The following is a 115343-nucleotide window of genomic DNA, read 5'->3' as shown; positions in this document are numbered from 1 at the left end:
CCTAAAAGAATCGACGATTAAGCGGTTAAGCGCTGCGCCAATGCGGTGGCATTTTTGGCCACTATGCCGTAAATCGACAGCTGCGGATTAGCCCCTAAACTGGTAGGGAACATAGAGCCGTCAAAAACCGATAAGTTCTCTAGATAATGACTGCTGCCATCACTGGCAATCATCGACTTGGTTTTATCCTCGCCCATTGGGCAGCCGCCCATCACGTGAGCTGAAGCAACAATGGTTTTCAATAGCGCAATGTCCATAGACTCAATATTGGCTTTTGCTTGCTGCCAGGAAGGTGCAAATAACTGCCCATCGCTCATTGGTAAAACTTGCTTGGCTCCTGCAGCAAACTGCAACTCAGCCATCGACAAATAAGCCCTGCGAGCGGTATCCCAAAAGGCTTGGGTTAGTGGATAATCTAGGCTAAAACCGTGCTCAGTTAACCGCACCTGACCACCCGGGCTTTGCTCATTGAAGCCGTCACGCACCAGCGCCACCAGCACCTGAATACGGTTAAAGTTTTCCATCAATTTGGCGTGGCTTTGGCCATAACCTATAGTCTTGGAAGAGATCAAAATTGGATGAACTGGCGCAGATTCAAGCTTGTAACCTAGATTACCTGTGGCGCCGTCTCGCCATACAAACTCATCAGAGTAAATCGCCTGCGGCGCACCGCTGTGAGCATTGACTTGCTCCTCAAATAAGGCGCCTGAAAGTAAAGACGGATGCAAAAAGGTTCGACCAAGCAATTGATAAGGATCAGGTGTTTGCGCCCGCATCAGAATAGTTGGAGTGTGAATTGCCCCCGCACTTAATATGTAATGTTTAGCGCGAAAACTCAGCTTGGTTTGGGTTGGCTTGCCATACTCATTTTGCCCTTGAGCCACGAGACCTGTGACTTTATCACCTTGATGATTTAACTCAATCACCTTAGCGCGAGATATTAAGGTTGCACCGTGCTCTAGCGCTGCCGGAATTGTGGTTACCAACATTGACTGCTTGGCGTTAACCGGACAACCCACACCGCAATAGCCGGTATTCCAGCAACCACGGACGTTACGTTTGATAACGGTATATTCCCAACCGAGCTTTTCGCAACCATCACGCAGCACTGCGTTATTTTTATTGGGCGGGTAAGTCCACTCTTGAATGGTAAGGCGCTGCTCCATTTTCTCAAACCATGGCTTGAGTGACTCCGCATCAAGGCCTTTTACATCATTGGTTTGCTGCCAGAAATCTAGTGCTTGCTTGGGCGTGCGGATAGAAGTGGTCCAGTTGATAGTGGTTGAGCCGCCCACTGTGCGACCTTGAAAAATACCGATGCCTTTATCACTGGTTTTCATCGCCGCGGCTTGCTGGTACATATTTGGGTAAGCAGTGCGCTCTTCCATATCAAAATGACGCGAAGACTTAAGCCCACCCGCTTCAATCATAATCACTTTAAGGCCAGCTTCGGTGAGGATTTCTGCCGCAGTGCCACCACCCGCGCCAGTGCCAACAATCACCACATCGGCCTCAAACTGATGCTCGCCCTCTAATTGACCTGCATCTATATGTCGCCAGCCATTAGCTAAACCGACTTCAATTGGATCGACTATTGCCACACACCACTCCTTGTTATTTTTCTTATTACAGCTTGGCTAATTCAAATGCACACAAAAAACTTTGACTCAACCCGACTTCAATTGGATCCCGAAACTGCCACACACTACTCCTTGTTATTTTTCTTATTACAGTTTGGCTAATTCAAATGCACACAAAAAACTTTGACTCAACCCGACTTCAATTGGATCCCGAAACTGCCACACACCACTCCTTGTTATTTTTCTTATTACAGCTTGGCCAATAAGGTTTGTTTACTACTCTGGTTTAGTTGAGTTTATTAGTCACTAACCAAAAAGCTTGGCTTGCTGTATTGCATTCTCCCCCAATGCTCTGGGCTAGCGTAGTAACTTGCCATCACCACTTCTCGCAGGCCGAGATAAGCAGTTTGCAGTAATTCAATAAAGTGATGACGCCAAGACTCAAGCATAGAAACAAGTTGTTCAGGTTGACGCATAATAAGCGGCGTTAAGCTGCCAGTCAGCAGTAACAAAGAAAAGCGTGACTCCAGCATATCAAGCAGCTCTAATAACTCGTCTCGCTGATCATCTGGCAATACCTTTAAGGTGTCGGCAATATTATTAAGCGTACGATTGATTGCTTGCTCTTTGTGAGAGGCGACATCAGGCAATGCCCCCTCCAAAAAGATGGGGATCAATGCAGCGAAGATCATCCGGTGAGCGTTCTCACTATTATCTTCATCCACATACGACGTCGATAAGTTAACCCCGAGTGCTAACGCGGCAGTGCCAACGAAAGCGCCAGTAATAAAGGTCCGTCTTTTCATTTCTTCTCCCCAAAGAAAGCGTTTGTCAAAGCTGCTGGTATTGGGATCGGTATTATTGAGTTATTTTTGCTGCACTCACTTGTGTGATAGAGTGCGCCCCAATAGTGAGCAACATTTTTTAAACATACGTATGAATCTACACTATTAACGATCAGACACCAATATAAAAACAAGCAAAAGCATTTGATAGCCATGACATTAGCATTCACGCCACCTTGGTGGGCAAAGAACCCACATGTACAAACCATTTTGCCAGTAATGCGCAAAATTCCCATGCCCGTGGTAAAGCGCGAGCGTCTAGAGCTACAAGACGGTGACTTTATTGATCTTGATTGGTTAGGCAAGCCTGAAGACGGCCAGCCAATTCTGTTGATTGTGCATGGGCTAGAGGGCAGCGCCCAGTCTCATTACGCCAGACGCATGTTAGATGAGGCGAAGCAGCAAGGCTTATGCGCAGTAGTGCATCATCACCGAAGCTGCTCAGGCGAGCCTAATCGTCTTGCTCGTAGCTATCACAGCGGTGATACTGAAGACGTTAGTTTTACCCTTAAAACACTTAAACAACGTTGCCCCAACTCACCACTACTTGGTATTGGTTACAGCCTAGGTGGCAACGTGCTGGCGAAGTATCAGGGAACGTACCGCGAGCAAAGCCTGCTAAGTCGCGCTGTCGTGGTGTCTGCGCCGCTGGCCCTAGGGGCGTGTGCTAAACGCCTAGAAGGCGGCTTTTCCACTGTTTACCAAAGTTACCTGATAAAGCAATTGCAGCAAAAAATGCGTACTAAGCTAGAAACACCAGGGCTGCAAACGGCTATGCCAGTGGATCACAGGCAACTAGCCAACCTTTCAACCTTTTATTTATTTGATGACAAAATCACTGCGCCGTTGCACGGTTTTGACGGTGCTGAAGATTATTACAACCGCGCAAGCGGGCTAAGTTTTTTGCAACACATTACAGTGCCAACCTTAATCATTCATGCTCAAGATGACCCATTTATGACCGATGAGGTGATCCCGGCGCAACATCAACTTTCATCTGCGGTAGAATACGAGCTACATCAATATGGTGGTCACGTTGGCTTTATTAACGGCGGCACACCATGGCAGCCTAAATTCTACCTTGAGCATCGTGCTTTAAGGTTTTTGCTAAACGGAGCAAGCAATGATAGTTCCCTACGAGGCGCTGATAACGCTGCCAAGTGACACAGTATCTCAGCTGATCAAAGAGTACTTATTATCTCAGTTTGAAGATGGCAGCTTTGCCGATCTAGACTCGTCTCAATTCGATGCGGCGATTAGCGCCTGTAAACAAAAGTTAAAACTGGGTGAGTTAGTGGTGGAGTATAGTGAAGATGATGAGTCTATCGCGATTCGCCAGCGTGAGCATATTCAACCAACGGCGTTTGGGGAGTAACCTATTTCACTCACTGGTTTGACGCAAGACGAACAATTGCCGTATAACTAGCGGAATAAACAAACAAAAAACGCCCCCAATCAGGGGTTAATTGACTTCAGATTCAGGCGGAAAACATGTCAGCAAAACATCCTATTATTGCGGTAACAGGGTCATCAGGTGCAGGAACCACCACCACGACTACTGCATTTACCCATATTTTTAGGCAGCTCGGTATAAATGCTGCCTTTGTTGAAGGCGATAGTTTTCACAACTTCACCCGCGCAGAAATGGAAGTGCTGATCCGTAAATCTCAAGCTGAAAATCAAAACCTGAGCTACTTTGGGCCTGAAGCCAATAACTTCGCCAAGCTCGAAGAGTGCTTCGCCAGCTATAGCGCTACGGGAACAGGGCAGACCCGCAGCTACTTGCACACCTTTGATGAAGCTGTGCCATTTAATCAAATGCCAGGGACCTTTACTAACTGGCGCGATCTACCCGCTGACACAGATATGTTGTATTACGAAGGTCTACACGGCGGTGTGGTGACTGACGACATAGACGTTGCCAAACACGTAGATTTGCTCATCGGCATGGTGCCCATCGTTAACCTAGAGTGGATCCAAAAAATTGTTCGCGACACCAATGACCGCGGCCATAGCCGTGAAAAAGTGATGGGGTCGATCGTGCGGAGTATGGATGATTATATTCAGCATATGACGCCGCAGTTTTCTCGTACTCACATCAACTTTCAACGTGTACCGACTGTTGATACCTCTAATCCATTTAGCGCTAAAGATATCCCAAGTCTTGATGAAAGCTTTGTGGTTATTCGTTTTCGCGGTATTAAAGACGTCGACTTTCAGTACTACTTGAATATGATTCAAGGCTCATTCATGTCACGCATCAATACTCTGGTTGTTCCTGGAGGCAAGATGTCATTGGCGATGGAATTAATCTTAACGCCGCTAATCAGAGCGTTAAAAGAAAAACGTCTGCAGGTAACCAAAATATCCGAGCTCGGCGAAGACTAACTCGCGGTTAAGATTGACTTAAGCCGAACAGCTTATTCTATTCCTGTCACCGCTACTCTACGAACCTCATCATAGCTGGGTAGTGGTGACATATTGATGTACTGACCTAACCGATGCCCCTGCTATGTCTATTAGGGAAGTACATCAATCCCCCTCCCTTCAAATCACTACTCGTTGTCAATTTTCGTTACAGCCATTGCGATCACTAGCTAAACATAAATTTGCTTAAAGCTTTCCGCGGCCTACACAACAGCTCACCCTAGGCAGAAGTCCCTAGAGCGCGTAATGAGATAAAACAGTAATTAGAACGGTAGCCCTTAGGGCGAGACCATGAACATTTATCGCGCGCTTTATTATGGGGTTAATGAGCTTTGAGTAAGCAAGCCTCTTTAGCAGGGATGCTAAAGCGGAGCCATCAGGGATGATTTTACGGCGTCTTGCGCAATCAAAGTTCGTTACCCCTTAGTAAATGGCTCATAATCAATCGCTCATTCGCTCTGGGGTAGCCCTTAGATTAATTTTGACCCTTGGGCTAATTTTAGTTGCTAGCTTGCTCAGTTCAAGAGAGGAATGACTTCTCGATAAGCTTTGTTGTTACGATACTGCTCAAGGCGACTTTGAAACTCATCAATGTTAGCAAGCTCAGGATTTTGTTTCAGCGCGTCGATAGCTTTTTGCTGAGTAGTTACAGCTTGCTCAAAAGCACCTTGCTCGGCGTAAGCTGCTGCTAAGTTGTCTAAAATGGTTGGATCGTTTTGATTGCTTTCAAGTAGCTTAAGCGACAAGTCGACCGCACGCTCACCATCGCGGTATTCAGCTTCAGGGCACGTTGCCAAAATCCAGGCTACGTTACCAAGAGACACGTCATCACCAACCGCAGAAAACTGCTCCATGGCTTTACCACAGTTTCGCTCAACACCATCACCACCTGCAGAGTAAATAAACCCGAGACGGAAATTAGCCCACTTGTTACCCTGCTCAGCTAATATGGCATACCACTTTTTAGCCTCAGCAAGATCCCGTGGGTAAATTTTGCCTTCATAGCTTAAATCAGCAAGTGTTTGCTGAGCTTTTGGGTGGTTTTGCAATGCGGCTTTATTCAGCCACTCATTGCCTAAACCTAAATCTTTTTCGACAAAACGGCCGGTAATACTCATCAAACCTAACAGATACTGAGCATCTACATCGCCTTGCTGGGCTTTAAATTCAATACGTACCAGTTTGCTAGCGGTTTGGGTTTCCTGAGTCTCTGGTAAGCCAAACCCAAACGCAGGCAAGCTTAAGCTACTCAGTGCCAACAACGCACCAGGAAGGACAAATACACGTGACAACAAATGGGTCTTCAAATCCACCTCACAAGTTTTAAACATGCCCTATAGGCGCCTACACATGGGCTCAACATTAACTAACTAATTCACTCAACACAATAGAAACCCTTGTTAGCGCTGATTTATAAACATGTTTAACACCAAGAAATCATTGCGAACTTTGAACTTCATCGCAAATAAGGCAAAATAAACCAAATGCTTAGCAAGTTCGTATACACTACGCCAGCCCTTAAATTCGATCTTCATCAAAGTTTTGCGTTACACTGTCACGTATAATGCTTAATTAGATAAAACTTACATTAATTTTTAATCAATCGAGGAAGTTATTATGGCTCTTATTGGCAAGCCAAAACCTGATCCAACTTTGGAGTGGTTTCTTTCACACTGTCACATTCACAAATATCCTGCCAAGAGTACCTTGATTCACGCAGGCGAAGATTCAGACACTCTTTACTATATTGTTAAAGGTTCTGTCGCTGTTCTGATTAAAGATGAAGAAGGTAAAGAGATGATCCTGTCATATCTTAACCAAGGAGACTTTATCGGTGAACTAGGTTTGTTCGAAGAGCAAGCTGAACGTACTGCTTGGGTCCGTGCTAAACAGGCATGTGAAATTGCTGAAATCTCTTACAAGAAATTTAAGCAGCTTATTCAAGTTAACCCTGAAATCTTAATGAAGCTTTCAGCGCAAATGGCATACCGTCTGCAAAGCACCAGTCAAAAAGTAGGTGATTTGGCATTCCTAGACGTAGCAGGTCGCATTGCTCAAACTTTACTGCACCTTGCTAAGCAGCCAGATGCAATGACTCATCCCGACGGCATGCAAATTAAGATCACTCGTCAAGAGATCGGTCAAATTGTAGGTTGTTCTCGTGAGACCGTTGGCCGTATCTTGAAAATGCTTGAAGAGCAAAATCTTATCCAAGCACATGGTAAGACTATCGTAGTATACGGCACGCGCTAAGCTAAAGCGGAGCTACTTCAGCTCAATTTAAGGCAACTCAGCTAAAGTGGTGGTCAATTGATTTGGTCACCACTTTTTGTTTGGGAGCGAAAAATGAGTTGGTTATTTAGCTCCGTTCTCAGCTTGAGTTCAGTTACTTTTACTCAGCCTCCACTAGCACCTAACGACACATATGAGTTTGAGCACAACACGGCTGCACAGTTAGTGGCCAATGGCGAAATCGTGTCGTTAAACAGCGCACTAAAAACTGTTGAAGCCTACTGCAAAGGCCAGCTAATTGATGTTAGGTTAGTGCAAGTAAGTAATACTTGGTTTTACGCTGTACAAATGCAACTATCTAACGGTAAACAGGTTTATTTTGAACTTGATGCCAGCAAAGATCTGACTAATTCACTATCAAAACCACTAAGTGAGTGTACCGAAAATGAAACTGCTACTCGTTGAAGACAACCCGCTGTTGGTCACTGAACTTGAAAAACAGCTTAAACAGGCAGGCTATGTCACGGATGTCACCGACAAAGCTACGGAAGCAGACTACCTAATCAAAGAATCTCAATACGACTGTGTCATTCTAGACATAGGCCTGCCAGATGGTAATGGCCTAGAACTGTTAGACTCATGGCGTAAAGACGGCCTATCAACGCCGGTCATCATGCTTACAGCTCGAAGTCAATGGCACGAAAAAGTCGAAGGCTTTAACGCAGGTGCAGACGACTACCTAGGCAAGCCATTCCACGCTCAAGAGTTGCTTGCACGTATTCAAGCTTTGATTCACCGCGCCAGTGGGCGTATGAATTCGTCTGATAATCAAATCACAGTTGCAGGTATCACCTTAGATGTAAACGAGCAAAAAGTAATGCTTGAAGATAAGGAATACGATCTCACTGCAATGGAGTTCAGACTGCTAAAAATCTTCTTAATGTCGCCTAAAAAGCTACTGTCAAAAACTTCACTCACCGAAAAGCTATATCAATTCGATGATGAGAAAGAAAGCAACGTAGTCGAAGTTTATGTGACTCATCTACGTAAAAAATTGGGTAAAACTGCTATCGAGACCCGCCGCGGTCAGGGTTATATCTTCCACGGGATCGCCTAAATGATCTCGATTCGCTCTAAGTTAAGCTTGTGGCTAAGCGGGTTAATCGTGTTAGCCACCTTAACGGGTATTATGCTGTTCGAGTCGATGCTACGTGAGGCATTTCACGACTCAATTATTAACCGACTTGAGGAAGACTTAGAGCACATCATACTTGCTACAAGACTCGAAGAAGGCAAACTGGTCATTGATCAAAGCCAGCTATCTAGCTTCTATAAACCTGCTTATTCGGGGCGCTACTATCAACTAAACCTGCCAAACGACGTTATCCGTTCACGCTCACTATGGGACGTGCAGCTGAAGATTGAAATGCTTGAAGCCAAAGAGATGCGCTCATGGCAAGCAAAAGGGCCGAAAAACAATGATATTCAGTTATTGTCAATTGGTGTTGGTGCGCCTAACACTGACCTCACTGCAACCCTTACCGTAGCTCAAGACTTAAGTATTGGCCGGCGCGTGTTTAGTGAGGTATTCGGGGTAAAACTCGCCATTAATATTGCGATGTTATTGTCGATGCTGCTCGGTATTTTCTTAATTCTGCGCCAATCATTTAAGCCAGTGAAACAGGTACAAGAATCAATCGCTAAACTAAGAGATGGCGAGATAAACCAACTCAACCTAGACCCTATTCCACAAGAGATCTTACCGCTCGCAAAAACCTACAACGAGCTACTCGAATACACCTCAAAGCAAGTAGAGAGAAGTCGTAATAATTTAGGTAACCTGAGCCATGGCTTGAAAACGCCACTGGCCGTAATGCAGCAACAGGTTGAAGCCCTTGGCTTATCAGAGCCAGAAATTGCATCAGCGATGCAACAACAACTTGATGATATTCGCATGATGATTGAGCGTAAACTTGCTGCAGCGCGGGTTACTGGAGATATGCTGCCAGCTGCACAAATGAGCTTTCCTAAAGACTTTGATAGTCTAATTAGCACCCTCAACAAAGTGCATCACCATAAATCAATCGACTGTAAACTCATTACCCAGGTAGACAATACTCGTTTACCTATCCACCGTGAAGACGGCATGGAGTTATTTGGTAACTTACTGGATAACGCATTTAAATGGGCACAATCTCAAGTCAATATAACCCTTAGTATCGAGCCTGAGCGCATTTTACTTACAGTTGAAGATGATGGTGTCGGTGTTGAACAGGAGGCGCTAGCGCAGCTTACACAGCGCGGAAAACGTCTTGATGAAGCTGTAATGGGGCACGGACTAGGCTTGTCTATTGTTAAAGAGATCTGCGAGCAATATGAATTCAAGCTAAGTTTCTTGTCGGAACAGCAGCTGTCAGGTTTATCAGTGGTTATAGAGTTCCCACTAACTAATGATGCCAATAAATCATAGATTGAATTAGCACTAAGAGAAATACCAGCACGGCTATTAGCCGTGCTGGCAGTAAGCCACTGGCGCATAAAACCTGCGCTCAGAGAGTTGTAGATGATGTACAAAAAAAGCGCCTTAGCTTCAACAGCCAAGGCGCTTTTTATTTTTGAGCTAATTGAGCTAGAGGCTAACATAGGTAGTTAACTAGCGAAGCCCAGTATTAGCTATTGGTCGACTCAAAAATCTTATCGGCTGACGCCGCAACAAAACCAGTATAAAGCTCACCGTCCGCTTTTGGATAACGCTTAGCAAACTCATAGAAGCAAGATGGGATCTCTAGCTCACCGTCTGAGAACTTAACAGTCATGCGATCAGCCATGGTTGATGATTGCTCGAGTAATACCTCGGCAGAGCCTTTCACTTCACCACCTGAGCTATTTAATACAAAGCCCGCATCTTTAAGCGCCTGGTTAACATCTTCAATGTGCTCAAAATCAGCAAGATGATTGATTGATACTGTAAAGTGATTTGCGCGGTATCCCAATGCAGCAACCCAAGCAGCATATTCACTCTCAGTAAGCAGTGCTTGATAAGTAGCGATATCTAAGTCCCAGTGACGACCTGAGTAGATAAAGTTCTCAGCAGTGGTCACAGAAGCGTCCATCTGCTCGATAAAGCCTTTAATCGTTTGCTGCAGTGAATCACTAAACTCTTCAACTAATAGCTCAGAGATAAATACTTTAGGTTGGGTTGGGTCTGGATGCTCAAAGTGTTTAGCAACAAGTTTCTTTTGCTCAAACTTATAGTCGCCGCTATCCACATAACCTAAAGCCAAAAAGTGCTTAGCAAGTACATCTAGGTTGACCTTAGCGATGTTAAAAGTGCGCAGCGCAATATGGTCGTTAATGATCTCTTCGCCCTTGCCTAGCAGCTCATGGATTTTCGCTGCTGATGGCGTCATTTTAATATAATCTTGCCACAGCTCGGCAAATAACGTGTTTACATCGGTATGCATTAGTTCGGTCCTTGTTTGCCCTATCTAACAAAGAATAAAGGGGCTCAACATGCCCCTTATCATTTAAATCAGCGTTACAGTTTTAAGCCAGGGCTTAAACTTGTTGGTAGGTTAACTGCATCGGCTTCAACCGAGGCTACAGGGTATGCACAGTAGTCTGCCGCGTAAAATGCGCTCGCTCTGTGGTTACCTGATGCGCCAACACCGCCAAATGGTGCTGCACCTGACGCGCCTGTGATTTGCTTATTCCAGTTAACAATACCTGCACGAATACGCGCCAAGAAGTAATCATAATCTTCACGGCTGTCAGCAAGTAAACCTGCAGATAACCCGTAACGAGTATCGTTAGCTAGATTAATTGCTTGATCAAAGTCTTGGTACCGAACCACTTGCAGCAGTGGGCCAAAGTATTCTTCATCTGGCAGTGCATCGATTGCTGTCACATCAATAAGGCCAGGGCTAACTAGACCTGTACCTTCTTCAAGATGCTTCAGTTCAACCAGAGACTGGCCACCTAGAGATTGTAAGTTGTCTTGCGCTGCTACCATGCCTTTTGCTGCGCCTTCAGAGATCATCGAGCCCATAAATGGCTGTGGCTGCGCATTCCAAGGAGCAACAGCAATTTGCTTGACAGCTTCAGTCAGCATAGCGATTAACTCGTCACCTTTCGCACCTTGCTCGATATACAAACGACGCGCACAAGTACAACGTTGACCAGCAGAGATATAAGCTGATTGTAAAATCTCATGCACTGCAGCCTTGGTATCAGCGACATCTTTTACGATTAACGGGTTATTACCGCCCATTTCCAACGCTAAAATCTTACCAGGGTGCCCAGCGAACTGCTCATGCAAGATATGACCCGTACGAGAGCTACCGGTAAAGAATAGCCCGTCGATTTGCGGGTGTGAAGCCAACGCTTTACCCGTTTCAACTTCACCTTGAACTAGGTTTATCACACCAGCAGGAAGACCGGCTTTTTCCCAGCACTTAAGCATTAACTCAGCTACTTTAGGTGTTAGCTCTGACGGTTTAAATACCACAGTGTTACCAGCAATTAGTGCTGGCACGATATGACCATTTGGTAAATGGCCCGGGAAGTTGTATGGACCAAATACTGCAACCACACCATGAGGCTTGTGACGCAATACAGCGCGACCAGCAGGAATTTCATTTGTCGATGTGCCCGTTCGCTTGTCATAAGACTGGATTGATAAACCAATTTTACCAATCATGGCGCCCGCTTCAGTGGCGGTTTCCCACTGCGGCTTACCAGTCTCTTGTGCGATAGTTTCAGCAATTTCGTCTTTGTGCGCTTCTAGCTGTGCTTTATAGGCATTGATCACCGCGATGCGGCCTTCATAGCCCAACATAAACCAATCAAACTGTGCATTTCGCGCAGCTTCAATTGCTTGATTAACTTGCTCAGTTGTAGCGGTATTACCATGCCAAATTACTTCTTTATTGGCTGGGTTAGTTGATTGTACGCTGTGGCCCTTACCAGCAAGCCACTGACCATTAATAAACTGTTCCATTGAATTTGTTCCTACATTGATAACACGCGGATTTGATCGCCTGCTTCTACCAACAAGTTTTTGGCAATTTCAGGGCTTAAAATCACTTCGTCGTGTTCATGGGAGACGAGTAACTTGGCAGTTGCGGCGCGATATTCGGCAACTGAAGTATTTGAAAAAATATAATGCGTATCAGCATGCGGCATACGGCCGATTTTAACGGTAAGCAAGCGACTTTGTTGAACCGCGCGGATGTCGGTCAAAGCACACTCAACCGTTGGACCGCCATCGAAGATATCGACGTAATTTCTAAACTTAAAGCCTTCTGCTTCAAGTAAACGCAGCGCAGGCTTAGTATTTTTATGGACTTCACCTATCACGCGGCGCGCTTTTGCTGGCAGCATGCCAACGTAAACCGGGCTACGAGGCATCATTTCACCCATAAAAGACTTCTTGCCTAAACCTGATAAGTAGTCAGCTTCGACAAAGTCGATACCCAAGAAGTGCTTTTGCAGCCATTCATAAAAAGGTGATTGGCCCTTGTCATCACTCACGCCGCGCATTTCAGCGATCACAGTGTGACCAAAGCGCTCTTTGTGCTGAGCTAAAAATAAAAAGCGCGAGCGAGATAGCATGCGACCATTGCGGCCTTTACGGTAGCGGTCTTTTAAAAACAGCGTGCATAGTTCTGCTGCGCCAGTGTAATCATGACAAAGGGTTAAGGTTTCAACTTCATTACGAACCGAAATTTGTTCTGAGTGGTAAACCTCAGTGCCTAAACGATAGTGATAAAAAGCATCTTCCATCCCGACTGCAGCTTCGATACCACAGGTACCGACAACTTCACCGGTTTTGGTGTCTTCCATCACCATTAAGTAGCCTTCGTCCTGCGGCGTTTTAACTTTCTTATTAAAAGAGTTTTCAGCACGCTCGATTTTAGAGCGCAGTAGCTCTTCATTGACTGGCAGCGAGGTAAATCCGTGCCCCGATTCAATGGCAATGCTATGCAAGGCATCATAATCAGAGGCGCGTATTGGCCGAATGATTAACATTTTAATCTCCTAAAGGTGCTGACAAACTGTGGTTTGTCAGCACTAAGACAACAAGTTTAAAAACAATAAACTTGTTTTATCCCGCCACGACTTTAGCTACTGCACGTTCAAAACGTGCTAAGCCTTCTTTGATATCAGCTTCTGGGATAACCAGTGAAGGAGTAAAACGAACAACATTTGCACCAGCAACTAGGCTCATTAAGCCTTCAGCTACTGAAGCAACTAGGAAGTCTCGTGCACGGCCGTTGTACTTGTCATTAAGTACTGCTCCAAGTAATAAACCTTTACCGCGCACTTCACTAAATACATCGTACTTAGCATTAATTTCAGCTAGACCGTCGCGGAAGAGTTGCTCACGCTGTTTAACACCTGCAAGTACGTCATCAGTGTTAACCACGTCCATAACCGCATTACCGATAGCACAAGCTAGCGGGTTACCGCCGTATGTAGAACCGTGAGTACCTACTTTAAGATGCTTAGCCACTTTTTCGGTCGTTAGCATAGCTGCGATTGGGAAACCGCCACCAAGCGCTTTAGCACTAGTTAAGATGTCTGGTACGATTTCAGTCCCCATGTAGGCATACAAGTCACCGGTACGGCCAATACCCGTTTGCACTTCATCGAAAATAACCAATGCATTGTGCTTGTCTGCAAGCTCGCGAACCGCTTTTAGGAATTCTGGGTCACCATTAATGATGCCGCCCTCTCCTTGCAGAGGTTCAAGCATAATGGCACAGGTTTTATCAGAGATTGTCGCTTCTAATGCGGCAATGTCATTGAATGGAATGTGAGTAACGCTTTGTGGCTTAGGACCAAAACCGTCTGAGTATGCAGCTTGACCACCAACGGTTACCGTAAAGAAGGTGCGACCGTGGAACGCTTTATCAAACGCGATAATTTGATCTTTTTGCTCACCAAAGTTATCTAGTGCGTAACGGCGCGCAAGTTTTAGCGCAGCTTCGTTAGCTTCTGCACCAGAGTTAGCGAAGTATACGCGCTCAGCAAATGTAGAGTTAACTAACTTAGTTGCTAGCTCAAGCGCAGGCTCGTTAGTCATTACGTTAGATAGGTGCCAAAGCTTCTCACCTTGATCTTTCAACGCTGCAACGAGAGATGGATGACAGTGGCCTAAACAATTAACTGCGATACCGCCAGCGAAGTCGACAAACTCTTTGCCTTCCTGATCCCAAACTCGGCTACCTTCACCACGAACAGGGATTACCGCCGCTGGCGCATAATTAGGCACCATGACTTCATCAAATTGGGCTCGAGTTAAGTTCATTTCAACACTCATCGCTTGTTTTCCTTTTTAGTTAACCGGGGCGCTTAGGCCACCTAAGGCGCTATTTTCTTTATTTTATGTTAGTGAAATAGCGTATGCTTGTTTAATTATCTGAACATTATTAGCGAAAATGTGATCAAAATGCCAGTAATCGACAACTAACTATTGAGACGCTGGCCTAATAAATGAATAAAGATTGGCAATTTGATGCATACGAAGCGCTTAAATGCAGGTTTTATAGAATAAATAGTCACAAAAAAAGTTGTTTCGACATATTTTGTGTAGCTATTCACCAAAAGTGCATAACTACACATTAACTAATGACCTAAATTAGTGCAAATAACTGCATATTGCAGTTATTTTAACCAGCTTTCGCGAGCATGTTGAAGCTATCTGGCAGCCTGCTGTCAACGAGTTACTATCTGGAGAACACTATGACTATTATCCAAGAGTACAAACAATAGCAGTAAGGGATTAAGTTAGCCTGAAACCTTAAAATGTCGCAGGAGCTGCAATGTTGCGAAGTAGGAATGTCCGCGTTATTGGTTTTTTTACAATAAATCTAGCTTGCGGAAGTTTTGCGCTTTTAAACGCAAAATTTCTTGCTCTGAGAATTGATAGTAATCAAACATAACTCGCCGCTCTGCTGGCTCTATCATGTTGATTTCACTTAGTAGATAAACTTTGGCAAAGCTACTCGCTTTGGCAACAATCTGCGCCTCTACCGATAAATCACTAAAGTAATAGGCCTCATCAAGCTCTTTGAGAATGTTAGTCAGCGGACTATCTTTAAACTCAAGTAACTCAAGTAACTGCCAGTTTAGTGAATGCCCATGAGCTAACACCTGCTCATAAACCTTTTGCGCGGGAAACTCGGTCGCCATTACCGCATCATAGACTTCTTTATCTCGCTCCTGACTCGCTTCTCTTAACCACCCCCCCCAAGTTTTGTCATATATGCTGATACTGTTATTAAGAATGACCGCTGTGCCCATTTGATACATCAAGGCGCTACTATAAATCAAGCTAACGTCCTTCTCATGTAACTGAGCAAGCGCTTGGGCAGCGATGGCCGTAACCATGCTATAACGCCACAATTTACGCGTGGTCCACAATAAATTGGCATTACCTGATGGTAACCAATTACGCAAACTAAAATACGGGATCAACAAACGCAGATTCTCAATACCGATATAGTTCAGCACTAACTTTAAATCTGTAACCTGTACATCAGATGTTTTAGGGCGACGATGTTTTGAGGCGGGGCTGTTGATCATGGTTACCAGATCGCGAGATAACCAGCTTAGGTTAGCGATTAGCGGACGCATGCGATTAAGGTTTGGTTCGCTGGCAAGTATCTGTTCGATTAGCAATATTTGGCTTTCTTCAAGCTTGCTATTTTCAAGCACAAGTTCAGGTGACGCAAGTTGGTGCTCAATGGCATTGTTAACTGTGCTAGTTAGCTGCGCAGAAACTGCTTTGTAGATTTGCTGTGATTTTGCTTGCTGCTCAACTCTCAAGCGTATCGCCTGACGCTCTATTTCAAGCTTATTGGCATCGTTTTCAGCTTGTGCATCGAAGCTATCAACTACTGTATTTGCTTTTTGTTTACCAACAATGATCTTTTGATAGTGGCGTTGCTCAACCTCTATCACTTTGCCAGGCTTAACTCCACCTGCTACCGAAATTGCCACTCACTTGTCCTAAATCTAACTACGTAAAGATGTCTGCGTTATAAACAATATAGCACTAAGGCTTCCCGAAAGAAGCCTTAGCAGTCAGTTGATTTGAGTTATTTCAACTCTTGCTCAAATAGCTTGTAAATACGGCGGTATTCATCCAACCAACTTGACGCTTGCTTAAAGCCATGAGGCTCAACCGGATAAATGGCCGTTTCAAACATTGGCTTTTCCAGTTCGATTAAGCGTTGTACTAGGCGAACACTGTCTTGGAAGAACACGTTATCATCTAATACACCACTCATTATAAGCAGCGGCTTTTGCAAACCTTCAGCATGTTCAATAGGCGAGCTGCGCTCGTAAGCAATCGGGTCGATATCAGGTGTATTAAGAATATTTGAAGTGTAAGGCGCATTATAATGTGCCCAATCAGTTACGGGGCGCAGCGCCGCACCGGCCTGGAATAACTCAGGCTCATTAAACAAAGCCATGAAGGTTAAGAAACCACCATAAGAGCCACCGTAAGTGCCTACGCGGCTAACATCAACATTGGTGTTGTTGACCATCCAGCTAACACCGTCTTTAAGATCTTCAACCTCTGGGTGGCCCATGTTGCGATAAATCGCTGTGCGCCAGTCGCGGCCGTAACCTTTAGAGCCGCGATAATCCATATCCATCACCACGTAACCTTGCTGAGCAAGCAGGTTATGGAACATAAATTCGCGGAAGTAACCAGAGAAACCATAATGGGCATTTTGTAAATAACCTGCACCATGGTTAAAAATAACCGCTGGGTACTTGTCTGCCGATTTAGCATCGTAACCTTGTGGCAGGTATACACGAGCGTAAACGTCACCAGCGCCATGGTTTGATGGCACAGCTACCACTTGAGGCTCTTGCCAAGGGTAAGCTTTAAATTCTTTGCTCGCGTATTGAGTCACTTGCTGAATTGTGCCGCCAATAGGTTGCACAAACAGCTCTTCAGGCGTAATCACTGATGACGCGCTTAATAGTAGTTTAGTTTCATCCGGGCTTAGCTGATAATCCAGCGTACCTAGCCAGTCAGTTAGCTTTTCAACTTTACCACCCTGTGTGCTAACACGATAAACGTTGTAGCTACCTGGGTGATCAATGTTAGCTCTGAAGTATAAATGCTTACCGTCTTTAGCAGCGGTGACATTGTCAACCACGAACTTGCCTGAAGTTAACTGGGTTGTTTTACCTTCGCTGTTACGCACGTACAAGTGTGAGTAACCAGATTCTTCAGATAGGTAATAGAAGTCATTAGAATTGGCTAACCAACCATACTGATTGAAGGTATAGTTAACCCAGGCAGTATCGTGCAATCTGTGCTGAGTGTTGAACTTACCCTTTTCTAGATCCACATCAGCAATCCAGCGATCTTTGTTATCAACCGCTTCTAGCATCACCAATAGTTTATTGTCAGTTTCATGCCACTGAATTGCACTTTGACTCCAGGTCCAGTCGCGGATCAGCTGGATTTTTCTCGGCGCTGTTTCACTTTTGTAGGTTTCACCTTTTGCTTTAGCGTTTTCAGCTTTCACTTCGGCAAACACATCTTCATCAAAACCGGATAATCCTTCAATAGTGATGTCTTTTTTCGTGTGTTCAACTAAGTCAAGTAACACAAAACGGTGACCAGGGAAGTCATCTTCAGCCACGCGAGCTCGGGCAGGCACTGCATCAACATAACCTTCCTGACCTAAATAATTAGGCATGATGTCATGCTCGCTGCGCCAGCTATAGCTTTTATCAACTAACGCGACAAAAGCATAACGGCCATCTGCAGATAGACTCATCTCCACAACAGACTCTTTATCACCTAAATACCAGGTTTTAGATGCAAAAGTCGGATCTTGCAGCTCAACTTGCGCTTTGTAAGCCTCTTTTGCTTTCGCATGCTCGTGCTTCATCGATACATAGTTGATCAATCTATGTTGCTGTTTGGCTATGTATGAGCTTGGGTCTTGCACACCTTTTGGTGCTTTAGCCATTTTGATATCGGCAATCTGTTCGATTAAGCCGCTATCTTTATGAATTTTGAAAATACTGTTGCTCATCCAATAGGCTAGGTCGCCATTAGCAAGATACTTAACGTCGCTAATTGGGCTATTCAGCTTAGTGAGCTGCTTAACGCTGCCTTGCTTAAGGTCTTTTACAAACAAGTTGCCTTGGTAAAGATAAGCTTTTTTACTGCCGTTAGGACTCAATACTCCACGCTTTTGATCCGCCAAGTGCAACTGGTTAATTGCTATTTTTTCTGCTTTAGCACCAGAATTTAGTCCTAACTGGTAAAAGTCAGCAATCGGGGCTTGGTGAGCCTGGCGCGCAAAATAGATAGATTCGCCATCATCTGACCAATAAGCACCTTTGGCTAAAATGCCCATCCAGTCGGGATTAGCCATAACTTGCTTTAGGGTAAGCGGCTGCTGAGCCTTAGGCGGTGCAACAAGATTAACTTGTGATTGAGGAGCAGTGGTTTGCGTTGCTTCCGTTGTTTGTTGCTGACCAGTCGCATTACAACCAACAAGAACTGCTAGAGATAAGGCACTGATAGCGAATTTGCGCGCGATGGGTGTCATGAATCTTCCTTTGTTAAAGGTCATTATTATTCTAATGTGACTATCTACTAAGAGTAACTTTTGATAAAGAGTTACTCATTTTAGTTTCAAACAGACTTTATAGCACATCTTGCTAACCAAAATCGCTACATTTAGAGGATAAGTTGTAACAGATTAATGTATTACACGTGCGGTTTAGTGGGAATAACTAGGGCCTGCTGATCTTTGCTGATTAGAGTTTGTTCGAGTTAAAAGCACTTTAATCGTGACGCGAGCGATGACGTCTAGTCACCTACACCTATTGATTTTGACAATAGGGCTCGCAACAAACTGAGCTTTTGTTAAGAGTGTAGGTGCTTTTAAACGAACCTTTCAGGCAGCGCTTGTTGTCATTTCTACTGCGTTAACGACTTATCATGTGGAACAACCACACATCAAAGTCGTTGCCTTGTATAAATTTCCAACAAGCAGCTGCAAAAATAATCTTGAAAGATCAACAGGTCCTAAGGAAGTTTGCCAGCAGATCATGACCTTGCTCGGTAAGGATAGATTCTGGGTGAAATTGAACACTAAAGATAGGCAAAGTCTGGTGATGCATTGCCATAATCTCTCGGCCGTGAACAGGGTCGTCAAACCAGGCATCTAGCAGGAAGTCTGTTGGCACAGCATCAACTAATAGTGAGTGATAACGTGTGACTGACAAAGGCTGCTTGAGCTTGTTAAACAACCCTTCACCATTATGGGCAATTAAACTGGTTTTACCATGCATGACTCGCTTTGCGCGAATCACATTTGCTCCGTACACCTGTGCGATGGCCTGATGACCGAGGCACACACCTAAAATAGGCAATTTGCCCGCAAAATGACGAATTGCATCAAGAGAGATCCCAGCTTCATTTGGACTACAAGGGCCAGGTGAGATAACTAAATGGCTTGGTGCAAGCGACTCAATATCATCAATAGAAACCTCATCGTTACGTTTAACAACGACCTCTTGCCCCAGAGTTTGAAAATACTGAACTAGGTTAAATGTAAAAGAATCATAGTTATCAATGATCAATAACATGAGGTTACCGCGATAAATTTAATGGATATAAAAAAACCAGCCACAAGACTGGTTTTATTGGCTCGCATATAGGCTATTTAACTAAAGTTAAATGACCTTTGCGTCTAGGCTTATCGGCCTGTGTTGTAGCAGGCTTTGCTGGCTCAGCACTGGCTGGCGCAGGCTCATCTTCAACAGCTGTATCTTCAACCGCCGATAAATGCTCAGATTCAGCCTCTGCTGAATAGGCATCTTCTGCATCGAATACAGTGCCAGCGCCATTTTCACGAGCATAGATAGCAACGATTGATGCTAATGGCAAATAAACCTGTTGCGGCACACCACCGAAGCGAGCGTTAAACTCGACCGCTTCATTGGTCATCTGCAAATTACCCACTGCGCTTGCAGCAATGTTCAATACGATTTGACCGTCTTTAACAAACTGCTGTGGCACTTCCGTACCAGGGACAAATGCATCCACAACCACATGTGGCGTTAAGTGGTTGTCCATCAACCACTCATAATACGCGCGCAACAAATATGGACGATTTGGCGTAATCGCTTTCATTACATGCCCATGCGCATTTCGCGCTCAACTTCAGTCAAAGACGCTTTGAAAGACTCACGCTCGAAAATACGAGTCATGTAAGCATTGATATCTTTAGAAGTACGAGCATCTAGATTGATACCTAGCTCAGGTAAACGCCAAAGTAATGGGCCTAAGTAACAGTCAGCTAGACCGAACTCTTCACTCATAAAGTAAGGCATTTCAGCAAACACAGGTGCTAAAGCAACCAGGCTTTCTGTCAGCTCTTTGCGTGCTTCTTCAACACGGTCACCTTTACGAATGCGGTCTACCAATACATACCAGTCAGTGTCTATGCGGTGCATCATTAGACGCGACTGGCCGCGAGAAACTGGGTACACAGGCATTAATGGCGGGTGCGGGAAGCGCTCGTCCAAGTACTCCATGATGATACGAGATTCGTACAATACCAACTCACGGTCAACCAGCGTTGGCACAGAGTTATATGGATTTACCTCGAGTAAGTCTTCAGGCATCTCACTTGGGTCAACTTGTAAAACATCAACAGTTACCCCTTTCTCAGCCAAAACAATGCGAACTTGGTGGCTATATAAATCATCGGCGCCTGAAAACAGGGTCATGATAGAGCGTTTGTTGGCAGCAACAGCCATTGATACCCTCCAGAATCTAATAAAAACAAAACAAACGAGGGGCAAAGCCCCCCGTTTACAATATGCGGATAATGTATTCTACCTGTTATTGATGGCTAGTGTACATCTTTCCAGTACTCTTTCTTCAATAAATATGCAATCACGAAGAAAACGAATAGGAAACAAAGTACCCAAAAGCCCATCGCTTCACGCTCTAACTTAACAGGGTCAGCTGAATAAACGAGGAAGCCAGTGATGTCACGCACAACCTGGTCGTACTCTTCAGCAGACATTGAACCGCCTTGAGGAGGGGTAATTTCCTTGATCGAAGTTACCTCTACACCATTTACGGTTTTGGTTTCAAATACCGCTGTACCTAGACCTTGAAGGTCTTGCATTACATGTGGCATACCAACCATCGGGAAGACCGTGTTGTTAACACCAAACGGGCGTGATGGATCGGCATAGAAGCCTTTAAGGTACGAGTACACCCAATCTTCACCACGAACGCGAGCAACTAGCGTTAGGTCTGGTGGCGTTGCACCAAACCATTTCGCAGCGTCAGCATCAGGGATAGCATTTTCCATTAGATCGCCAATTTTAGCGTCCGCTGGTAAATACTTAGCCTTCATGTCATCTACTGAAATACCTAAGTCATCAGCCACACGGCCGTAACGTTGATACTGAGTACTATGACAACCAGCACAGTATTGCTGAAAATAACCTAAACCACGCTCTAACGATGCGTTATCAGTTAAGTCAATCGGTTCAGCAGGGCTTTTTACATGTTCGTTGTTGCCGCCAGCCGCTATGGCAAACATAGGTAACAGGGCAACTAATGCGATTATTAACTTTTTCATTAGTGAGTCACCCTTGTTGGCACTGGTTTTGTTTTCTCGTTTTTACTGTAAACCCACAGTGCAACGAAGAACGCAAAATACGTGAAAGTGAAAATACGTGCAGCAATAGTTAGCGTAGGTGTAGCCGGAACAGCACCTAAATAACCAAGCACAAGGAATGAAACAGTAAACTGCGCGATGTTAATCTTATGAATTAGACCACGGTAGCGAATCGACTTAACGCGGCAGCGATCTAACCAAGGTAAGATGAACAGCACACCGATTGCAAGACCCATACCGACTACACCCAGTAGCTTGTGCGGGATCGCACGTAAGATGGCGTAGAAAGGCGTGAAGTACCAAACCGGCGCAATATGCTCAGGCGTCTTCATTGGGTTAGCTGCTTCAAAGTTTGGTTTCTCTAGGAAGTAACCACCACCTTCAGGCATAAAGAACAACACGTAGCAGAAGATGATTAAGAAACCAGCAACACCTAAGATGTCCTTAACTGTGTAGTAAGGGTGGAATGGAATGCCATCGACAGGCCAACCGTTCTCATCTTTGTTTTGCTTAATTTCAACACCGTCTGGGTTGTTAGAGCCCACTTCGTGAAGTGCAATTAAGTGTAAGAATACTAATACGACTAGTACCAATGGCAATGCGATTACGTGTAGTGCAAAGAAGCGGTTAAGCGTCGCTCCAGATACTACGTAGTCACCACGGATCCACAGAGTTAGATCATCACCAATAAATGGAATCGCACCAAACAATGAGATAATTACCTGTGCACCCCAGTATGACATCTGACCCCAAGGCAATAGGTAGCCCATGAAGGCTTCAGCCATTAACACTAGGAAGATAAGCATACCGAATAGCCATAGTAGCTCTCTTGGCTTCTGGTAAGAACCATAGATAAGACCACGGAACATATGCAGATAAATCACCACGAAGAAGGCTGAAGCCCCGGTGGAGTGCATATAACGCAGTAACCAACCGTATTCTACATCACGCATGATGTATTCGATTGAGGCAAAAGCACCTTCAGCTGTAGGTACATAGTTCATTGTTAGCCAAATACCTGTAAGTAGCTGGTTAACTAAAACGAGTAGCGCTAATGAGCCGAAGAAATACCAAAAGTTAAAGTTTTTTGGTGTGGCGTACTGACCAACATGCTTGTTGTAAGTCGCCGTCATAGGGATGCGAGCATCAACCCAATCAATAATGTTCTTAACCATTATGCTTCTCCCTTATCAACACCGATAAGCACGGTATTATCATCTAGGTACTGATGCGGAGGGATCACAAGGTTCAACGGTGCAGGAACACCCTGGAATACACGACCAGCCATATCAAACTTAGAACCGTGACATGGGCAGAAGAAACCTGCAGTTACGCCTTCAACTTGCTCACCAAACGAATCTGGCATGTAAGTAGGCGAACAACCAAGGTGAGTACAAATACCCACAGCAATGAAAAACTCAGGCTTGATAGAGCGAGCTTCATTCTGAGCATATTCAGGTTGCTGTTCTTCTTGTGAGGTAGGGTCTAACAGTTGACCGTCTAAGCTTTTTAGCTCATTCAGAACTGCTTCAGTACGACGTACAACCCAGACTGGCTTTCCGCGCCATTCAACGCGAATTAATTGTCCAGGTTCAACTTTACTAATATTTACTTCAACCGGGGCACCTGCGGCTTTGGCCTTGGCACTAGGATTCCACGACTTAATGAAAGGTACTGCAACTGCTGCAGCACCGGCACCACCTACCACGGCGGTTGCGGCTGTCAAGAATCTGCGACGTCCGGTATCGACTGGCGCATTGCTCATCCACTTATCTCCCAAAGGGTGTTGGAATTTTTATATTTCAATGCTTTTAACATTTAAAATCGATAACTGTTAAAAACATAGTTTGAGGCGATGCTCATTATAACGAAAAATTTGAGACAGATCATAGTTAAAAGATGTAACTAAGTGGAGGAATTAGCCAAATTTTCTATTTTGCGTCACAAATTCGCCACAACCGCAGCTAAACACGGCATATAACAGAGTTTAATGAATTAGATAACATTCAGATAAAGCGAGGTTTTTTATTATTACACTTGTCTCTAATGTATTTAGACATCGAATGATGATTAAAATTGAGTATTTGCAAACTAACTGCAAATCAAACATCACTATTTGGCCTCAAAGCTTAAATTTTATTCAAGACAAGTCACCATTGATGAGAGAGTCGACCTTACACACGAATTAACTGTGTAGCCAACCCAGTACTTTTAATCTCTCTTATGGCGTAAACCATATTGTTTCTAAAGAAGATGGCCTTGTGAAAGAGTCCTGCAAAGGAATCTAGCTTCAGCAGCCGAAACTATAATCTAGCGTGGTGAGCTAGTTATTAACGCTGCCTGTTCTGAAAAGACTAGAAATAGTAAGCAAAGCCTAGTAGATGGCAACCACCTATTTAAGCAACTGATTTAAGGCTACAAACAAAAACGCCCAGCTAGGCTGGGCGTTTTTCAAGTTCATAAAAGACTAATTAGCGCCTTTCATGTCCTTCATGTACTTAAAGAACTCACTATCTGGTTCTAACACCATCACGTCGCCGCTACCTTTAAAGCTCTCTTTATAAGCTTCAAGGCTACGTAGGAAGCCATAGAACTCAGCATCTTGATTGAATGCATCAGCGTAAATCTTAGCTGATTGCGCGTCACCTTCACCGCGAACAGTGAGAGCTTCACGTTCAGCTTCCGCAATCTTAACCGTCACCTGAGCGTCTATGGTCGCTCGGATAATTTCAGCCTGCTCCTGACCTTGCGCACGGTGCTCACGTGCTACAGCTTGACGCTCGGCACGCATACGCTGATAAATACTGCTACTGACATTTGAAGGTAAGTTGATTTGCTTAACACGTACGTCAACCACCTCAACACCGATGTTCTCAGCACTTTCAGATGCATTAGTTAGCGCATCAATTTGTAACTCATCACGCTTACCAGAAACAATCTCTTTAATGGTGCGACGACCAAACTCTGTACGCAAATCGTTATTGATTTTCGCAAGTAGTAAGCTTTCGGCGTTAGCTTTCACACCACCGTTAGTCGATAAGTAATATCTTTCGTAATCCTTAATGCGCCACTTAACATAAGAGTCAACCATCAAGTCTTTCTTTTCAGACGTAACGAAACGGTCAGCTGCGCCATCTAATGTTTGAATACGTGCGTCAAGGTAACGTGGCTTATCAATCACAGGGATTTTGAAGTGTAAGCCAGGTGCAAATACACGCGTGACTTCTTCACCATCAATGACATCTTTGGCAACTTTACCAAATCGAGACACGATTGCTCGCTCACCTTCATTGACCACCATCAAAGAAGAATAACCGACACCAAGTAAAGCAACTAAAATAATTAATCCAAATCTACCCATGATTAACCTCTCCCTTGACGAGCACGCTCTTCACGCGACATACGGCCAGATTGCGGCGTTGTCGAGTAAGACTGCGGCGCAGTGCTAGAACTAGAGTTAACATGGCGCGGCGGCTGCGACTGTTGCTCTGCTTGGTTACTAGATGAAGACTGCATCATCTTATCAAGTGGTAAATACATTAAGTTGCCGTTATTTTTTGCATCAATTAACACTTTATTAGTGTCAGACATGACTTCTTGCATCGCTTCTAAATAAAGACGCTTACGAGTGACCTCTGGAGCCTGTTGATATTCAGGTAGTAGCTTAGAGAATCGTGCGACCTCACCTTCTGCTTCTAGGATAACGCGCTGTTTGTATGCACTTGCTTGTTGCGCCATACGCTCAACGACACCGCGAGACTTAGGTTCAACTTCACGTGCATATGCTTCAGCTTCACGAATAAAGCGTTGTTCATCCTCTTGCGCAGCAATAGCATCATCAAACGCATCTTTAACTTCTTCCGGTGGACGAGCAGGTAGGAAGTTCACATCTTGAATCGTAAGACCTAACTTATATGGCCCAAGGATACGCTCTAACTCACTCCAAGTATCACGACGAATCGCATCACGACCTGTAGTCAGAATGTCATCCATACGATTGTGACCGATCACGTAGCGTAGAGCACTATCAGTTGCTTCTCGCAAACTGGCATTTGCATCAACCGCACTGAACAAGTATTCGTATGGATCAGCGACACTGTACTGAACAACCAGCTCAACTTTCACGACGTTTTCATCTGACGTTAACATGCTGCCGCTTGCAGGAATGGTACGGAAGGTTTGCACGTCAACTGGATAAACTTCATCGATAAACGTTGCTTTCCAGTGCAGACCTGGCCCAACTTGACCAATGTACTCACCAAAGCGCAGGTGAACACCTTTCTCTGCTTCTTTGATAGTGTAAAGGCCAGATAAGCCCCACACGAACAAAGCAATAATGGCAATAACAAGAAGACTCGCGCCATTGAAAGGTAAACCCGATGAAGAGTTACCACCTTTGCCACCAAAGCGTTTTGAAAACTTACGAAATACTTCGTCTAAATCTGGTGGCCCTTGATCGTTGCCACCTTTGTTTCCCCAAGGGTCTTTATCACCCTTATTTCCGGGCTCATTCCAAGCCATTTAGCACTCCAATTGGATGAAAAAAGAGTTTAACCATTAACAGCTGTTTCTGACGGGTCAAAAACAAATGTCGCTAATTCGCCTTCACTCTGCTTAACCAGTCGACGCCAATCGCCGTCTTCTACTCTCACAGTTACGATACAATTACCTAGCTCGTCATACTCTTGTGTTTGTATGGCGTCTAGTCGGTAAAATTGGCCAAGATAATGTCCTGCATTTGCAGGGATTTTTACACTAAACTCATGAATAACTTTGCCGATTAAATCGGTGATTGCTTGTAATAGCAAATCAAAGCCTTGGCGCTTTTGCGCAGAAACCCAAACTCGCTCAGGTTTACCTTCGTCGTCATAATCAACTCTCGGCTCAAAATCTTCGAGTAAATCGATTTTATTACAAACGACTAGCTGGGTAATCTCACCCGCGCCAATTTCACTCAGTACATCTTGCACCTGGTCGAAATTATCCGCCATATTGTCATCTGCGCAATCAACGATATGCAGCAGAATTTCAGCTTGTTGGGTCTCTTGCAACGTTGCTTTAAACGCGGCAACTAAGTCATGAGGTAAATGACGAATGAATCCAACTGTGTCAGCAAGAATCACCTCACCGTCAGGCAAGGCTAACTTACGCAAGGTTGGATCTAACGTCGCAAAAAGCTGATCAGCAGCGTAGACTTCAGACGTCGTCAATGCGTTAAATAGCGTGGATTTCCCCGCGTTGGTATAACCTACTAACGATACTGTTGCTAGCTCACTGCGCTTACGTGAGCGGCGACTCTGCTCACGCTGCTTATCAACTTTTTCAAGGCGGCGATTAATATTCTTTATGCGCCCACGCAATAATCGTCTATCGGTTTCGAGCTGGGTTTCCCCCGGGCCGCGCATACCGATACCACCTTTTTGGCGCTCAAGGTGAGTCCAACCTCTAATCAAGCGAGTCGACATGTGGCGCAATTGCGCTAGCTCCACCTGCAACTTACCTTCATGGGTTCGGGCTCGTTGAGCAAAAATATCTAAAATAAGGGTTGTTCTATCTAAGACTCGGCATTGGCAAATTGCTTCAAGATTACGTTCTTGAGCGGGGCTCAATGCGTGGTTAAAGATAACAACATTTGCTTCCGTTGCAGCGACCATGGCCGCTAGCTCTTCCGTCTTACCTGTGCCTATAAAAAACTTGCGGTCAGGAACACGTCTACTGCCAGTCACAACACCCACTGAGCGAGCACCGGCAGACTCAACTAATAACTGTAATTCAACTATGTCTTCGCGACGTTCTTCGTCGGAAAAGTCGATATGAACAAGTACAGCTGTTTCACCCGCTTCATAACGATCAAACAAAAAGCGTTTTCCTTATTTTACTTACTCAGCACTACCTGCATCATCGCCTGGTGCACCAGCACCTTGATGGTTAGATACATTGAATGGGCGTGCAGGCACGACTGTAGAGATAGCGTGCTTGTAAACCATTTGGCTTACAGTGTTTTTCAAAAGAATGACGAATTGGTCAAATGACTCAACTTGCCCTTGTAACTTGATACCATTAACTAGGTAGATTGAAACTGGTACACGTTCGCGACGCAAAGCGTTCAAAAATGGGTCTTGTAAAGATTGCCCCTTAGCCATTTTTAATTTCCTTTTTATAAAATTATCAATTTATGTTTTATTGTTTAGTTTTAGTATTATACAGCGCACACTATTATGCTAGTGGCATTGACGCATAAGTGTAACTAAATTCCCTTCAGCACCGCTTTCTAACCAATGCAAGTCAGGCCAACCTCTTAGCCATGTTAATTGACGTTTAGCTAATTGCCTAGTTGCAGCGGTTCCTTTTTCGACCATAGTCTTATAGTCGAATTCCCCATCAAGATACTGCCAACACTGGCGGTAACCCACGCAGCGCATTGACGGCATATCTATGTGTAAATCGCCCCGCGCTTTTAACGACTCGACCTCAGCAACAAATCCTTGTTCGAGCATAATGTTAAAACGCTTAGCGATTAATTCATGTAACACTTTTCTATCCGTTGGTGCAATAGCGAATTGCACTACGTCATAAGGTAATGCTGGTGCTTTAGTCTGCGATAACTCGGTTAAGGTTTTCCCAGTAATACGATACACCTCTAACGCGCGTGATAAGCGCTGGGGATCATTTGGATGAATTCGCTCACCCGCAACTGGGTCGATATCGCATAACTCTTGATGTAAAGCTTGCCAGCCAATTGACTCAGCTTGCTTGGTAATCTCCGCGCGAATGGCTTCATCAGCGCTTGGCAGCGGCGATAACCCCTCAAGCAAGGTTTTAAAGTACATCATAGTACCACCAACAAGCAGTGGCGTTTTACCCTTCGCTAAGATGCGCTCAATTTCGGCAATAGCATCTTGGCGAAAATCTGCAGCAGAATAGCTTTCTGCTGGGTCTAAAATATCAATCAATGCATGTGGAGCCTGGGCTATTTCGTCTGCGGTGGGCTTAGCCGAGCCGATATCCATACCTTTGTAAATCAACGCTGAGTCAACTGAGATAATCTCACAGTTATGATGTTTGGCTAGTTCAATTGCGAGTGCAGTTTTCCCCGACGCAGTTGGGCCCATAAGAAAAATGACTTTAGGTTGCGGCTTAGTTGTCACTCGTTTGCTCTTTTAACCATTGCTGCCAAGGCATGACCTTAGCTTGTTGCCAAATAACTTGCTGTTTCTGCTCAGAAAGCTCACATAAAGCTTGCCATTGAGACTGTGGGTTGATGTTAGGCACTTGCATATGCTCAACAATCCACTGACTTAACGCCTCATCTGTTGGTGTTTCGACCATAAACCACTGCAACAGTTCAGGAATGATGTTTGCTAAATGTGCTTCCCTTAGATATTGGGGCACTTTTTTGATAATCAACTGCTGATAGCGAATTGTAACCTCAATTGCCATTTTTCTCAGTAGATTATCTTGATCAGCAATCACCTTTAACCAATCGCTATCTGCGGCTACTGAAGTTGGCATCAATAAAGGTTGGCTCACCAACCCTGTTGGTAGCTTTTCAAGTAACTCGTTTTTTGCCAGCGCCTTAGACACCAAGGTGATATCCAGCAGCAACAATTGCTGCCCGACCACTTTCACCCAGTAACGTTCATCGAGTAAATCAGGCATAGGTTGTAAACCTGTATCTATGCCCGCATCGGTTACCACTTCAGGCGTAGATAGTAACTTGGCGTAGCTCTCTACTGCCCTAGGGTTGATATCCTCATTTTGCCCTCGGTAAGGCGATTGGCTGTAGCTAGATTTATCATGTCGCCCAGGATGCCTAGGTTGCCCGCTAACGCTACTGTCACCATAGTCACTGTTATCAGCATAGCTTGATTGTCTTAAACCAGCCTGAGTCTGCGTATAGCTCTGAGCTGCACCATCCTTGCTCGGAATATGCATTCTGCCGTATTGGCTTTGGCTATTGAAATAACCTGCTTCATGGCTATGTTGGCCGCTATCATTCTGTGGCGACCCGGTTGCTCCACTATGAGTTGCTGCGCTGCTTGGCACAGCTGACACTTGCTCCATGGTGCTTTGCCCAAGCGTTAATCCTGGTACGGATTGACTATCCTGCTTTCTGCTTGAAGGTTGCTGAGTGACAGGCTCCATCGGCATTTGTCCAAGTACAGATTGCAGTGCTTGCAATATGTAATCATGAACATAGCGAGCTTGATGAAAGCGTACTTCATGTTTAGCAGGATGAACGTTTACATCGACCTGATGAGGATCAAGATCCAACTTTAAAATGAACGCGGGGGCAACCTGATAACCATGTTCAGCAAACGCCTGTTTTACAGCATGATTAACTAAACGGTCTCTCACAAGACGCCCATTTACATAGAAGTAATGGGTATCAACTTGCACAGGATCTTGAGGCGACTGAATAAATCCCGACAACTTCAAACCTTCATGCTCACAACTGACTTCTAGCGCCAATTCAGCAAAACGCTTGCCGCTAACCTGCGCAATACGTTGTTGTAACTGGATGTCGGTATTAGCAGGCTTATATTGACGAACACGCTTGCCGTTATGGGTCAAAACAAAATGAATATCGGTACGCGACATCGCTATGCGCTTTAACCACTCGTCAATATGAGTAAACTCTGTCTTGTCACTTTTTAAAAAGCGGCGTCTAGCAGGGGTATTAAAAAATAAATCCGCTACTTCAATCGTAGAGCCTTGTGGATGTGCGGCTGGTACAACTTTTACCGCCATTTGCGAGCCCTCAGCAAAGGCTTGCCAAGCTTCAGTTTGCTCAGCGGTGCGCGAGGTCAAGGTGAGACGAGACACAGAGCTCACACTCGCTAACGCCTCACCGCGAAAACCAAAACTCAAAATAGCTTCAAGATCATCAAGGGTATGTACTTTTGACGTTGCGTGACGAGAAAGTGCGAGATTAAGCTCTTCTTTGGCAATACCGCAGCCATTGTCGCGAATGCGGATCAGCTTACTGCCGCCTTTTTCAATATCAATGTCGACTCTAGTCGCACCAGCATCAAGGCTGTTTTCTACCAGTTCCTTTACGACAGATGCAGGTCGCTCAACCACCTCTCCTGCGGCAATCTGGTTAGCAAGTTGAGGTGGAAGTAATTCAATTGCCATGGTTTACGCTCTTGGGATAACCAGTTTTTGGCCAATACGCAGCATATCTGACTTGAGGTTATTGGCTTTTTTAATACTACTCACACTCACTTGATAACGCTGGGCGATGACAGATAGCGATTCACCACGCTTTACACTGTGTTTGATACTGGTTCGTTTGGCCAACAAAGTACCTGCTGGCGGATGGTTTTGGAAGTATCTCAGCACACCTTTATGAATCGCCTTTGCGACCTTTTCTTGGTGTTTGCCATTGGATAATTTACGCTCTTCACCAGGATTAGAAATAAACCCAGTTTCGACCAAAATTGACGGAATATCTGGCGACTTAAGTACCGCAAACGAAGCCGACTCGGGCCTTTTCTTATGCAAATGAGTGATTTTATCCAGGTCATGTAGTACATCGCCAGCAATCGAGTGACTAATTGCCATCGAGCTGTTCATCGACATATCCAGTAAGGTCATCGCGAGGTACTGCTCCGAGTCAGTATTTTGGATGATCTCGCCAGCACCACCAAGTAGCTCAGAGTGTTTTTCAGTTTGCTCTAACCAACGACCAATCTCACTGTTTGCCCGGCGCATAGACAGCACCCACACAGACGCACCACTTGGTTGCGGCGTGGTAAATGCGTCCGCATGAATGGAGATCAATAAGTCAGCTTTACTGGTACGGGCAAGCTCAGAGCGCTTATTCAAGTTAACAAAATAGTCGCCTGTTCGGGTCATGACCGCCTGCATACCCGCAGTGCTATTAATCATTCGCTCAAGACGTTTTGAAATATCCAGCACAACTGTTTTTTCATAAACGCCAGATGGACCAATAGAGCCTGGGTCTTCGCCGCCATGGCCTGCATCAATGGCAATAATGACATCACGCTCTGAATCGTTAGCGGATTTTCTTACGGTCTTAGATTGAGACGGTGCACTCGATGAGTCTTTTAAATCAACAACTAAGCGGTTGCCGTAAGGCGCGGTTGGCGGCAAGGTAAATAGGTTTGATTGCACAGGCTTATGCAAATCAAGTACGAGGCGAAGCGTACCTTTTTTAGGCGGTTTACTTAAGCGTACACGCTTAATCAGCTTACTGTTATTGGCAAGCTTAGCCAGATCGACTTTTGTGCCAGTATCCTTAATATCTACAACGAGTCTATAAGGTTCGGTCAGTGGAAAGTGACTATAATTAGGCGCATCTTTAAGGTCGAAAACCACACGCGTATTATCGGGTGCAGCCCAAATGCGCACACTGTCGAGCTTATTGGCACTGTTTGCCGCGCTTGAAAGCAGCAGCACACAGCAGGAAACCAGGTAAATAAACAGCCGATAAATCTTCATTATTATTTTAATTTGCTTACCAATTTTTGCCCGAGCTCGGTTGTAGCCTCGATACTAATTTGCCTTTGTTCACCTTTATAACTGATATAAATTTGTAAGTCAGCCTCTGCGATTAACCCACAACCATTTTCTGGCCACTCAACCAAACAGATACTGTTTGGCGTAAAATAGTCACGGATCCCCATAAACTCAAGCTCTTCAGGATCGGCTACGCGGTACAAGTCAAAGTGAAAGACATCGATACCCTTGATTTCATAGGGTTCAACCAGGGCATAAGTCGGGCTCTTGACCGCACCTTGATGACCTAAGTGCTGAATGACTCCACGGCTAAAGGTCGTCTTACCTGCACCGAGGTCACCATTAAGATAAACCGTCAGTGGGGGCGTCATTGCACCAGCCAGCTGTTTACCTAAAGCCACAGTTGCTGCTTCATCTTCTAACAAGGTCACAAATTGAGTCATAGATACCGCTTACTAATAAATTCGAACCGCAGAATATACCAGAAACTCTAGTCATGCTGACATAGCTAGCGTGTAAAAAACTCACAAAAAAGCCAGCATTACGCGCTGGCTTTGGTCTTAAAACGTCTTGAAGCTAATGATTAAATGTCATCCATGCGAATAGTGCTATGCACTAGGCGCTTTTGCTGCGTTTTTGCAACACGCACAATATCAAGCAATGCGCTTTTCACTTCATCTGTCGCACTGCTGTTAGCAGTTTTTTCAACAAGCTCAATCAATCGATTTTCTAGGTCCAAATGTAACTCAAGCACCTGATCTTCAGTCATGTTGGCCGGAAGCGATGTTGTCACGCAGCGTTTTACAAAATCTTCGAACACTATGTCTTTATACCAGGTATCGAGAATTCGGCTCGGTGCATCTTCAATATAACTGATTAAGGTGTCATGAATATGCTGCTCGTGCTGCTGAAAATACTCAAGCATCAGCTTCACTCGTGACGAGTCGGCATTTCGATGCAATCGACCGTATAGCTTACCCATACTAAGGCGGCAATTTGCTACGTATTCTAAAAGTTCACTTAATTGCTGGATGCGCATAATTCACTCCAAGGCTCAATTATAAAAAGGCGTTAGCTAATTATTGTCGAAATTCAGTGAAGTTTATTTGAACAACATCAAACTTTTAAGTGAAAGACTATGGCAGTCACGCTAAGGAGATATGAAGCGAAAAAAGGATACATAAATACAGCTCGAAACCAATACTGCTTTTACTAGAGAGATATGCGAGATAAAGCTCACGTGAAGAAAAGTTGGAACGACCTATGCTTTCGTGAAGAGAGATTCAAACCGATGACCTACATGCCTGATGTCCGGCGTAGTGAAGTTTCTGGGGGGGGGGAATTTGGAGCGACATATCGGGTTCGAACCGATGACCTAAACCTTGGCAAGGTTTCGCTCTACCAACTGAGCTAATGTCGCGTTTTTTTGCTTCAATTATTCACTTGGGCAAGGTTTCGATTTTCCACCTCAACACCAACTGAGCTAATGTCGCGTTTCAAATTGTGCCAAATTCACGGAGAATTTGGAGCGACATATCGGGTTCGAACCGATGACCTAAACCTTGGCAAGGTTTCGCTCTACCAACTGAGCTAATGTCGCATATCAATGTTTATACTCTACTGAAAAGAGTTTCAAATCTAAGAAGATTTGGAGCGACATATCGGGTTCGAACCGATGACCTAAACCTTGGCAAGGTTTCGCTCTACCAACTGAGCTAATGTCGCTTATCTTTGCTTCTATTATTCACTTGGGCAAGGTTTAGATTATCCACCTCAAGACCAACTGAGCTAATGTCGCATTCCATTCATCTTTTTATAGGTACTGCGCAAGTGCATTCCCAAAAGACGAGGCCGAATTATATGTAATATTCAGCCTACTGCAAGTCCTTTTTTTCAATTTCAGCGCGATTGATTAAATATTAAATACTTTCTCGCGATAAAACTGTAATTCAGCGATAGACTCTTTGATGTCTTCGAGAGCTTGGTGGGTATTTTTCTTGCTAAAACCATTCATGGCTTCAGGCTGCCAGCGACGAACTAGCTCTTTAATCGTGCTGACGTCGATGTTGCGGTAGTGGAAGTAGTCTTCTAGCTCTGGCATGTATTTGTTTAAAAAACGGCGATCTTGGCCAATGCTATTACCACACATAGGTGATTTACCTTGTGGGACATAATCTTGTAAGAATGCGATGGTTTGACGGATTGCTTCTTGCTCAGTCACATCGCTGGCTTTAACGCGGTCAATCAAGCCAGATTCACCATGATGTTTTTGGTTCCAGTCATCCATTGCATCTAATACTTCATCTGACTGATGAATCGCTAGTACAGGCCCTTGAGCGATAATATTCAAATCTTGATCTGTCACTAAGGTGGCAATTTCAATAATACGGTCAACTGCAGGCTCCAAACCTGTCATTTCTAAATCGACCCAAATCAAGTTGTTCGCATTCGCAGCCATTAATATGCCTTATGTTCGTCTGTTGCCCTAAATTCAGGCTTTTTTATTAAAGAGGGTGTATCATACTGTGTTTTTGAAACACAAAAAAACACCTTATATTAATGAAGATACGTCTGTGAGTAAAAAGAAACCACTAAGCAAAGGCCAATTAAGACGCATGCGCGATAACCAAAGTAAACGCTTATCGCGAAAAGCAGCCAAAGCCGACACCCCTGAACTTCAAGATAACCTGCTAGGCCCTGAGCAGTCTGGCACCGTTATATCACGCTTTGGACAACACGCCGATATTGAAACGCCAGACGGTATTACCACACGTTGCAACATTCGTCGCAACATTAACAGTTTAGTCACTGGTGACAAAGTTGTCGTGCGACTAGCAACAGAAGTGCAATCAGGCTCGGGTATTGGCGGCGTAATCGAGGCTGTACATCCACGTACATCTTCATTAACCAGACCCGATCTTTATGACGGTGTAAAAATCATTGCAGCGAATATCGACCAGATTTTGATTGTCTCTTCGGTGCTACCAAGCTTTACCACACAAATTATCGATCGCTATTTAGTGGCTTGTGAAGATACCGATATCGCGCCAGTCATCGTACTCAATAAAATAGATTTACTTGACGATGACAACCGCACAGAGGTCGAGCAAGCACTCGATAGATATCGCGCCATTGGCTATCAAGTTTATCAAGTCAGTAGCCATACAGGTGAAGGCATCGAAGAGTTAAAAGCGCTCCTTAGCGATAAAGTCAGCATTTTCGCGGGGCAATCAGGTGTTGGAAAGTCTTCGCTTATCAACGCTTTGATGCCTGATGCCGAATTGCTAGTAGGTGATGTGTCAGACAACTCAGGCCTTGGCCAACATACCACCACAACGGCGAAATTGTTGCACTTTAAAAGCGGCGGAGACTTAATCGACTCGCCAGGCGTACGTGAATTTGCCCTATGGCACTTGCCTGCTGAGCGTGTCGGCTGGTGCTTTATTGAATTTCGCGAGTTTCTTGGTACTTGCAAGTTCAGAGACTGCAAACACGGTGACGACCCTGGGTGCGCCATTCAAGCAGCGTTAAAAGACGGCCATATCACCCAGGACCGTTTTAACAATTATCAGCGTATTATCGCCAGTCTCGACGAGCAGCGTCACGCCCGACACTTTCGTACACTAGACGATTAGATTTATACAAATTTACAACTGACAGGATGTATATTACGCCGACTTAGGTATGATATACGCAAAATTTAACCAACTCGTCGAATAATAGGAACAGACATTGGACTCATTAAAAATTGCTTTGCAATACATTATGCCTAAACATTTTCTATCACGTTTAGTCGGTAAGTTTGCAGCCGCAGAACTAGGCTCAATTACCACTGCGGGTATTAAGTGGTTTATCAAGCAATATAAAATCGACATGTCTGAAGCCGCTCAAAGTGAGCCGCAAGCATACAAAACTTTTAATGACTTCTTCACTCGTGCACTTAAGCCTGGCTTGCGCCCAATTGCTGAGGACGCAAAAATCATGGCTCACCCAGTTGATGGTGCAGTCAGTCAGTTAGGTCCAATTGAAGATGGCAATATCTTCCAAGCTAAGGGTCACTCTTATACCTCACTTGCGCTATTAGGCGGTGATGAACAAGATGCTAAGCGATTTGAAGACGGTGATTTTGCCACTATTTATCTTGCGCCTAAAGATTACCACCGTATTCATATGCCAATTACTGGCACTCTGTCGAAAATGACTTATGTCCCTGGAGATCTATTCTCAGTAAATCCGTTAACCGCGCAAAACGTCCCAGGACTCTTTGCCCGTAACGAGCGCGTCGTTGCTATTTTTGAAACAGAAATCGGTCCAATGGCAATGGTGCTGGTTGGCGCTACGATTGTTGCTAGCATCGAAACTGTTTGGGCAGGCACAGTAACTCCACCAGGTGGCAAGCAAGTGTTTAGTTGGGACTACCCTACAAGCGGCGCTGATGCACTTACACTTGAAAAAGGCGACGAAATGGGCCGCTTTAAACTAGGTAGCACTGTTGTCATGCTTTGGGGCAAAGATGCCATTGATGAGTTTGTTGATGGCGTTGAGCCAGGTGAGACAACTCGCATGGGTCAACCGTTTGCAGAGCTGAACTAATTTACAAAACTAAGCAGTAAAGCTTATGCCTCATTCTCGCCAATATGGCGGCTTAATTGAACTTCATATCGCTGTTCTCATGTTCGGGGGAACAGCGCTATTTTCCAAAATCGTTCCATTATCTGCGGTCGATATAACCTTATTTCGCTGCGTGGTTGCGGCATTTGCACTCGCGGTACTAGTCAAACTCTCTAAGCAGTCATTAAAACTTAACACCCACAAAGACTATGTCGTCGCGATCATCTTAAGCGCATTGGTTTGCAGCCACTGGGTGACTTACTTTGCCGCTATGCAGCTATCGACTGTCGCCATCGGCATGATCGCTTTTTACACCTACCCCGTCATGACAGTGTTAGCCGAACCCTTTTTTACCAAGCAAAAACTGCAAGTTGTAGATGTGATTTCTAGCATTGCTGTTTTAATTGGTGTCAGCTTGCTAATCCCAGAAGCAAGCCTAGACAATGATGTTACCTTAGGTGTTTTGGTTGGCGTGTTATCGGCAGCCCTATTTACCGCGCGAAATATCATGCATAAGCAGTATTTTGCCGAGTACGGCGGCGCTAAGGCTATGTTTTACCAGACCTTAATTGCGGCCTGCTTGCTACTACCATGGCAACAAGTAAGCTTTGATGAAGTGGGTAACACTACTTGGATCATGTTGCTAGTGTTAGGGGTATTTTTCACCGCAGCGCCCCATGCATTGTTCGCTCAAGCGCTAAGACAACTGCAGGCTAAAACGGTCAGTTTAGTGTCTTGTTTACAACCCTGTTACGGTGCACTCTTTGCTTTTATCATTTTGGGCGAAGATGTATCACTCAACACCTTTATCGGTGGCAGTATCATTGTTGCTACAGCCGTGTTTGAAACCTTGCAACATAAGCAAAAAAATAAGGCAAAATCATAGATTTTTGGCTACCATAAGCCCATGATGACTTGGGCTTTTTACTATGCCACTACTTACTCGTATTATTTGCGTTTGCATCCTATTTTTTTCTCTCGTTTTTGAGTTAAATGCCAACACGCCGTTGCCACTTAACAACCGCCTCGGTTTGCCCGCAACATCGCCAGCTCAAGAAGATAATATCCAAACTAAAATTGCTCTTATTCAGCAGGAAATCCAACGTGAGCTTGATGAGCAACAAGCATACAAGGCAATTATTAGCGACGCAGAGCAAGCCCAAACCCGGCTAGCGCAACAAATCGCAGCAAGTAAGCAAAAGCTGAAAATTGCCGCCAATGTCGACCTTGAGCAACAATCGTCAATGGCATATGCCTTGTTATCAGAGCTTAAACAAAGCGAGCTTGATGTCAGCAAGCGCTACCAAAGGCTGCAGCAAGAGCGCAAACAGCTTCCTGAATTAGTAGCAGAAGCTCAAAACTCCCTATCACAACACCTACGAGCGCCTCAGGCGCCTAATGACACACCACTGGGTGAAAAGTACCAACTACAGGCTAATTTACTCACTCAGCACCTAGATACACTGCAAGCGCAGCTTAAAGCCAACCCAGTTCAGATTAAGCTAAACCAACTGAATCAGCAGTTGCTTCGAGCTTCGCTTAAGCAGCAAGAGGCCTTGATTGAAGAGTTAAATCAGGCGATCAGCATTAAGCGCCAAACCGAAACCGACTTGGCCATTGCCAGTAATTTAGGGCGATCTTACTACCAAGATGCGGTATCTCAAGCATTAAATAGCACTAATCAAGATTATGCTCTGCAGCTTAAGCAACTAGCCAAAGATATTAATAGTGCGATATCTGAACAAGAACTCATAGAGAAGCGTTATCAGTCACAATCATTGCAATTAAGTAATGTAAAAGAGCAAGTCACCTGGGTAAAAACCAATGCAGCATTTGGCGAACGCTTCTTAGCAATTTTGCAATCACTGCCTAAGCCACCCAATCTAGCGCAGCTACAAAATCACATGGCCGACGCAAGGCTGCAACGTTATCAGTTTGAACAAGCTCAAATTACCTTAGAAAACCGATTACTTGAGCAGTCAAAATATAGCGATGAGCAATGGAAATTATTACAAGCGCAGCAATCACTGCTTGGGCAACTAAACAAGGCTAATGAGCAATATCTTAATGAGTTAGCCAAACTACGTGTTGCCTATGAGCAACTTAACCAGGTACATAACACCTTAAAAACCACGCTCAATGAGCACCTATTTTGGGTACCGAATGCTCCAAGTGTTGGCACAATTTGGCTCACAAATGTTGTTAAGAGTATTGAATGGCTAACGCAAGCAGAACAATGGCAACAGCTTAAGCAAGCCTGGCAGCAGCATAATTACCTGTGGGCATCTTGGGTGATACTACTGATTTTGAGCCTAATGGCACAAGACATGCTCACACCTAAGTTTAATCGTCTCAACTTAAGGTACACAGGCTATGTAGGCAACGTGTCGCAAGACAAGTTCAAATACACCATTAAAACCTTAGTGGCGACCTTTGCCTATGCTGCAATTAAGCCGCTACCTGTATTAATTGCTGGCGCCATTCTTTACAGCTCGAAACATAACTTTGTCTACGCTCTAGGTTTTGGCCTACTCGCGATTGGTATTAACTACTTTATTTTTCGATTTATCTACCTGCTATCGGCTGAAAATGGTGTGCTGATAAAACACTTCAGACGACCAAGTGAAGCAATATTAGCAATGCAACGTAAGGTGCTGCATTTCGCCCTGTTAACCACGCCCTTGATGGGACTCGTTGGCTTCACCGAAATGCTAGACACCTCATTTGTGCGCACTAGCCTTGGCCGCGGCGCATTTATTGTTCTATGCGTCATCTTATTTGACTTCTATAAGAGCGTGTTCTTGTTTGCAGGCTCCAACCTTGAAAATCACCCACGTAAGCAAAACATGCGCTTACTACAAAAGCTGTTGTGGCTATTTATTATCAGCGTACCTGTGGTGAGTGGATTCTTGGCAGCGATTGGCTACTACTTCACCTCCGTGCAATTACTTATGCAATTACAAGTTTCTATTGTGCTGGGTTTAAGCTTTTTGTTGTTATACCAACTAATCAAACGTTGGATGCTCATCGAACAACGCTTAATTGCATTTGATCGTGCGAAAGCTAAGCGTGCTGAACAGCTTGCTCAGCGTGAACGAGGTGAAGACAATAACGAACCGATTGAAAACTATGAAGAACCGGTAATTGACTTGGATACTATTGCTAGTCAATCGATTCGCCTGGTGCGTTCACTATTAACACTGGCGTTTATTGCTTGTCTTATCGCCCTACTATCACACACTCATACCGCGCTGTTATCGTTCTTAGATGGCATTACATTGTGGAGTACCAGCTCTAGTGTCAACGGCATCGAACAGCAAGTGCCAATCACCTTAAAATCTTTACTAGTTGGTATGGTGTTGGCTGGTTTTTCATTGATGATAGCCAAGAACCTGCCCGGCCTGCTTGAGTTAACCATTTTGCAGCGTCTAGACCTGTCACCAGGTACGGGCTTTGCTATAACGACTGTCAGTAGCTATATCGTTATCTTTTTAGGCTTGATCATTGGCTTTTCTAGCCTTGGGCTTGAATGGTCGAAACTGCAATGGTTGATTGCAGCACTGTCTGTTGGTTTGGGTTTTGGATTACAGGAAATCTTTGCCAACTTCATCTCGGGCTTGATTATCCTATTCGAGAAGCCGATTCGTATCGGTGATACCGTCACCATTAGAAACCTCACAGGTACAGTGACCAAAATTGAAATTCGTGCCACCACAATTGTCGACTGGGATCGTAAAGAAATCATTGTGCCAAACAAGGCGTTTATCACTGAGCAGTTAGTAAACTGGTCGCTGTCAGATCCAATAACCCGTGTGATTGTTAAAGTGGCAGTGGCTAGAGATGCAGACCCAACTAAAGTTGAGATGCTGCTGCATCAAGCCGTACGCGAATGTGAGCTGTCACTCACCATACCTGAACCAGAAGTTTGGTTTGCAGGTTTTGGTCAGCATACCCAAGATTATGAAGTGCGCTCTTACGCTAAAGACATGGATGCACGTTGGCCGCTACGGCACAGCCTTCACAAGCAGATAAGCAAAAAACTGAAGGAGAACCAAGTTGAGTTGGCTTACCCACAAATGGAAATTCATTTGAGTAATAATCAAGGGCGCGAGGCATCAAGCCTAATTAAAGTTTAGAAGGAATTATCATGTTGGTTTTTGCTCACCGCGGCGCTAGCGGCTACCAAGCGGAAAACACGCTTGCAGCAATGCAAATGGCATTAGACCTCAGTGTGACTGCCATCGAAATTGACGTGCATAACGTCGAAGGTGAGCTATATGTGTTCCACGACCGTAGACTAGAAAATAAATCTGACGGCTTTGGCCCAATCCATTTAGCAACCAAAGCTGAACTCGCTCAGTTACATATTCTTGGTGAGCCAATCCCTACCCTGTGGCAAGTGCTAGAATTAATTAATGGCCGCTGTATGGTTAATATTGAGCTCAAAGGCTGCTTCTCTATTGCGCCGTTCATGGACTTGTACCCTCGCATATTTGATGAGTTAAATTTTACCCACCGGCAAGTCCTAGTGTCATCGTTTAACCACCACTATTTGGCAACACTCAAAAGTGAATATGGACAAGCGTATGTTGCACCGTTAGTTGATGGTGTGCCGCTTAATCTTGCTCAAGCAGCTAGTGACTTAAATGCCTACTCAATCAATCTTTCTATCAACTTTGTCAACCAAGCAATGATTGAAGATGCCCATCAACGCGGCGTAAAAGTATTTGTGTACACGGTAGATGAAGCCGACGACATTCGCGCCCTGCATCATTTTGGCGTCGATGGCATTTTCAGTAATTACCCTGATAAGGCCCAAGCTGTAGTTGACTCATTAGTTATGCAGACTGACGATGGGCAAGCATCGCATTTTCATCATCACGAAGACCAATTACCCCACTGGTTCGAGTAACACGCGTTAGCTGAAATCGCCACCGATAGTTGTAAATCTAGCGAATTGTACTTTTTTGCCTTATTTAGCAACAAAAGGTCAGTATAATCCTTATGATTTCTTATACTTATGATATGTACTGACTAAAAGTGGTTGGCCTATGAGCAACAAATTACTATTACTGACTCGCGAGAATGAGCAATATCGTCAGCTTATAGAAAGTTGTAACTTACCCGAGCTCACTATTTTAGGTGACTCTCCTAACAGCATATTGGAAGCCAATATTTGGTTTGCTGAACCAGCACTCGCCCTGCCACTGTTAGGACATGCCAATGAGCTAAGATGGATGCAGTCGACATTTGCGGGTGTCGATAAACTCATGGGCAAACGCCAGCGCAAAGACTATCAACTCACCAATGTAAAAGGTATATTCGGCCCGCTCATGAGTGAGTATGTGTTTGGTTACTTACTTTCTCACCAGCGTCAACACGACTTATACCAGCTACAACAGCAGCAAAAACTGTGGCTGCCTACAAGCTTTAAGTCACTGCAAGGGCAAAATCTGCTGCTGTTGGGTACAGGCTCAATTGCCCAGCATATCGCCGTTACCGCCAAACACTTTGGTATGACAGTCACTGGCATAAACCGCCAAGGACGCCAAGTACCTGGTTTTGATTGTGTAGATACCTTAGCCCATCTAGACAGGCACCTAGTAATAGCCGATGCAATAGTAAGCGTACTACCAAGCACCACCGAAACCGCAGGCACACTCAATAGACATGCTTTAACTCAGCTGAAGCACGACGCTGTACTATTCAATATTGGTCGTGGTGATGTATTGGATTTAAACGAATTGACGGTTCTGTTAGATCAACGCCCACAAATGCGGGCGATATTAGATGTGTTTAATCAGGAGCCGCTACCTAGTGAGCACCCTATTTGGGAATGCCAAAATGCGGTGATCACGCCACATATCGCAGCGCCAAGCTTTCCAGAGCAAGTTGTCGAAGTGTTCAGCCAAAACTATCAGAATTGGCTCAGCCAAAAGCCGTTAGATTACGTGGTTGAATTTGAGCGAGGCTACTAACGCACTCTTAGCTATAGCGGCTAGCCTTTTTGTTCGTAACTCCGTTTGTTGCTATTAGCCGCAGAAGCTTAGGTTTGCTATCAAGCCGCCAGAGGTCTCAGCAAATCAGTCAATCAGTTAACCTTTGGCGGCGACTAAATTTCACTGATGAATACCTGTACTCTAACTCGCTAGATCTCAATCACAGCAATAGTTTGAGCGAGATCGCGTTTATCTATAACCCAGATAAAAACAAATTATCTCGATATGTTCCAAAAAGTTATTAGCAATGAGAACAGTTTTCATTTACAATTTCATCATTCATTAGAGGTTGCATAATTGCTAAACCTTAACCACCTAAAGCGTGGTAATTAGAACCTAGATGTAAATGAGGCCAATATGTACGTTTGTCTTTGCCATGCCATTACTGATAACCAAATCAAAGAAGCTGTGAGTCAGGGCGACATGACATTAGCGGATGTAAAGAAACGCTTAGGTGTAGCAAACCAATGTGGCAAATGTGCGCGCATGGCAAATCAAATCATTCAAACTCAATTAGACTTAGAGCCTAACTTCTACGAAGTCGCCTAGCTTGGTTTAAACCTCACTCTAATACACAAAAAAATACCACCGCGAAGGTGGTATTTTTGTTTGTGCAAGCTTGAACACTAAGACTCTGTAGCCTCGCCTTCAATAGGCTCAATAGCATTGCCAGTTTCAACCTCAATTGAATCGACTCGCTGTAAGCCACGTGGCAGTTTAGCGCCTCGGCGGCCACGTTCACCCCGATAGTGCTCTAAATCGCTCGCTTTCAGCGTCAGCTTACGTTTACCTGCCCACAAGGTCACTGCGGCATTTTCCGGCACAATCGCGATGTGCAGTAGCAGCTCTTCGCGGTTCTTAGCACGCTCACTTGGAATGCCAATAATCTTATTGCCTTTACCCTTAGATAGTTGCGGCAGCGCATCTAGGGTAAACATCAACATCCGCCCTTCGCTGGTAACAGCAAGCAGTGACTGATTATCGACCTTAGCTAACGGCTGAGGCTGCAGCGACTGCGCATTAGCTGGCAGACTTAATAGTGCTTTACCCGCCTTGTTACGGCTGACCATGTCTTTATAAGCGCAAATGAAGCCATAACCCGCATCAGACGCAACAAGGTAGCGCTGATCATCGGCGCCAAGCAGCACATGGCGTATGCTTTCGCCCCCCGCAATATTAAAGCGAGTGGTAATAGGCTCCCCCTGACTACGGGCAGATGGCAACGTATGAGTATCAGTAGCAAATGCCCGCCCCGATGTATCAATAAATACTGACGGTTGATTACTGCGACCGCTAGCGCTGCATAAATACTTATCACCAGACTTGTAGTTTAAGCCTTCGGCATCAACATCATGACCTTTAGCACAACGCACCCAGCCTTTTTCTGATAGCACAACAGTCACAGCTTCAGCAGGTGTTAACTCTTGCTCAGTTAGCGCTTTAGACTCACTGCGCTCCACGATTGGTGAGCGGCGCTCATCACCGTAGGTTTCACCGTCTTTAATGAGCTCTTTCTTCACCAGTGTTTTCAAGCGGCGCTCTGAACTTAATGTCAGTTGCAGCTTGTCACGCTCTGCAGCAAGTTCTTCTTGCTCGGCGCGAATTTTCACTTCTTCTAACTTGGCAAGGTGACGCAGCTTTAGCTCTAAAATCGCTTCTGCTTGTTTTTCCGATAAGTTAAAGCGCGACATCAATTCGGCTTTTGGCTCATCGTGGAAACGAATAATTTCAATCACTTCATCGATATTCAAAAACGCGATCATTAACGCATCAAGAATATGTAAGCGAGCTAACACTTTGTCTAGGCGGAATTGCAGCCTGCGAGTGACCGTAGCAATACGATACGTTAACCACTCAGTTAACAGTGTTTTTAAACCCTTAACCTGTGGGCGACCATCGAGACCAAGCACATTTAAGTTAACCCGGTAGCTCTTTTCCAGGTCAGTCGTGGCGAATAAGTGTGCCATTAATTGCTCGCAATCGACGCGATTTGAGCGCGGTACAATAACAACCCGGACTGGGTTTTCATGGTCTGACTCATCGCGCAGATCTGACACCATTGGCAGCTTTTTAGCCTGCATTTGCGCGGCAATCTGCTCTAGCACTTTACCGCAACCCACTTGGTGTGGCAGAGCGGAAATCACCACTTCGCCATTCTCAACGGTGTAGGTTGCACGCATTTTCAGCGACCCGCGACCAGTTTCGTAGATTTTGGCAATATCTTTACTTGGGGTAATTATCTCTGCAGAAGTTGGATAATCAGGTGCAGGCACAAACTCCATCAAACGCTCGAGATCCGCTTTTGGGTTTTCAAGCAGCTCAACACAGGCAGAGACCAGCTCTTTGGCATTGTGCGGTGGGATATCCGTTGCCATACCTACAGCAATACCGGTAATACCATTAAGCAAAATATGGGGCAATCGTGCCGGCAACGTTATCGGCTCTTTCATGGTGCCGTCAAAGTTTACGCCCCACTCCACAGTACCCTGACCAAGCTCTGACAGTAACACTTCAGAAAACTTCGACAGCCTTGCTTCGGTATAACGCATTGCCGCAAATGATTTAGGGTCATCTGGGGCACCCCAGTTACCTTGACCATCAACCAATGGATAACGATAAGAAAACGGCTGCGCCATCAACACCATGGCTTCGTAACAAGCATTATCACCGTGAGGATGGTATTTACCTAATACGTCACCTACTGTACGCGCTGATTTCTTGTGTTTAGATTGCGCCGATAAGCCTAGCTCGCTCATGGCGTAAATAATGCGTCGTTGCACGGGTTTTAAACCGTCACCAATATGCGGTAAGGCGCGGTCCATGATTACGTACATCGAATAATTAAGATAAGCCTCTTCGGTAAAGCGCCTAATCGGCATTTGCTCTACGCCATCAAGGCTTAGCTCGATCGCATCACTCATTGTGCTGATTCCTGTGATTGTTCAGAATTTTTGTAATATAAACGGTAAATATTGCCTTTCAGATCATCTGAAATATACATGGCACCATCTGGCGCAGTTAGGATGTCAAAAGGCCTAGCAACGGGGAATTCGCCGTCAAGAAAGCTCACGACAGTTTCGCGACTAGACTTGCCATTTTGTGCACTCATCATCACGATTTGATAGCCGATTTTACTTGAGCGGTTCCATGAGCCATTTTCAGCAACAAACATTTGCTGATGATAGCGCTGCGGGAATTGAGTACCTGTGTAAAAGTGCAGCCCTTTTGGGCTGACATGTGCAGGTAGCTCATATTCAGGTAATACAATGTTTAAATTTCTTGGTTTGATATAAGCAGGCTCTTCAACCGACTTGGCATGCAAGTAGGGAAAACCAAAGTGGCTGCCTTTAGTATCAACGCGGTTAATTTCATCCGGTGGCAGGTTATCACCCATCCAATTGCGACCGGAGTCAGCAAACCACAGCTTATTATCAACTGGAGACCAGTCAAAGCCTGTTACAGAGCGAATACCTACGGCGACCTGCTCGCTGTTACCTGAGTCCAAATCAATGGCAATGATACTGCCAAATGGTGCCTGCGCTTCACACACATTACATGGTGCGCCAATCGACAAATATAAACGCCCATCTGGGCCAAAACGCATGGCACGGGTATGCTTTTTATCGAGCTCAGGTAGGTTAGAAAACACTTCTTTAGCGCGGCCAGGACGGCGCAGGCGCGTTTCGATATTGGCAAAGCGCACAATACGGTCTTCTTCTGTGGCGTACAGGTGGCCGTCTTTAAACGCGATGGCCTCTGGGTAGTCCATGCCTTTAGCGATTAAATAGCGTTTATCGACCTTGCCGTCACCATTGCCATCTTCAAGAGCATAAATGGTGCCCTTCTTTTTAGAACCAACAAACAACGTTCCTTTATCACCGATGGCCATCTGCTTTACATCACCTAAATCGGATGCGAACAGCGTGATACCAAAGCCTTTTGTCACCGTGATGGTCATAGAGTCGGCATACGCATACTGCGATGCACTCAATCCCACGACGGCAACAGAAAAACTCATACACAAGCCTTTCAGTCCATTGCGAAAGACGTTGAGCAAACGATGATGTCTTTTGGTTTTTATTGTCATCATACTGCCATTAGCCAACTATATTTGGGCCAAATCCCCTTTACTTTCTAACCAACTTTTCCTGTCAGATGAACGCTTCTTAGCGAGCAACATATCCATAATTGCCAGCGTTTCTTCAGCATCATCTATAGTTAATTGCACCAAGCGGCGCGTGTTTGGGTCCATAGTGGTTTCACGCAATTGCAGCGGGTTCATCTCACCTAGACCTTTGAATCGTGTTACCTGCACCTTGCCTTTTTTCTTCTCAGCAACAATGCGATCTAAAATGCCGGTTTTTTCGTCCTCATCAAGGGCGTAAAACACTTCTTTACCTATGTCGATACGAAACAATGGCGGCATAGCAATATAAACATGACCCTTTTCCACAAGCACGCGATAGTGCTTTAGGAACAAGGCGCATAGCAAGGTCGCAATATGTAGTCCGTCTGAGTCCGCATCGGCAAGAATACAAATTTTTCCATAACGCAGCTCGTCGATTTTATCACTATCTGGGTCGCAGCCAATTGCCACAGAAATATCGTGCACTTCTTGAGAAGCAAGCACTTGCCCGGCGTCAACTTCCCAAGTGTTAAGAATTTTACCACGCAGCGGCATAATGGCCTGAAACTCGCGGTCACGTGCTTGCTTAGCACTGCCGCCTGCCGAGTCACCCTCAACTAAAAACAGTTCCCCACGCATTGGGTCCTGACCGCTACAGTCAGTCAATTTACCTGGCAGAGCAGGCCCAGAGGTGACCTTCTTACGCGCGACCTTTTTAGCCGCTTTAAGGCGCTTTTGCGCATTACTGATACATAGCTCAGCTAGCTGCTGCGCCAGCTCAGTGTTGGAGTTTAGCCATAGTGAAAACGCATCACGTACGATGCCAGATACAAAGGCTGAGCTTTGACGGCTTGAGAGCTTTTCTTTGGTTTGCCCAGCAAACTGTGGGTCTTGCATCTTGATTGATAAAATAAATGCGGCGCGATCCCAGATATCTTCTGGCGATAGTTTAATGCCACGCGGCATTAGATTGCGAAATTCACAAAATTCGCGCATCGACTCAAGTAAGCCTTGGCGGAAACCGTTAACATGGGTGCCACCAAGCGGTGTTGGAATCAGGTTTACATAACTCTCATTGAGGCTTTCACCGCCTTCAGGTAACCAGGTAATCGCCCAATCAGCGGCTTCTAGCTCACCTTTAAAGCTACCGATAAACGGTTCTTGAGGTAGCATTTCTGAGCCTTTCACCGCTTCTTTTAAATAATCGGGTAGACCGCTCTCATAGTGCCACTCTTGGCTTTCACCCGTTTGCTTGTTGGTGAACTTAATCTTAAGCCCTGGGCAAAGTACTGCTTTTGCACGCAGCAGATAAACTAGCTTAGTTAATGAGAAGTTAGCTGAGTCAAAATAGCTGGCATCAGGCCAAAAATGTACTCGCGTGCCTGTGTTACGGCGCCCACAAGTGCCGACAACTTCAAGCTCTTCGACTTTAAAGCCATCTTCAAACGCCATTTGATAAACCTGTGCATTACGGCGCACAGTGACCTCAACACGGGTCGACAACGCGTTAACTACCGAGATACCCACACCGTGCAGGCCACCGGAGAATTGGTAGTTTTTATTGGAAAACTTACCACCAGCATGCAGCTTGGTCAGAATAAGCTCTACGCCGGGAATACCTTCTTCTGGATGAATATCCACTGGCATACCACGACCATCATCAATCACTTCTAACGAGTTATCTTTATGAAGGATCACTTCGATTTTTGATGCGTGCCCCGCTAACGCTTCATCGACACTGTTGTCGATAACCTCTTGGCCGAGGTGGTTTGGTCTGGTGGTATCTGTGTACATGCCAGGGCGGCGTTTTACAGGATCAAGTCCATTAAGGACTTCAATAGCATCAGAAGTATATTGGTTGGTCATAGTCCACACATTTTATTGGCAGCGTTAACATTGTTGTTTTGGTTATCAAGCTGAGATTTATTGATCACTGAGCCCTAAAAACTGACAAATTCTGGCAAGGTGTGTTTCATAACCCACAAAGCTATGATCGCCATTCGGCTCTAATAACATCTCGCAGCAGTGATATTTATGCAGTGCTTGTCGATAATCTAACACTTCATCACCAGTTTGCAACATAACAAAAAATCGATCTGGATGACGGATAACCTCAGTATTGAACTCGGCTACATCGTCTTTGTGCTCAGGCAGTACCTGATAGTGCTCATCGGTATAGGGATTGTATTGTGGTCCGATAAAGTCTTCAAATAATTCAAATGGTTTTACCGCGGGGTTCACCAAAACGGCTTTTCCACCATATTTCTCAGCAAGATAACTGGCAAAATAGCCCCCTAATGACGAACCGATAAACATCAATGGCTGTGCACTTGCTTTTGCTTGCTCACAATATTCAACCAATAAGGCCATGGCCTTTTTAGGTTCTGTGGGTAATTGTGGTTGCTCGAATTGAAGCGCGGGATAGTGCTGGCGAATATAATTGGCGGTAACTACAGCTTTATCTGAAAGGGGGGAACTATTAAATCCATGTATATAGAGCAGCATAAATCCTCTCGCTACGGGAACTGCGCTGCACTATCTTGTGCTATTTAATACCCGCTGGCTTCATTATCAGGTGAGAATCGATCACCTGCGACACGATAAACTTGTGTCTGAATGCTACCATCGCTACCAAGCTCCAGCAAACGGTATCCGGGTTGCAAGCCATCTAAGGCAAAATAAGGCGACTTTGGCTTAAACTGAATACAAGTCGATGGTGTTGCCATCAGTGAGACTATGCCATGAGCCCCTTGGTACTCACTGTCATATGCCTGATGCACATGTCCCCACAAGATGCCTTTTACCTGAGGATATTGACCGACTTGCTCTAAAAATGCGTCACCATTGCTCATACAGTGCTGATCTAGCCACTTACACTTAACCAGCACTGGGTTATGGTGCATCACCAATAAGGTATGTTTATTCGGCTCAGATTTTATCGCACTATCAATTAACTCAAACTGATCTTGCGCCATAAAGCCACCAGGCTTACCACGCACAGTAGAGTCCAACATTAGAATTTGCCACTCACCAATAATAATCCGCTGATGACCAAACATGTGATCACCCTGCATATGCAAGTTCATCAATCTTGGGTCATCATGATTACCAGGAAGATAATGGCAAGGAAGGTCTAACTTAGTGACATAATCAGCGAATTGCTGGTAAGAATCAGGCGAATAGTCTTGGCTAATATCACCAGTGGCTAGCAGAAGATCAGCTTGATAGTTGCTGGCGATAAAGGTATCGAGCACGGCATTAAAGCTTTGCGCAGTATTGACACCAAGCAACTGAGATTCAGGATCAGCAAAGAGATGCGGGTCCGTCATTTGAACAAGACGAACGGAATCATTCTTTAACTTGGAATAATTCTTGGCTTCTGATTGCACTCAGTGGTCCCTAAATAATGTAATTAAAGAAAAGTGTTACGTAGGATCAACTACTTGCAGCTGTCCTATCTTTAGCAACTCTTCAAGAAATGCATTAACTTGATACTTCTCGTCAGTTTGGTGCATAAATAAATTCGGGTAATCATACACTGGTTTAAGGCGGTAAATCTGCTGACTAGTTAACACTTCTGCTAATTGCGCGTCATGATATACCCGAACTCGGGCACAAGGCGACTTAAAAAAGTAGCTTGTAGGCAAATAACGAGAAAGCTCTAATAATTGCGTATATTTAGTGTTTTCAACTAGTTTTACCGTCAATGTGCCGAATTCCCCTACCACATTCCAACAATCTTCCACTTCGGCATGCTCAGGCAGCCACTTCAAAATATGGCCGTAATTTCGGGTACATAAGGATAGGAAACCACTCACATTAGGTTGGTATTTCGGTTTGACACTCGACACACTACACTCGGCTAATTAATTAAAAACATGCTCATCACACATGGCATAAATCACTATTTATGGGTTTTAATACCAATCGGGGCAAAGAAGTGAGCAGGGATTACGCAGAAAAAATCGCTTAGAACAAGGCAGAAATTGCAGCAAGCTAGTTGCCCTACCTTCAAAATTTTTAACGACGTTATAAGCGATTTTAGCCAGTAAGGATGCTCACATACTTGTGCTGATTGGTATCAACTTCTGGTAGTTTAGCATTAACCATTGTAAGCCGAGTACTGTTGACACATTATCTATCTCGCCATTTTGCGTCATGGCATAAGCCTGCTCACGAGACACAACATGCACTTTGATATCTTCGGCTTCACTTTCAAGACCGTGAACTCCTGTAGCGACACTCGCATCAACCTTAGCTAGGTATAAATAAAAACGCTCTGTGGTCCCGCCAGGGCTTGCCAAATAACTGTTCACATATTGCCAATCTGATGCAGTAAGACCGGTTTCTTCGATTAATTCACGCTTAGCTACGTCAAGGTGGCTTTCATTAGGCTCTATCATTCCTGCGACCAACTCATATAACCAAACACTATCAGTCGTAGTGATTGCTGGTATTCGGATCTGTTCAATCAACACTACTTTGTCAGTAATGGGGTCATACGGCAGCACAACTACGGCGTGGCCACGTTCAAACACCTCTCTAACGACCTCGCCACTCCAGCCACCAGCAAATAACTTATGTCTAAATGTGTATTGCTCTAGCTTGAAAAAGCCTCGGTATAGAGGTTTGATTGATTTTATTTCTACGTCATCTTCGGCAGTAAAGCGCCCAGACAGGGATTCATCGGTCATTTTTTACACTCTCAAACGCCACTTTTACTTAAAAATGTGAACTCGCTAAATAATCAATAGGTAATATTTGAATGCTATCAAGGTACGAATAAATAAAAATCTGTTACACTTCCAAGTTGACTTGAAAATGCGACTCTTCTTACTATTTTATAGTAATCTCTTTACTGTTTTATAGTAATAAAAACCTTGATTAGATCAGAATGTTAAGATGACACATATTCTAATTTAATCTGGGTTACAGACTCTCAGTTATTACTGTTTAAATAAGTTAACTAAGCCTGACCAGGGCATGTCTATAAGGGCAGAACATGAAATTCAAAATGGGTTCAATTTATGCAGCACTAGCATTCACTTTTGCTGCACCAGCAACACAAGCTGACGACTTACTTCAAATCTACCAACAAGCGCTAACAAGTGACCCAGTAGTACTGCAGGCACAAGCGCAACGTGATGCTTTATATGAGCAAATTGAAGAAAATCGTGCTCCATTACTGCCAACCATCAGTGCTAACGTTGGTTACGCAAAAGCATGGAACGACCCATCTGTAGACACTGACGGCTTTACTGGCGGTGTAAGCCTTAACCAAGTGGTATACGATCACAGCGCATGGGTTGGTTTAAGTCTTGCTGAAAAAGCAGCTTCACAAGCTGACTCAGCGTATGCATCGCAACTGCAAAACCTGATTATTCGTGTTACCACTGCTTACTTTGACGTGCTAACAGCTAAAGATAACTTTGAATTCCAAGGTGCAGAAAAGGCAGCGATTGAGCGTCAATTAGAGCAAACCAAGCAACGTTTTGCTGTTGGTCTAACTGCGATCACTGACGTACACGAAGCGCAAGCTCAGTATGACTTAGCGTCTGCGCAAGAAATTCTTGCTGAAAACGATCTATCAAACAGCTACGAAGCACTACGTGAAATTACCGGTATCGATCACAAATCAATCGACGCACTAGACACTATGCGCTTCTCTGCAGTGACACCTGCGCCAGCAACTTCTAAAGAGTGGCTGACGATGGCAGAAACTAACAGCATCGAGCTGATGACTCAGCGTATTGGTAAAGACATTGCTAGCGAAACTATTAGCCTGTACAAAGCAGGTCACATGCCGTCGTTAAACTTCAATGCTGGTTACACAAACAACTTCCAGCAGACTCCTGATAGTAACGACTCAAACAACACCAACATTGGCCTAACCTTAAGTGTGCCAATCTTTGAAGGTTTCCGCGTATCTTCAAAAGTAAAACAAGCTCAGTTCAACTTTGTTGAAGCAAGTGAGCGTTTAGAACAAACTCACCGTGGTGTAGTGAAGAGCGTTCGTAATAACTTCAACAACGTATCTGCTTCTATCAGCTCTATCCGCGCTTATGAGCAGTCAGTTGTTTCTTCTGAGTCAGCGCTAAAAGCGACTCAAGCAGGTTTCGAAGTAGGTACTCGTACTATCGTTGACGTACTGAACCGTACTCGTGACCTTTATGATTCTAAGCGTCAGCTTTCTCAAGCTCGTTACGGCTACATCAAGTCTATCTTAGCGCTTAAGCAAGCTGCAGGTACGCTAAATGAAGACGACGTAATTGCGGTTAATAATGGTTTAGAAAAATAATCTAAGCCATTAGCAAGCGCTAATTAAACAATAAAAAAACCGCCATTTGGCGGTTTTTTATTGCTGCGAACCTAATGATTAGAAAACTAATTCAACACCAGCGAATGCACCTTTGGTTTTGGTATCTTGGGTAGTGCCTGAGAAGCCATTCACGTCAAAGTTAAACTCACGGTAACCAACGCGGATACGAGTATCTAGCGCCACACCATCAAACTCCCAGCCAAGGCCTGCGGAGTAATCATGCACGCCAGATTCATCAACGCCTTGCATCAACTCAGCAAAGGCAAATAAGCCTAAACCAGGGATGCTAGCTTGACCATTGACATAACCCATTACCACGCCACTATCTACGTCTGTAGCCGGGAAGCCAACGGCTGGTGCATTCATGTAATCAACTCGAACTGAACCATGAAACTTCTTATAGGCTGCACCAATATCTAACTCAACTATGCTGTTATCCAACAGCTCATAATACAATACAAAATCCGTATTACTTAGCTTGTTATATACTGTGTAGTCTTTATCATCCGCAGTGAAAGCACCTTTATTATCTATGCTATTCTCGCGGATTTTTACGTTTGGGATTAATGGGATAGGATGCTCAACAGCAACCCAAAAACTGCCTCGATTGTTCGACTCATAGTTAATGTCTTGTCGAGTACCCGCATCACCACTTAAGGTGCCTTCAGGGTCAGCTTGCCACAAATCGCCGCCCACTTTGAATCCAACAACAGTGGCAGCTTGCGCAGTTGAAACACTCATTAAGCCAACCAGCGCGGTTGCAATAAGAGACTTCTTCATGATTATCCTTGAGAAAGTAAGTTAGTTAGATCAATCACCGCAGCATTTGCACGGGATATATAATTCGCCATCACTAGCGAGTGGTTTGCAACAAGACCAAAACCACTTCCATTTAATACCATCGGGCTCCAAACGGTTTCTTGAGTTGCTTCGAGCTCGCGAATAATTTGTCGCAGACTGACTTCGGCATTTTTCTTTTCTAGCACGTCAGCAAAGTCGACTTCGACCGCTTTCATAAAGTTTAACAATGCCCAAGCACTGCCACGACTTTCATAAAATACGTCATCAACTTTCCACCAGCTAGTTTTAATCTCGCTGCTAGCAAAACCTGGCGTTGACTGCCTAGCGGCACTGTCGCCCGCTAAGTCAGTATTCAGTCTGTCTTGACCCACACTTGCTGATAAACGTTGCGAGATACTACCAAGGCGTTTTTGTACCTCTTTTAACCATTCATTTAGGTTGTCTGCGCGAGCGTAGAATTGTGCCTGACTATTTTGCGGATCGCTAATTTTTGCGCGGTATAATTTTAGTAGCTTAATGGCTTCTTTGTACTCACCTTCAGCACTTGGCACTAACCAGCTAGTATGGGAAATATTTAGCTTAGAATGCGCGGCCAATAAGTCTTGATCAGCGGTAGATTGGGATTGTGAGCGGCTAAACTCTTTACGCATAATTAGCGCCAAATCACGAGTTTGTTCTAACGCGCCAAATTCAAACGCAGGCATGTTATCCATCATCACAGAAGGCGGCATTACATCATTAGCAAGCCAGCCACCAGGCTTAGTAAGCAAGGTGTCCATGGTATTAATTAACGCGCTAGTAGTGGCATAACCAATTACATGCTCGCTGTCATTCGTACCATAAATTTCTGGCTCTAATGGCTTTGGCTCATTGCTCCACCACACACTCAATGCGTAGCCGATAAAAAACAGCAGGCCAATTAAGCCCAAAATTCGATTACGAGTTATCTGCATAATAACGCTCCCTTAAAAATTAGTGATGGTGATGATGCGCATGCTCATCACTGGCGCTGGCCTTCTTCTTAACCGGCAGCTCTATCGCTTGCTCTGTGCCATTACTAAAGTGCAAAGTTAGCGACACAGTGTCATCCACCACTAATGGTTTAGCTAATCCTAACAACATAATGTGATCACCAGATGGCTGCAGCGTTAAGCTTGCATGTGACGCTAACTCGAACCCTTCTACCTGACGCATTTTAACTACACCATTTTGTTCAATAATAGTGTGTAATTCTGCGGTTTTGGCCGCTGATGTCGTCACACCAACCAGCGTTAAAGCATCAGAAGTATGGTTCATTAAAGTCATATAAGCCGCTGTGTTAGGCACGCTCGCAGGCATTGCTCTTACATAGCCATCCTTGACCATGACGTTAGCAAATGTGGGTAGCGCAAAACACATTAGGGCGAATGAATTAAACAAGTGTTTGAATATTTTTTTCAATGTCTTAAACTCCATTTAATAACTACTCGTTTCAATTAAGGAAAATCACGAATGAGTCTTATCCAGGTTAGAGATGATCAGGGCGTTCGCATCATCAGTTTTAATCGTCCGCAAAAGCGTAATGCATTCAATCTTGAGATGTATCAACAACTAACAGAATACCTGATCCAAGGTGAGGCGGACAATGGTATTCGTGCGTTTCTGTTTCGTGGCACCGACGACTGCTTTACGGCCGGCAACGACATCGCCGACTTTTTGCAATCAGGCTCACTAACTAATGACCATCCAACGGTGCAGTTTTTACAAGCTATACTCGCAGTAAACAAACCGATGGTTGCTGCGGTGTCTGGCGCAGCGGTTGGTATCGGCACCACCTTACTGTTGCATTGCGATCTGGTATACGCAGACGAAAGCGCTAAATTTCAAATGCCATTTACCCAACTGGCACTAGTGCCTGAAGCGGCATCAAGTTACTTACTACCAAAACTCATTGGTCAGCATAAAGCGGCCGAGTTACTGCTGCTTGGCGAGCCGTTTTCAGCGCAGCGCGCAGATGAACTTAATCTACTCAATAAAGTAATTACTGACGAGCCAGTAGTTGAGTTTGCCTTTAAACAAGCGGCAAAACTCGCTGCATTGCCTCCTCAGGCAATTCAAGCGTCAAAGAAGTTATTGCGTCATGACTTTGACCAAGTAAAAAACCAAATGGAGCGCGAGCTTGTAGAATTTGATACCCGCCTACAAAGTGATGAAGCCAAAGCACGCTTTGCTGCTTTCTTGTCTAAATAACCTCGCTATACGCTTATGTGTACCAATCAATGGCTTGTGTGCATTAATCAATGCATACAAGCTACAAAGCCCTTAGTTAATCGCTCTCAAATAAAAGCGGTTAACTAAGGGCTCAGCGTTTAACTGTTTTACTGCGGTTTTGGGGCATAGTGTTGTCCTCTTGTTATTGCCATCTATGGTGTTTTCAGTAAGAGCTACGCTGGGTCATCAGCACGGCAATCACCATATAAACCAACAAAGTCACACTTGGATTTACCACTAACACAATTGCTGCCACTATACGGCTAACTGCGATAGACCAACCAAACTGAGTGGCGATTTTGCTACATACACCGCACACTAACCTGCGACTCGAATCTAAACGTTCCATCAAACTACTCATATCATCCCCTTTGTTTAAGCCATTAACCTGGCTGATTAAAATTTGCTGCCGTATCACTTCGGACTTTATTATTGCGCATCACCCCAAAACCAGCTCGCCATTGCTGCACATAAACTAAAACTAATGACAGGTAACAAAAGCAAAGTTACTAGACCTGAACTGAATAACATTACTTAGCCTTAGCTGCAGCAATGGCAGTGTTTACTTCATCAGCTTGTTCAGTTGCAGATTCCGTTGCTGTGAGTTCAAACACTTGCTCAGCAATTTGAGTTTGTAGCGACAACATAATTTCGTGCTGCATTGTGCTAAACATTTCTTGGCTTGCGTGAGTAAGGTTTTGTTCAATATTGGTTACTAGACTTTCGGTCACTGACACTTCATTAGCTTGTGCTGATAGACTTGTTGTAGCCAGTACTAGCGCAGCGATAGAAGACTTAACTGAAGTTGATAACCAATTTTTAGAAGTTGAAGTAAACATAATGTAATCCTTTAATCGTTTAGTGTGATAACCCCTGTTATCACTGACGATTAAGTTATTACAACCTGCGTGCCAAGTTTTATATTTACTTAAATTACAAATAGATAGGTGAGAACAATGGCGTTTTTAACCGTGATTTTCATTTACTAATATTGGCAAAAAACCAACGAGTAGTGATTTTCACCATTTACTTGGTGAAAATAGTCAAAACGATCATTTGCGATCGCTCAAATAGCAAAAAAGCGCCAGATGGCGCTTTTAAAGCAGTCGAAAGTACTACCTTGAGTGACGTTACTTGCCCTGCTCCATAGCCGCAATCGCACCAAGTACCACCTGAGTATCAGCGCCAGCTTTATGAGCGTTCTCACTCAAATAGCGGCGCCAGCTGCGTGAGCCTGGAATACCTTGATATAACCCAGTCATATGCCGGGTAATGTGGTGTAGCTTGCCACCAGAAGATAAATGACGCTCAATATAAGGCAGCATTTGATCGATCACTTGTTGGCGAGTTACCACAGGCGCATCAATGCCGCATAGCTGTTGATCAACTTCGGCAAGAATATAAGGGTTGTTGTAGGCTTCGCGCCCAACCATAACGCCATCAACATGCTCAAGATGCACTTTAGCTTGCTCAAGACTGGTAACTCCGCCATTAATGCTGATATTTAATTGCGGGTAGTCTTTTTTGATCTGATACACGCGATCATAATCCAGCGGCGGGATCTCACGATTTTGCTTAGGGCTTAAACCTTGTAGCCAGGCTTTGCGAGCATGAATCGTGAACTCTTCACAGCCTGAAGCTGAAACAACATCAATAAAGCGAGTTAAAAATTCATAGCTGTCTTGGTCATCAATACCAATACGTGACTTGACCGTAACCGGGATATCAACCACTTGCTTCATGGCATCCACACACTCGGCAACTAATTCTGGCTCTGCCATTAAGCAGGCACCGAAGCGGCCGTTTTGTACTCTATCTGACGGGCAACCCACATTAAGATTTACTTCATCATAGCCGCGCTCAGCCGCAAGCTTAGCGCACGTAGCAAGATCCTGTGGGTTAGACCCACCTAGCTGCAACGCCACTGGGTGCTCAGGCTCATTGAACTCAAGGTAATCACCTTTGCCATGAATAATCGCTCCCGTCGTCACCATCTCGGTATACAGCAAGGCTTGTTTAGACATAATGCGCGCAAAGTATCGATAATGACGATCGGTCCAATCCAGCATTGGCGCGATACTAAAAGTGCGATCAAGATTCTGTGTGCTCATAAACGTCTCTAAACAATAGTTTCTGGTATCAATTTAAGCCTACAACAGCAAATGTGCTCGCCCAACGTAAATTGTTAGCGGCATCGTTGATGATTTAGTAGGACAAAAAAGCGGCGCATTCTAGCATAGAAAAGCTGCCAACGACTACAAAGCAAGGCACACAAAAAACAACATAAGAATGTAAAAGCCCGCAGCATGTTGCTTTGGGCTTTGGTTTTTGCAGGGGAGGACGTGAAACGGTAGAGAAAGTTTATAGCTTGCGAATATTTAAGTTTCTCATTTTAAATTCGCCTTTGCCTTTGTGCTGAATAGCAATAAAGCCATCTGCATATTCAACATTGTTCATCTCTGCAGTGACCACACCATTTAAACGAACTTTTAGGTGTTGACCCACCATAGTTAACTCATAAGTATTCCATTGATTGGCGGTATCTTGTTTGCTGATATAGGTTTGTCGTTTTACGACTGAACCAGTTCGAAACTCTTGGTTTTTTGCTGCATCCCAAATATTGGCCTCATAGCAAGTGTTTGCTTTGATTTTTTTAGGATCTTGGCAGCGCATATAAATACCGCCATTAACGGTCGCATCAGGTTTAAACTCGATGGTTAATACAAAATCATCATAGGTTCCTGGTACAACAAGATAGCTTTCTCCAGTGCCTTTTGAATGAATAATGTCATTTTGTGTAGACCAAGTGACGCCATCTGCAACGATATGACGGTCATAGAAAGATAAATCAGCTTTTACACCCAATGTATCTGCAATACTACAAAATGGAATCGCCGCTGCCGCGATTACGCCTAAAACTAGGTATTTCATGAATGTTCTTCTCCATAAGAAGGCTCCTTGATTAAAAGAAGGAGCCATAGCCGTTAGTAGTGACAACTACCGCAGCTTTTATCTGCGATTTTATTGTTATGGCAGGCCCAGCAATAGTTTCCTTTAGCATGATCTTGCATGGTAAATTCATATCGCTGCATCTCAAATAACCCCGTGCCATCGGTTGAGTGGCAGTCTTCGCAAGTTAAGCCACCGTTGCGCGCATGACTTTCAAAGCTAAACACCACAGCACCTTTGCCTCCTCCACCGTATTGGCGATCTTGATCGCTTGGAGTGGCACTAACACTGGCTGTAGTCAATACAGCAAAGGTTAATAAGGTTGCATAGAGGCCTTTAATTCGTTTCTGGCCCATCTAAGCCTCCTTATAGATGATGTCCGCCGGCACTTTTTTCACATCAGCTACACCAGCTAATACCATGGTAGAAACGAGTTGGGTGTGCATTTTCTTGAACATCATTTCAACGCCTTTAGCACCACCACCTAGCGAAGCTCTTAAGAAAGGACGGCCAACAAGTACAGCTTGCGCACCTAGTGCTAGGGCTTTAAGCACATCACCACCGTCACGAACACCTGAGTCAAACAAGATGACCATGTCTGAACCACTATCGCGTACGGCTTTTACAATACCTGGCAGCACGTCTAAAGATGCAGGAGTTGAGCTCATTACACGGCCACCGTGATCCGACACAACAATACCTGCACAGCCAGCTTCTACACACATAAGTGCTTCAGCTGGTGTCATGATCCCTTTCGCTACGAATGGAATTTTCGCGTACTTGACAATTTCACGAAGCTTTTTGACATCTTTAGGCTCAACTGTTTTACCCGGTAAGGCTCTTGCTGCGCGACCGGCAGAGTCGATATCGATAGCAAAGAAAGGTGCGCCTGCTGCTTGCACTGCATCAATACGCTCAAAAATTTCTTTTTGAGTACGAGGTTTAATCTGTGCTAAAGCTCGGCCTTTGAACTTTTTGACCACAGTTAGGCGCTCGCGGTATGTCTCAATTGGGTCGCCAATACCGTCTGCTGCCCAACCTAGGGTGCCAGCATTGTAAGCCCCTTCAACAATACCCCTAACAAACTTACTTTCTGTCATCTCAGTGCCATCGTAGGCTAATTTGCCTTTGGCACCCATGTTGTAAGTTAATCCACCGGTAACGCCGGTTAAGATAGGCATAGACAGCTTGACACCAAACAACTCAAGCTCAGTATTTGGTTTTTTAACGTTGTGCACTGTGCTCATGTTGAAGTGCAGTTTTTCAAATGCCTCAACATTGTTAATGAAGCTGCGACGTTTGCCGCCCATGCCTGGCGTTGACTCACCGCAAGGGCCTTTACCGTTACAACGACCAGGGCCGGCAATGTCACAAGCCGCGCAAGTGTCCATAATTCTCTTGGCGTTTGTTAACACTTCTTTTAGATTTTTTGGATCTTTTACGTATCCCTTAACTTCAATTGGCCCGACATTAGAGGCTGGTTTCGCAACAGCGACTGACGGTGCAACTGAAACTGCAGCCACTCCGGCGGATGCAGCAAGTACTGCGCCTTTACTTAAAAAATCTCGACGCTCAGTGTTTAGTTTTTCATCGCTCATAGTATCGCTCCTTGGATAGTGATTACCTGTCGTTCAAATCAATTATCAATAAATCAAAACCCTGGAGATAACTTTGTTGAGCTAATTGTGATGGGATTTATACAGCTTCGTTAAACTTGCGCTACGTACTATGCAATATGCATTTATGAAAGTTTTGAGAATGATTACTACTCCTATTGTTATCTATGATTTTGACGTAGCCGTGGTACTGCTCAACGTCTCAATTTTCGAAAGTTATCAAGTAAGGCAATTGTGATGGAAAGTTGTTCTTGGTATACGTGATTGTATTTACTCGCGATGCGTAACTTAGACGATAATTGAGGCGTTCTCTTGGCAAATATTGATAGGGTTAACACTGTTATCAGTAGCTCATTGCTTTGTATTCTCAACAAGCAATGGCGAGGTATTGTCGCATTAATACTCTTTGCCACATTTGGTAATGTTAAAGCTACGGCCCAGGAGTTAACCTTATATGTGCATAGTAATACGCCGCCGTTTGAATGGCTCGATGACGGTGAAGAACAGGGATTAAACTACGAATTAGCTCAAGCTATCGCCAAGGAGCTCAGTGTAAGTCTACAGATTCAGCGACGCGAATTAGGCAGCATTGTTGACGCACTGAGTAGCTTTGAACGCAATGGCATCGCCTTTGTTGCAGACAATGGCCACTCTCATGCGCAACTAGCCTACTCGATGCCACTAAGTGCCACTCATGCCTCCGCCTATAACCTTAAGGGCCAATCACAAATAGAAAACCTAGGAGATCTAGACGGAAAGAGAGTTGGCGTAAAGAAAGGTTCATTTGTTGCTCGTTATCTTGCTAAGCACTCAAATAACATAGACGTCGTGTACTTCTCATCTAACGCTAAAGCATTCTCGGCGATGACCCGTGGCGAATTAGATTTTGTGTTGTCTGAATTCTATTGCTCTTGGAGGCTACTAAGCCTCTATGACAACATCAAAACAGCCAGCGCTCCTCTTATCCGCGGTAATTTCTATGTTGTTTCAAACCTTACGAATCAATCTTTAGCCGAGCAAGTTGAAGCTGTTGTGTTGCAGTTTTATCAAAACGGCACCATTGACCGAATGACCAAAAGATGGGTTGGCTTTGGCAAAGAGAAAATAGACCTAATCTCAATTAAACGAAACTCGCTATATGCAGCTATTGCGCTTGGGGTCGCCAGCGTCATTGGCATGATTATCACATCAATAATGACCCTGCGATTACGTCAGCATAAATTGCGCTTGCAACAAGAGCTTAATGAACGTTATGCCGCAGAGTCACGGATTAGGGAAATCTCAGAGTTATTTCAGTCTGTGCTAGATGATATGCCTTACGGGGTGATTATCTTTGATGCTCATGGTGAGCAGCTATGGAGCAACAACAAGTTTGAATCACAATTAGCTAATCGTTCATTACATTGTGCCAATGGCCAAATATTTGAGTTTGAGAAACTATTCAGCGGCTGTTGCGATCAGCATGACTCAAGCTTTATAGAGTTAAGTGGTGATGGTACCTACTGGCATATTAGAGTTCACCCAATGGGTTGTGGAAGAGTGCTCGCAATGCTTGAAGACACAACCGAGCGGACTCAGCTGCGATTAGAAAACGATAAAGCCGCGCGTCTGGTGGCACTTGGCGAGATTTCAGCCGGTATTGCCCATGAGATTAATAACCCTTTGGGTTTAATTAATGAAGCGGTGCGCTTTATCAGTTATTTCTTGGCGGACGCGCGAACCGTAATACCAGAGATCGAACAGCAAGATCCGTATTGGCGTGTGGCAGGGCTAAAACCAAGCGAAGCCCTAGTTGAGGTGGACTATCAAGTTGAGTCCGTCGAACAATCGGTTGCCAATATGAGCCGAATCGTTAACGACCTCAAAAAGCTTTCAAGCCCAAGATCTGAATATCATTATGCGCCAGTACCACTGCAACAAATCATCGATTCAGCATTGCGCATGACAGCGAATCAGCTCAAACGTCATCGCCTAGTATGGAACCCTCCCGTTGACCCTGTTTATGTCATGGGCGACGAAGTGCAGCTGCAATTAGTGGTTATTAATTTTGTACAAAATGCCTGTCAGGCGATCGCAGCGGGGGATTGTGGAACCATATCAATCGATATCAGGGAGTGTGGCACTCAGGTCTCTTTAGAAGTCAAAGACAATGGCGTCGGAATTGCTCCCCAACTACTTGACCGAATTCGTGAACCTTTCTTCACCACGCGCCGTAGCGAAGGGGGGACAGGTTTAGGTTTAGCCTTATGTGGGCGAGTTATTCATGAACATCGCGGACATTGGCATGTAGACTCAAAACAAGGTCAAGGTACCTTGATGAAAGTGACTTTTGACGTTGCTAACAAGGCTCAACCCCATTAATTTTCCAATACCAAGAGTACCGTATTCTAATGAAACTATATCGCTCCATTTTAATTGTTGATGATGAAACTCGTTGGTTACGTGCTATGGCTGTGTCATTGCGTCAAGAAGTACCAGAAGCCAGAGTGAGTTGCTGTGAAAACAGCCGCCACGCAATAGACATGATTATCGGCCAAGATATTGACCTTGTGTTACTTGACTTAAACATGCCGCATATCGGTGGTGAGGAGCTATTAGATACTATCAGCGAGCAAGCACCATTTACTCGAGTGATTGTCGTCACTGGCGCGAATGATACTGCTACGGCTGTGCGCTGTGTAAAACGCGGCGCATATGACTTTTTTGTAAAAGGGGGCCGGCCTGAACAACTTATTGCCTGTATTCGTAGGGCTTTAGAAGTCGCTGCACTCGAAGTGAACTATCGTGAAGTTACCCAAAGTTTTCTAGGTAAAAAACGTCTGGGAAAACTACCAGGCATCATCAGTCAGAGTTCAAAAATGAACGACTGTATCCGTTATGCAACCGCGCTTACGCGCTCATCGTACCCAGTTGTAATTGAAAGTGAGAGCGGTGGCGGCAAACGAACTTTCGCAACCGGATTAGCTCAACTGATGGATGAAGAAAATAGTGCAGCGCATCTGCAACTAGAGCAATTTAAACATTCAGTGATCGCAACACTCTTTGGGCGTGTTAGAGGTGTTAACAAAGTTGGAGAGCCTGCTCAGTTAGGTTTTTTTGAGCAAAATAGAGGCCGCGTGGTTATTCTGGAAGGCTTATTTCAGCTTGAAAATGATGTAATTAATTCTGTCGTCAATGCATTGATAAGTCGCCAGTATTATCCTTTAGGTAGCGTGCAGCACATGCCACTACCCTGCAAGGTGCTCGTGTTAACTGAGCTGCCACTGCAGCAACTTAGAGATCAAGGAAAAGTTACTCCTACTCAATTTGTTGCCTTACATACTCATCATATTGTTTTACCACCGCTAAGAGAACGGCCAGAAGACATCGGGTTATTAGCTGCACAATTCATGCAGGATGCTTGTGAGCACTTAAATAAACCTCTAATCCCTTTGTGCTTTGAACTGGTGCAGCAACTTGAGCAAGAATCCTGGCCAGGCAATGTCGCAGAGCTTCGAGCAAGAGTATTTAAGGCTGTAGCTCTTGGTAACCTCCAAGCACTAGTCAATGCTGCACAAAACACTGAGCCTGACCCAGATACAGAAACCCAGGTGAGCTTTCCCAATAAGTTGCCTACGCTATCAGAAGTTCAACAATTACTGATACATGAAGCATTAAAACGTTGTAACTATAGCCAAGTTGAAGCTGCAAAACTGCTAGGGATTAGCCAAAGTGCCCTTAGTCGGCGCCTGCGCTGAGGCAATTTCGGCTTACAATGTAAATAAACTAGACAAAATAACGTCTGTTACAAAAATGCTAAGGGCGCTGCGTGGGTAACTGTGAAGCGATTGGCATTTATTTGGTAATTTATTTGTCATTATATTGTGTCGCTTCGGTTGAGTTATCACCAAGGTCTGTTATCTTTGAAGCTTGGGGATATAGGCTGACATGAGCTTACGTTATAAGCACCATTAAGCCATTAAAAATAAAAAGCAAAATATCAACTAAACTCGCGCTATCAGTATCTTATTACCGTATCACCAATGGATTTAGTTCATGAATGTAGCCTTTATTAACCCATTTTTATCCTCGTTACTTAACGTACTTTCCACTATGGCATCACTGGATCTCACGCCAGGTAAGCCACAAATCAAAACGCATGATGTCGCCAAGGGTGATGTATCAGGTTTGATAGGCATGGTGGGCCCTGAAACTAAGGGTTCTATGTCAATCACATTCGACCGTAGCCTAATTTTTGAAATTATGGATAAGATGCTTGGCGAAAAACCCACTAGCATTAATGATGAAGTGACCGATCTTGTTGGTGAGATAACCAACATGGTAACGGGTGGCGCGAAGAATCTATTAAGTGACGATGGTTATGAGTTTGATATGGCAACGCCGGCGGTAGTTTCTGGCCTTGGCCATAGCATTTCTCATAAGAGTAAAGGTAAGAAAATTCTCATGCCGTTTACTCACCCAAAAGGCAATGCCTATATCGAAATCTGCTTTGAAGACTTGTAATTACAATTACTCGCGATTCAAATAAAACGACAAGGGCCAAACAGCAATGTTTGGCCCTTGTTTTTGTAATTTATTACGCAGGTTTTCTAAACGAGGTAATGTCATTGCTATACAGTTAGCACTTTACATATAGCCTTAAACGTTCGCCTGTTTTAGAAGGCTTGGTTCACCATTACCCAAAATTGGTTTTCGTCTGTATTGGAAGCTAAATCCAAACGCACCACAATATCTTCTACCTCGAAGCGCACACCTGCGCCCATTACGTACTTCATGTCAGTATGCAACTCACTGGCTGAGAAGCTATTTGCCACCTTACCCATCTCGCCAAATACAACCCATTGCCACCAAGGTACCTTGTATAAATTAAATACTGGCCAGTTTTGTAGTGGCTGCCAGTGAGGCTTAACCCGATATTCTAAAGAGTAGTTAACCGCGCTACGGCCAGTGAATTGATCTGATGAATAACCACGCAAACGATCAAAACCACCTAAACCAACACCTGCAAACGTGGGTGGACGATGGTAATTACCTGTGGTGCCATCTTGCTTATTCCAGCTGGGCGTGTCTGCAACATAAACATTAGCCGCAAGTACTTGCTCGCTTAGCCACTTATTTGAGCCAAGCGGGAAAAATGCGCTTTGCTCAAACTCCCAAATACTCCAATCTGGTTGGTCGTCAATGGCCATACCATAGGTAAAGGTTAAGCTAGTGCGACCACCTTTAAGTGTGTCTTTACTGGTATCCCGGTTATCCCATTCAAATAGTAACTCAGCACCTTTAGCAAGGTCTGGCAGAGTTTCGTTGACTTCCAGCTTGCGATTTTTAACAAAGGGAGTGAGCTTCACACTGGACACACCGGACTCGAGCGGATTCCAACTTATCTCTTCAGCTTGTCGTCTTGCGAGGCTTCTCGCTGCGCCCTGCTTACCCGATGCTATCGGTAGTACATACTCAATATGTAATTTGGCAAAACCTTCATCACCGACAGAAATAACTTTTTCAGTTTCACCGCGCGGACTTTCATGGGGCTCTAAGAAGTAAATACCTTGTTCATAATGACCTTGAAATGCTTCAAAAGAGAATAGCCATTGCTCTGCACCTGGAAGTTGATAGTTATATAAGCCTAAAAAGCCCATCCAACTATCGTTAGCTGTGTATAGCCCTACCCCCAAAGCCGTCGCCTGAGCTTGACCAGCGTGTTTAATCACGCCTGCACCACCAAAAGCTGTGCTTAGGGTTTCAGTGGCAAAAATGAAAGGAACAACTTCTACTTCTGCCTGATAACTCGGTTTAGGGGTATCGCTAGATTCATCAGCGCTAGCATTCGCGTCAGTGCTTACTTCAGCTTCACTAGCAAATGAAGTCGGTATAATAGCTTCACTTGAAGCATGAGTTTGCTGGGAAACAACAGTCACCGCGCACATACACGCAGCTACTAATGCCCTATTGATAAGCATTTCCGTAACCTTAATCGAGTAACTCAACCGCAACTCGCGGCGTTAACTTAGTCACTAGCTCATAGGCAATCGTGCCTATATGCTCAGCAACTTCTTCAACGGCTAACTCCTTGCCCCATAATTGAACATCATCCCCTACTTGCTCTAGACCATCTGGCCCAAGGTCGACAGTTAACATATCCATTGATACCCGGCCGACAATCGGCAACCTGCGGCCATTTATCATCACAGGCGTTCCTTCTGGTGCATTACGCGGGTACCCGTCACCATAACCAATTGCGACCACGCCCAGACGAGTATCACGGCTCGATACCCAATGTGCGCCATAACCAACACTCTCACCTTGCTTTAGTTCACGAACAGCAATTAAGCGAGACATTAACTCCATTGCAGGCACTAAGTAATGCTTATAACCGCGATCGCCAATCACGGGAGAGACTCCATAAAGGGCGATTCCTGGGCGCACCCAGTCAGCCTGGCTAGTTGGCCAAAAAAGTGTGCCTGCAGAGTTAGCTAGGGTTTTATCGCCTTCTAAATCTGCAACTAGGTTATTGAAAGCCTCAATTTGCCTAGTGGTCATTGCATTATTTGGCTCATCGGCGCAGGCAAAATGCGTCATTAAATGAACTGGCTTTTGCACATTAGGGCAAGCAAGTAAACGCTGATACATCTGCTGAAAATCAGCAAGTGAAAAACCAAGTCTGTGCATGCCAGAGTCAAGTTTAAGCCAAACCGTCACTGGCTCAGAAAGCTCGACTGTTTCTAACATCTCTAGCTGCGACTCATGATGCACAACAGTTTCAATATCATGCTCGATTAATAAAGGCAGGTCGGCTTGACGAAAAAAACCTTCAAGCAATAACAAACGCGCACTAACGCCGCCGCCGCGCATCTGCAGGGCTTCTTCTAAACGAGCAAGACCAAAGCCATCCGCTTGTCCTTGCTCGCAGCACACACTATGAGCCACATTTAATAAGCCATGACCATAGCCATTGGCTTTCACTACAGCCATGATCTTGCTGTTTGGCGCAATTTGTTTAATACGTTGCAGGTTGTGCTGCAGTGCCTGGCGACTAACCTCAGCACGAGGGAACGGTTTCAAATATCTCTACCTTTAACAACTACTAATGACAACTAACCAACTCTGTTAGTGTAGAACGAGATTAACTGCTGAGCGTGAGTATTCACCCAGCAGTCAATGAAATTAATCTTCTTCGATTTGCGGGCCTTCGTAGTTATCGAAGCGAGAGAAGTGACCTTGGAACACCAACCGTACACGGCCAATTGGGCCGTTACGCTGCTTACCAATAATGATTTCGGCAGTGCCTTTATCTTCCGAGTCGTCGTTATACACTTCGTCACGGTAAATAAACATAATCAAGTCGGCGTCCTGCTCAATCGAGCCTGATTCACGTAAGTCGGAGTTGACTGGGCGTTTATCAGCGCGTTGCTCAAGGGAGCGGTTAAGCTGCGACAGTGCAATCACTGGGATTTCGAGCTCTTTCGCTAGTGCTTTCAATGAGCGAGAAATCTCGGCAATCTCTAGGGTACGGTTATCTTTTAGCGCTGGCACCTGCATCAGCTGCAGGTAGTCGACCATGATCATCGACAAGCCACCATACTCTCGTGCAATACGACGAGCACGGCTTCGTACTTCAGTTGGAGTTAGGCCAGAGCTGTCATCAATGTACATCTTGCCTTGCTCGTGCATCAGCCCCATGGTAGATGACACGCGTGCCCAATCCTCATCATCTAGCTGACCAGTACGGATTTTCGTTTGGTCAACTCGGCCTAACGATGCCAGCATACGCATCATGATCTGTTCTGACGGCATCTCCAGACTGTAAATCAGTACAGGATGCTTCTCGTTCATTGCTGCTTGCTCACACAAGTTCATCGCAAAGGTGGTTTTACCCATAGATGGACGAGCAGCAACAATAATCAAGTCACCAGACTGGAAGCCCGCGGTCATATTATCGAGATCGCGAAAGCCACTCGATACCCCAGTCACACCATTTTGTGGGTTGTTATAAAGCTCTTCAATCTTATCAACCGTTTTTTCCAAAATGGTTTTAATGCCTTCAGGGCCCTCATTTGAGTTGGCGCGCATCTCGGCAATCTTAAAGACTTTACTCTCTGCAAGGTCGAGCAGTTCGCTTGAGTCACGCCCCTCAGGGTTATAACCAGCATCGGCAATTTCGTGGGCTACGCCAATCATGTCACGCACGACCGCACGCTCACGCACAATATCTGCATACGATAAAATATTGCCCGCACTTGGGGTGTTTTTAGCAATCTCACCTAAATAGGCGAAACCGCCCGCATCTTCAAGCTGATCTTCAATTTCTAATTGCTCAGACACTGTGATCAAGTCGATCGGTTGCCCTGCTTCCATTAGGCGCTGCATAGCATTGAAAATCATCTTATGAGAGCGAGAATAAAAATCCTCTGCCACTACGGCTTCAGCAACCCTGTCCCATGCATCGGCGTCTAGCATCAGGCCACCTAACACTGACTGCTCAGCCTCTATCGAGTGCGGCGGCAGTTTTAGCGCATTAACTTCTGCATCAGTTGGTTGTTTTTTTGGCCTAAATGGCGCTTTCTGAGACATTGACTCTCCAATAAAACAAAACTTAGTGATTAACCCAAAGTATTATGAGCTTATGGCTTGAGCAAGACATAACAACTTACAAATACCTGATTAAACACGTCTGTTTGCCCGGTTAAACACACCCCAGACAAATAAAAAATATGATATAACACCTAGGTTATTTTAAAGGCGCTGAATAAGCCCTTAACAACACCAACAATACGACAATAAATAAAAGATTTAAGGATTAAACATGCGTATTGCATTGATTGCCGCCCTTACACTTTCATCGGGCTTAGCTTTCGCCGACGAAGGACAATGGCAACCGTATCAAATGCCCTCTATTGCCGACAAATTACAACATCGCGGCATCGACATTCCAGCAAAACAACTCGCCGATTTAAGCCAGTATCCAATGAATGCAGTGGTTGGACTCGGGTATTGTACAGCCAGTTTTGTATCGCCCCAAGGACTTGTTGTCACAAACCATCATTGTGCCTATCGAGCCATTCAATATAACAGTAATACTGAGCACAATTACCTTGCAGAAGGCTTCCTAGCCAAGAGCCAACAACAAGAGCCATCAGCAGGCCCAAATGAGCGCTTATACATTACTGAATCAGTTACTGATGTGACTAAGCAGGTTAATGCCAACCTGAGTGATGAGCCACTTGCTCGCTATCAGGGTATTGAGCGCAATAAAAAAGCACTGATTAAAGAATGTGAATCAGACGACAATTATCGCTGCTCAGTCAGTAGTTTTCACAATGGTCTAGAGTTCTACCTGAGTAAGCAGTTGATCATCCGTGACGTGCGCTTAGTGTACGCGCCACCTGAAAGTGTTGGTGCATTTGGCGGTGATATTGATAACTATGAATACCCACGTCACTCAGGCGACTTTACCTTCTTACGCGCATACGTAGGTAAAGACGGTAAGCCAGCGACCTATTCTACAGACAACGTCCCTTACACGCCGAAAAGTTATCTAAAAATTAACGCAAACGGCGTTAAAGCCGGTGACGGTGTATTTGTTGCTGGTTACCCAGGCTCGACTAGCCGCTACCGCTTAACCAGCGAGCTAGAATTTGCCAGCCAGTGGCTATATCCAACCTATGCTGCTCACTATCAGCAAAAAATCGACACCATTGAACAAATGGGCGCTGCAGATAATGGCATCAAGATTAAATATGCGGGCACACTTGCTTCAATGGCAAACCGCATGAAAAAGCTCAACGGCTTGCTTGATGGTTTTAAAGCGACTGATATTGTTGGCATTAAACAAAATCGTGAAAATGATTTCCTTGCCTGGTTAAAGCAAGACAAGAATGCCAATCAACAGGTTATTGCAGAGCTTGAGTCACTGCTAGCCAAGCAGCACAAGCTAACCCAAACCAACTACTACTTTGAAAATGCGCAATCGAGCACACTACTTAGCGCGGCTAAAAGCTTATACCGCCTAGCTAAAGAGAAGCAAAAAGATGACGCTGATCGCGAAGCGGGCTATCAAGAACGTGACATGAAAATGTTTACCGCACGCCTAAAACGTATCGATACCAGCTTTGATGCCAATGTAGATAAAACGCTGTGGCTGCAAGATCTCAATGAGTATGTTGATCAGCCATTGAAAGTGAAGGTATTAGACAACGCCCTTAGCCGCGCAAGTAGCGACGAAGATCTAAGCAATAAGGTTGCAGGATTTTATGCGTTAACTGAGCTTACCGATCAAAGCGCGCGCCTTGCCTGGATGGATAAATCGCCTGCGGACTTCGAGAGCAGTAACGACCCATTCATTCGCTTAGCCGTTGCCCTGCACGAGACCAATATGCAACTTGAGCAAGAGCAGAAGACCTTACGCGGTAAGCTGTCTGTTGCCCGCCCAGCGTATATGGCTGCAGTGATTAACTACTACAAAGCCAATGACTGGCCAGTATACCCAGATGCCAACGGCACGCTGCGGATTACCTATGGCATGGTTGATGGTTATCAATCGGCAGATGCGCTTTACAAGCAGCCGTTTACGCGCTTAGAAGGCATTGTCGCAAAGCACACAGGTGTTGAGCCATTTAACGCACCAGAGAAAGTACTAAATGCGATTAAAGCTAATGACTATGGCGAGCATAGAATTGGTTCGGTTTACCAAGACCCACGCTCATGGTTCTGTAAACTGATGTCTTGTGAAGCTAAACCAAATGAGTTCGGCTCGGTGCCAGTTAACTTTCTATCAAGTGTTGATACCACTGGCGGTAACTCTGGTTCACCTGTACTAAACGGCCAAGGTGAGCTAGTTGGTTTGAACTTTGACTCTACCTACGAAGCCATTACCAAAGATTGGTTCTTCAATCCAACCATCACCCGCGCAGTTCACGTAGATGTGCGCTACATTTTGTGGATGATGGATAAAGTGGATAATGCTGACAATCTAATGGAGGAGCTTGATTTAGTTAAAGACTAAATCGGTTGCCTTCAGATATATCAAAAGCAGGTTAATGGTGACATTAACCTGCTTTTTTATCCGCTTTTTTGTAATACCAATTGGGATAAATAAGTGTTCAGAAATTACGTATGAAAAATTGCTTAGAACAAGGCGGAAATTGCAGCTAGCTAGTTACTCTACCTACAAAATGTCTAACGCAGTTATAAGCCATTCTCACCAGTAAGAGTTAATCATCACATACTTGTGCTAATTGGTATAAAGCAGACATAAAAAAACACCGCCAATTGGCGGTGTTTTTAACTAAAAGCAGTTAGCTATTAGTCTTCTGCAACTACAGAGATAGTAACAGTAGCTTGAACTTCAGTGTGAACTGAAACTTCAACTTCGAACTCACCAGTAGTGCGTAGTGCACCTAGTGGAAGACGAACTTCAGCTTTAGTGATTTCAACACCAGCAGCAGTTACTGCATCAGCAATATCGCGAGTACCGATAGAACCGAATAGTTTACCTTCTTCACCAGCTTTAGAAGCGATAACAACAGCTTCAAGAGCAGCAAGCTTTTCAGCGCGCTCGTTAGCAGTTGCTAGTTCAGCAGCTAATTTAGCTTCTAGCTCAGCACGGCGAGCTTCGAAAACTTCAACGTTTGCAGCGTTAGCAACAACCGCTTTACCTTGTGGTAGAAGGTAGTTACGTGCGTAACCAGCTTTTACAGAAACTTGGTCGCCTAGGCCACCTAAGTTAGCAATTTTATCAAGTAGAATAACGTTCATTATCTAATCCTCTTGTATCTGGTCTGCAATTACTGATGTAAATCAGTGTATGGCAGAAGAGAAAGATAACGAGCACGCTTGATTGCGCGAGCTAGTTGGCGTTGGTATTTAGCACTAGTACCAGTGATACGGCTAGGAACGATCTTGCCGCTTTCAGTGATGTAGTTCTTTAAAGTTACGATATCTTTGTAATCAATTTCTGTAACGCCTTCAGAAGTGAAGCGACAGAACTTGCGACGACGGAAATAACGTGCCATTTTGACAGTCTCCTAAGTTTTCAATTCGACATTTTCAGCATGCAAGACTAAACGGTTTTGTCCATTTCGCCCTTGTTGCAATGAAAGGTACCCTTCCACATCAACTTGCATACCAGCTTTAAATTTATCTGTTGCGCTGTTGAGGCGCTCTCCACTCAATATCACTTGTATTAGGCAGTACACGTTTCGTGGTAAATCTGCATCTAATCTTCGCGATCTGTGCTCAAGGGTTAACACCGTATGGGCGATTCCGCTTGGGCTTTCAAATTGTCTGGCGCGTTTAATTTCGCCCGACAACATTAAGTGGTTATTCACAGAAAATTATTGAGCTTTTTCTTCAGCGCTTTCTTCTGTTTTAGCTTCAGCAGCAGGTGCACGACGTGAGTCACGCTCTTCTTTTGCTTTAGCCATAGGAGAAGCTTCAGTAACAGCAGCTTTAGTGCGCATTACCATGTTACGCAGAACAGCGTCGTTGAAACGGAAAGCTGTTTCTAACTCTTCTACAGACTCTGCAGTAGTCTCTACGTTCATAAGAACATAGTGAGCTTTGTGTAGGTCTTGAATTGGGTAAGCCAATTGACGACGGCCCCAATCTTCTAGGCGGTGAACTGTACCGTTAGCAGCGGTGATAACACCGGTGTAACGCTCGATCATACCTGGGACTTGTTCACTTTGATCTGGGTGAACCATAAATACGATTTCGTAATGACGCATTTATTGCTCCTTACGGTTATGTAGCCTCGTTTTGGCTCAGTCATACCAAGTTTGAGGCAAGGAACTAAATAAAGTGACTGATTTGAGCGCGCGATTCTACAGCCTTATTACCTAAAACTCAAGCGAGTAATTCGCTTTAATGCAATCCCTTTGCAGTCGCACCCTTAAGCGGTATGATGATGGCGCTAAAAGCTAAGCCATAATGAGAATAAAAAGATAAAACTTCATGAACAAGCTGTGTTATTTAACTGCGTTAGTACTGTTCCCGTCTTCAGCCTGGGCGCTAGTACCACCTGATTATAAAGAACCACCTAGCGATATCTACGCTGAAATTGAGGCTGGTTTGCAAGTAAATAGTGGCAACAACTCAACACAGAACTTTAATGGTCGCACTCACATCACTTACGACACTGAAAAAGCTAAGCAAGAGGCTACCTTTAAAGCTTACTACGCGGCAGATGACGGTTCGTCAACCGCAGAAAAGTTTGACCTTTACCTGCAGTCTAACTACAAGTTTGACGACGCCTATTTATATGGTCGCGGCGAATTAACCTGGGATAAGTTTGGTTCGTTTACTCGTATTAGCACAATCTCAACGGGTTACGGTTTTGATGTAATTTCAGACAGCAAACACACACTGAGCTTAGAGATGGGTCCTGGTTACCGTTACGATATCCCTATTGCAACTGAATCTGAGCCAGATCCAAGCGCTAATAGTAACGTGATTTTACGTTCAGCAGCCAAGTACTCATTAAAGCTGCAAGAATACACTAGCTTTAATGCTGACTTTACCGCTGAAGCGGGTAAAGACAACTCAACTCTAACCTTAGACTTAAGTTACAAGAATACATTTATTCAGGACTGGGCATTTAAAGTGGGTATGAACTTTAAATACAACACAACAGTGCCAACTGATACTAAGCAGTTAGATACCATTACCACTTTTAACCTACTTTATACCTACCAGTAAGCTGAAATCACTGTGCAAGAAAACAAAAAACGCCGTATATAAACATACGGCGTTTTGCTTGCAGCTAAGCTTGTCAGTTTAAGCTAAACGCTGCCTGACCGCTTCAAATAAGCATACGCCTGTAGCAACCGATACGTTCAAGCTAGACACGCTACCCGCCATTGGAATCGAGACCAAAGAGTCGCAACTTTCACGGGTTAAGCGACGAAGACCTTTATCTTCAGCCCCCATAGCAATCGCAAGCGGCCCTTTTAAATCAGCTTGATATACGTTGCCATCGGCCTCACCGGCGGTACCGACAATCCATACCCCTTTATCTTGAATTTGACGCATAGTTCGCGCAAGGTTAGTGACCTGAAACAAAGGCACGGCCTCTGCTGCGCCGCACGCAACCTTGCTTACCGTTGCGGTTAAGCCAACTGAGTTGTCTTTAGGTACGATAATGCCGTGCACACCAGCGGCGTCCGCATTGCGCAGGCAAGCACCTAGATTATGTGGGTCTGTCACTCCATCAAGGATCAACAAAAATGGCGTGTCAGTTTTGGCTAGCAGTGCATCTAAGTCATGTTCGCCTAGTTGCTTCGCCGCCTTAACTCTAGCAACAACACCTTGATGTTGGCTGCTATTGGCTTTGTCATCGAGCACTTTACGCGATGCGCGCTGCACAGCAACGCCCATGTTAGCTGCAGCTTTAATCACAGGTAACAAACGCTCGTCATCACGGCCTTGTAAAACCCACATTTCAATCACGCGCTCAGGGCTGTTATCCAGCAATGCTTTAATCGCGTGAATACCAAAAATCATCTCTTGTTTTTTCATGGTTTATTTCTCTAACTGCCTATTTCTTTCTATTACTGCGTTTGGCAGTGGATTTTTTCGACGAGCGCTTCTTAGCACTAGCCTTTTTCGATTTTTTCGAGCTAGCTGGCTTATGCTCGCCCTTGCGCTCAGACTTAGCTCTTGAGTCAGTAGACTTTGAGCTTGCTGATGAGCGGCGGCTTGATGACTTAGACTTAGCATCGCCATTACTGCGCTTTGCACCTTCAAGGTTTGCTCGCTCGCGCGCGGTTAACGGTTTATTCGGGTTACGCTTGCGACCACGTCCTTTGTTATTATCACCTTCCATCACCAAATCAATTTGGCGATCGTCAAGGTTAACAGCAGCCACCTTTACCGTTACTTCATCACCAATCTGATAAATCTTACGCGAATGCTCACCAATTAAACGCTGACGACTTGGGTCAAACTGATAATAATCGCTCGCCAAACTTGAGATATGCACTAGGCCATCAATGAACAGTTCATTTAAGCGTACAAACAAACCAAAGTTGGTTACCGATGCCACAACGGCATCAAAGGTATCGCCAACATGATCTTGCATGTACTCGCACTTAAGCCAGTCACTTACATCCCGTGTTGCTTCATCCGCTCGGCGCTCAGTGTTGGAACACTCTTCACCAAGTTGATCTAACTCATCTAAGTCGTAATGGAAACCACCATCAGCGGTCCATTTATCAGTGACATTACCTTGCGCCTTAGCGAGTAAGAACTTAATCACCCGATGCAAAATTAAGTCTGGGTAGCGGCGAATTGGCGATGTGAAGTGCGAATACGCCTCTAGTGCTAAACCAAAGTGCCCTTCATTATCAGGGGTATAAGTTGCCTGACGCATAGAGCGCAGCAACATTACCTGAATAAGCTCAGCATCAGGCCTATCTGCGACCTCTAGCATTAGCTTTTGATAGTCACTCGGCTCCGGCTCAAGTCCACCGTCTAAGGTTAAACCACGCTCAGACAAGAAGTCTTTAAACTGGGTAAGCTTTTGCTCAGATGGCGCTTCATGCACGCGATACAGCACCTCACCTTTGTGCTTTTTAACGAACTTAGCTGAAGCGACATTGGCCAAAATCATGCATTCTTCAATGATTTTGTGCGCCTGATTACGACCCCGAGGCACAATCTTATCGATTTTACGCTGCTCATTAAAAATGAACTGGGTCTCTAAGGTTTCAAACGCAATCGCGCCGCGATCGGCTCGTACTTCGTCCAGAGTTAAATAAAGTGATTGCAAGCACTTTAGGTGCGGCAAGATAGCTTGATGCTCATCTTTAACCTCACCGCCCTCAAGCATGTCGGCAACCTGAGTGTAGGTTAAGCGCGCATGAGAGTGCATCACCGCAGGGTAAAACTTGTAACCTGATAGCTTACCACGAGCAGAAATAGTCATCTCCGCCACCATACACAGTCTATCGACATGCGGATTTAACGAGCATAGACCATTGGAGATCTTCTCTGGCAGCATAGGAATAACTTGCGACGGGAAGTACACCGAATTACCACGGCGGCGCGCTTCTTTATCAAGAGCAGATTCGGTGCGCACGTAATGGCTTACATCGGCAATGGCTACCCATAAGCGCCAACCACCACTAGGCTTAGTTTCAGCATAAACGGCATCATCAAAATCACGAGCATCTTCGCCATCAATGGTCACTAATGGTAGGTGACGTAAATCAACGCGGCCTTGCTTATCTTCTTCTGGTACTTCGTCAGGAATTTTGCGCAGCTTTTTCTCAATAAGCGGCGACCAAGTATGCGGTAAGTCGTAATTGCGCAGGGCGATTTCAATTTCCATCCCAGGCGCCATGGTTTTACCTAGCACCTCTGTGACTTTACCAGCGGCTTTTACAAAGCGTCCTGGGCGACGAGTCAATTCCACCACAACCACATCGCCCGCGCGGGCACCATTCTTATCTTCTGATGCGATAAGAATTTCCTGGGTAATACGCTTGTCGTCAGCAATAACAAAGCCCATACCACTATCTACATGGTAGCGACCAACAAGCGGCGCAGTGCGCTCATGCACTAGGCGTACAATACGCGCATCACGTTTACCGCGGCGATCAGTACCAGCTTTTTGGGCAAGGACTTTATCACCGTGGAAGTATTTGAGCATGTCGCGATTGTTAACGAATAAGTCATCTCCGCCTTCATCTGGCTTAAAAAAGCCAAAGCCATCTCTGTGGCCGATAATGGTGCCTGACATTAAATCCATACGCTCAGGTAGACCGTAACTCTGCCCGCGGGTAAACACTAACTGACCATCACGCTCCATGGCGCGCAGGCGGCGGCGAAGTGCTTCTAATTGCTCTTCGTCGGTAATATTTAGTGCTTTAGCTATATTGTCGCGAGTGACAGGGGAAGTTTGGGCACGCAAGTAGTCTAAAATGTATTCTCTACTTGGGATTGGGTTTTGATACTTGTCTTGCTCTCTCTCAAAATGAGGATCTTTGATCATTCAGTTTCCATTTTCAGGTGCGCTTGCACCACTATTGTGTATATAACTGCGGTTGTTGTGCCCGCTTCACAATACTCTCGGGCATCTTGGCCGCTAACATTTTCAGTAATGACATCGCCTGCTTATGCTGGGCAGAGTCATCAAAATAACTATTGTATAACCAATGGTAGCCTAATTCGTAATCACGCGGGCTACCGTAACCTTCACCGAATAAGCGCACTAACATAAGTCGTGCACGAATATCGCCATTTGCAGCTGCTGGCAATACATATTGTACGGCGCGGTTTTTGTCGGTAATGACTAATTTGCCTGAATAATAATATTCAGCCAATTTAACCATTGCCTCTGCACTGCCTTGCTCAGCTGCTGTTTGCAGCAGAGCCATACCACGGGCAGAGTGTTTTGGAACGCAAACACCATGGTTTAGCATTTCGCCCCATAGAAATTGATACAAAGGCTGTCTTAGTACTTCAGCTTTCGCTTCAATATCTTGCACTAGCTGACATTCATCATCTTCTACACGCTGAAGGTAACGGTCACGGCGGATTAACTCTGTTAAAACTTCATCGCCATAGATGTCATAGGCTTCTATGTCACCTTCGCCTCCCATGTCTTGCACCGTTGCACCTGTACTAGCCAAGGGTTCACTTGCGCCTTCACCGCCCATATCTTCAGGTGTTTGCTCACTTGAGGCACTATCGTCAGCCATTGGCTCGCTACTCACCTCTTCTCCAGCTTGCTGCTGACTAACAGTTTCGTCAGTTTGAGCATATAGAGAATATGGAAGTATCAATAAAGCCAATACAAGTAGTCGTAGCATAGTGAGTCTCGGTGACAGTGACATTACTCTTTGCATCGGCAGTATAGCGCATTTCTTAAGCGCGATCTTTTGCTTTGTTCAATAAAAAAGGCCGCTAATGCGGCCTCTTTAGTAACGAATTGAGTTTAGTTAAATGGGTTAACTAAAGTCATGGTTTCGTTACGATCTGGACCAGTTGAGATGATATCAACAGGTGTTTCAAGTAGCTCTTCTACACGCTTGATGTAGTTAAGTGCTGCTTGAGGAAGCTGATCTACAGAAGTTGCACCAAAGGTGTTTTCTTTCCAACCAGGCATAGACTCGTAGATAGGAGTGACTTCTTCATAGCCTTCTGCTGCTAGTGGCGTGACCTTCTCTACGCGGCCGTCTGGGTACTGATAACCCACACAAATCTTAACTTCTTCTAGGCCGTCAAGTACGTCTAGTTTAGTTAAACAGAAACCGCTGATGCTGTTGATTTGAACCGCGCGGCGCATTGCCACAACGTCTAACCAACCTGGACGACGCTTACGACCAGTCGTTGCACCAAATTCTTGACCTTTCTCACCGATGTAATCACCGATTTCATTGTCTAATTCAGTTGGGAATGGACCCGCACCTACACGTGTGGTGTAAGCCTTCATGATACCTAGTACATAGTCTAGGTGACGTGGGCCAAAACCAGAACCTGTCGCTACACCACCAGCAGTAGTGTTAGACGAAGTTACAAACGGGTATGTACCGTGGTCGATATCAAGCAGAGTACCTTGAGCACCTTCAAACAGAATTGGCTCACCTGCTTTGCGTGCAGTATCAAGTAGCTCAGTAACATCAACACACATGCTCTTGAAGTAATCAGCAATAGCTAATGCATCTTCAAGGGTCTTTTGGTAATCAACAGCTTCACAGCCGTAGTACTCGGTTAGCATGAAGTTGTGGTACTTCATTACTTCTTCAAGCTTCTTAGCAAATAGCTCAGCATTGAATAGATCACCTACACGTAAACCACGACGAGAGATCTTATCTTCGTATGCAGGGCCAATACCGCGACCAGTCGTACCAATTGCATTGTTACCGCGCGCTTTTTCGCGAGCAATATCCAGTGCACAGTGGAATGGAAGAATAAGCGGACAAGCTTCAGAAATCAGAAGACGGTCTTCAACCGGCACACCACGCTCTTTAAGCATGTTGATTTCTTTCATTAATGCATCAGGAGCTAGCACAACGCCGTTACCGATAATGCATTTAACATTATCGCGTAAGATCCCAGATGGAATTAAGTGAAGAACGGTTTTATCACCATCGATAACCAGAGTGTGGCCGGCATTATGGCCGCCTTGGTAACGAACTACGTATTTTGCCTGTTCTGTTAAAAGGTCGACAATCTTACCTTTGCCTTCGTCACCCCACTGGGTGCCGAGTACGACTACATTTTTGCCCATTGTTTGCTGCAAGGTTGTGGTATAAAGGGGAATTTTAACAGATTTTTAGGGGGCAAAGGCAAGTTTTTTATGAAAAAATAATCAACAAAACCACACCCGCCGTGAATAAAGATCCACCTAAACGTCTGAGTACGTTTTGATTTTGCTTAGAAATCTCTAGCAAATAATTTTTCCACTGCTCAGGGAAGATCATTGGCCCGATCCCTTCGAGGATCAAAACCATAGCGATCGCCACCATGATTGTTTCGAAACTCATATCAATTCCTTATCTTTTCAGCTGCAACTTACTCATTTGTTACCCAAAGCTGTTGTTCTCTAAAGAAACTACATCCCCTTGCTAGTTTGCCACCAAGGGTAAATTCCAGGCAATAAAAAACCCAGCATATAGCTGGGCTTTCGTAATTCCAAAAACGAATTAACGCTTCGAGAATTGTGGCTTACGACGTGCTTTACGTAGACCAACTTTCTTACGCTCAACTTCACGAGCATCACGGGTAACGAAACCAGCAGCGCGTAGAGTAGGACGTAGAGATTCATCTAGTTGCATCAGTGCACGGGTAATACCGTGACGGATAGCACCTGCTTGGCCGGTAGTACCACCGCCCTTAACAGTTACGTAGATGTCTAGTTTTTCAGTCATTTCAACTAGCTCTAGTGGTTGACGAACAACCATACGAGCCGTTTCACGACCAAAGTAAACATCAAGAGGACGTTGGTTAACAACGATGTTGCCACTACCTACTTTTGCGAATACGCGAGCAGTAGAAGTTTTGCGACGGCCAGTGCCGTAGTACTGAGATGCAGACATTTCTTACTCCCGTTTAGATATCAAGAACTTGTGGTTGTTGTGCAGCGTGGTTATGCTCAGCGCCAGTGTAAACTTTTAGTTTACGGAACATAGCGCGACCTAAAGGACCTTTAGGTAACATACCCTTAACTGCTTTCTCGATGATCATTTCAGGCTTGTGAGCTTGAAGCTTCTCAAAGCTGATTTGCTTGATGCCACCTGGGAAGCCTGAGTGCGAGTAGTAAGTCTTACCAGCAGCTTTGTTACCAGTTACAGTCACTTTTTCAGCGTTGATAACGATGATGTAATCACCAGTGTCAACGTGAGGAGTGTATTCTGGCTTGTGCTTACCACGTAGGCGAGCAGCAATTTCAGTAGCGATACGACCTAAAGTTTTGCCGTCTGCGTCAACGACATACCAGTCACGAGTTACAGTTTCTGGTGTAGCAGTAAAAGTTTTCATTATTTCAAAAAACCCAAAGTTTAAATTCTGTCACACATGTTGATTGCATTTACAAACAACACAAAGATGCCGATTCCATGCCCCTTCGAGCAAGAATTCTGGCTTATAACTTCCGCCTCACATGGCGGAGTAACGTGGGCAGGTGGGGGATTATACGTAATATCGCATTAAAAATCACCTGATTTTTGAAAGAAAAATGGTGATTTATTAGATAAGCCGAATTTGCCGCAGATCCGCTACGGCAAATGCTCTAAAGTGAGGTAGTCGTGAGACTGCATTTCGATTAAACGCGAACGGCACCGGCGGAACTCAAAACTTAGCTGACCGTCAGTGTATATCGACTCAAGCTCGACTTCAGCCGAGATAATCAACTTCACATTGCGCTCGTAAAACTCATCAACCATGGCAAGGAAACGTCTGGCAATATCATCACCTGTTGACTGCGCCCCCATTTGCTCAAGACCGCTTAATAATACAGTATGATAAACCCTAGCGATCTCCATATAGTCTCGTTGCGATCGAGGCCCATCGCATAAGTCGCGAAAGTTGGCGAGTAACACACCTTGTGATTGCTGACGGATCGGAATATGCCTGCCGTCGATCTCAATGGGATCATTTAGCACTTCAGACTCAGGCGCAAGCTGCGCAAAATACTTAAGCAAGTTAACGTCGGCTTGTTCATCTAACGGGTAATGATAAATCTCAGCTTGCTCAAGCGTGCGCAAACGATAGTCAATCCCTGAGTCCACATTTAATACCTGGCAATGTTTGTTAATCAGCGCAATGGCCGGCAAAAAGCGAGCACGTTGCAAACCATTCTTATATAAGTCATCAGGAATAATGTTCGACGTTGCGACCAGTACTACACCGTTTTTAAACAGTTGCTCAAACAAGGTGCCCAGCAGCATTGCGTCAGTAATGTCTGAGACGAAGAACTCATCAAAACAAATCACTTGGTATTGTTTCGCCATTTTACTGGCGATCGACACCAGCGGGTCTTGTACGCCTTTAAGCTGATCTAACTCATGATGTAACTGATGCATAAAGCGATGAAAATGCGCTCTTAATTTTTTGTCACCAGGTAAGGCATCATAAAAGGTATCCATTAGGTAAGTTTTGCCGCGCCCAACGCCCCCCCACAAATATAAGCCCTGTACCTGCTCAGCTTTATTCTTGTCAAATGAGCTGCCAAATAAGCCCCCCAACAACTTACCAATACCTGACTGGGGTTTGTTCGCCACTTTGACAATATCGTCAAATACGCGCTGCAACGCTTTAACGGCTTGCTCTTGGGCTGGGTCAAACGAAAAGTCTTCTCGAGTGAGATCTTGCTGGTAATGCTCCCACGGGGTTAACTGCGACAAAACAACTTCTCTTAACGGCTTAATAATGCTCAGAATAATAACACCATTCACCACGCTGATTAACTAGTGCAGAAAATTAATTAACCTTTGTTAATCCCTTCGGAACTTGATAGCTGATCAACAATCTCAATCGGTAACGTATTAATCTTTTACGAGGCTAATGGCTTAAGTCTTATTAACCTCTCGTATTGATTAAAAAATTTTAACTTTGAATTTTGACATTCGACCGCTATATCAACTAGTAACGCGTAAACAATCGATCAATCGCCTACACTTGATTAATTAATTAACGCAGTCGCCTTAACTCACGTAAATAGTTTTAGGGTTGTTAGGGTAACCAACATAGCGAATAGTAATAATGTCTCTAGGAGCCATACGTCCATGAAAGCCAAATTAAGCCTATTATCAGCAGCCGTACTGACCGCATCATTAGCCTTAAGCCCTGTGGTTTCGCAAGCTGCATTGCCTCACTCTGTCAACGGTCAAACCTTACCTAGCCTGGCTCCAATGTTAGAAAAAACCACACCAGCAGTAGTGTCGGTTGCAGTGTCTGGCACTCAAGTGTCAAAGCAGCAAATTCCAGATATGTTCCGTTACTTCTTTGGCCCAAATGCGCCGCAAGAGCAGGTTCGCGAACGTCCATTTCGAGGCCTTGGTAGCGGCGTGATTATTGATGCCGACAAAGGCTACATCGTGACCAATCAACACGTGATTAATGGTGCCGACAATATCCAAATTGGTCTTTATGACGGCCGTGAAATTGAAGCAGAATTGATTGGGGAAGATGCTGAATCAGACATCGCGCTGCTAAAAATCGATGCCAATAACCTAACTGAGATTAAACAAACCGATACCGATTCTATCCGCGTAGGTGATTTCGCTGTCGCTATTGGTAACCCATTTGGTCTGGGGCAAACAGTCACTTCAGGTATTGTCAGCGCACTTGGTCGTAGCGGCCTAGGCATTGAAATGCTTGAGAACTTTATCCAAACCGATGCGGCAATTAACAGCGGTAACTCTGGTGGCGCACTAGTAAACCTCAATGGTGAGTTGATTGGCATTAACACTGCCATTGTAGCGCCAACTGGCGGTAACGTTGGTATTGGCTTTGCTATTCCGGCCAATATGGTCAATAACTTGGTCGGTCAAATCATCGAACACGGTGAAGTGCGCCGCGGCGTGTTAGGCGTTGCTGGGCGTGATTTAGATAAACAGCTTGCTGAAGCCTTTGGTTTAGATTCACAACACGGTGCATTCGTTAACGAAGTGGTACCTGACAGCGCTGCCGATGATGCTGGCATTAAAGCCGGTGATGTGATCATCTCAGTCAATGGTAAGAAGATTAAATCATTTCAGGAGTTACGCGCCAAAGTCGCCACCATGGGCGCAGGCGCTAAAGTGAAGTTTGACCTTATTCGCGATGGCGATAAAGAGTCTGTTAAAGCCACATTAGGCGCAGCAGACAGTGTAGAGAAAGCCAGCGGCGGTTTTCACCCTATGCTTGATGGGGCAACGCTGCAAGATGGTAGCAATGGCATTGAAATTACCGAGGTTGCCAATGGCTCTCCAGCTGCCCGCAGCGGACTGCAAAAAGGCGACATCATTACAGGTATCAATCGCACCAAAGCGAGTAACTTAAAAGCACTAAAATCACTGCTTAAAGATACCGAAGGCACGGTCGCACTTAAGATTAAGCGTGATAGAACTTCGCTATACCTAGTATTGCGCTAGTGGTTAAATAGACCCATCAAAATGACTTGATGAGCTTTTCAAGATTAAGCTGACTGTAAGTTAGCTAACGCTTAACAATTGTTTTGTTTGATAAATAAGCACTGTAACCCATGAGTTTCAGTGCTTATTTTTTATAAAAGTGCTACCATCTGCGGTCTCGGCCCAATAAAACCTGTCCCATGAATATCAAAAGCACCTTCATCTATTTTGCTAAAGCTATCGTTTTCGGCTTAATCATGGCCGCAATGTTTCTTGGGCTAACAGCATATTTGAACGGTGATTCATTTAGCTCTGGGTTTAAATCAACCACCAAGCGCAGTGAGGGCTTATCCTTTGCCAATGCTGTACGCCGCGCCGCCCCCGCCGTGGTCAATATTTATAGCTTGAGTATTGATCAATCTCGGCCGATCAACTCTGGCGCCCTGCAAGAGCTTGGCTCTGGGGTGATTATGAGTAAAGAAGGCTATATCCTGACTAACTATCACGTCATTAAACAAGCAGACGAAATCGTGGTCGCGCTGCAAGATGGTCGTAGGTTCACTTCAGAGGTAGTCGGCTCAGATCCTGAAACCGACCTTTCAGTGATAAAAATTGAAGGCGATAACCTGCCGCTAGTACCAATCAACCTTAATAACCCTGCGTTAGTTGGTGACGTGGTGTTAGCGATTGGTAATCCATACAATATTGGCCAAACCATTACCCAAGGGATTATTAGCGCCACAGGTCGTAATGGCTTAAGCTCTGGCTATCTCGATTTTCTACAAACTGATGCTGCAATTAACGCCGGTAACTCTGGCGGCGCCCTAATTGATACCAGTGGTGAGCTAATTGGTATTAATACAGCAGCATTTACTGTAGGTGGTGAAGGTGGCAACAACGGTATTAGCTTTGCCATTCCAATCAAACTCGCCCATAGCATTATGGGGAAACTTATCCAACACGGGCGTGTGATCCGCGGCGCCTTAGGCTTCACCGGCGAGCCGGTTAATCCCGTGGTCGCGCAAATCCTGAACCTACCTAACCTAAATGGTGTGGTGATTACTGGCGTTGACCCAGATGGGCCAGCAGCACATGCTGATCTGCAGCCACGCGATGTTATCACTCATTATAATGACGAAGTCATTCCTGGTACTGACTTACTGATGGATAGAATTGCCGAGTCTACACCCGGTACTGAAGCAACCCTTTCTATTATTCGCAAGGGTCAAGTGCAGCAGCTTGTCGTTACCGTTGGCGAAAAGAACTCTCCTATTTAACGCCGCTAACTAACAGCAACAATAATCAACTCAGCGAAAACAAAAAACCACAGAACAATGTCTGTGGCTTTCACTATTGGCTTTGAACTCGACAAAGAGTATATGGTTGTCAGCCCATTTCAGTCGTGTGACCTTTTGTTTAATGCGAGTGACTTGTTATTTAATTCTAGTGACTTCACCGCCTAAGCCTTTGAACTTATCTTCAATATGCTCATAGCCTCTATCTAAATGATAGATGCGGTCAACGGTTGTAATGCCTTCAGCCATTAAGCCTGCAATCACCAAACTTGCCGATGCACGAAGGTCGGTTGCCATTACCTGAGCACCACTTAACCCTTCTACACCTTCAATAATACAGGTGTTACCTTCAAGCTCCATTTTCGCGCCCATACGGCTAAGCTCAGGCACGTGCATAAAACGGTTCTCGAAAATGGTTTCAGTCACCCGCCCCGTACCTTCAGCCAAGGCATTTAATACACAAAACTGAGCCTGCATATCTGTTGGAAATGCTGGATATGGCGCCGTCTTAATATTAACCGCTTGTGGGCGTTTGCCTTGCATATCGAGCGCAATCCAATCGTCACCTGTGGTGATTTTGGCGCCAGCGTCTTCAAGTTTAGATAACACAGCTTCTAATGCTTTAGGGTCGGCAGACTCACAACGAATACTGCCGCGAGTGACCGCTGCAGCAACCAAGAATGACCCTGTTTCAATACGGTCTGGCATGACGCGATATTCACAGCCATTAAGCTTTTCAACACCTTCAATGGTCAGTGTTGCTGAGCCAATACCTGAAATTTTTGCGCCCATGGCAACCAGACAATTAGCTAAGTCTGTTACTTCTGGCTCACGGGCTGCGTTTTCAATTACCGTGGTGCCATCAGCCAGTGCGGCAGCCATGAGTAGGTTTTCAGTTGCGCCAACACTCACCATATCCATAAAGATATGTGCGCCTTTTAGGCGACCATCAACCCGCGCTTTAATGTAGCCTTCTTCAACTTCAATTTTCGCGCCCATTAATTCAAGGCCATGAAGATGCAAGTTAACTGGGCGAGCGCCAATGGCGCAGCCACCTGGCAGTGACACATCAGCGGTGCCGTAACGGGCAAGCAAAGGCCCTAAAATCAATATCGACGCGCGCATTGTTTTAACGAGATCGTACGGCGCGCAGTATTCGTTAAGGTTATCGGTTGAGATGCGAATGCGAGCATCGTCATACTGCTCAACCTCAGCGCCTAAACAGCGCAGCAAGGCACAACTGGTGTTGACGTCACGCAAGTTTGGAACGTTTGAGACAATGAAATCGGTCTCAGCTAGTACGCCAGCCATCAAGATAGGCAAGGCTGCATTTTTAGCGCCTGAAATGGTCACATTACCAGCGAGTGGTTGGCTGGCTTTAATGGTTAATTTATCCAAAATAACTCTCAGGCTTACATGTTGAACATTTTTTCACGCTTCCATTGAGTCGGCGTGAATGTCTTAATGGTTAGTGCGTGCAATGCACCGCTGGCAATATGCTCAGATAGCGGTGCATAAATCGTTTGTTGCTGTTTAACGCGGCTCATGCCATCAAACATTTCACCTACAGCGATAACTTTGTAGTGACTACCGTCTTGAGTAACAAGCACTTCTTCTGCGTCAATGGCAGCTAACACCAATTGCTCTATCTCTTTGCAATCCATATGGATACACCTTGTAAATTCTGTATTTATTCGAAAAAGTCACCCAGATCGTACAGGGCAATCATCTTTTGTAATTGTGGACTCGGGCTAACTAATTTCAATGCCTGCGAGCCTGCCGTTGGGCTTTTCAATGACAATAACAACGCAATGCCTGCGCTGTCGGTATATTCTAAGGCGGACAAGTCTACCACCTGCGCTTCACGAGTAAACAGTTGATCGCGCCTAGACCACAATTGCGTGACATCCCGCTGCGCTAAGCGGCCGCTGACATATACACTTTGGTTTTGCTGTTGAAACTGCGCCATGACATTTCGGCTCTAAAATTGATGGCTATTCAGCGGTAATATCTTGCTGAGTTTTGTCGTTGAGCATTTGTATTACGTTATCAATACCTTGCTGACGAATAAGGTTAGATATTTCTGAGCGCTTTGAGGCTAATAAACTGACCCCTTCAGCAACCAGATCAAATGCTTTCCAGGTTTTGTCTTTTAAACGTCTTGCTTTAAACACTAATTTAATTGGCGGACGACCATTCTCGACTATCTGTACACTCACCTCGACAATCTTTTCATTGCTGAAATCACGAGCTGGTGAAAACTCGACGGTTTGATCGGTATATTCTGTAAGTGCCTGGGCATAAGTCGCAATCAAATACCCTTTAAACGCTTCAACAAACTCGCTGCGCTGCTCTTTAGAAGACTCACGAACATACTGGCCCATCACCTTGTAAGCCGCGTATTTGTAATCCACATAAGGCATAAGCTCTTGCTCAACAATCACTTTTAAATGCCCTAGATCTTGGTCAATTATCGCTTTATCTGCGGCAAAACGGCCAAAGGTTTTGTCGGCAACTTGCTCAACTAACTTGTACGGGTCAGTGCGATCAACTTCTTCAGCTTGAGCTGTAACGCTCAGTAAAGTCGCTAAAACCAAGATGACCGACATGAACGCAGTAAACGGAGCTTGTAATACTTGCCCAAATAATCGATGCATAGGCTTTTGAAACAACGGCATGAGGTAACTCCTATTTATCACTCGATGACATGCTATACAAAAATTGACCAATTAAGTCTTCTAGGATGAGCGCACCTTGGGTGTCATACACTCTGTCACCATCTTGTAGTAACTCGGATTCATCATCCATAAAGCCTGGAGTTAACCCAATAAACTGCTCGCCAAGCAAACCAGACGTTAGAATCGACAAACTGCTGTTGTCAGGGAACTGGTCAAAACGCTTATCCATGGTTAACGTGACAATGGGCACTAACTTGCGATCATCAAGAGTAATGTCGCTCACACGCCCTACAACCACGCCGCCAACTTTTACTGGTGAACGCACTTTTAAGCCACCAATATTATTAAACTCTGCCACGAGTTGATAAGTATCACTGTCAGACTGCACTTTTACATTGGCCACGTTAAATACCAACACGCAAAATGCTATCAATCCTGATAGTAAAAATACCCCAACGGCTAACTCGAGCTTCCTTGTAAACATACGCTAAAACCACTTAAAACAAACTAGATAGTAAATAAAACTTAATGGCTATTATGAACCTACACATTTCTGATGAATGCTTGGTTTTGTAACAAAAGATAATTAACTTTGCAGCGCCCTTTATAGCAGTGCCTATATCAATAAAATTAGCTGCCGAACATCAATGCAGTGAGCAGAAAATCTAGCCCTAAAACAGCCAAGCTTGATTGCACCACTGTAGATGTTGTCGCGCGGCTAATGCCTTCAGGATTTGGCTCAACTTCATAGCCTCGATATAGAGCAATCCAGGTGACAACAATACCAAACACCACACTTTTAATGACGGTGTTAACTATGTCTTGCTCCCACTCAATCGATGCCTGCAAAATAGACCAAAAAGCGCCGTGGTCAATGCCTTTCCATTCAACGCCAACTAAATGCCCGCCTGCGATACCTACTAGTGAAAACATAACAGACAGCAGCGGCAGCGAGATCATACCTGCCCAAAAACGCGGCGCGATAACTTGCCTGAGTGGGTCTACAGCCATCATCTCCAAACTTGATAACTGCTCAGTTGATTTCATCAAGCCAATCTCTGCAGTCAATGCTGAACCCGCACGGCCAGCAAATAGCAATGCAGTTACCACAGGGCCAAGCTCTCTTAATAAACTCAGCGCCACCATAGGGCCAAGACTTTCTTCAGTGCCAAAGTCCACCAAAATAGTGTAGCCCTGCAGCGCTAGTACCATGCCGATAAATAGGCCTGATACCAAAATAATCACCATCGAGCGTACGCCCAGTACATAAAGCTGTTTTACCAGTAAAGGCCAGCCTTTGCGTACGTTAGGCACTTGAGCTATCGCTCCCCAAAGCATCAATCCAGCTCTACCTAAGCCAGATACAGTATTAATTGCGCTGCGACCAACGGCAGAAATAGCATTAATCATGATCGGTTAATAACTCCTGACGATAATCTGCTGCAGGGTAGTGAAACGGCACTGTGCCATCAGGGCTGCCCTGTAAAAACTGCTGCAATTGCGGGTTAGCTGCTTGTCTTAACGCCTCCGGAGCGCCATGAGCGATAATTTTCTTGTCGGCAATAACATACACATAGTCAGCAATCTCCATTACTTCAGCAACATCATGGGATACCACCAAAGAGGTTAGCGATAATGACTCAGACAGCTCTTTAATCAGCTTAACTAACATCCCCATCGAAATAGGGTCTTGGCCTGCAAACGGCTCATCGTACATCACTAACTCAGGCTCTAACGCAATCGCTCTTGCCAGCGCAGCTCGGCGCTGCATACCACCGGACAGTTCATTAGGCATCATCTGGCTGGCACCGCGAAGCCCAACAGCTTGTAGCTTCATCAATACCAGTTTACGGATGATTTCCTCTGGTAATCCACTGTGTTCACGCAGCGCAAACGCCACATTGTCGAATACCGTCATGTCGGTAAACAACGCGCCACTTTGAAACAACATACTCATACGTTTACGCAAACTAAAAAGCTCATTACGGCTTAATGCATGAACGTCTTGGCCGTCAAATAACACCTGGCCAGAGTCGGGTGTTAACTGACCACCAATAAGCTTCAACAAGGTAGTTTTACCGATACCACTGGGCCCCATAATCGCGGTGATTTTGCCCTGTGGGATATTTAAAGAAATATCTTGATATATGACGCGCTCACCGCGGCTAAAACCAAGGTTACGGATTTGGATTAACGGGGATTGTTGCTCATGAGACTGCTGGGACATGTGGAATTAATGCTCGCCCTACCTGGCAAATAGAAATAAAATTGTACGCAATTTAGTTATCGAGCTCAACAAAATATAAACATAAGTTATTCATAGGCTATCGCAGCACTTTCCTTTTACTAAAATTCCAGCGAAAATGCGCGCTACAAATTTTTTAGATACATCACCTTTTTGGATACATCACCCATCATGCTACTCAATATTGGTTTACTTATTATTGGTTTGCTCGTTCTTGTTTGGAGCGCTGACCGGTTTGTTTATGGCGCAGCGGCGTTTGCGCGCAATCTTGGCTTGCCGCCAATGTTGATTGGTTTAACCATTGTAGCCATGGGAAGCTCAGCCCCTGAGATGCTAGTGGCAGGTACCGCCGCTGCTGATGGTATGACAGATACCGCCATTGGTAACGTGCTTGGCTCCAACATTGCCAACATTACATTAATTTTGGGTATTACCGCGTTATTCGGCGCAATTGCCGTTAGCTCAACCACGTTAAAAAGAGAAATTCCGTTGATGCTTGCAGCAACTGCACTTGCGGGCTATTTGCTACATGACGGACAACTATCTCGTGTTGATGGCATCATTTTACTCGTCGCCTTCTTTGCCATTATGGGCTACTTCATCTATCAAGCAGTCAATAAAGACACAGCTGATAAGTTAGATGACGATATTGAAGCCGAAATCCCAAATAATGTACCAACACTTCATGCTATTATATGGCTAATCGTTGGCATGATATTATTACCGCTTTCAGCTGGTTGGATGGTTGATGGTGCAGTAGGCATCGCCAAGTACTTTGGTCTTTCAGACCTAGTGATTGGCTTAACCATTATTGCAGTCGGCACTAGCTTACCAGAGCTAGCTGCCTGTGTTGCAGGTGTGCTCAAGAAAGAAGATGACCTTGCAATAGGTAACATTGTTGGATCGAACTTATTTAATATACTTGCAGTCTTAGCATTACCAGGGTTGATTGCACCGGGTGCGATTGACGCAGCGGCAAGTGGACGCGATTTTTATATGGTACTTGGCACCAGCACCGCATTAGCCGTGCTTGTACTGTCAACCGGCGCTAAAAAGCAGCTTACTCGTTGGCACGGTATATTATTGCTGATTACCTTTATTGCTTATCAATTCATCGTTTTTCAATCTCAATAGATGATAAGCAGCACAATTTATTAAGAGAGTACCCATGACGAGTCAAACTCAATTGCGACAATGGGGTCGCAACGTTATTGATATTGAAAAAAAGGCATTAGAAAACCTCTACCAATATGTCGATTCTGACGCTTTCGGTCAGGCTTGCGAACTCATTTTGCAGTGCAAAGGCAAAGTGGTTGTCATGGGTATGGGCAAATCTGGTCACATTGGCAATAAGATTTCAGCTACCTTCGCCAGTACAGGCACTCCAGCATTTTTCGTTCATCCGGGTGAAGCAAGCCATGGTGATTTGGGCGCGCTGTCTAAAAACGATGTGGTGATGGCAATTTCAAACTCAGGTGAGTCAAGTGAAATTCTAACTCTGATGCCGGTTATCCAGCGTATGGGCGTACCTGTTATTGCGGTAACGGGGAAGCCAGAATCCAATATGGCAAAACTGGCTAAGCTGCATTTGTGCATCAAGGTACCAGAAGAAGCTTGTCCATTAGGCTTAGCACCTACATCAAGCACCACAGCCACTCTGGTAATGGGTGATGCCCTAGCTGTAGCATTACTGCAATCACGCGGCTTCACTCGCGATGACTTCGCGCTATCGCACCCAGGCGGCTCATTAGGTAAAAAGCTATTATTGAAAGTTGACGATGTGATGCATAAAGACGAGCGCCTGCCGCTAGTGAAGCAAGACATCACCATTACCGATGCCCTTTATGAAATCACTAAAAAAGGCTTAGGTATGGCGGGCGTAGTTGATGGCAGTAACAAGCTGGTCGGTATTTTTACCGATGGTGATTTACGCCGCGTTATCGATGCCCAGGTCAATCTAAGAGACACATCAATTGCACAGGTAATGACGCCAAACTGTGTGACTATCCAGGCAGGAATTTTGGCCGCGCAAGCGTTACAGGTGATGGATGATAAGAACATCAACGGCTTGATTGTGGTTAATGAGCACCACCAACCTATTGGCGCATTGAACATGCTCGATATGGTTAAAGCAGGAGTAATTTAATGCCTCAAAGTTTATATGGTCCAGTTAGTGACCAAATCTGGCAAAAGGCCCAGCAAGTCAAACTACTTATTTGCGACGTAGACGGCGTATTTTCAGATGGCCGTATCTACCTCAGCAATGCTGGCGAAGAGCTTAAAGCGTTCCACACCCGTGATGGCTATGGAGTGCGCTCACTGCTTGGCAGCGGCATTCAAGTTGCTGTGATCACAGGTCGCAAATCGCAGATTGTCGAAAACCGTATGACTGCGTTGGGCATCACTCATATCTACCAAGGTATTGACGACAAGTTTGTGCCATTTAAAGAACTCCTTGAGCTGTATCAAGTTACACCAGAGCAAGTGGCCTATATTGGCGATGACATGGTGGACTTACCCGTTATGAAGGCGGTAGGTCTATCAGTTTGTGTCGCTGACGGGCACCCGTTTGTTAAGCAACACTGTGATATGACAACCAGTATTAACGGTGGTCACGGCGCGCTGCGTGAGTTAACCGATCTACTTTTGCAAAGCCAAGATAAACTGGCTAGCGCTCACGGTATGAGTGTATGAGCCGAGTCACCCTCGCCATCATCGCGTTTTTTAGCGCCGCGCTTATTCTCTATTGGCAAGTACAAGCCAAGCGTAACGAGCAAGCTCTAAAAGTCGACTCAGGTGTCGACCGCCCAGAGTTTATCGCTAACGATCTTAAAACCACCACCTTTAATGATTTAGGGCAGATCGAAAGCCGAGTGAGTGCTAAACACATGGAGCATTTTGAGTCGACTAACATGACTCACTTTACTGACCCTGTTTATCTGGTGTTTCCTGAAGATGGCGAAGCACAATGGCAACTGAGTGCTAGCAAAGGTCAATTAGATAAAAATAAAGATGTGGTGACGCTCAGCCAAGATGTACTTATTGATGCAGTTGACGTTGATGAGCCTTTGCAATCGCTGAGCACACAACAGATACAATTGGATTTAAATACCTTAATTGGCACCTCTAAATCAGCGGTATTTATCGAGGGCAAAGGCTTTCAAATTCAAGGTTTAGGTTTACATGCAGACCTAAATACTCAAGAATTAACACTACTTAGTCAGGTAGAAGGACGTTATGAACCACGTTAATCCACGCCAGATGTTGTTGGCTTCAGCAATTGTTGCCCTTGGGTTTGTTAGCCCAATGAGCTCCCTTGAAGCAAAAGAAGGCGACTTACAGCAGCAAGTAAAAATTAGCTCAGTTAGCCAAAAGGCAGATATAAAAAATAACCAAATCATTTTTTATGGTCCAGTGACTGTGGTTCAAGGTTCAATCAATATTCAAGCAGATGAACTACGCGCATTTACTTCTGATAACTCTGTAACCAAAACCTTAGTCGCCACTGGTAACCCTGCGACTTTTTCACAAGAGTTAGACGACGGTAAAATCGGTACCGCTAGCGCCTCTGAAGTACGCTACGACCTCGCAAGCACCACCTTGACGCTAACAGGTAAGGCTAAGCTTGACCAAGCAGGCAGTCAGGTGACAGGCGATATCATTCGCTACAACATTGATAAGCAAGAACTCATAGCCCAAAGTAAGGGCGATGAGCGAGTGATAACCATTATCCAGCCAGAGAACTTCCAAGATCCGTCAGAGCAAGCGCCTGTCGAGCAGCAGCCTGAGCCGCAAACGCGAATAGAACAACAGCAAGAGCCATCAACACAAGGTAATCAGTAGGCTAAGTAATGACAGAGCAAATCACCTTAACGGCTGAAAACCTGGCTAAAAGCTATAAGAACCGCCAAGTAGTGAAAGACGTAAGCTTATCGGTTTCCACTGGGCAAATTGTTGGTCTACTGGGCCCAAATGGTGCAGGTAAAACCACTACCTTTTACATGGTTGTTGGACTTGTAAAAAGCGACCACGGGCGCATTTTAATTGATGCCGATGATTTAACTTCTGATCCAATGCATCTGCGTGCGCGCAAAGGCATTGGTTACTTACCCCAAGAGGCAAGCATCTTCCGTAAGCTAACTGTACACGACAACATCATGGCAGTTTTACAAACACGTAAAGAGCTAACTAAAGAGCAACGTGTTGAAGAACTTGAACATTTACTCGAAGAATTCCATATCACTCACATTCGCGATAGCCAAGGTATGGCATTATCAGGCGGTGAACGTCGCCGAGTAGAAATTGCCCGGGCACTGGCTGCAAACCCGAAATTTATCTTGCTCGATGAACCATTTGCGGGGGTTGACCCAATTTCGGTAATCGACATCAAGAAAATTATTCAGCAACTCAAATCTCGTGGTCTAGGGGTGTTGATCACTGACCATAATGTGCGTGAAACCCTCGATGTTTGTGAGCATGCTTATATCGTGAGCCAGGGCAACTTAATTGCCGAGGGGACACCAGATGAGATCTTGAGCGATCAGCAAGTTCGTGCAGTATACTTAGGTGAACAATTCAAGCTATAGTTATTGATGTTTTGGTTTCGCTCGCTCAACTACATGGGCGGCGACAGCATTAGCTTCGACTGAGTACCAATCCAGTCTCTCCTAAGGAAGCCAATTACAAGCATTAATGTGTGTCTCTTATACGATACCTAGGGATAAGTGGTAAATGAAAGCGTCACTACAGCTCAAAATGGGTCAACACCTGACTATGACCCCACAACTGCAACAGGCAATTCGCCTACTGCAGCTGTCTTCATTGGAGCTACAACAAGAAATACAACAAGCATTAGACTCTAACCCACTGCTTGAAGTAGAAGAAGAATTTTACGACGGTAAAGACGCCTCAAAAGACAAACAAGATCAAGCTGATACCGATTTTAGTGAAGCAAGCCAAAAGTCTGCTGAAACAGACACTTCCAACGTTGATCTCGCAGACTCGCTCAATAAAGAATCTATGCCTGACGAGCTGCCAATGGACACCACCTGGGATGAAGTCTATACAGCCTCACCAGTTGCCAGCACTGGCGCAACCAGCTCTGGATCACGCGACGATGATATGCCATTTCAAGGCGAGACCACAGAAGGTCTATACGAGCATTTAGAATGGCAAAAAAACCTCACTCCTTTTTCTGATACCGATTTAGCCATCGCCACCGCCATTATCGATGCCATTGACGATACAGGCTATTTAACCCAAAGCACCGAAGATATCCTTAGCGCCATGGGCGATGAAGAGGTTGAGCTAGAAGAGGTTGAAGCAGTACTTAAACGTATTCAGCATTTTGACCCCATTGGCGTTGCTGCGCGCGATCTAAGTGAGTGCCTGCTTATACAGTTAGCGCAATTTCCTAATGACACCCCTCATATTGACAATGCGCGTATGTTGATTGCCAACTATCTCGACCTAATTGCTGGCCGTGATTTTCGTTTACTTATGCGTAAAACCAAGCTTAAAGAAGATGAACTTAGGGAAGCAATTCACCTGATCCAATCATTGAATCCAAAGCCTGGTGCGGCAATCACACCTAGTGATGATGAATATGTCATACCTGATGTGTCAGTATTAAAGAAAAATGGCCGCTGGGTCGTGGAGCTTAACCCTGACAACATGCCAAAAATTGGTGTCAATCAGCATTACGCTTCTATGGCTCGTAGCACCAAAAGCCAGGCTGACAGCCAGTTTATTCGCGGTCATTTGCAAGAGGCTAAATGGTTCATTAAGAGTCTAGAAAGCCGTAATGACACCCTGTTAAAAGTGGCCAACTGTATCGTACAGTTCCAACAAGGCTTCTTTGAATATGGTGAAGAAGCCATGAAACCAATGGTACTCAACGATATTGCTGAGGCCGTCGAGATGCATGAATCCACTATTTCCAGGGTTACCACACAAAAGTACATGCATACGCCACGCGGTCTGTTTGAACTCAAATACTTTTTCTCAAGCCATGTCAGCACAGATGACGGTGGCGAATGCTCATCTACAGCTATTCGCGCCTTTATCAAAAAGCTGGTCGCCGCTGAAAATCAGAAAAAGCCATTAAGCGATAGCAAAATGGCACAACTGTTAGCGGAGCAAGGGATTAATGTTGCTCGTCGTACGATAGCGAAATACCGTGAAGCAATGCTTATCCCGCCCTCAAACCAACGTAAGAGCTTATAAGCTCAATCAAAGGAGGACGATATATGCAAATAAACCTAACGGGGCACCACATTGAGTTAACTGACTCACTCAGAGAGTATGTTGACAGTAAATTTGCCAAACTAGAACGTCATTTTGAGCAAATCAACAATGTGCACGTTATCCTAAATGTCGACAAACAAGTACAAAAGGCTGAGGCTAAAGTCAGCCTTAGTGGAGGAGAAGTCTTCGCCACTTCTGAACATAGCGACATGTATGCTGCAATCGACTCTTTGATCAGCAAACTTGACCGCCAGGTAATCAAACATAAAGAGAAGCTAACCAAGCATTAATGATGGAAATTCGTACCATCCTGCAGCCGGAGTGCACTGCCTGTGCCACTCCGGGCAGTAAAAAAAAGGTATTGCAACTCATTAGCGAAATCGCAGCAGAGCAATACACAGACCTTTCAGCACAAGAAATTTTCGAAAGTCTTGTCGCTCGTGAAAAAAAAGGTAGTACAGGTATAGGCAATGGTATCGCGATTCCCCACGGTCGTTTAGACAATATCGAGCAGCCCATTGCGGTGTTTATCAAGTGCGATGAATCAATTGATTTCGATGCCATCGACAACAAGCCTGTCGATTTACTATTTGCGCTTATTGTACCGTCAGATCAATGTCAGCAACATTTAGCGACGTTGGCTTATATTGCAGAAAAACTTAATGACAAGCAAACACTCAAACAGTTACGTAAATCAACAGATAAAACTCAACTCTATCAGGTGATCGCTCAATGAAACTGGTTATCGTCTCAGGTCGTTCAGGCTCAGGAAAGTCCGTTGCACTTAGGGTGCTAGAAGACTTAGGTTACTACTGTGTCGACAATCTGCCGATCCCATTGATCAATACATTGCTTGAGCAGCTTAAAGGCTCACATGAGCTTATTGCGATTAGCGTTGATGTGCGCAACATAAAGGAGCAAGGAAAAGTACTGCAGGCTCAGCTACAACTATTACCAGCCGATATCAGTATCACTAGCTTCTTTTTGAGCTCGAACGACAAAGTGCTACTCAAACGTTATAGCGAAACGCGCCGTTTACATCCATTGTCTAAGCAACACCTGTCTTTGCAAGACGCCATAATTCAAGAAGGTAAATTACTCGAGCCTATTTCGAATATAACTGACCACTTTATTGATACCTCCGAGTTCAACATCTATGAGCTCAGTGACAAGGTTAGAGAAATTTTGCTTGGCAGTGTCGACCGTGAACTGGTGATCAATATCAACTCGTTTGGCTTTAAATATGGTATGCCTAAAGAAGCAGACTTTATGTTTGATGTGCGCTTTCTACCTAACCCTCACTGGGAGCCTGAGCTAAGACCACTAACAGGCCTAGACAAAGGGGTACAAAATTTCCTTAATCAGCAACCTCAGGTAGGTAAGTTTGTTCTGCAAATCGACAATTTTTTCGAAACCTGGATGCCGCAACTTGAGCGTAACAACCGCAGCTATGTCACCATCGCGATAGGTTGTACTGGTGGTCAACACCGCTCAGTGTTTATTGCTGAACAAGTAGCAAAACGCCTTAGCACGCACATCAAACACAAAATACTTGTGAGTCACCGCGAGCTAAGCACGCCAGCACAAAGCTAGCCTATACTTATAAAAAGTGCACAACCCTATGCTGCAACGACAAATAACCATATCTAACAAGCTCGGGCTGCACGCTCGCGCAGCAACTAAACTAGCAACCCTAGCTGCGAAATTCGACGCCGAAATAACGCTTATCCATGGCGACAAGCAAGCAAGCGCAGCCAGCGTATTAGGGCTATTAATGTTGGAAAGCGGTGTAGGAAAAACCATTACCCTCACAGCTAGCGGTAATGATGCTCAGGCTGCACTCGATGCAGTAAGCGCATTGATTGATGCTAAGTTCGAGGAAAACAGTTAACCCTCTGTGATACAAGCGAATTTTTAACATCAATATCATAAAAATGAATTAGTGGTACTCGACTTGATAAGCTACCATTAGCAAAATTTTTTTGGGGAGAGTCTACCAATGGGTGTCGAAGTTTTAGATACAGAGCTAACAGAGCAAAGACTCAATCAACTCACCCAGGCCCTAGGAAGCGGCATGTTTGTCCACGTGCGCAACATGCTGCACGACATGGCACCTTCAGACGTTGCCCTCATTCTTGAGTCTTCCCCACCTCGCAGCCGTCAAGTACTATGGCAATTGATTGACCAGGAACAAGCTGGAGAAATCTTAGAAGAGCTTGGTGAAGACCTAAAAGACGCCCTCATTAGTAATATGACGCCGGAGCGGTTAGCGCAAGCAACCGCCGGTATGGATACCGACGACCTCGCCTACATTCTGCGCTCATTGCCTGATACCGTTTATCATCAGGTGTTGCAATCAATGACCAGTCAAGACAGGCACAGAGTTGAACAAGCATTGAGTTACCCAGATGATACTGCGGGTAGTTTAATGAATACAGATACAGTTACCCTTCGCCCTGACGTTAACATTGATGTTGTACTTAGATACCTGCGCCAACGAGGGCATCTACCTGATGCCACAGACATGCTGTACGTAGTCGACAGGCGCGACCAAGTACTCGGCGGTGTAAGACTATCTGATTTATTAACCTGTAACCCTAGTATGTCGGTGCGCGATGTCATGGATATTGAGTTAGAGAGCATTCCTGTCGACATGCCAGCTAATGAAGTGGCGCAACTGTTCGAGCGCCATGACTGGATGTCTGCACCCATTGTTGATAGCGATGCCAAACTGCTTGGGCGTATCACCATTGATGATGTGGTTGATGTTATTCGTGAAAATGCAGAGCATGACATGATGGGTATGGCAGGTATGGACGACGCTGAAGATACCTTCGGCCCCGTCGTGAAAAGTACCTTCAAACGTTCATTATGGTTAACCATTAACTTGTTTGCCGCCTTACTTGCCGCCTCGGTGAGCAACATGTTCGAAAACACCCTTGAGCAATTCGCTACCATTGCAATCTTAATGACCATTGTGCCGAGTATGGGCGGCGTTGCAGGTAACCAAACCTTAGCACTGGTGATCCGCGGTATTGCCCTTGGACATATTGGCCAAAGTAACTCGCGCTGGCTTATTGGCAAAGAGCTAGCCATTGGCTGTTTAAATGGGGTTATGTGGGCAGTATTAGTATTTGCGGCCGTATGGCTTTGGAAAGGTGAGATAGCCTTAGCTGGGCTCATCGGCGGTGCTATGCTGATCAATATGACAGTAGCAGGCTTAGCCGGTGCAGGCATTCCACTTATTCTTAAAAAATTCAATATTGATCCAGCATTGGCTGGCGGCATGGTATTAACCACTGTCACTGATGTCATCGGCTTGTTCGCGTTTCTAGGCTTAGCTACAGCCTTCTTAATGTAGCACCTCACTCTATCCAAATATGCTTAAGCCGCTTGCGGCAAACCGTCTGCTCAGCCAGCCCTTCAAAGTCCAACATTGGTGCATTTGCACTAATTTTGGGCTCTCTGATTTTCCCCCTAAAAACACAGCAAGCGTAAACTACTGATATTATTGAATTTAAAAACATTTCCGAGTTGGCACAAAGCTTTCTTATAGTTATATATACCCCTAAAGAGGTATTCACCTAAATTAACCTGAACTAGGGCAAATTAGGATGAGATGACATTGTTAAGAAAAAAACAGGGAGAACAAAGCGCTAGCAAGGATAGCTTTAAAGCGCTAACTGTTGAGTCTAGGTGCAAATGCTAAATACGAAATGCTGATCGTTTCATGTTAACGCAAAGCGGCACCTTGTAGTCATTAGGATATATGGAGTTCACTATGATGCGAGTACACAACTTAAATAGTAAAAAATTGCTGTTGCCTATGTCTGACTTGTTGATGAAAGTTCGACGTTTTTACCAGCAAGAGCAATATTTTTATCGTCATTTAGGTATTAGCACTTGGCCAATTAACAGACGCTAACGGTCAACATTAAGCACAGGACATAAGCATCAAAGTTATTTTGCCCCTAAATACTCAGTTACATAAGAGCTGACTCAGTTACGTAAGACACTGACTAATAGAAACAATAAGTCTATAAACCGGCAAAATGCAGTAACTTAATTTAAGGAAGTACAATGCAAAACCTAACCACTAAAGCGCCAATAGCTAGTGAAAACACCAAGGTTAGTGATAATGAAAATAACTCACTAACTTCACTTTTAAACCGAGCTTCGAGTGCTGAAAGCCGTAACACACAAGTCACCGCTAGTCGCAGGCATCATGAGATTTCCATGCAGCAAACACTGGTTTATGAGGTTATTCATCACAACAAACTAGTATCACATGTAGCTAAAGAGCATGGCATCTCGTCTAAAAAGCTTTACCAATGGGTTAAGGCTGCGCAGTCTTCTGCCAACGACAGCAAGCAGCAACAATGTGAACAACTCAACTTACAGATAGCGCAGCTGCAACAGCAACTTGTAAGCCTTAACCATCAGCTACATGCCCTGCAGGCATGAGGCCGAGCCTTATTATATGTATCTAGCAAAGCTATAAATTAACGACATTTGATTAGCGGCCTTGAGCTGCACGAGTTTAATGACCAACTCCTGAAACACTATCGAGTAGTCATTAAGAATAAAGTTAGATACGCCAGTTCCGGCAAGAGTGAAGAAGTTAATTCCCATGTCCCCCAGCATGTTGAGTTAACACGCAAACTGCAAACAACACCGCAAATTCTTTCACTCTTGCCATTTTTATTCTTCTTTAGAGGCCGTAGAGGCTGGTCCTTCTGGTATCGATGTTTCTTGAACCAATGTTTCTGGTTCATGAACCACCATGTACCTTTGGGCCTGCCAATCGTATTGGTAAGTCACGCCCTGCCACTCATAAAAAGTCTGTGGCCCTTTTATCACCACACGCGCATTAGCAGGTAAGCTATGTAGCCCCTCGTCGTAACTAATACTTGTCGTGACCCTTTGCGGCGGTGCAATTTTTTTAGGTTGAATAATTTTAGGTTGGCGATAACGCTCACGGTAAGGGTAACGATTATCCCAATGTCTGTTGCGCCAATAACCCCAGCGCCAAGGATCATTACCCCAATAGCTATCGTGCCACCCATTATGACGCCATGGGTCATAATAACCATTGCTCCAGCCAATACCTATGCTCGGGCCGCGATAATTATTCCAACCAACACCCCAACGCCAGCCGTCATTATGGTGAACTTGTGATACACCATTCACACTCGTCATTAATGCAGTATTACTTGCCTTTATTCCAAGCGGTAAGCAAGCTAACAAAACGCCAGCGAACAAGGTATTCAAACGTAAAACAGGATTTGTTTGGTGGTGAGAGAGCAACATCTTTCCCTCCAATTAAGTCATAGCTAATAGACCATACAATTCATCTTACTCCTTTCCCCCGCCTTGTCGATACGAACTCATCAGTCAGAATAACGAATATCACAAGCATGACTCAGATCAAATGCCTTAACCCACTTAGTTAAAGATGCTATAGTGCGCCCCATCAGGGACTTTATATTGGATATTGAATCATGAGCTTTAAAGATTTACGTAGCTTCATCAAACACCTAGAAAAAGAAGGTGAATTGAAGCGCATAAGTCACCCTGTCGATCCTCATTTAGAAATGACTGAGATTTGCGATCGCGTCCTACGCGCAGGCGGTCCTGCAATCTTATTCGAAAATCCGACTAACAACTCAACTCCCGTGCTAGCTAACCTATTTGGTACCCCAAAACGGGTGGCGATGGCATTAGGAAAAGACGACCCGTTAGCTCTTCGAGACGTTGGTGAATTACTGGCATTTTTAAAAGAGCCTGAGCCACCTAGGGGCTTTAAAGACGCCATTTCAAAAATCCCTATGTTCAAGCAAGCACTGAACATGCCACCAAAAACCGTGCGTAACCCAGCGTGCCAAGAAATTGTATTAACAGGCGATGACGTTGATTTAACCCAGTTGCCTATTCAACATTGTTGGCCAGGTGACGCTGCCCCGCTAGTTACCTGGGGATTAACCATTACTAAAGGCCCAAGACAAAAGCGCCAAAACTTGGGTATTTATCGCCAGCAACTGCTAGGCAAAAATAAGCTGATTATGCGCTGGCTCGATCACCGAGGCGGCGCGCTCGACTTTAAAGACTTTAAAGAAAAGCACCCTGGGGAGCGATACCCTGTTGTTGTTGCTCTCGGAAGCGATCCTGTGACCATCCTTGGTGCAGTAACCCCTGTACCAGATGCCATGAGTGAATACGCCTTTGCAGGTCTACTACGCGGCGAGCGCACAGAAGTGTGTAAAGCAATAAGCTGTGACCTAGAGGTTCCTGCAACCAGCGAGATTATTTTAGAAGGCTACATAGAGCCAGATGAAATGGCCGAAGAAGGCCCTTATGGCGACCACACAGGTTACTATAATGAAACTGACTCATTTCCAGTATTTACCGTTACGCATGTTACCAAGCGCCGCGACGCTATCTATCACAGCACCTATACCGGCCGTCCACCCGATGAGCCTGCCATGCTTGGTGTGGCGCTAAACGAAGTGTTTGTGCCAATCTTGCGTAAGCAATACCCTGAAATTATTGACTTCTACCTTCCACCGGAGGGATGCAGTTACCGCATGGCGGTGATCTCCATTCGCAAGCAGTATCCTGGTCATGCCAAGCGTGTAATGATGGGCGCCTGGTCGTTCCTACGTCAATTTATGTACACCAAGTTCATTATCATTGTGGATGAAGACGTGAATTGTCGTGACTGGAACGATGTAATTTGGGCGATCACCACCCGTATGGATCCAACTCGCGATACCGTGATGGTAGATAATACCCCTATCGACTACCTTGACTTTGCCTCACCGGTGGCTGGTCTAGGATCAAAAATGGGGCTTGATGCCACCAATAAATGGCCTGGCGAAACAGACCGTGAATGGGGTACTCCCATTGTGATGGACCAGGATATCAAAGATAAAGTTGATGCAATGTGGTCTGATTTAGGGCTGGATAACTAATACCATCATCAACCTACAAATACGCCAATAAAGGCAGATAGAAAAAACCTTCATAGAAAGGGTCTAAAGGAAATTAGATGAACACCATTCGTTGTAAAATCAATCAGGTCGCAGAGTTTAACGAAGCGGTTTACCAGGTTACCTTAACGCCAGAACAGCACTTTGACTTTAAAGCGGGTCAATATTTATGTGTAGTGATGGGCGAAAAAGACAAACGCCCTTTTTCAATTGCTTCAGCGCCAACTAACACAACGATTGAACTTCATATTGGCGCCGCGGTATCTGAGAGCTACCCAATGCAAGTGGTTGAACGCTTAAAGTCACAAGACTATATCGACATCGAAGCGCCAGCAGGCGATGCCTACCTCCGCCACGAAAGCGAGCGCCCACGCCTTCTTGTTGCCGGCGGAACCGGCTTCTCTTACATCAAGAGCATTGTTGAAGACCAAATCCAGCGTGAGCAAACCATTCCAACAACCCTTTACTGGGGCTGTCGCAATGAAGATGCCATGTACTATCAGGAAATAGCTCGCCAGTGGCACCAAGAGCAAGACTGGTTAACCTTTGTTCCGGTTGTAGAACATGCAACTGAGACTTGGGATGGCAAAACGGCTAACCTTCTTGAGCAAATCAAAATTGATTTTAACGACTTAACTGACTTTGATATTTACATTGCCGGCCGCTTTGACATGGTAGGCGCCGCCAGAGAAGTATTTAGAGAGGTCGGTGTAGACGAAGCACATCTATACGGCGACGCTTTCGCGTTTATTAAATAAACGGGCAACAATTAACAACTTAGTCAAGCTATTCAAAACCGGCTATAAGCCAACTTTGAATAGCTTTTTTGATTTCGAACTAGACTTACTCTTTTAGAGTATTGAGCTGATTCAATTTTATTTCTGCATGTTGAGTAACTACACCGCTGGGCCAGTGAACATGAGCTACGACATCGGTATAGCTCTGCAATCCAAAGTGGAGTGGGCTACAGCCTCTTGAGCGAAAGCCGCCTTGTGAACCGTAATACTGCTGGGACGATAACAACTGCCCATCTTTTCTATAAAGCTCGACTCTAGCCCCAAACCCCATACGATTACTTGCAGCGCCCTCAAGTGACAAACTGACCCAAGCATTATCTGTCTCAGTGGTATTTTTCCAAAGAATGTGACCATCCAGTCTATCCGTTGCAAAGTCGAGCAATCCGTCACCATTAAAATCAGCTAAACTTGCATCGCCATTGGTGTCGGTATTAATGTAAGGACCTAACGTAGACTCTATTTGATTGAAGCGACCTTGCCCTGCATTCTTGAACAAATAGATATCGTCCGCTTTGTTAATAACAATGTCTACCAAGCCATCGTTATCCAAGTCCGCAAAAGCAGTACCCATTACATTTGTTTTGACACCGTTAGTCCAACCATGAGACTGGCTAGCTAAGCTAAAGCCACCACCTTCATTTATATACAAATAGACTGCACCTGCTAAGCTACTAATTAACAGGTCTGGATAACCGTTATTGGTTACATCAGCCCAGTTAACCGAGTAGCCCTGAGCGCTCTCTGGAACCAAATCAATAAGCTGATGCTGTGAATAGCGACCTTCACCTTGACCAAGTAACAAGTTAAAAGGTAATCCTGTTGCAACGTCAGGAATACCGTCAAGATTGACATCTTGCCAACTTACACGCGCACCAATTTGCTCAAGTTCTGGATAGTCATCAGACGGAATAAACGTACCATTGCCAATATTAATTTGAACCTCGTTGATAGTGTCGTAGTTGGCGATATATAAGTCGAGCAAGCCATCATTGTTTAAATCAATCCAAGATGCCGTTCGCCCTCGCCCTTTCGGGTTTATAACAGATCTCTCAGAAACGTCGATAAAGCTAAAATCACCGTTCCCCTGCAACAATTCGTCATACTTTAAACCTATCGTATCTCCCTTATTAGCCCCATGAGTGATAAATAAGTCGATAAACCCATCATTATTGAAATCACCACAAACAGCCCCATGACGATCGTTCTGACTTGGATAAATCCAATCTGATTGCCTAAGCCCCGAGTTTGCTATGTGATCTTCATATTTCCCTTGAGAATTGCTTTTTAACAATTGTGGGAACTTAGCATGATTCATAAATATCAACTCAGGAGTTTGAGCGTTAGTAAAATGCCCCCACAAAACACCATAATCTCCTAACCGATCATGGTTAGGTAAATGATGGGAAACATCAGTAAAAGAAATTTTGGCATCTATTGGTTTAGGTAGGCTGGTTTCGTTTGAGTCGGAGCCACAACCCGACACGGCAAGTAAAGCCAAAGTAAGTATTTTAAATCGAAAAGCCACACCCATAGTCACCCCAAATTACTACCGTAACCAAATGAAATTAATAAAAATGATAACTTAAACTTCTCTTATTACTTGTAAAGCTATTTCACCTTTTTTGAATTAAGGTACTTTGTTTTATACGCCTCAATAAACTTAGGTCTAGATGCATATATGGAATAACATTGATGAACAAAATTGGGAATATCGACTTCCTGTTGCAAATGCGTAGTTTTACCATATTTTTGATTCAAGCCAAGCATAGGGTTTGCTCGCATGACTAAATTATTTAAGACTTCTCGATTCACAAAGCGACGGTTATACTTAATCTTGAGGTGCTCTAGAATACGCCCTACCTGAATATTCAATAGTTTGGAACTAGGGTGATTAAATGTATGGAAGAGCATCTCCCCATCCTGAACCCCTTGCTCAATAACATCAGTCATTTTTATATCGACCTCTTGCTCCCTATTTCTAAGCTCAGCAATTGACCGCTCACCTACAGAAAAATAACTTTGGCGATTAAACTCGATATCAAAGTAACGTTCAATTGCTTGACGCTCTGAGCCACCTTCAATGAAAGTTTCGATCACGGTTCGATTATGGTAGTCACCAACTGGACTCTTTAATCTCACGCCATTCAAAACAGGGAAGTAGCACCAATCAGGATGATAACCTTCGTAAAACAAATTGAGATACCTAACTGTCTTGTTGCCGTATCGAGACAATATTTCTTTAGTGTTAATACCTTCAAATTTATCATCAACATTTTGAGTAATGATGAAATCAACCTCGTCCAATGACTTATACAAACTGTCATCATGGTTCTTGTAAAGGTGAGCAGAAATAACTTGCCTAGCCACTAGGCTTTCAGCTCTCTCTTGGATAAAGTTTGCAACAACTGTTGCTTGACAATTCCCAATGATGACAAAGGTCTTTAAATTGAGCTTTTCTTTGAGTTCTTGATAATTTTTACGTATTAATGACCCATTAGGACGATGAGATAAAGCCACGGAAAAGAGTTTAAATGCCATTTTAGGATTGCGCCGCCTTAAGAAGTTAGCAGCATCTCTTATATCATCGATTTCCCTTTCATTCATACTCTACTCCATTGCAGGTGATTGACTTGTTCTCTGAGGGACAAAACCGACCCAAAAGTCCATAAATTATTCAAATTATTATTTTTTACTCAAAACACGTTTCAAAAAGCGGTTAAAAAAAACAAACAGGTTTTTGGTAGCGTCCCCACTGCCAGATCGCGGCTGCTCAATGTTTACAGCTAAAGTCAATTTACCAGCCTTGAGCGCACAGTCATACGTTGATAGTTTCTGATTTATTAACTCGCCATAAGGACGATACTTGTGAGCAAGCGTCATCAACCTCAGACTGAGCCTTAAATCTGATGACTCAAGAGCAATAGCTGCATCTCGCAACAACTCAACATTTCTATCTTGAACAGCCTTAGATTCGTCAAAAATGCCATCGCTTAACTTAATTAGAACATGCCTAATCGCAGCGTCAGCTGTATCTTCATTCCACATATCTTCATTGCGCTTAGGGTATCGACTAAAGTCCTCGTCAAACCCCTGAATACCATTTAAATACTTATCGAACAGTTGTTGATTTGAATACTTGAATTGTTCGTAAAAAAGACGCATTTGCTCTGCACTTGCTTTCGACGGAGCTGAAGGAGGGGCTCCTTTCAATAGGACAGGCTTGAGATGATGTAACTTAAGTTGATTAATAATGTGACCAAGCTTGACCTCGACAATTCCCGCCGACTCATTTGCTCTAATCACTTCAGATGGCGCTACATTCACACCGACCAAACTAGCAAAATCTAAAACTACATCTCCATCAACTAGCTTGCTACGCTGGAATATTCGTACGGTAACATTGAAGAATTGCCCCCACTTTTCTGCAATATCAAAGTAATTCAATTCAACCGCAGAAAATGTTGGAATGGCGCCTTGACCTCCTCGTGACAAGCCATCACCGTGTTTCGCAACTTGCTGATAACGCGACACTTCAAACTCATCTTGCCTTCTGAAGTAAATAATTACTTCAACATCAAAATCTGTACTAATGCTCTCGTGAAGCGCTTTAACAGCAGCAGCATCGGCAAGGTAGCTCCACTCACTTGAGTAGATTATTTTTTTATACTCCCTTCCCGCCTCCAACCTAGCCTTAAACTCATCTGGATTATCAAATATCTTCGCACCATTTTCAGAATCAGAGAAAAAATAAAAGTCCCCTCGCACCTTGCTAAGCGTACGTTGAATAGAAGTCGAACCAGTCTTTCCTGTCCCAATATGAAGATATAATTTCTGCATCATGTATGTTCTCTACAAACATTTAGTTAGCAAGTATGGTCAAATTAACGAAACTAACTCGAGTGTGTCATTTTACTTTTAACTATACAAATCACGAATTAAACATGACTCTAGATAAATGTCTTAGTTCATACGACGAGATTCGAGATTTAACTCTCTGCACATACAAAAAAGCCCCAACTTTCGTTGAGGCTTTTAAATAATGGTACCGGAGGACGGACTTGAACCGTCACGCTCGAAAGCAACGGATTTTGAATCCGTCGTGTCTACCAATTCCACCACTCCGGCAAAGTGATGTAGCAAACTTTTCAGTATGCAAAGGATTAGGTTTAATCTAAAGCTAATCCTTTGAACACTCACTCGAGCTTAATAATATTTCTTTATGTCAAACATCATTAAGCAACTGAGTGCGAAGAATTATACCTTTACCGAGTGTAATGGCAAGTGCTTTACCTACCCTTTTAACTAAATGCATAGCAACTGCTCAAATCTCCCTCAACTCATCATCAAGCTAGCTAAAATGTGAGCAACCGCCCACTGAGCCAAATCAGGTATTTAAAATACCCGTACGCTGGCCAAAATATTGATCGAGATCATAAATGTAATTAGCTAGCAGCATTATCATAACAATGACTTCACTAATATAGGAAAACGTAACATGGCATTTTGGTTAGATTTAATGTTTGGTAATCCAATTGGCTTGCTTTCCATGATCGTCATTTTCAGCACATTTGGCATTATTTCCTACCTAATGTGGATGTTTGTGGTGAAGTCAGCTCCAAGCAATAACGATACACAATAATAAGCTCACTCACCTAAATATTAGAGGGCCAATGTAGCCCTCTTTTTATTGCCCTTAACACCAAAAATCACCCTACAAAAAAGCCGTCTCAAGGACGGCTGACAAGTATTGACTCAATTTGGGCTTACGCTGCGTGCTTGCGAGTCTGAACCAGGCTATTAATATAATTCGGTCTTGCCTTGAGTAAATGACTCATCTCTTCAGCTGATGGCTCACCACTGGGCAAACGAAGTACTTCACGATTTAAAAATACCCGTGCTTTCATCGAAATTTTGTAATCTGCAGTAGGCCCTTGAATCGCGTAATGGCGATCATTTCCTAACTTCTCAAGAATATTGGTTTCTAACAAACTGCGCACAGCCAACTCATTTTGTGGCAAGGTCAAAATCGTTGAGCTTTGTAAGAAAAACTCACGTAACAATGCTCGCTCTGACGGGTCTAACAAGTTTACTTTAGCTTGAATAACCTCAGTGGTTTTCTTTTCTTTGAGGTAAGCAATCGACTCATCAGCAAAAAATGACACTAACTGACTTAAAAAATACGCAATACCGACCAGTAAGCCCAAACCAATAAAATGATTATACTGTTTTACCACGGCTGCAATACCAAGGTTTTCCAGCACATGAACCGGTACAAAAAGCATACTTGCGCAAGCTATCACCCACCAAAGCATGGTTGAAGCAAAAAAGCGCTTACCAGAAGAAACCGACAGTTTAGTTAGATCGATCTTTTTCATAATTCACTCACAGCGTCAGAAATTTGTTCCCGATAGAGCTTGAGCAATTTTGATGCCAATAAAGCTAGTGCGAGTATAATTAATTAAGTCATTGAGCAATATACCGCCTAATTGAATAAAACCTAGCCGAAACAGGCATTTTGCAGTAATTTGAATATACTTAAACTCAAGTGACTCTAATTATTAAACAAAACCCATGCTGACATTTTCACGACAACTGCTCAAAAGCCCCATTGGACGGAAGCTTATGCTGTCAATCGTGCTTTTTAGTTCCTTGATCACCCTGCTAACTACCATTTACCAGCTTTTTAACGACTACAATAGCGATGTTTCACGGATCGATCGCGCTTTTGAGAGTGTCGAAAAGGTTAACTTGGATGTACTTGCAGCTAGTATTTGGGTGATTGATGAAAGACTAATCAATACCCAACTCAATGGTTTAAGCCAACTTCCCGACTTTACTTACATCTCCATCAAAGACGATAGCGGGCAAGAATGGCAGTCGGGTAACTTCAAGCAAAAAGGTGTCATCGAGCAAGAGTTTCCACTGATTTACAGAAACAATGACGAAATTCAGGTTGGCACCTTATTAGTTCAGGCAGACCTCAACAACGTATACGATCGCCTTTACGACAAAGCCATCGTAATCTTACTATCCAATGCGATTAAAACTTTCCTCGTAGCTGGCTTCATTTTGTTTCTAGTATGGTTAAACATTACCAAACACTTACACCGCCTAAGTGAGTATTGTGCGCAAATTAGCCTAGATAAGCCACTTGAGCCGTTAAGCTTTTTACGTAAACCTGCTGACGATGAGTTCGCACAGGTTGCTGATGCCATTAATACCATGCAGCAACAAGTACGCGCCTCGTTTGCTGCAGTGCAAGAATCTAAAGAAGAGTTGCAAGAAGCGCTGGAAGATAGGGAGCGCCTGCTTGAGCTAGAGCGCAGTTATAAAGACGAACTGGCAAGGCAAGTTAAAGAGCAAACGAAAGAACTTGAACAATCACTTTTAATCTTAAAACGTGCGCAGCAAGTGCTAGTCGAACAAGAAAAAATGGCGGCACTTGGCGGCTTAGTATCTGGTGTAGCCCACGAGATCAACACGCCGATCGGCATTTGCTTAACAGCAGCAAGCTCTCAGCTTGCCCATGTTGATGAGCTAATTAAATTAATCCACAGCGACCACGCTACGCTTGAAGAGATTAACTCGATCCTTGAAGAGTACCAACAAAGCTGCCAGCTGATTGTTAACAATATTACCCGTGCAAGTAGCTTGATCCAAAAATTCAAAACCGTCGCAGCTGAGCAAAGTAATGAGAAAAACACTGAATTCAACCTCAAACAACAACTCACAGATATTGCTGAGTCGACACAAATTATGTTCTCGCCTCAAGACGTAGAAATTGGTATTAATGCTAACCAGGATCTGTGGGTGAGTAGTAATCAAAGCTTACTGAATCAAATCTTTAGTAATATTTTATCGAATGCATTTACACATGCCTTTATCGGCGTCGAGATCAGCAAGATCCTAATTAACGTAGTGCAAGACGGGGACACCATAAAAGTTGAGATCCAAAACAACGGTTTACCCATTCCTGAAGATGTTGCCGAACATATGTTCGAGCCATTCTTCACCACAACCAGAAACAAAGGTGGCACAGGATTAGGCCTATCAGCTGCATTTAATGCCGCAACATTGCTAAAAGGCACGATTCAATACGAAGCCGAATCATCACTTGGCGGCCCGATGTTTATTGTGTGCTTTCCTAAAGGTATGGGTGACAACGAAGATAATCAGCTGGTAAACGTTGACGGGGATACAGGTAACTTCGAGAGCTTTGAATAGTTTTGACACTCAATAAGAATCGTTCGAATAAGCGGGCAAAGCTTAACGAAGCCTAGATTTCAACGAGATTAAAGTTAGAGATAGGAAAAAGCCCAATGCGCAGCATTGGGCTTTGTCGTTTTAGCGCCTATTCACATGGCATTGTTCGCTTTTAGCGTCAGTTTATCTAATACGCGCGCAACGGCTAAGTAGCCAAACGTGCCGGTAACCATAGTGACACTACCAAAACCTGAGGCACAGTCCATCCTCGCACTGCCTTCCATGCTTGCTTTTGCTGCGCACACACTGCCATCAGACTGTGGATAAACCAGGTGCTGGGTCGAGAATACCGCATCAACAGCAAAACGACGTTGTAGATTTTTGCTAAAGTTATAATCTTTACGCAAAATACTGCGCACTTTAGCAAGCAATGGATCTTGAATAGTTTTGGCAAGATCAGTTACCTGGATTTGACTGGGGTCAGTTTTCCCCCCAGCTCCCCCAATCGTCACTATGTTAATTTTATTGCGCTTGCACCAGGCAATTAGGGCAGCCTTTTGCTTCACTGCGTCAATGCAATCAATCACGTAATCAATATCACCACCATTTTTGTGGCTTACAAACAGCTCACCTAGGTTATCTAGCGTAACGAAATCTTCTATCTGATTAACCTGACATTCTGGATTAATCTCAAGAATTCGCTTAGCCATTACCTCAACTTTCGACTGCCCTATGGTTGAGCTTAGCGCGTGTGCTTGGCGGTTAATATTGGTGACACAAATGTCATCTAAATCAATTAGGGTAATCTTGCCTATGCCGCTACGAGCCAACGACTCTGCAACCCAGGTGCCTACACCACCAATGCCAACAACACAAACGTGAGCTTGGTGAAACTCATTCAACGCAGCCTGACCATATAAACGACCAATACCACTAAAACGATTTAAATAGGCAGAAGAGAGCATGAAAACCCCAAAGCTAAAAATTGACGGCGAATTTTATATCAATTGTGACAAATAGCGAAGCACTTCTGGCTAAATGAATTCATCTAAACTAACCGTGATAACTCAGCTTTTAACTCGTTGCTTGAATGCTAACCTTAGCAGCCTAAATCCCCCAAATTGGAATATACGACGTTATCCAATTTTAAGCTTCTAACCCATTAATTAATGGCGAGTTTCATATGCACCAAACACAGGTGTCAGCAACTTTCTCAATTCAAAATGAGTAACTGACACTATAAAGCTACGACAAACGTGAGCAAGGTCGCACAACATAGTCCAAACATTTGATAAATCTCACATTTAAACTAGCGTTTTAACCAAAGGAATTGTCCATTAATAAAAACAACCCCAATGCAATTGCGTCACAAAACAAGATCTCACGAGCAACAACCAGCAAACAAAACCTTAACATCAGGCTGATTTTATTGAAAAAAACTATAAAACCACAGCAAGTAGCGCATTAATCACTAAAAATAAACACCCCTAAAGAGGTATAGACCTGTTTTTTAGGCATTAATTATGTAAATGGTCGAGTTAGTCACATTTCTGCAGTTCTTAATGAACTTTGCAAAGTAAAACATGATCTAGCCCACACTATGCACCGGTTAAACCTGTAAAAATCGCCGCAGATTGTTGCAGTAATTTTACTGTAATAACTGTTCATTTTAAAAACCATTATCGAATGGAATTAGAACATGACGTTCTTGGGAGCATAAAAGATGAAAAAATCGTTAATCTCAGCATCAGTAGCATCAGTATTAACACTGGCTTCTTTCGGTGCACTGGCTGATGGTCCAAATTTCTATGGTCGCTTAGACCTATCTGTGACGAACTCTGACACAGGTGCAACAACTCAAGAGGGAAAAGAAGGTACTGTCTTCGAGAACAACTTCTCTCACCTTGGTGTAAAAGGTAGCGAAACTATCGCTAAAGGTTTCGACGTAATCTACCAAATGGAATTCCAAGTTGAAAACACTTCAGTTTCTTCTGACGTTTTCAAAGCTCGTAACACTTTCCTAGGTCTTAAAACAGCTGCTGGTACAGTTTTAGTTGGTCGTAACGACACTGTATTCAAGCAATCTGAAGGTGGCATCGACTTATTCGGTAACTCAAACGCTGATATCGATCGTCTAGCTCCTGGCCAAACTCGTAGCGCAGACGGTATCTGGTACTACTCACCAAAAATTGCTGACTTAGTTACCCTAAACGCAACTTACTTAATGACTGACAACAACCAACCAGGTGTTGACGATGCAGATACTCAATATGCATTGAGCGCAACTGTTGGTGACAAGAAGCTTAAGCAACAAAACTTCTACGTAGCTGGTGCTTACAACAAAGGTATCTCAAACATTGACGCATACCGTGGTGTTGCTCAAGTTAAACTAGGTGACTTCAAAGTTGGTGGTTTATTCCAAAACTCTGAAAGCGTTATCGACAAAACTTTCGAAGGTAACACCTACTTTGTCAATGCTGCTTACAACCTAAACGGCGTAAACCTAAAAGCTGAATACGGTAAAGACGAATCTGGCCTAGGCAAGTACTTCGCTAACGTAAGTGGTATTAAGCCTGTTGCAGGTCAAGCAACTGAGCTAAGCGACGTAAACGTAACTAGCATTGTTGTGGGTGCTGACTACCGCATCGCTAAGTCAACACTAGTATATGGCCACTACGCAATGTACGAAGGTGACTACAAGCTTTCTGGTGCTAAAGTAGACCTAAAAGATGACAAAATCTTCACTGTAGGTGTACGTTACGACTTCTAATGATTGACGCTTAGCGTCTCATTAAAACTAAAGGCGACCATCTGGTCGCCTTTTTGTTTGCCTTAAATTTCCCAATATCTGCGCACTTTTGCTACTCAGGCGCTATCAGCTACGTACTAACTTTTACGAGTCAACTTATAAGTTGCTTCATTTAGCCAAGGAACGTTCTTATTCTTAAAGCGGGCATTATCTTCTAACACGTCGTCACAGCTTAATAACTCAACATCAAAATATTCAGTTAAATGCTGCTCAATCCAGTCTGGACTCACTGCAAATGGCGGTCCTTGCAACGCAGCTTGTGGATAGTCTAGCGTCACTAGTAAACCAGATACGCCAGCAGGAATAAGCTCAGCAAGCTTTTTAGCATAATCGGCGCGCATCTCATCAGGCCAGGCGATCAAGGCTGCGCGATCGTAAAAGCCGCCAATCGATTGCGTCACACTAGCTGGCAGGCTATATATATCGCCCTGATAAAGGCTTATTTGCTCACAAGAATAATGCTGGAGCTCCCCTACCGATTCGACAGATGCAGTAAGGTCATTGTCGCTAAAAAAGTGTTCCACCGCGGTCTGATTTAGCTCACAGCCTATCACATCATGACCTTGCTCAGCCAGATAACACATATCCAGGGT

General features: G+C 44.5%; 112 protein-coding genes and 4 tRNA genes (1 of these 116 only partly in view). 42 read left to right on the top strand and 74 right to left on the bottom strand.

The genetic code is table 11. The features are described 5' to 3' along the window. Positions 1–17: 17 nt before the first annotated feature. On the bottom strand, positions 18–1601 hold the full coding sequence (locus G3R49_RS02900; RefSeq protein WP_167868586.1) for a GMC family oxidoreductase: 1584 nt from the start codon (positions 1599–1601) through the stop codon (positions 18–20). A 278-nt stretch (positions 1602–1879) separates the two neighbouring features. Then, positions 1880–2386 (bottom strand): TAT leader-containing periplasmic protein, encoded by a 507-nt coding sequence (locus G3R49_RS02895; protein WP_167868585.1) that lies wholly within the window; start codon positions 2384–2386, stop codon positions 1880–1882. Between the two features lie 192 nt (positions 2387–2578). Between G3R49_RS02895 and G3R49_RS02890 the strand changes: the two genes are divergently transcribed. The 3 genes from G3R49_RS02890 (at position 2579) to G3R49_RS02880 (ending at position 4813) form a co-directional block, all read left to right on the top strand. Then, the gene (locus G3R49_RS02890; protein WP_167868584.1) at positions 2579–3589 is read left to right on the top strand and encodes a hydrolase; all 1011 of its coding nucleotides are present in this window, start codon (positions 2579–2581) and stop codon (positions 3587–3589) included. Continuing rightward, positions 3549–3800 carry a YheU family protein gene (locus tag G3R49_RS02885; protein WP_167868583.1) on the top strand — a complete coding sequence of 84 codons (252 nt, stop codon included), beginning with the start codon at positions 3549–3551 and terminating at the stop codon, positions 3798–3800. Before G3R49_RS02890 ends, G3R49_RS02885 begins: the two co-directional genes overlap by 41 nt. Positions 3801–3916: 116 nt before the next feature. Then, positions 3917–4813, top strand: coding sequence for a phosphoribulokinase (locus tag G3R49_RS02880; protein WP_167868582.1), 897 nt, complete (start codon positions 3917–3919; stop codon positions 4811–4813). A gap of 554 nt (positions 4814–5367) precedes the next feature. On the opposite strand, the gene G3R49_RS02875 is transcribed toward G3R49_RS02880, so the two are convergent. After that, entirely contained in the window at positions 5368–6183 is an 816-nt protein-coding gene (locus tag G3R49_RS02875) for a tetratricopeptide repeat protein (protein ID WP_130598438.1), read from the bottom strand. A 286-nt stretch (positions 6184–6469) separates the two neighbouring features. On the opposite strand from G3R49_RS02875, the gene crp reads away from it, so the two are divergent. The 4 genes from crp to G3R49_RS02855 all read left to right on the top strand — a co-directional run bounded on the left by crp (position 6470) and on the right by G3R49_RS02855 (position 9554). Then, positions 6470–7105 (top strand): cAMP-activated global transcriptional regulator CRP, encoded by a 636-nt coding sequence (crp, locus tag G3R49_RS02870; RefSeq protein WP_130598440.1) that lies wholly within the window; start codon positions 6470–6472, stop codon positions 7103–7105. 93 nt (positions 7106–7198) lie between these two features. Beyond that, entirely contained in the window at positions 7199–7549 is a 351-nt protein-coding gene (locus tag G3R49_RS02865; protein WP_130598442.1) for a PepSY domain-containing protein, read from the top strand. Beyond that, positions 7530–8201 carry a response regulator transcription factor gene (locus tag G3R49_RS02860; protein ID WP_130598444.1) on the top strand — a complete coding sequence of 224 codons (672 nt, stop codon included), beginning with the start codon at positions 7530–7532 and terminating at the stop codon, positions 8199–8201. The genes G3R49_RS02865 and G3R49_RS02860 overlap by 20 nt, the downstream gene beginning before the upstream one ends. Next, the gene (locus G3R49_RS02855) at positions 8202–9554 is read left to right on the top strand and encodes an ATP-binding protein (protein ID WP_167868581.1); all 1353 of its coding nucleotides are present in this window, start codon (positions 8202–8204) and stop codon (positions 9552–9554) included. It abuts the gene before it with no gap. Between the two features lie 199 nt (positions 9555–9753). On the opposite strand, the gene G3R49_RS02850 is transcribed toward G3R49_RS02855, so the two are convergent. The 25 genes from G3R49_RS02850 to orn form a co-directional block, all read right to left on the bottom strand. Continuing rightward, positions 9754–10548: a DUF1338 domain-containing protein gene (locus tag G3R49_RS02850; RefSeq protein WP_167868580.1), complete on the bottom strand. Its 795-nt coding sequence runs from the start codon at positions 10546–10548 to the stop codon at positions 9754–9756. A 74-nt stretch (positions 10549–10622) separates the two neighbouring features. After that, positions 10623–12083: a succinylglutamate-semialdehyde dehydrogenase gene (astD, locus tag G3R49_RS02845; protein WP_167868579.1), complete on the bottom strand. Its 1461-nt coding sequence runs from the start codon at positions 12081–12083 to the stop codon at positions 10623–10625. Positions 12084–12094: 11 nt separating this feature from the next. Next, a complete protein-coding gene (gene astA, locus G3R49_RS02840) occupies positions 12095–13114 on the bottom strand; it encodes an arginine N-succinyltransferase (RefSeq protein ID WP_130598452.1) in 1020 nt (339 codons plus the stop codon). Between the two features lie 76 nt (positions 13115–13190). Continuing rightward, complete coding sequence (locus tag G3R49_RS02835; RefSeq protein ID WP_130598454.1) at positions 13191–14408, bottom strand: aspartate aminotransferase family protein; 1218 nt, start codon at positions 14406–14408, stop codon at positions 13191–13193. 539 nt (positions 14409–14947) lie between these two features. Then, a complete protein-coding gene (locus G3R49_RS02830) occupies positions 14948–16090 on the bottom strand; it encodes an HDOD domain-containing protein (RefSeq protein ID WP_167868578.1) in 1143 nt (380 codons plus the stop codon). Positions 16091–16188: 98 nt separating this feature from the next. After that, positions 16189–18678, bottom strand: coding sequence for a prolyl oligopeptidase family serine peptidase (locus G3R49_RS02825; protein WP_167868577.1), 2490 nt, complete (start codon positions 18676–18678; stop codon positions 16189–16191). A gap of 472 nt (positions 18679–19150) precedes the next feature. Further along, positions 19151–19723: an aminodeoxychorismate/anthranilate synthase component II gene (locus tag G3R49_RS02820; RefSeq protein ID WP_167868576.1), complete on the bottom strand. Its 573-nt coding sequence runs from the start codon at positions 19721–19723 to the stop codon at positions 19151–19153. Between the two features lie 73 nt (positions 19724–19796). Continuing rightward, positions 19797–20270 carry a ClpXP protease specificity-enhancing factor gene (locus tag G3R49_RS02815; RefSeq protein ID WP_130598460.1) on the bottom strand — a complete coding sequence of 158 codons (474 nt, stop codon included), beginning with the start codon at positions 20268–20270 and terminating at the stop codon, positions 19797–19799. Beyond that, positions 20270–20899: a stringent starvation protein SspA gene (sspA, locus tag G3R49_RS02810; protein ID WP_130598462.1), complete on the bottom strand. Its 630-nt coding sequence runs from the start codon at positions 20897–20899 to the stop codon at positions 20270–20272. Before sspA ends, G3R49_RS02815 begins: the two co-directional genes overlap by 1 nt. Positions 20900–20994: 95 nt before the next feature. After that, complete coding sequence (locus tag G3R49_RS02805; RefSeq protein ID WP_130598464.1) at positions 20995–21738, bottom strand: cytochrome c1; 744 nt, start codon at positions 21736–21738, stop codon at positions 20995–20997. Beyond that, on the bottom strand, positions 21738–22952 hold the full coding sequence (locus G3R49_RS02800) for a cytochrome bc complex cytochrome b subunit (protein ID WP_130598466.1): 1215 nt from the start codon (positions 22950–22952) through the stop codon (positions 21738–21740). The genes G3R49_RS02805 and G3R49_RS02800 overlap by 1 nt, the downstream gene beginning before the upstream one ends. Then, positions 22952–23542 (bottom strand): ubiquinol-cytochrome c reductase iron-sulfur subunit, encoded by a 591-nt coding sequence (petA, locus tag G3R49_RS02795; protein WP_130598468.1) that lies wholly within the window; start codon positions 23540–23542, stop codon positions 22952–22954. Before petA ends, G3R49_RS02800 begins: the two co-directional genes overlap by 1 nt. 702 nt (positions 23543–24244) lie before the next feature. Further along, complete coding sequence (hflC, locus tag G3R49_RS02790) at positions 24245–25138, bottom strand: protease modulator HflC (protein WP_130598470.1); 894 nt, start codon at positions 25136–25138, stop codon at positions 24245–24247. A gap of 2 nt (positions 25139–25140) precedes the next feature. Next, positions 25141–26298 carry an FtsH protease activity modulator HflK gene (gene hflK / locus G3R49_RS02785; RefSeq protein WP_130598472.1) on the bottom strand — a complete coding sequence of 386 codons (1158 nt, stop codon included), beginning with the start codon at positions 26296–26298 and terminating at the stop codon, positions 25141–25143. A gap of 29 nt (positions 26299–26327) precedes the next feature. Next, positions 26328–27635, bottom strand: a complete 1308-nt coding sequence (gene hflX, locus G3R49_RS02780; RefSeq protein WP_130598474.1) for a ribosome rescue GTPase HflX — start codon at positions 27633–27635, stop codon at positions 26328–26330. Positions 27636–27656: 21 nt separating this feature from the next. Then, positions 27657–27920: an RNA chaperone Hfq gene (gene hfq, locus G3R49_RS02775; RefSeq protein WP_130598476.1), complete on the bottom strand. Its 264-nt coding sequence runs from the start codon at positions 27918–27920 to the stop codon at positions 27657–27659. A 78-nt stretch (positions 27921–27998) separates the two neighbouring features. Next, complete coding sequence (gene miaA, locus G3R49_RS02770; RefSeq protein ID WP_130598478.1) at positions 27999–28925, bottom strand: tRNA (adenosine(37)-N6)-dimethylallyltransferase MiaA; 927 nt, start codon at positions 28923–28925, stop codon at positions 27999–28001. Then, complete coding sequence (gene mutL, locus G3R49_RS02765; protein WP_167868575.1) at positions 28915–30915, bottom strand: DNA mismatch repair endonuclease MutL; 2001 nt, start codon at positions 30913–30915, stop codon at positions 28915–28917. Before mutL ends, miaA begins: the two co-directional genes overlap by 11 nt. A gap of 3 nt (positions 30916–30918) precedes the next feature. After that, a complete protein-coding gene (locus G3R49_RS02760; protein ID WP_130598482.1) occupies positions 30919–32244 on the bottom strand; it encodes an N-acetylmuramoyl-L-alanine amidase in 1326 nt (441 codons plus the stop codon). A 2-nt stretch (positions 32245–32246) separates the two neighbouring features. Further along, the gene (gene tsaE, locus G3R49_RS02755) at positions 32247–32705 is read right to left on the bottom strand and encodes a tRNA (adenosine(37)-N6)-threonylcarbamoyltransferase complex ATPase subunit type 1 TsaE (protein ID WP_167868574.1); all 459 of its coding nucleotides are present in this window, start codon (positions 32703–32705) and stop codon (positions 32247–32249) included. A gap of 140 nt (positions 32706–32845) precedes the next feature. After that, a complete protein-coding gene (locus G3R49_RS02750; protein ID WP_130598486.1) occupies positions 32846–33301 on the bottom strand; it encodes a hypothetical protein in 456 nt (151 codons plus the stop codon). A 305-nt stretch (positions 33302–33606) separates the two neighbouring features. Then, positions 33607–33682 (bottom strand) — tRNA-Gly (locus G3R49_RS02745). Positions 33683–33786: 104 nt separating this feature from the next. Further along, positions 33787–33862 (bottom strand) — tRNA-Gly (locus G3R49_RS02740). A gap of 49 nt (positions 33863–33911) precedes the next feature. Beyond that, positions 33912–33987 (bottom strand) — tRNA-Gly (locus G3R49_RS02735). Between the two features lie 187 nt (positions 33988–34174). Further along, complete coding sequence (gene orn / locus G3R49_RS02730) at positions 34175–34720, bottom strand: oligoribonuclease (RefSeq protein ID WP_167868573.1); 546 nt, start codon at positions 34718–34720, stop codon at positions 34175–34177. A gap of 115 nt (positions 34721–34835) precedes the next feature. On the opposite strand from orn, the gene rsgA reads away from it, so the two are divergent. The 7 genes from rsgA (at position 34836) to G3R49_RS02695 (ending at position 43421) form a co-directional block, all read left to right on the top strand. Then, positions 34836–35897 (top strand): small ribosomal subunit biogenesis GTPase RsgA, encoded by a 1062-nt coding sequence (gene rsgA / locus G3R49_RS02725; protein ID WP_167868572.1) that lies wholly within the window; start codon positions 34836–34838, stop codon positions 35895–35897. A 97-nt stretch (positions 35898–35994) separates the two neighbouring features. Beyond that, a complete protein-coding gene (gene asd / locus G3R49_RS02720) occupies positions 35995–36855 on the top strand; it encodes an archaetidylserine decarboxylase (protein ID WP_167868571.1) in 861 nt (286 codons plus the stop codon). Between the two features lie 25 nt (positions 36856–36880). Continuing rightward, complete coding sequence (locus G3R49_RS02715; protein WP_167868570.1) at positions 36881–37759, top strand: DMT family transporter; 879 nt, start codon at positions 36881–36883, stop codon at positions 37757–37759. Positions 37760–37802: 43 nt separating this feature from the next. Next, a complete protein-coding gene (locus tag G3R49_RS02710; RefSeq protein WP_167868569.1) occupies positions 37803–41009 on the top strand; it encodes a mechanosensitive ion channel domain-containing protein in 3207 nt (1068 codons plus the stop codon). An 11-nt stretch (positions 41010–41020) separates the two neighbouring features. Further along, on the top strand, positions 41021–41785 hold the full coding sequence (locus tag G3R49_RS02705; RefSeq protein WP_167868568.1) for a glycerophosphodiester phosphodiesterase: 765 nt from the start codon (positions 41021–41023) through the stop codon (positions 41783–41785). A gap of 139 nt (positions 41786–41924) precedes the next feature. Further along, entirely contained in the window at positions 41925–42851 is a 927-nt protein-coding gene (locus tag G3R49_RS02700) for a D-2-hydroxyacid dehydrogenase (protein ID WP_167868567.1), read from the top strand. A gap of 378 nt (positions 42852–43229) precedes the next feature. Beyond that, complete coding sequence (locus G3R49_RS02695; protein WP_130598500.1) at positions 43230–43421, top strand: bacterioferritin-associated ferredoxin; 192 nt, start codon at positions 43230–43232, stop codon at positions 43419–43421. Between the two features lie 77 nt (positions 43422–43498). On the opposite strand, the gene parC is transcribed toward G3R49_RS02695, so the two are convergent. From parC to nudF, 7 genes are all read right to left on the bottom strand, one after another. Further along, positions 43499–45793, bottom strand: a complete 2295-nt coding sequence (parC, locus tag G3R49_RS02690) for a DNA topoisomerase IV subunit A (protein WP_167868566.1) — start codon at positions 45791–45793, stop codon at positions 43499–43501. Continuing rightward, positions 45790–46890, bottom strand: a complete 1101-nt coding sequence (locus tag G3R49_RS02685; RefSeq protein ID WP_245335226.1) for a sorbosone dehydrogenase family protein — start codon at positions 46888–46890, stop codon at positions 45790–45792. Before G3R49_RS02685 ends, parC begins: the two co-directional genes overlap by 4 nt. Positions 46891–46977: 87 nt before the next feature. Next, positions 46978–48864: a DNA topoisomerase IV subunit B gene (gene parE / locus G3R49_RS02680; protein ID WP_130598506.1), complete on the bottom strand. Its 1887-nt coding sequence runs from the start codon at positions 48862–48864 to the stop codon at positions 46978–46980. Between the two features lie 57 nt (positions 48865–48921). Continuing rightward, complete coding sequence (locus G3R49_RS02675; protein ID WP_130598508.1) at positions 48922–49503, bottom strand: YqiA/YcfP family alpha/beta fold hydrolase; 582 nt, start codon at positions 49501–49503, stop codon at positions 48922–48924. A gap of 44 nt (positions 49504–49547) precedes the next feature. After that, on the bottom strand, positions 49548–50387 hold the full coding sequence (cpdA, locus tag G3R49_RS02670; RefSeq protein ID WP_167868564.1) for a 3',5'-cyclic-AMP phosphodiesterase: 840 nt from the start codon (positions 50385–50387) through the stop codon (positions 49548–49550). Between the two features lie 36 nt (positions 50388–50423). Further along, positions 50424–50849 carry a DUF1249 domain-containing protein gene (locus G3R49_RS02665; RefSeq protein WP_167868563.1) on the bottom strand — a complete coding sequence of 142 codons (426 nt, stop codon included), beginning with the start codon at positions 50847–50849 and terminating at the stop codon, positions 50424–50426. A 207-nt stretch (positions 50850–51056) separates the two neighbouring features. Further along, the gene (gene nudF / locus G3R49_RS02660; protein WP_130598514.1) at positions 51057–51692 is read right to left on the bottom strand and encodes an ADP-ribose diphosphatase; all 636 of its coding nucleotides are present in this window, start codon (positions 51690–51692) and stop codon (positions 51057–51059) included. Between the two features lie 308 nt (positions 51693–52000). Between nudF and tolC the strand changes: the two genes are divergently transcribed. After that, positions 52001–53296, top strand: coding sequence for an outer membrane channel protein TolC (tolC, locus tag G3R49_RS02655; RefSeq protein WP_130598516.1), 1296 nt, complete (start codon positions 52001–52003; stop codon positions 53294–53296). Positions 53297–53374: 78 nt separating this feature from the next. Here tolC and G3R49_RS02650 read toward each other — a convergent pair whose 3' ends face one another. Genes G3R49_RS02650 through G3R49_RS02640 form a run of 3 tightly spaced genes read right to left on the bottom strand, consistent with a single transcriptional unit; the run spans position 53375 to position 55573 of the window. After that, a complete protein-coding gene (locus G3R49_RS02650; RefSeq protein WP_130598518.1) occupies positions 53375–54097 on the bottom strand; it encodes a TIGR04219 family outer membrane beta-barrel protein in 723 nt (240 codons plus the stop codon). A gap of 2 nt (positions 54098–54099) precedes the next feature. Beyond that, positions 54100–55071: a DUF2333 family protein gene (locus tag G3R49_RS02645; protein WP_130598520.1), complete on the bottom strand. Its 972-nt coding sequence runs from the start codon at positions 55069–55071 to the stop codon at positions 54100–54102. A gap of 19 nt (positions 55072–55090) precedes the next feature. Beyond that, positions 55091–55573 (bottom strand): copper chaperone PCu(A)C, encoded by a 483-nt coding sequence (locus G3R49_RS02640; protein ID WP_130598522.1) that lies wholly within the window; start codon positions 55571–55573, stop codon positions 55091–55093. A 36-nt stretch (positions 55574–55609) separates the two neighbouring features. On the opposite strand from G3R49_RS02640, the gene G3R49_RS02635 reads away from it, so the two are divergent. Next, a complete protein-coding gene (locus G3R49_RS02635) occupies positions 55610–56347 on the top strand; it encodes an enoyl-CoA hydratase (RefSeq protein ID WP_130598524.1) in 738 nt (245 codons plus the stop codon). A gap of 184 nt (positions 56348–56531) precedes the next feature. On the opposite strand, the gene G3R49_RS02630 is transcribed toward G3R49_RS02635, so the two are convergent. From G3R49_RS02630 to G3R49_RS02605, 6 genes are all read right to left on the bottom strand, one after another. Next, positions 56532–56729 (bottom strand): PspC domain-containing protein, encoded by a 198-nt coding sequence (locus G3R49_RS02630; protein WP_167868562.1) that lies wholly within the window; start codon positions 56727–56729, stop codon positions 56532–56534. Between the two features lie 169 nt (positions 56730–56898). Beyond that, entirely contained in the window at positions 56899–57207 is a 309-nt protein-coding gene (locus tag G3R49_RS02625) for a hypothetical protein (protein ID WP_167868561.1), read from the bottom strand. Positions 57208–57498: 291 nt separating this feature from the next. Next, positions 57499–58479: a tRNA dihydrouridine(20/20a) synthase DusA gene (dusA, locus tag G3R49_RS02620; RefSeq protein WP_167868560.1), complete on the bottom strand. Its 981-nt coding sequence runs from the start codon at positions 58477–58479 to the stop codon at positions 57499–57501. A 250-nt stretch (positions 58480–58729) separates the two neighbouring features. Continuing rightward, positions 58730–59299: a DUF1080 domain-containing protein gene (locus G3R49_RS02615; protein ID WP_167868559.1), complete on the bottom strand. Its 570-nt coding sequence runs from the start codon at positions 59297–59299 to the stop codon at positions 58730–58732. A gap of 53 nt (positions 59300–59352) precedes the next feature. Beyond that, positions 59353–59673: a cytochrome c3 family protein gene (locus G3R49_RS02610; protein ID WP_130598534.1), complete on the bottom strand. Its 321-nt coding sequence runs from the start codon at positions 59671–59673 to the stop codon at positions 59353–59355. After that, positions 59674–60915, bottom strand: a complete 1242-nt coding sequence (locus tag G3R49_RS02605; RefSeq protein WP_167868558.1) for an alpha-hydroxy-acid oxidizing protein — start codon at positions 60913–60915, stop codon at positions 59674–59676. A gap of 330 nt (positions 60916–61245) precedes the next feature. Here G3R49_RS02605 and G3R49_RS02600 point away from each other — a divergent pair, with 330 nt between their 5' ends. The 3 genes from G3R49_RS02600 to G3R49_RS02590 all read left to right on the top strand — a co-directional run bounded on the left by G3R49_RS02600 (position 61246) and on the right by G3R49_RS02590 (position 65436). Further along, the gene (locus G3R49_RS02600; RefSeq protein ID WP_167868557.1) at positions 61246–63294 is read left to right on the top strand and encodes a transporter substrate-binding domain-containing protein; all 2049 of its coding nucleotides are present in this window, start codon (positions 61246–61248) and stop codon (positions 63292–63294) included. A 29-nt stretch (positions 63295–63323) separates the two neighbouring features. Continuing rightward, the gene (locus G3R49_RS02595; protein WP_130598540.1) at positions 63324–64670 is read left to right on the top strand and encodes a sigma-54 dependent transcriptional regulator; all 1347 of its coding nucleotides are present in this window, start codon (positions 63324–63326) and stop codon (positions 64668–64670) included. A 298-nt stretch (positions 64671–64968) separates the two neighbouring features. Beyond that, a complete protein-coding gene (locus G3R49_RS02590) occupies positions 64969–65436 on the top strand; it encodes a chemotaxis protein CheX (protein WP_130598542.1) in 468 nt (155 codons plus the stop codon). A gap of 152 nt (positions 65437–65588) precedes the next feature. Here G3R49_RS02590 and G3R49_RS02585 read toward each other — a convergent pair whose 3' ends face one another. The 3 genes from G3R49_RS02585 to dnaB all read right to left on the bottom strand — a co-directional run bounded on the left by G3R49_RS02585 (position 65589) and on the right by dnaB (position 69504). After that, complete coding sequence (locus G3R49_RS02585) at positions 65589–66893, bottom strand: hypothetical protein (protein ID WP_167868556.1); 1305 nt, start codon at positions 66891–66893, stop codon at positions 65589–65591. A gap of 10 nt (positions 66894–66903) precedes the next feature. After that, positions 66904–67995, bottom strand: coding sequence for an alanine racemase (alr, locus tag G3R49_RS02580; RefSeq protein WP_167868555.1), 1092 nt, complete (start codon positions 67993–67995; stop codon positions 66904–66906). Between the two features lie 102 nt (positions 67996–68097). Beyond that, positions 68098–69504, bottom strand: coding sequence for a replicative DNA helicase (dnaB, locus tag G3R49_RS02575; protein ID WP_130598548.1), 1407 nt, complete (start codon positions 69502–69504; stop codon positions 68098–68100). Positions 69505–69736: 232 nt separating this feature from the next. Here dnaB and G3R49_RS02570 point away from each other — a divergent pair, with 232 nt between their 5' ends. Continuing rightward, positions 69737–71935 carry a S46 family peptidase gene (locus G3R49_RS02570; RefSeq protein WP_167868554.1) on the top strand — a complete coding sequence of 733 codons (2199 nt, stop codon included), beginning with the start codon at positions 69737–69739 and terminating at the stop codon, positions 71933–71935. A gap of 299 nt (positions 71936–72234) precedes the next feature. Here the strand turns inward: G3R49_RS02570 and rplI are convergent, their stop codons facing one another. Genes rplI through rpsF form a run of 4 tightly spaced genes read right to left on the bottom strand, consistent with a single transcriptional unit; the run spans position 72235 to position 73658 of the window. Further along, a complete protein-coding gene (gene rplI / locus G3R49_RS02565) occupies positions 72235–72687 on the bottom strand; it encodes a 50S ribosomal protein L9 (protein WP_130598552.1) in 453 nt (150 codons plus the stop codon). 29 nt (positions 72688–72716) lie between these two features. Further along, positions 72717–72944: a 30S ribosomal protein S18 gene (rpsR, locus tag G3R49_RS02560; RefSeq protein WP_130598554.1), complete on the bottom strand. Its 228-nt coding sequence runs from the start codon at positions 72942–72944 to the stop codon at positions 72717–72719. Positions 72945–72956: 12 nt separating this feature from the next. After that, a complete protein-coding gene (gene priB, locus G3R49_RS02555) occupies positions 72957–73244 on the bottom strand; it encodes a primosomal replication protein N (RefSeq protein ID WP_130603295.1) in 288 nt (95 codons plus the stop codon). 21 nt (positions 73245–73265) lie between these two features. Continuing rightward, entirely contained in the window at positions 73266–73658 is a 393-nt protein-coding gene (rpsF, locus tag G3R49_RS02550; RefSeq protein ID WP_130598556.1) for a 30S ribosomal protein S6, read from the bottom strand. 226 nt (positions 73659–73884) lie between these two features. Between rpsF and G3R49_RS02545 the strand changes: the two genes are divergently transcribed. Beyond that, positions 73885–74628: a YdiY family protein gene (locus G3R49_RS02545; protein WP_130598558.1), complete on the top strand. Its 744-nt coding sequence runs from the start codon at positions 73885–73887 to the stop codon at positions 74626–74628. 78 nt (positions 74629–74706) lie between these two features. On the opposite strand, the gene rlmB is transcribed toward G3R49_RS02545, so the two are convergent. From rlmB to zapE, 8 genes are all read right to left on the bottom strand, one after another. Then, positions 74707–75447 (bottom strand): 23S rRNA (guanosine(2251)-2'-O)-methyltransferase RlmB, encoded by a 741-nt coding sequence (gene rlmB / locus G3R49_RS02540; RefSeq protein ID WP_167868553.1) that lies wholly within the window; start codon positions 75445–75447, stop codon positions 74707–74709. 19 nt (positions 75448–75466) lie between these two features. Beyond that, a complete protein-coding gene (rnr, locus tag G3R49_RS02535) occupies positions 75467–77923 on the bottom strand; it encodes a ribonuclease R (protein ID WP_167868552.1) in 2457 nt (818 codons plus the stop codon). Between the two features lie 31 nt (positions 77924–77954). Beyond that, positions 77955–78533 (bottom strand): tetratricopeptide repeat protein, encoded by a 579-nt coding sequence (locus G3R49_RS02530; RefSeq protein WP_245335255.1) that lies wholly within the window; start codon positions 78531–78533, stop codon positions 77955–77957. 335 nt (positions 78534–78868) lie between these two features. After that, positions 78869–80164, bottom strand: coding sequence for an adenylosuccinate synthase (locus G3R49_RS02525; RefSeq protein ID WP_167868551.1), 1296 nt, complete (start codon positions 80162–80164; stop codon positions 78869–78871). A 67-nt stretch (positions 80165–80231) separates the two neighbouring features. Continuing rightward, a complete protein-coding gene (locus G3R49_RS02520) occupies positions 80232–80420 on the bottom strand; it encodes a DUF2065 domain-containing protein (protein WP_130598566.1) in 189 nt (62 codons plus the stop codon). A 159-nt stretch (positions 80421–80579) separates the two neighbouring features. After that, positions 80580–80972: a 30S ribosomal protein S9 gene (gene rpsI, locus G3R49_RS02515; protein WP_130598568.1), complete on the bottom strand. Its 393-nt coding sequence runs from the start codon at positions 80970–80972 to the stop codon at positions 80580–80582. A gap of 13 nt (positions 80973–80985) precedes the next feature. After that, entirely contained in the window at positions 80986–81414 is a 429-nt protein-coding gene (gene rplM, locus G3R49_RS02510) for a 50S ribosomal protein L13 (RefSeq protein ID WP_130598570.1), read from the bottom strand. A 236-nt stretch (positions 81415–81650) separates the two neighbouring features. Further along, a complete protein-coding gene (zapE, locus tag G3R49_RS02505; protein ID WP_167868550.1) occupies positions 81651–82778 on the bottom strand; it encodes a cell division protein ZapE in 1128 nt (375 codons plus the stop codon). A gap of 381 nt (positions 82779–83159) precedes the next feature. Between zapE and G3R49_RS02500 the strand changes: the two genes are divergently transcribed. Then, on the top strand, positions 83160–84509 hold the full coding sequence (locus G3R49_RS02500) for a DegQ family serine endoprotease (protein ID WP_167868549.1): 1350 nt from the start codon (positions 83160–83162) through the stop codon (positions 84507–84509). Between the two features lie 179 nt (positions 84510–84688). Continuing rightward, on the top strand, positions 84689–85765 hold the full coding sequence (gene degS / locus G3R49_RS02495; protein ID WP_130598574.1) for an outer membrane-stress sensor serine endopeptidase DegS: 1077 nt from the start codon (positions 84689–84691) through the stop codon (positions 85763–85765). A 156-nt stretch (positions 85766–85921) separates the two neighbouring features. On the opposite strand, the gene murA is transcribed toward degS, so the two are convergent. The 7 genes from murA to G3R49_RS02460 form a co-directional block, all read right to left on the bottom strand. Further along, positions 85922–87181, bottom strand: coding sequence for a UDP-N-acetylglucosamine 1-carboxyvinyltransferase (gene murA / locus G3R49_RS02490; protein ID WP_167868548.1), 1260 nt, complete (start codon positions 87179–87181; stop codon positions 85922–85924). A 14-nt stretch (positions 87182–87195) separates the two neighbouring features. Then, positions 87196–87447: a BolA family protein gene (locus G3R49_RS02485; RefSeq protein WP_167868547.1), complete on the bottom strand. Its 252-nt coding sequence runs from the start codon at positions 87445–87447 to the stop codon at positions 87196–87198. Positions 87448–87473: 26 nt separating this feature from the next. Continuing rightward, entirely contained in the window at positions 87474–87752 is a 279-nt protein-coding gene (locus tag G3R49_RS02480) for a lipid asymmetry maintenance protein MlaB (protein WP_167868546.1), read from the bottom strand. 25 nt (positions 87753–87777) lie between these two features. After that, complete coding sequence (locus G3R49_RS02475; protein ID WP_167868894.1) at positions 87778–88392, bottom strand: phospholipid-binding protein MlaC; 615 nt, start codon at positions 88390–88392, stop codon at positions 87778–87780. Positions 88393–88471: 79 nt separating this feature from the next. Further along, entirely contained in the window at positions 88472–88945 is a 474-nt protein-coding gene (gene mlaD, locus G3R49_RS02470; RefSeq protein ID WP_167868545.1) for an outer membrane lipid asymmetry maintenance protein MlaD, read from the bottom strand. A gap of 146 nt (positions 88946–89091) precedes the next feature. Continuing rightward, positions 89092–89871: a lipid asymmetry maintenance ABC transporter permease subunit MlaE gene (gene mlaE / locus G3R49_RS02465; protein ID WP_130598590.1), complete on the bottom strand. Its 780-nt coding sequence runs from the start codon at positions 89869–89871 to the stop codon at positions 89092–89094. Continuing rightward, the gene (locus G3R49_RS02460) at positions 89864–90688 is read right to left on the bottom strand and encodes an ATP-binding cassette domain-containing protein (RefSeq protein WP_130598592.1); all 825 of its coding nucleotides are present in this window, start codon (positions 90686–90688) and stop codon (positions 89864–89866) included. Before G3R49_RS02460 ends, mlaE begins: the two co-directional genes overlap by 8 nt. 189 nt (positions 90689–90877) lie before the next feature. On the opposite strand from G3R49_RS02460, the gene G3R49_RS02455 reads away from it, so the two are divergent. The 14 genes from G3R49_RS02455 (at position 90878) to G3R49_RS02390 (ending at position 101416) form a co-directional block, all read left to right on the top strand. Further along, positions 90878–91840 (top strand): calcium/sodium antiporter, encoded by a 963-nt coding sequence (locus G3R49_RS02455; RefSeq protein WP_130598594.1) that lies wholly within the window; start codon positions 90878–90880, stop codon positions 91838–91840. Positions 91841–91874: 34 nt separating this feature from the next. After that, the gene (locus tag G3R49_RS02450) at positions 91875–92852 is read left to right on the top strand and encodes a KpsF/GutQ family sugar-phosphate isomerase (protein WP_167868544.1); all 978 of its coding nucleotides are present in this window, start codon (positions 91875–91877) and stop codon (positions 92850–92852) included. Further along, entirely contained in the window at positions 92852–93400 is a 549-nt protein-coding gene (kdsC, locus tag G3R49_RS02445) for a 3-deoxy-manno-octulosonate-8-phosphatase KdsC (protein WP_167868543.1), read from the top strand. The genes G3R49_RS02450 and kdsC overlap by 1 nt, the downstream gene beginning before the upstream one ends. Beyond that, positions 93397–93957 (top strand): LPS export ABC transporter periplasmic protein LptC, encoded by a 561-nt coding sequence (lptC, locus tag G3R49_RS02440; protein ID WP_130598600.1) that lies wholly within the window; start codon positions 93397–93399, stop codon positions 93955–93957. The genes kdsC and lptC overlap by 4 nt, the downstream gene beginning before the upstream one ends. 10 nt (positions 93958–93967) lie before the next feature. After that, positions 93968–94549 (top strand): lipopolysaccharide transport periplasmic protein LptA, encoded by a 582-nt coding sequence (gene lptA / locus G3R49_RS02435; protein ID WP_245335254.1) that lies wholly within the window; start codon positions 93968–93970, stop codon positions 94547–94549. A gap of 8 nt (positions 94550–94557) precedes the next feature. Then, positions 94558–95292: an LPS export ABC transporter ATP-binding protein gene (gene lptB / locus G3R49_RS02430; RefSeq protein WP_130598602.1), complete on the top strand. Its 735-nt coding sequence runs from the start codon at positions 94558–94560 to the stop codon at positions 95290–95292. A 145-nt stretch (positions 95293–95437) separates the two neighbouring features. Continuing rightward, entirely contained in the window at positions 95438–96931 is a 1494-nt protein-coding gene (locus tag G3R49_RS02425) for an RNA polymerase factor sigma-54 (RefSeq protein WP_167868541.1), read from the top strand. A gap of 23 nt (positions 96932–96954) precedes the next feature. After that, positions 96955–97242 (top strand): ribosome hibernation promoting factor, encoded by a 288-nt coding sequence (hpf, locus tag G3R49_RS02420; protein WP_130598606.1) that lies wholly within the window; start codon positions 96955–96957, stop codon positions 97240–97242. A gap of 2 nt (positions 97243–97244) precedes the next feature. Further along, positions 97245–97688, top strand: coding sequence for a PTS IIA-like nitrogen regulatory protein PtsN (ptsN, locus tag G3R49_RS02415; RefSeq protein WP_167868540.1), 444 nt, complete (start codon positions 97245–97247; stop codon positions 97686–97688). Next, positions 97685–98545, top strand: coding sequence for an RNase adapter RapZ (rapZ, locus tag G3R49_RS02410; RefSeq protein ID WP_130598610.1), 861 nt, complete (start codon positions 97685–97687; stop codon positions 98543–98545). The genes ptsN and rapZ overlap by 4 nt, the downstream gene beginning before the upstream one ends. Before the next feature lie 28 nt (positions 98546–98573). Continuing rightward, the gene (locus G3R49_RS02405) at positions 98574–98843 is read left to right on the top strand and encodes an HPr family phosphocarrier protein (RefSeq protein ID WP_130598612.1); all 270 of its coding nucleotides are present in this window, start codon (positions 98574–98576) and stop codon (positions 98841–98843) included. A 108-nt stretch (positions 98844–98951) separates the two neighbouring features. Further along, a complete protein-coding gene (mgtE, locus tag G3R49_RS02400; RefSeq protein ID WP_130598614.1) occupies positions 98952–100313 on the top strand; it encodes a magnesium transporter in 1362 nt (453 codons plus the stop codon). 420 nt (positions 100314–100733) lie between these two features. Beyond that, positions 100734–100877, top strand: a complete 144-nt coding sequence (locus G3R49_RS02395) for a hypothetical protein (protein WP_167868539.1) — start codon at positions 100734–100736, stop codon at positions 100875–100877. Between the two features lie 155 nt (positions 100878–101032). After that, the gene (locus tag G3R49_RS02390) at positions 101033–101416 is read left to right on the top strand and encodes a transposase (RefSeq protein WP_167868538.1); all 384 of its coding nucleotides are present in this window, start codon (positions 101033–101035) and stop codon (positions 101414–101416) included. A gap of 237 nt (positions 101417–101653) precedes the next feature. Here G3R49_RS02390 and G3R49_RS02385 read toward each other — a convergent pair whose 3' ends face one another. Beyond that, positions 101654–102262 carry a hypothetical protein gene (locus tag G3R49_RS02385; protein ID WP_167868537.1) on the bottom strand — a complete coding sequence of 203 codons (609 nt, stop codon included), beginning with the start codon at positions 102260–102262 and terminating at the stop codon, positions 101654–101656. A 191-nt stretch (positions 102263–102453) separates the two neighbouring features. On the opposite strand from G3R49_RS02385, the gene ubiD reads away from it, so the two are divergent. Together ubiD and fre are read left to right on the top strand one after the other, a co-directional pair. Continuing rightward, entirely contained in the window at positions 102454–103923 is a 1470-nt protein-coding gene (ubiD, locus tag G3R49_RS02380) for a 4-hydroxy-3-polyprenylbenzoate decarboxylase (RefSeq protein WP_167868536.1), read from the top strand. A gap of 77 nt (positions 103924–104000) precedes the next feature. Continuing rightward, positions 104001–104699: an NAD(P)H-flavin reductase gene (fre, locus tag G3R49_RS02375; RefSeq protein WP_130598622.1), complete on the top strand. Its 699-nt coding sequence runs from the start codon at positions 104001–104003 to the stop codon at positions 104697–104699. Between the two features lie 85 nt (positions 104700–104784). On the opposite strand, the gene G3R49_RS02370 is transcribed toward fre, so the two are convergent. The 4 genes from G3R49_RS02370 to G3R49_RS02355 all read right to left on the bottom strand — a co-directional run bounded on the left by G3R49_RS02370 (position 104785) and on the right by G3R49_RS02355 (position 108863). Continuing rightward, a complete protein-coding gene (locus G3R49_RS02370) occupies positions 104785–106269 on the bottom strand; it encodes a CRTAC1 family protein (protein ID WP_130598624.1) in 1485 nt (494 codons plus the stop codon). A gap of 77 nt (positions 106270–106346) precedes the next feature. Then, positions 106347–107342 carry a WcbI family polysaccharide biosynthesis putative acetyltransferase gene (locus G3R49_RS02365; RefSeq protein WP_130598626.1) on the bottom strand — a complete coding sequence of 332 codons (996 nt, stop codon included), beginning with the start codon at positions 107340–107342 and terminating at the stop codon, positions 106347–106349. 78 nt (positions 107343–107420) lie between these two features. Beyond that, the gene (locus tag G3R49_RS02360) at positions 107421–108578 is read right to left on the bottom strand and encodes a hypothetical protein (protein WP_130598628.1); all 1158 of its coding nucleotides are present in this window, start codon (positions 108576–108578) and stop codon (positions 107421–107423) included. Positions 108579–108778: 200 nt separating this feature from the next. Then, a tRNA-Leu gene (locus G3R49_RS02355) sits at positions 108779–108863 on the bottom strand. A gap of 370 nt (positions 108864–109233) precedes the next feature. Between G3R49_RS02355 and G3R49_RS02350 the strand changes: the two genes are divergently transcribed. After that, entirely contained in the window at positions 109234–109377 is a 144-nt protein-coding gene (locus G3R49_RS02350; RefSeq protein ID WP_130598630.1) for a DUF3149 domain-containing protein, read from the top strand. A gap of 124 nt (positions 109378–109501) precedes the next feature. Here the strand turns inward: G3R49_RS02350 and G3R49_RS02345 are convergent, their stop codons facing one another. Then, the gene (locus tag G3R49_RS02345) at positions 109502–110113 is read right to left on the bottom strand and encodes a superinfection exclusion B family protein (protein ID WP_130598632.1); all 612 of its coding nucleotides are present in this window, start codon (positions 110111–110113) and stop codon (positions 109502–109504) included. Between the two features lie 196 nt (positions 110114–110309). Here G3R49_RS02345 and G3R49_RS02340 point away from each other — a divergent pair, with 196 nt between their 5' ends. Continuing rightward, entirely contained in the window at positions 110310–111962 is a 1653-nt protein-coding gene (locus G3R49_RS02340; RefSeq protein ID WP_167868535.1) for an ATP-binding protein, read from the top strand. A 131-nt stretch (positions 111963–112093) separates the two neighbouring features. Here the strand turns inward: G3R49_RS02340 and tcdA are convergent, their stop codons facing one another. Further along, positions 112094–112906, bottom strand: coding sequence for a tRNA cyclic N6-threonylcarbamoyladenosine(37) synthase TcdA (tcdA, locus tag G3R49_RS02335; RefSeq protein WP_167868534.1), 813 nt, complete (start codon positions 112904–112906; stop codon positions 112094–112096). Positions 112907–113664: 758 nt separating this feature from the next. Between tcdA and G3R49_RS02330 the strand changes: the two genes are divergently transcribed. Next, the gene (locus G3R49_RS02330) at positions 113665–114711 is read left to right on the top strand and encodes a porin (protein WP_130598638.1); all 1047 of its coding nucleotides are present in this window, start codon (positions 113665–113667) and stop codon (positions 114709–114711) included. A 116-nt stretch (positions 114712–114827) separates the two neighbouring features. Here the strand turns inward: G3R49_RS02330 and G3R49_RS02325 are convergent, their stop codons facing one another. Then, positions 114828–115343 carry the 3' portion of a thiopurine S-methyltransferase gene (locus G3R49_RS02325; RefSeq protein ID WP_167868533.1) on the bottom strand. 144 nt of this gene lie beyond the right edge of the window, so 516 of the gene's 660 nt are visible here — the last part of the coding sequence; its start codon lies off the right edge, out of view — the gene reads right to left on this strand; the stop codon is at positions 114828–114830.

The sequence above is a fragment of the Shewanella sp. WXL01 genome (genome assembly GCF_012263345.1).
GTDB classification, from domain to species: Bacteria; Pseudomonadota; Gammaproteobacteria; order Enterobacterales; family Shewanellaceae; genus Shewanella; species Shewanella maritima.
Note: the sequence above shows the minus strand (reverse complement) of the source record. Positions and strands in the feature narration are given on the sequence as shown.

What these genes read in the sequence shown, in the direction of transcription:
- G3R49_RS02805 (WP_130598464.1), bottom strand. Translation starts at nt 21,738, where the DNA reads ATGAAAAAGTTAATAATCGCATTAGTTGCCCTGTTACCTATGTTTGCC.
- ubiD (WP_167868536.1), top strand. Translation starts at nt 102,454, where the DNA reads ATGAGCTTTAAAGATTTACGTAGCTTCATCAAACACCTAGAAAAAGAA.
- tcdA (WP_167868534.1), bottom strand. Translation starts at nt 112,906, where the DNA reads ATGCTCTCTTCTGCCTATTTAAATCGTTTTAGTGGTATTGGTCGTTTA.
- G3R49_RS02860 (WP_130598444.1), top strand. Translation starts at nt 7,530, where the DNA reads ATGAAACTGCTACTCGTTGAAGACAACCCGCTGTTGGTCACTGAACTT.
- rapZ (WP_130598610.1), top strand. Translation starts at nt 97,685, where the DNA reads ATGAAACTGGTTATCGTCTCAGGTCGTTCAGGCTCAGGAAAGTCCGTT.
- G3R49_RS02455 (WP_130598594.1), top strand. Translation starts at nt 90,878, where the DNA reads ATGCTACTCAATATTGGTTTACTTATTATTGGTTTGCTCGTTCTTGTT.
- rpsR (WP_130598554.1), bottom strand. Translation starts at nt 72,944, where the DNA reads ATGGCACGTTATTTCCGTCGTCGCAAGTTCTGTCGCTTCACTTCTGAA.
- parE (WP_130598506.1), bottom strand. Translation starts at nt 48,864, where the DNA reads ATGACCAACCAATATACTTCTGATGCTATTGAAGTCCTTAATGGACTT.
- G3R49_RS02650 (WP_130598518.1), bottom strand. Translation starts at nt 54,097, where the DNA reads ATGAAGAAGTCTCTTATTGCAACCGCGCTGGTTGGCTTAATGAGTGTT.
- G3R49_RS02675 (WP_130598508.1), bottom strand. Translation starts at nt 49,503, where the DNA reads ATGCTGCTCTATATACATGGATTTAATAGTTCCCCCCTTTCAGATAAA.
- G3R49_RS02835 (WP_130598454.1), bottom strand. Translation starts at nt 14,408, where the DNA reads ATGAGTGTTGAAATGAACTTAACTCGAGCCCAATTTGATGAAGTCATG.
- G3R49_RS02615 (WP_167868559.1), bottom strand. Translation starts at nt 59,299, where the DNA reads ATGAAATACCTAGTTTTAGGCGTAATCGCGGCAGCGGCGATTCCATTT.
- G3R49_RS02645 (WP_130598520.1), bottom strand. Translation starts at nt 55,071, where the DNA reads ATGCAGATAACTCGTAATCGAATTTTGGGCTTAATTGGCCTGCTGTTT.
- G3R49_RS02350 (WP_130598630.1), top strand. Translation starts at nt 109,234, where the DNA reads ATGGCATTTTGGTTAGATTTAATGTTTGGTAATCCAATTGGCTTGCTT.
- hflC (WP_130598470.1), bottom strand. Translation starts at nt 25,138, where the DNA reads ATGGGTAGATTTGGATTAATTATTTTAGTTGCTTTACTTGGTGTCGGT.
- G3R49_RS02695 (WP_130598500.1), top strand. Translation starts at nt 43,230, where the DNA reads ATGTACGTTTGTCTTTGCCATGCCATTACTGATAACCAAATCAAAGAA.
- orn (WP_167868573.1), bottom strand. Translation starts at nt 34,720, where the DNA reads ATGGCTGCGAATGCGAACAACTTGATTTGGGTCGATTTAGAAATGACA.
- G3R49_RS02345 (WP_130598632.1), bottom strand. Translation starts at nt 110,113, where the DNA reads ATGAAAAAGATCGATCTAACTAAACTGTCGGTTTCTTCTGGTAAGCGC.
- lptB (WP_130598602.1), top strand. Translation starts at nt 94,558, where the DNA reads ATGACAGAGCAAATCACCTTAACGGCTGAAAACCTGGCTAAAAGCTAT.
- rpsF (WP_130598556.1), bottom strand. Translation starts at nt 73,658, where the DNA reads ATGCGTCATTACGAAATCGTATTTATGGTTCACCCAGATCAAAGTGAA.
- G3R49_RS02395 (WP_167868539.1), top strand. Translation starts at nt 100,734, where the DNA reads ATGATGCGAGTACACAACTTAAATAGTAAAAAATTGCTGTTGCCTATG.
- G3R49_RS02475 (WP_167868894.1), bottom strand. Translation starts at nt 88,392, where the DNA reads ATGTCGGTCATCTTGGTTTTAGCGACTTTACTGAGCGTTACAGCTCAA.
- G3R49_RS02520 (WP_130598566.1), bottom strand. Translation starts at nt 80,420, where the DNA reads ATGAGTTTCGAAACAATCATGGTGGCGATCGCTATGGTTTTGATCCTC.
- G3R49_RS02485 (WP_167868547.1), bottom strand. Translation starts at nt 87,447, where the DNA reads ATGGATTGCAAAGAGATAGAGCAATTGGTGTTAGCTGCCATTGACGCA.
- G3R49_RS02895 (WP_167868585.1), bottom strand. Translation starts at nt 2,386, where the DNA reads ATGAAAAGACGGACCTTTATTACTGGCGCTTTCGTTGGCACTGCCGCG.
- G3R49_RS02635 (WP_130598524.1), top strand. Translation starts at nt 55,610, where the DNA reads ATGAGTCTTATCCAGGTTAGAGATGATCAGGGCGTTCGCATCATCAGT.
- G3R49_RS02815 (WP_130598460.1), bottom strand. Translation starts at nt 20,270, where the DNA reads ATGAAAGCGATTACGCCAAATCGTCCATATTTGTTGCGCGCGTATTAT.
- G3R49_RS02610 (WP_130598534.1), bottom strand. Translation starts at nt 59,673, where the DNA reads ATGGGCCAGAAACGAATTAAAGGCCTCTATGCAACCTTATTAACCTTT.
- G3R49_RS02855 (WP_167868581.1), top strand. Translation starts at nt 8,202, where the DNA reads ATGATCTCGATTCGCTCTAAGTTAAGCTTGTGGCTAAGCGGGTTAATC.
- rplI (WP_130598552.1), bottom strand. Translation starts at nt 72,687, where the DNA reads ATGAACGTTATTCTACTTGATAAAATTGCTAACTTAGGTGGCCTAGGC.
- G3R49_RS02715 (WP_167868570.1), top strand. Translation starts at nt 36,881, where the DNA reads ATGCCTCATTCTCGCCAATATGGCGGCTTAATTGAACTTCATATCGCT.
- G3R49_RS02385 (WP_167868537.1), bottom strand. Translation starts at nt 102,262, where the DNA reads ATGTTGCTCTCTCACCACCAAACAAATCCTGTTTTACGTTTGAATACC.
- degS (WP_130598574.1), top strand. Translation starts at nt 84,689, where the DNA reads ATGAATATCAAAAGCACCTTCATCTATTTTGCTAAAGCTATCGTTTTC.
- G3R49_RS02630 (WP_167868562.1), bottom strand. Translation starts at nt 56,729, where the DNA reads ATGAGTAGTTTGATGGAACGTTTAGATTCGAGTCGCAGGTTAGTGTGC.
- G3R49_RS02825 (WP_167868577.1), bottom strand. Translation starts at nt 18,678, where the DNA reads ATGACACCCATCGCGCGCAAATTCGCTATCAGTGCCTTATCTCTAGCA.
- G3R49_RS02590 (WP_130598542.1), top strand. Translation starts at nt 64,969, where the DNA reads ATGAATGTAGCCTTTATTAACCCATTTTTATCCTCGTTACTTAACGTA.
- G3R49_RS02425 (WP_167868541.1), top strand. Translation starts at nt 95,438, where the DNA reads ATGAAAGCGTCACTACAGCTCAAAATGGGTCAACACCTGACTATGACC.
- G3R49_RS02640 (WP_130598522.1), bottom strand. Translation starts at nt 55,573, where the DNA reads ATGGAGTTTAAGACATTGAAAAAAATATTCAAACACTTGTTTAATTCA.
- G3R49_RS02480 (WP_167868546.1), bottom strand. Translation starts at nt 87,752, where the DNA reads ATGGCGCAGTTTCAACAGCAAAACCAAAGTGTATATGTCAGCGGCCGC.
- G3R49_RS02685 (WP_245335226.1), bottom strand. Translation starts at nt 46,890, where the DNA reads ATGAGTTTTTCTGTTGCCGTCGTGGGATTGAGTGCATCGCAGTATGCG.
- kdsC (WP_167868543.1), top strand. Translation starts at nt 92,852, where the DNA reads ATGCCTCAAAGTTTATATGGTCCAGTTAGTGACCAAATCTGGCAAAAG.
- rplM (WP_130598570.1), bottom strand. Translation starts at nt 81,414, where the DNA reads ATGAAAACTTTTACTGCTACACCAGAAACTGTAACTCGTGACTGGTAT.
- G3R49_RS02750 (WP_130598486.1), bottom strand. Translation starts at nt 33,301, where the DNA reads ATGCGCATCCAGCAATTAAGTGAACTTTTAGAATACGTAGCAAATTGC.
- mutL (WP_167868575.1), bottom strand. Translation starts at nt 30,915, where the DNA reads ATGGCAATTGAATTACTTCCACCTCAACTTGCTAACCAGATTGCCGCA.
- G3R49_RS02890 (WP_167868584.1), top strand. Translation starts at nt 2,579, where the DNA reads ATGACATTAGCATTCACGCCACCTTGGTGGGCAAAGAACCCACATGTA.
- lptC (WP_130598600.1), top strand. Translation starts at nt 93,397, where the DNA reads ATGAGCCGAGTCACCCTCGCCATCATCGCGTTTTTTAGCGCCGCGCTT.
- G3R49_RS02460 (WP_130598592.1), bottom strand. Translation starts at nt 90,688, where the DNA reads ATGTCCCAGCAGTCTCATGAGCAACAATCCCCGTTAATCCAAATCCGT.
- nudF (WP_130598514.1), bottom strand. Translation starts at nt 51,692, where the DNA reads ATGACCGATGAATCCCTGTCTGGGCGCTTTACTGCCGAAGATGACGTA.
- G3R49_RS02525 (WP_167868551.1), bottom strand. Translation starts at nt 80,164, where the DNA reads ATGGGCAAAAATGTAGTCGTACTCGGCACCCAGTGGGGTGACGAAGGC.
- dusA (WP_167868560.1), bottom strand. Translation starts at nt 58,479, where the DNA reads ATGAGCACACAGAATCTTGATCGCACTTTTAGTATCGCGCCAATGCTG.
- astD (WP_167868579.1), bottom strand. Translation starts at nt 12,083, where the DNA reads ATGGAACAGTTTATTAATGGTCAGTGGCTTGCTGGTAAGGGCCACAGC.
- rpsI (WP_130598568.1), bottom strand. Translation starts at nt 80,972, where the DNA reads ATGTCTGCATCTCAGTACTACGGCACTGGCCGTCGCAAAACTTCTACT.
- G3R49_RS02570 (WP_167868554.1), top strand. Translation starts at nt 69,737, where the DNA reads ATGCGTATTGCATTGATTGCCGCCCTTACACTTTCATCGGGCTTAGCT.
- G3R49_RS02885 (WP_167868583.1), top strand. Translation starts at nt 3,549, where the DNA reads ATGATAGTTCCCTACGAGGCGCTGATAACGCTGCCAAGTGACACAGTA.
- hfq (WP_130598476.1), bottom strand. Translation starts at nt 27,920, where the DNA reads ATGGCTAAGGGGCAATCTTTACAAGACCCATTTTTGAACGCTTTGCGT.
- G3R49_RS02700 (WP_167868567.1), top strand. Translation starts at nt 41,925, where the DNA reads ATGAGCAACAAATTACTATTACTGACTCGCGAGAATGAGCAATATCGT.
- G3R49_RS02545 (WP_130598558.1), top strand. Translation starts at nt 73,885, where the DNA reads ATGAACAAGCTGTGTTATTTAACTGCGTTAGTACTGTTCCCGTCTTCA.
- lptA (WP_245335254.1), top strand. Translation starts at nt 93,968, where the DNA reads ATGTTGTTGGCTTCAGCAATTGTTGCCCTTGGGTTTGTTAGCCCAATG.
- G3R49_RS02605 (WP_167868558.1), bottom strand. Translation starts at nt 60,915, where the DNA reads ATGAGCGATGAAAAACTAAACACTGAGCGTCGAGATTTTTTAAGTAAA.
- rlmB (WP_167868553.1), bottom strand. Translation starts at nt 75,447, where the DNA reads ATGAAAAAACAAGAGATGATTTTTGGTATTCACGCGATTAAAGCATTG.
- G3R49_RS02530 (WP_245335255.1), bottom strand. Translation starts at nt 78,533, where the DNA reads ATGGGAGGCGAAGGTGACATAGAAGCCTATGACATCTATGGCGATGAA.
- hpf (WP_130598606.1), top strand. Translation starts at nt 96,955, where the DNA reads ATGCAAATAAACCTAACGGGGCACCACATTGAGTTAACTGACTCACTC.
- tolC (WP_130598516.1), top strand. Translation starts at nt 52,001, where the DNA reads ATGAAATTCAAAATGGGTTCAATTTATGCAGCACTAGCATTCACTTTT.
- mgtE (WP_130598614.1), top strand. Translation starts at nt 98,952, where the DNA reads ATGGGTGTCGAAGTTTTAGATACAGAGCTAACAGAGCAAAGACTCAAT.
- tsaE (WP_167868574.1), bottom strand. Translation starts at nt 32,705, where the DNA reads ATGACTCAATTTGTGACCTTGTTAGAAGATGAAGCAGCAACTGTGGCT.
- G3R49_RS02370 (WP_130598624.1), bottom strand. Translation starts at nt 106,269, where the DNA reads ATGGGTGTGGCTTTTCGATTTAAAATACTTACTTTGGCTTTACTTGCC.
- G3R49_RS02705 (WP_167868568.1), top strand. Translation starts at nt 41,021, where the DNA reads ATGTTGGTTTTTGCTCACCGCGGCGCTAGCGGCTACCAAGCGGAAAAC.
- G3R49_RS02405 (WP_130598612.1), top strand. Translation starts at nt 98,574, where the DNA reads ATGCTGCAACGACAAATAACCATATCTAACAAGCTCGGGCTGCACGCT.
- G3R49_RS02880 (WP_167868582.1), top strand. Translation starts at nt 3,917, where the DNA reads ATGTCAGCAAAACATCCTATTATTGCGGTAACAGGGTCATCAGGTGCA.
- G3R49_RS02330 (WP_130598638.1), top strand. Translation starts at nt 113,665, where the DNA reads ATGAAAAAATCGTTAATCTCAGCATCAGTAGCATCAGTATTAACACTG.
- G3R49_RS02710 (WP_167868569.1), top strand. Translation starts at nt 37,803, where the DNA reads ATGCCACTACTTACTCGTATTATTTGCGTTTGCATCCTATTTTTTTCT.
- G3R49_RS02850 (WP_167868580.1), bottom strand. Translation starts at nt 10,548, where the DNA reads ATGCATACCGATGTAAACACGTTATTTGCCGAGCTGTGGCAAGATTAT.
- G3R49_RS02820 (WP_167868576.1), bottom strand. Translation starts at nt 19,723, where the DNA reads ATGTTATTGATCATTGATAACTATGATTCTTTTACATTTAACCTAGTT.
- G3R49_RS02500 (WP_167868549.1), top strand. Translation starts at nt 83,160, where the DNA reads ATGAAAGCCAAATTAAGCCTATTATCAGCAGCCGTACTGACCGCATCA.
- G3R49_RS02365 (WP_130598626.1), bottom strand. Translation starts at nt 107,342, where the DNA reads ATGAATGAAAGGGAAATCGATGATATAAGAGATGCTGCTAACTTCTTA.
- G3R49_RS02865 (WP_130598442.1), top strand. Translation starts at nt 7,199, where the DNA reads ATGAGTTGGTTATTTAGCTCCGTTCTCAGCTTGAGTTCAGTTACTTTT.
- G3R49_RS02625 (WP_167868561.1), bottom strand. Translation starts at nt 57,207, where the DNA reads ATGTTTACTTCAACTTCTAAAAATTGGTTATCAACTTCAGTTAAGTCT.
- G3R49_RS02390 (WP_167868538.1), top strand. Translation starts at nt 101,033, where the DNA reads ATGCAAAACCTAACCACTAAAGCGCCAATAGCTAGTGAAAACACCAAG.
- G3R49_RS02800 (WP_130598466.1), bottom strand. Translation starts at nt 22,952, where the DNA reads ATGGTTAAGAACATTATTGATTGGGTTGATGCTCGCATCCCTATGACG.
- fre (WP_130598622.1), top strand. Translation starts at nt 104,001, where the DNA reads ATGAACACCATTCGTTGTAAAATCAATCAGGTCGCAGAGTTTAACGAA.
- hflK (WP_130598472.1), bottom strand. Translation starts at nt 26,298, where the DNA reads ATGGCTTGGAATGAGCCCGGAAATAAGGGTGATAAAGACCCTTGGGGA.
- parC (WP_167868566.1), bottom strand. Translation starts at nt 45,793, where the DNA reads ATGAGTGATGCGATCGAGCTAAGCCTTGATGGCGTAGAGCAAATGCCG.
- rnr (WP_167868552.1), bottom strand. Translation starts at nt 77,923, where the DNA reads ATGATCAAAGATCCTCATTTTGAGAGAGAGCAAGACAAGTATCAAAAC.
- G3R49_RS02585 (WP_167868556.1), bottom strand. Translation starts at nt 66,893, where the DNA reads ATGCTTATCAATAGGGCATTAGTAGCTGCGTGTATGTGCGCGGTGACT.
- G3R49_RS02450 (WP_167868544.1), top strand. Translation starts at nt 91,875, where the DNA reads ATGACGAGTCAAACTCAATTGCGACAATGGGGTCGCAACGTTATTGAT.
- G3R49_RS02875 (WP_130598438.1), bottom strand. Translation starts at nt 6,183, where the DNA reads ATGTTTAAAACTTGTGAGGTGGATTTGAAGACCCATTTGTTGTCACGT.
- G3R49_RS02340 (WP_167868535.1), top strand. Translation starts at nt 110,310, where the DNA reads ATGCTGACATTTTCACGACAACTGCTCAAAAGCCCCATTGGACGGAAG.
- mlaE (WP_130598590.1), bottom strand. Translation starts at nt 89,871, where the DNA reads ATGATTAATGCTATTTCTGCCGTTGGTCGCAGCGCAATTAATACTGTA.
- dnaB (WP_130598548.1), bottom strand. Translation starts at nt 69,504, where the DNA reads ATGTCTCAGAAAGCGCCATTTAGGCCAAAAAAACAACCAACTGATGCA.
- G3R49_RS02360 (WP_130598628.1), bottom strand. Translation starts at nt 108,578, where the DNA reads ATGATGCAGAAATTATATCTTCATATTGGGACAGGAAAGACTGGTTCG.
- crp (WP_130598440.1), top strand. Translation starts at nt 6,470, where the DNA reads ATGGCTCTTATTGGCAAGCCAAAACCTGATCCAACTTTGGAGTGGTTT.
- priB (WP_130603295.1), bottom strand. Translation starts at nt 73,244, where the DNA reads ATGTTGTCGGGCGAAATTAAACGCGCCAGACAATTTGAAAGCCCAAGC.
- G3R49_RS02760 (WP_130598482.1), bottom strand. Translation starts at nt 32,244, where the DNA reads ATGAAGATTTATCGGCTGTTTATTTACCTGGTTTCCTGCTGTGTGCTG.
- mlaD (WP_167868545.1), bottom strand. Translation starts at nt 88,945, where the DNA reads ATGTTTACAAGGAAGCTCGAGTTAGCCGTTGGGGTATTTTTACTATCA.
- sspA (WP_130598462.1), bottom strand. Translation starts at nt 20,899, where the DNA reads ATGGCTGTTGCTGCCAACAAACGCTCTATCATGACCCTGTTTTCAGGC.
- ptsN (WP_167868540.1), top strand. Translation starts at nt 97,245, where the DNA reads ATGGAAATTCGTACCATCCTGCAGCCGGAGTGCACTGCCTGTGCCACT.
- G3R49_RS02595 (WP_130598540.1), top strand. Translation starts at nt 63,324, where the DNA reads ATGAAACTATATCGCTCCATTTTAATTGTTGATGATGAAACTCGTTGG.
- astA (WP_130598452.1), bottom strand. Translation starts at nt 13,114, where the DNA reads ATGTTAATCATTCGGCCAATACGCGCCTCTGATTATGATGCCTTGCAT.
- petA (WP_130598468.1), bottom strand. Translation starts at nt 23,542, where the DNA reads ATGAGCAATGCGCCAGTCGATACCGGACGTCGCAGATTCTTGACAGCC.